The 113030-nt window shown below is 58.2% G+C and carries 110 protein-coding genes and 1 tRNA gene (1 of these 111 running past the window's edge); 63 read left to right on the top strand and 48 right to left on the bottom strand.

Features of this window, described 5'->3' with window-relative positions; translation table 11 throughout:
* From selB to KHQ23_RS06165, 5 genes are all read right to left on the bottom strand, one after another.
* Positions 1-309, bottom strand: the beginning of a protein-coding gene (selB, locus tag KHQ23_RS06185; protein ID WP_004173923.1) for a selenocysteine-specific translation elongation factor. Its footprint begins 1533 nt before the window's first position; 309 of the gene's 1842 nt are visible here — the first part of the coding sequence; it begins with the start codon at positions 307-309; its stop codon lies off the left edge, out of view.
* Entirely contained in the window at positions 306-1694 is a 1389-nt protein-coding gene (gene selA / locus KHQ23_RS06180) for an L-seryl-tRNA(Sec) selenium transferase (protein ID WP_004152042.1), read from the bottom strand. Before selA ends, selB begins: the two co-directional genes overlap by 4 nt.
* A 105-nt stretch (positions 1695-1799) precedes the next feature.
* Entirely contained in the window at positions 1800-2408 is a 609-nt protein-coding gene (locus KHQ23_RS06175) for a glutathione S-transferase (RefSeq protein ID WP_004152043.1), read from the bottom strand.
* Positions 2409-2514: 106 nt separating this feature from the next.
* Entirely contained in the window at positions 2515-3651 is a 1137-nt protein-coding gene (locus tag KHQ23_RS06170; protein WP_002922393.1) for an HlyD family secretion protein, read from the bottom strand.
* A gap of 3 nt (positions 3652-3654) precedes the next feature.
* Positions 3655-4023 (bottom strand): DUF3302 domain-containing protein, encoded by a 369-nt coding sequence (locus KHQ23_RS06165; protein WP_004152044.1) that lies wholly within the window; start codon positions 4021-4023, stop codon positions 3655-3657.
* Between the two features lie 538 nt (positions 4024-4561).
* Between KHQ23_RS06165 and mtlA the strand changes: the two genes are divergently transcribed.
* The 3 genes from mtlA to mtlR all read left to right on the top strand — a co-directional run bounded on the left by mtlA (position 4562) and on the right by mtlR (position 8314).
* Positions 4562-6469, top strand: coding sequence for a PTS mannitol transporter subunit IICBA (mtlA, locus tag KHQ23_RS06160; protein ID WP_002922397.1), 1908 nt, complete (start codon positions 4562-4564; stop codon positions 6467-6469).
* Between the two features lie 100 nt (positions 6470-6569).
* Positions 6570-7718, top strand: coding sequence for a mannitol-1-phosphate 5-dehydrogenase (mtlD, locus tag KHQ23_RS06155; RefSeq protein ID WP_015959133.1), 1149 nt, complete (start codon positions 6570-6572; stop codon positions 7716-7718).
* Positions 7718-8314 carry a mannitol operon repressor MtlR gene (gene mtlR, locus KHQ23_RS06150; RefSeq protein ID WP_002922401.1) on the top strand — a complete coding sequence of 199 codons (597 nt, stop codon included), beginning with the start codon at positions 7718-7720 and terminating at the stop codon, positions 8312-8314. The genes mtlD and mtlR overlap by 1 nt, the downstream gene beginning before the upstream one ends.
* Here mtlR and KHQ23_RS06145 read toward each other — a convergent pair.
* Positions 8303-8527, bottom strand: a complete 225-nt coding sequence (locus tag KHQ23_RS06145) for a hypothetical protein (protein WP_002922402.1) — start codon at positions 8525-8527, stop codon at positions 8303-8305. The genes mtlR and KHQ23_RS06145 overlap by 12 nt on opposite strands.
* Before the next feature lie 272 nt (positions 8528-8799).
* On the opposite strand from KHQ23_RS06145, the gene KHQ23_RS06140 reads away from it, so the two are divergent.
* From KHQ23_RS06140 to trmL, 5 genes are all read left to right on the top strand, one after another.
* Positions 8800-9162, top strand: a complete 363-nt coding sequence (locus tag KHQ23_RS06140; RefSeq protein ID WP_002922410.1) for a YibL family ribosome-associated protein — start codon at positions 8800-8802, stop codon at positions 9160-9162.
* Positions 9163-9447: 285 nt separating this feature from the next.
* Positions 9448-11103, top strand: coding sequence for an L-lactate permease (gene lldP / locus KHQ23_RS06135; protein ID WP_002922413.1), 1656 nt, complete (start codon positions 9448-9450; stop codon positions 11101-11103).
* Positions 11100-11873: a transcriptional regulator LldR gene (gene lldR, locus KHQ23_RS06130; RefSeq protein ID WP_002922415.1), complete on the top strand. Its 774-nt coding sequence runs from the start codon at positions 11100-11102 to the stop codon at positions 11871-11873. Before lldP ends, lldR begins: the two co-directional genes overlap by 4 nt.
* Complete coding sequence (gene lldD / locus KHQ23_RS06125) at positions 11873-13057, top strand: FMN-dependent L-lactate dehydrogenase LldD (RefSeq protein ID WP_002922420.1); 1185 nt, start codon at positions 11873-11875, stop codon at positions 13055-13057. The genes lldR and lldD overlap by 1 nt, the downstream gene beginning before the upstream one ends.
* 92 nt (positions 13058-13149) lie before the next feature.
* Positions 13150-13623, top strand: coding sequence for a tRNA (uridine(34)/cytosine(34)/5-carboxymethylaminomethyluridine(34)-2'-O)-methyltransferase TrmL (gene trmL, locus KHQ23_RS06120; protein ID WP_002922423.1), 474 nt, complete (start codon positions 13150-13152; stop codon positions 13621-13623).
* An 81-nt stretch (positions 13624-13704) separates the two neighbouring features.
* Here the strand turns inward: trmL and cysE are convergent, their stop codons facing one another.
* From cysE to KHQ23_RS06095, 5 genes are all read right to left on the bottom strand, one after another.
* Positions 13705-14526: a serine O-acetyltransferase gene (gene cysE / locus KHQ23_RS06115; protein WP_002922426.1), complete on the bottom strand. Its 822-nt coding sequence runs from the start codon at positions 14524-14526 to the stop codon at positions 13705-13707.
* Between the two features lie 73 nt (positions 14527-14599).
* Entirely contained in the window at positions 14600-15619 is a 1020-nt protein-coding gene (gene gpsA / locus KHQ23_RS06110; RefSeq protein WP_002922427.1) for an NAD(P)H-dependent glycerol-3-phosphate dehydrogenase, read from the bottom strand.
* Positions 15619-16086 (bottom strand): protein-export chaperone SecB, encoded by a 468-nt coding sequence (secB, locus tag KHQ23_RS06105; RefSeq protein ID WP_002922428.1) that lies wholly within the window; start codon positions 16084-16086, stop codon positions 15619-15621. The genes gpsA and secB overlap by 1 nt, the downstream gene beginning before the upstream one ends.
* A gap of 60 nt (positions 16087-16146) precedes the next feature.
* Positions 16147-16398 (bottom strand): glutaredoxin 3, encoded by a 252-nt coding sequence (gene grxC, locus KHQ23_RS06100; RefSeq protein WP_002922429.1) that lies wholly within the window; start codon positions 16396-16398, stop codon positions 16147-16149.
* Positions 16399-16502: 104 nt separating this feature from the next.
* A complete protein-coding gene (locus KHQ23_RS06095) occupies positions 16503-16934 on the bottom strand; it encodes a rhodanese-like domain-containing protein (protein ID WP_047693995.1) in 432 nt (143 codons plus the stop codon).
* Between the two features lie 246 nt (positions 16935-17180).
* Between KHQ23_RS06095 and gpmM the strand changes: the two genes are divergently transcribed.
* Genes gpmM through KHQ23_RS06080 form a run of 3 tightly spaced genes read left to right on the top strand, consistent with a single transcriptional unit; the run spans position 17181 to position 20957 of the window.
* Complete coding sequence (gene gpmM, locus KHQ23_RS06090) at positions 17181-18725, top strand: 2,3-bisphosphoglycerate-independent phosphoglycerate mutase (RefSeq protein WP_047693997.1); 1545 nt, start codon at positions 17181-17183, stop codon at positions 18723-18725.
* Between the two features lie 9 nt (positions 18726-18734).
* Positions 18735-20006 carry a murein hydrolase activator EnvC gene (envC, locus tag KHQ23_RS06085; protein ID WP_002922458.1) on the top strand — a complete coding sequence of 424 codons (1272 nt, stop codon included), beginning with the start codon at positions 18735-18737 and terminating at the stop codon, positions 20004-20006.
* 3 nt (positions 20007-20009) lie between these two features.
* Positions 20010-20957: a divergent polysaccharide deacetylase family protein gene (locus KHQ23_RS06080; RefSeq protein ID WP_002922459.1), complete on the top strand. Its 948-nt coding sequence runs from the start codon at positions 20010-20012 to the stop codon at positions 20955-20957.
* A gap of 5 nt (positions 20958-20962) precedes the next feature.
* Here KHQ23_RS06080 and KHQ23_RS06075 read toward each other — a convergent pair whose 3' ends face one another.
* The 3 genes from KHQ23_RS06075 to kbl form a co-directional block, all read right to left on the bottom strand.
* Positions 20963-21751, bottom strand: a complete 789-nt coding sequence (locus tag KHQ23_RS06075; protein ID WP_004186125.1) for a glycosyltransferase family 2 protein — start codon at positions 21749-21751, stop codon at positions 20963-20965.
* 168 nt (positions 21752-21919) lie between these two features.
* A complete protein-coding gene (gene tdh / locus KHQ23_RS06070; protein WP_002922461.1) occupies positions 21920-22945 on the bottom strand; it encodes an L-threonine 3-dehydrogenase in 1026 nt (341 codons plus the stop codon).
* Positions 22946-22957: 12 nt separating this feature from the next.
* Positions 22958-24151 carry a glycine C-acetyltransferase gene (gene kbl, locus KHQ23_RS06065; RefSeq protein ID WP_002922462.1) on the bottom strand — a complete coding sequence of 398 codons (1194 nt, stop codon included), beginning with the start codon at positions 24149-24151 and terminating at the stop codon, positions 22958-22960.
* A 213-nt stretch (positions 24152-24364) separates the two neighbouring features.
* On the opposite strand from kbl, the gene rfaD reads away from it, so the two are divergent.
* Genes rfaD through KHQ23_RS06040 form a run of 5 tightly spaced genes read left to right on the top strand, consistent with a single transcriptional unit; the run spans position 24365 to position 29395 of the window.
* Positions 24365-25297 (top strand): ADP-glyceromanno-heptose 6-epimerase, encoded by a 933-nt coding sequence (gene rfaD / locus KHQ23_RS06060; RefSeq protein ID WP_002922463.1) that lies wholly within the window; start codon positions 24365-24367, stop codon positions 25295-25297.
* Between the two features lie 9 nt (positions 25298-25306).
* Positions 25307-26365: an ADP-heptose--LPS heptosyltransferase RfaF gene (rfaF, locus tag KHQ23_RS06055; protein WP_002922465.1), complete on the top strand. Its 1059-nt coding sequence runs from the start codon at positions 25307-25309 to the stop codon at positions 26363-26365.
* A 3-nt stretch (positions 26366-26368) separates the two neighbouring features.
* Complete coding sequence (gene rfaC / locus KHQ23_RS06050) at positions 26369-27340, top strand: lipopolysaccharide heptosyltransferase RfaC (RefSeq protein ID WP_023283068.1); 972 nt, start codon at positions 26369-26371, stop codon at positions 27338-27340.
* Complete coding sequence (locus tag KHQ23_RS06045) at positions 27340-28248, top strand: sugar glycosyltransferase (protein ID WP_002922468.1); 909 nt, start codon at positions 27340-27342, stop codon at positions 28246-28248. Before rfaC ends, KHQ23_RS06045 begins: the two co-directional genes overlap by 1 nt.
* Positions 28226-29395 carry an O-antigen ligase family protein gene (locus KHQ23_RS06040; RefSeq protein ID WP_004164973.1) on the top strand — a complete coding sequence of 390 codons (1170 nt, stop codon included), beginning with the start codon at positions 28226-28228 and terminating at the stop codon, positions 29393-29395. The genes KHQ23_RS06045 and KHQ23_RS06040 overlap by 23 nt, the downstream gene beginning before the upstream one ends.
* A gap of 43 nt (positions 29396-29438) precedes the next feature.
* Here KHQ23_RS06040 and KHQ23_RS06035 read toward each other — a convergent pair whose 3' ends face one another.
* The gene (locus tag KHQ23_RS06035; protein ID WP_023301435.1) at positions 29439-30518 is read right to left on the bottom strand and encodes a glycosyltransferase family 9 protein; all 1080 of its coding nucleotides are present in this window, start codon (positions 30516-30518) and stop codon (positions 29439-29441) included.
* Between the two features lie 18 nt (positions 30519-30536).
* A complete protein-coding gene (locus tag KHQ23_RS06030) occupies positions 30537-31499 on the bottom strand; it encodes a polysaccharide deacetylase family protein (protein WP_002922494.1) in 963 nt (320 codons plus the stop codon).
* Positions 31500-31610: 111 nt separating this feature from the next.
* Between KHQ23_RS06030 and rfaQ the strand changes: the two genes are divergently transcribed.
* From rfaQ to coaD, 7 genes are all read left to right on the top strand, one after another.
* Positions 31611-32687 (top strand): putative lipopolysaccharide heptosyltransferase III, encoded by a 1077-nt coding sequence (gene rfaQ, locus KHQ23_RS06025; protein ID WP_002922495.1) that lies wholly within the window; start codon positions 31611-31613, stop codon positions 32685-32687.
* Positions 32684-33811, top strand: coding sequence for a glycosyltransferase family 4 protein (locus tag KHQ23_RS06020; protein WP_009308781.1), 1128 nt, complete (start codon positions 32684-32686; stop codon positions 33809-33811). Before rfaQ ends, KHQ23_RS06020 begins: the two co-directional genes overlap by 4 nt.
* Before the next feature lie 2 nt (positions 33812-33813).
* Positions 33814-34908, top strand: a complete 1095-nt coding sequence (locus KHQ23_RS06015) for a glycosyltransferase (RefSeq protein WP_025367822.1) — start codon at positions 33814-33816, stop codon at positions 34906-34908.
* A 29-nt stretch (positions 34909-34937) separates the two neighbouring features.
* Positions 34938-35927 carry a glycosyltransferase gene (locus KHQ23_RS06010; RefSeq protein WP_004173909.1) on the top strand — a complete coding sequence of 330 codons (990 nt, stop codon included), beginning with the start codon at positions 34938-34940 and terminating at the stop codon, positions 35925-35927.
* A 91-nt stretch (positions 35928-36018) separates the two neighbouring features.
* Positions 36019-37293, top strand: coding sequence for a lipid IV(A) 3-deoxy-D-manno-octulosonic acid transferase (gene waaA / locus KHQ23_RS06005; RefSeq protein ID WP_004145263.1), 1275 nt, complete (start codon positions 36019-36021; stop codon positions 37291-37293).
* Positions 37293-38069 carry a glycosyltransferase family 2 protein gene (locus KHQ23_RS06000; RefSeq protein ID WP_002922500.1) on the top strand — a complete coding sequence of 259 codons (777 nt, stop codon included), beginning with the start codon at positions 37293-37295 and terminating at the stop codon, positions 38067-38069. Before waaA ends, KHQ23_RS06000 begins: the two co-directional genes overlap by 1 nt.
* Positions 38066-38545 (top strand): pantetheine-phosphate adenylyltransferase, encoded by a 480-nt coding sequence (gene coaD, locus KHQ23_RS05995; RefSeq protein ID WP_002922501.1) that lies wholly within the window; start codon positions 38066-38068, stop codon positions 38543-38545. The genes KHQ23_RS06000 and coaD overlap by 4 nt, the downstream gene beginning before the upstream one ends.
* A 182-nt stretch (positions 38546-38727) precedes the next feature.
* On the opposite strand, the gene mutM is transcribed toward coaD, so the two are convergent.
* The 4 genes from mutM to radC all read right to left on the bottom strand — a co-directional run bounded on the left by mutM (position 38728) and on the right by radC (position 40979).
* Complete coding sequence (mutM, locus tag KHQ23_RS05990; protein WP_004173907.1) at positions 38728-39537, bottom strand: bifunctional DNA-formamidopyrimidine glycosylase/DNA-(apurinic or apyrimidinic site) lyase; 810 nt, start codon at positions 39535-39537, stop codon at positions 38728-38730.
* Positions 39538-39672: 135 nt separating this feature from the next.
* Positions 39673-39840 carry a 50S ribosomal protein L33 gene (gene rpmG, locus KHQ23_RS05985; RefSeq protein ID WP_002922510.1) on the bottom strand — a complete coding sequence of 56 codons (168 nt, stop codon included), beginning with the start codon at positions 39838-39840 and terminating at the stop codon, positions 39673-39675.
* A 20-nt stretch (positions 39841-39860) separates the two neighbouring features.
* Positions 39861-40097, bottom strand: coding sequence for a 50S ribosomal protein L28 (rpmB, locus tag KHQ23_RS05980; protein ID WP_000091955.1), 237 nt, complete (start codon positions 40095-40097; stop codon positions 39861-39863).
* 216 nt (positions 40098-40313) lie between these two features.
* Positions 40314-40979: a DNA repair protein RadC gene (radC, locus tag KHQ23_RS05975; protein WP_002922589.1), complete on the bottom strand. Its 666-nt coding sequence runs from the start codon at positions 40977-40979 to the stop codon at positions 40314-40316.
* Between the two features lie 172 nt (positions 40980-41151).
* On the opposite strand from radC, the gene coaBC reads away from it, so the two are divergent.
* From coaBC to KHQ23_RS05955, 4 genes are all read left to right on the top strand, one after another.
* Complete coding sequence (gene coaBC, locus KHQ23_RS05970) at positions 41152-42366, top strand: bifunctional phosphopantothenoylcysteine decarboxylase/phosphopantothenate--cysteine ligase CoaBC (protein WP_004188117.1); 1215 nt, start codon at positions 41152-41154, stop codon at positions 42364-42366.
* Positions 42344-42802 carry a dUTP diphosphatase gene (gene dut, locus KHQ23_RS05965; protein ID WP_004145270.1) on the top strand — a complete coding sequence of 153 codons (459 nt, stop codon included), beginning with the start codon at positions 42344-42346 and terminating at the stop codon, positions 42800-42802. The genes coaBC and dut overlap by 23 nt, the downstream gene beginning before the upstream one ends.
* A gap of 124 nt (positions 42803-42926) precedes the next feature.
* Positions 42927-43523: a nucleoid occlusion factor SlmA gene (gene slmA / locus KHQ23_RS05960; protein ID WP_002922598.1), complete on the top strand. Its 597-nt coding sequence runs from the start codon at positions 42927-42929 to the stop codon at positions 43521-43523.
* A 175-nt stretch (positions 43524-43698) separates the two neighbouring features.
* Positions 43699-44715 (top strand): SMP-30/gluconolactonase/LRE family protein, encoded by a 1017-nt coding sequence (locus tag KHQ23_RS05955; protein ID WP_004173905.1) that lies wholly within the window; start codon positions 43699-43701, stop codon positions 44713-44715.
* Positions 44716-44750: 35 nt separating this feature from the next.
* Here KHQ23_RS05955 and pyrE read toward each other — a convergent pair whose 3' ends face one another.
* From pyrE to KHQ23_RS05930, 5 genes are all read right to left on the bottom strand, one after another.
* Positions 44751-45392, bottom strand: a complete 642-nt coding sequence (pyrE, locus tag KHQ23_RS05950) for an orotate phosphoribosyltransferase (protein ID WP_002922600.1) — start codon at positions 45390-45392, stop codon at positions 44751-44753.
* A 110-nt stretch (positions 45393-45502) separates the two neighbouring features.
* Positions 45503-46219 (bottom strand): ribonuclease PH, encoded by a 717-nt coding sequence (gene rph, locus KHQ23_RS05945; protein WP_002922602.1) that lies wholly within the window; start codon positions 46217-46219, stop codon positions 45503-45505.
* A 96-nt stretch (positions 46220-46315) separates the two neighbouring features.
* Positions 46316-47455, bottom strand: a complete 1140-nt coding sequence (locus KHQ23_RS05940; protein WP_032435206.1) for an ABC transporter permease — start codon at positions 47453-47455, stop codon at positions 46316-46318.
* Positions 47442-48359: an ABC transporter ATP-binding protein gene (locus KHQ23_RS05935; protein ID WP_211776808.1), complete on the bottom strand. Its 918-nt coding sequence runs from the start codon at positions 48357-48359 to the stop codon at positions 47442-47444. Before KHQ23_RS05935 ends, KHQ23_RS05940 begins: the two co-directional genes overlap by 14 nt.
* Positions 48352-49278, bottom strand: a complete 927-nt coding sequence (locus KHQ23_RS05930; RefSeq protein WP_269465108.1) for an HlyD family secretion protein — start codon at positions 49276-49278, stop codon at positions 48352-48354. The genes KHQ23_RS05935 and KHQ23_RS05930 overlap by 8 nt, the downstream gene beginning before the upstream one ends.
* Here KHQ23_RS05930 and KHQ23_RS05925 point away from each other — a divergent pair.
* Positions 49238-49369 (top strand): hypothetical protein, encoded by a 132-nt coding sequence (locus tag KHQ23_RS05925; protein WP_015959141.1) that lies wholly within the window; start codon positions 49238-49240, stop codon positions 49367-49369. The genes KHQ23_RS05930 and KHQ23_RS05925 overlap by 41 nt on opposite strands.
* A 37-nt stretch (positions 49370-49406) precedes the next feature.
* Here the strand turns inward: KHQ23_RS05925 and KHQ23_RS05920 are convergent, their stop codons facing one another.
* On the bottom strand, positions 49407-51107 hold the full coding sequence (locus tag KHQ23_RS05920; protein WP_021463355.1) for a lysophospholipid acyltransferase family protein: 1701 nt from the start codon (positions 51105-51107) through the stop codon (positions 49407-49409).
* A gap of 499 nt (positions 51108-51606) precedes the next feature.
* Here KHQ23_RS05920 and KHQ23_RS05915 point away from each other — a divergent pair, with 499 nt between their 5' ends.
* From KHQ23_RS05915 to KHQ23_RS05905, 3 genes are all read left to right on the top strand, one after another.
* Positions 51607-52470 (top strand): YicC/YloC family endoribonuclease, encoded by an 864-nt coding sequence (locus KHQ23_RS05915; protein WP_002922636.1) that lies wholly within the window; start codon positions 51607-51609, stop codon positions 52468-52470.
* Positions 52471-52652: 182 nt separating this feature from the next.
* Positions 52653-53399, top strand: a complete 747-nt coding sequence (locus tag KHQ23_RS05910; protein WP_017879935.1) for an isocitrate lyase/phosphoenolpyruvate mutase family protein — start codon at positions 52653-52655, stop codon at positions 53397-53399.
* Positions 53400-53401: 2 nt separating this feature from the next.
* A complete protein-coding gene (locus tag KHQ23_RS05905) occupies positions 53402-54460 on the top strand; it encodes a bifunctional transcriptional activator/DNA repair enzyme AdaA (RefSeq protein ID WP_025367818.1) in 1059 nt (352 codons plus the stop codon).
* Between the two features lie 55 nt (positions 54461-54515).
* Here the strand turns inward: KHQ23_RS05905 and KHQ23_RS05900 are convergent, their stop codons facing one another.
* Positions 54516-55766, bottom strand: a complete 1251-nt coding sequence (locus tag KHQ23_RS05900) for a chloride channel protein (protein ID WP_004173898.1) — start codon at positions 55764-55766, stop codon at positions 54516-54518.
* A 275-nt stretch (positions 55767-56041) separates the two neighbouring features.
* Between KHQ23_RS05900 and KHQ23_RS05895 the strand changes: the two genes are divergently transcribed.
* Positions 56042-56659, top strand: a complete 618-nt coding sequence (locus tag KHQ23_RS05895; protein WP_002922654.1) for a trimeric intracellular cation channel family protein — start codon at positions 56042-56044, stop codon at positions 56657-56659.
* A 5-nt stretch (positions 56660-56664) separates the two neighbouring features.
* On the opposite strand, the gene ligB is transcribed toward KHQ23_RS05895, so the two are convergent.
* Complete coding sequence (gene ligB / locus KHQ23_RS05890; RefSeq protein WP_025367816.1) at positions 56665-58341, bottom strand: NAD-dependent DNA ligase LigB; 1677 nt, start codon at positions 58339-58341, stop codon at positions 56665-56667.
* A 258-nt stretch (positions 58342-58599) separates the two neighbouring features.
* On the opposite strand from ligB, the gene gmk reads away from it, so the two are divergent.
* The 7 genes from gmk (at position 58600) to fpr (ending at position 66429) form a co-directional block, all read left to right on the top strand.
* Positions 58600-59223, top strand: coding sequence for a guanylate kinase (gene gmk, locus KHQ23_RS05885; protein WP_002922664.1), 624 nt, complete (start codon positions 58600-58602; stop codon positions 59221-59223).
* Positions 59224-59277: 54 nt separating this feature from the next.
* On the top strand, positions 59278-59553 hold the full coding sequence (gene rpoZ, locus KHQ23_RS05880; RefSeq protein ID WP_000135058.1) for a DNA-directed RNA polymerase subunit omega: 276 nt from the start codon (positions 59278-59280) through the stop codon (positions 59551-59553).
* Between the two features lie 18 nt (positions 59554-59571).
* Positions 59572-61692 carry a bifunctional GTP diphosphokinase/guanosine-3',5'-bis pyrophosphate 3'-pyrophosphohydrolase gene (gene spoT / locus KHQ23_RS05875; RefSeq protein ID WP_004150214.1) on the top strand — a complete coding sequence of 707 codons (2121 nt, stop codon included), beginning with the start codon at positions 59572-59574 and terminating at the stop codon, positions 61690-61692.
* A gap of 4 nt (positions 61693-61696) precedes the next feature.
* The gene (gene trmH, locus KHQ23_RS05870) at positions 61697-62386 is read left to right on the top strand and encodes a tRNA (guanosine(18)-2'-O)-methyltransferase TrmH (RefSeq protein ID WP_004181538.1); all 690 of its coding nucleotides are present in this window, start codon (positions 61697-61699) and stop codon (positions 62384-62386) included.
* A gap of 5 nt (positions 62387-62391) precedes the next feature.
* A complete protein-coding gene (recG, locus tag KHQ23_RS05865; RefSeq protein ID WP_004889209.1) occupies positions 62392-64473 on the top strand; it encodes an ATP-dependent DNA helicase RecG in 2082 nt (693 codons plus the stop codon).
* A 48-nt stretch (positions 64474-64521) separates the two neighbouring features.
* The gene (gene glpX / locus KHQ23_RS05860) at positions 64522-65532 is read left to right on the top strand and encodes a class II fructose-bisphosphatase (protein ID WP_002922903.1); all 1011 of its coding nucleotides are present in this window, start codon (positions 64522-64524) and stop codon (positions 65530-65532) included.
* A 150-nt stretch (positions 65533-65682) separates the two neighbouring features.
* On the top strand, positions 65683-66429 hold the full coding sequence (gene fpr / locus KHQ23_RS05855; protein ID WP_004173895.1) for a ferredoxin--NADP(+) reductase: 747 nt from the start codon (positions 65683-65685) through the stop codon (positions 66427-66429).
* Here fpr and KHQ23_RS05850 read toward each other — a convergent pair whose 3' ends face one another.
* A complete protein-coding gene (locus KHQ23_RS05850) occupies positions 66430-66858 on the bottom strand; it encodes a DUF805 domain-containing protein (RefSeq protein ID WP_004901418.1) in 429 nt (142 codons plus the stop codon).
* A gap of 112 nt (positions 66859-66970) precedes the next feature.
* Between KHQ23_RS05850 and KHQ23_RS05845 the strand changes: the two genes are divergently transcribed.
* Both KHQ23_RS05845 and tpiA read left to right on the top strand, forming a co-directional pair.
* Positions 66971-67573: a YiiQ family protein gene (locus tag KHQ23_RS05845; RefSeq protein ID WP_002922908.1), complete on the top strand. Its 603-nt coding sequence runs from the start codon at positions 66971-66973 to the stop codon at positions 67571-67573.
* Positions 67574-67682: 109 nt separating this feature from the next.
* Entirely contained in the window at positions 67683-68450 is a 768-nt protein-coding gene (gene tpiA, locus KHQ23_RS05840; protein WP_002922909.1) for a triose-phosphate isomerase, read from the top strand.
* A gap of 92 nt (positions 68451-68542) precedes the next feature.
* Here the strand turns inward: tpiA and KHQ23_RS05835 are convergent, their stop codons facing one another.
* From KHQ23_RS05835 to zapB, 4 genes are all read right to left on the bottom strand, one after another.
* The gene (locus KHQ23_RS05835; protein ID WP_004151505.1) at positions 68543-69847 is read right to left on the bottom strand and encodes an SLC13 family permease; all 1305 of its coding nucleotides are present in this window, start codon (positions 69845-69847) and stop codon (positions 68543-68545) included.
* Positions 69848-69912: 65 nt separating this feature from the next.
* Positions 69913-70683 (bottom strand): CDP-diacylglycerol diphosphatase, encoded by a 771-nt coding sequence (locus KHQ23_RS05830; protein ID WP_014906767.1) that lies wholly within the window; start codon positions 70681-70683, stop codon positions 69913-69915.
* Positions 70684-70845: 162 nt separating this feature from the next.
* On the bottom strand, positions 70846-71835 hold the full coding sequence (locus tag KHQ23_RS05825) for a sulfate ABC transporter substrate-binding protein (RefSeq protein ID WP_002922936.1): 990 nt from the start codon (positions 71833-71835) through the stop codon (positions 70846-70848).
* Positions 71836-71986: 151 nt separating this feature from the next.
* The gene (zapB, locus tag KHQ23_RS05820; protein ID WP_004150222.1) at positions 71987-72232 is read right to left on the bottom strand and encodes a septal ring assembly protein ZapB; all 246 of its coding nucleotides are present in this window, start codon (positions 72230-72232) and stop codon (positions 71987-71989) included.
* A gap of 442 nt (positions 72233-72674) precedes the next feature.
* Between zapB and KHQ23_RS05815 the strand changes: the two genes are divergently transcribed.
* Both KHQ23_RS05815 and glpK read left to right on the top strand, forming a co-directional pair.
* A complete protein-coding gene (locus tag KHQ23_RS05815) occupies positions 72675-73526 on the top strand; it encodes an MIP/aquaporin family protein (RefSeq protein ID WP_002922941.1) in 852 nt (283 codons plus the stop codon).
* A gap of 21 nt (positions 73527-73547) precedes the next feature.
* Positions 73548-75059: a glycerol kinase GlpK gene (gene glpK, locus KHQ23_RS05810; protein ID WP_002922944.1), complete on the top strand. Its 1512-nt coding sequence runs from the start codon at positions 73548-73550 to the stop codon at positions 75057-75059.
* A 114-nt stretch (positions 75060-75173) separates the two neighbouring features.
* On the opposite strand, the gene gltS is transcribed toward glpK, so the two are convergent.
* Entirely contained in the window at positions 75174-76376 is a 1203-nt protein-coding gene (gene gltS, locus KHQ23_RS05805; protein ID WP_004173891.1) for a sodium/glutamate symporter, read from the bottom strand.
* Between the two features lie 284 nt (positions 76377-76660).
* Here gltS and KHQ23_RS05800 point away from each other — a divergent pair, with 284 nt between their 5' ends.
* From KHQ23_RS05800 to KHQ23_RS05785, 4 genes are all read left to right on the top strand, one after another.
* A complete protein-coding gene (locus KHQ23_RS05800; RefSeq protein ID WP_002922950.1) occupies positions 76661-78052 on the top strand; it encodes an NCS2 family protein in 1392 nt (463 codons plus the stop codon).
* Between the two features lie 140 nt (positions 78053-78192).
* Positions 78193-79908, top strand: coding sequence for an AsmA family protein (locus KHQ23_RS05795; protein WP_047694003.1), 1716 nt, complete (start codon positions 78193-78195; stop codon positions 79906-79908).
* 245 nt (positions 79909-80153) lie between these two features.
* Complete coding sequence (locus KHQ23_RS05790; RefSeq protein WP_032435213.1) at positions 80154-81713, top strand: PTS transporter subunit EIIC; 1560 nt, start codon at positions 80154-80156, stop codon at positions 81711-81713.
* Positions 81714-81725: 12 nt separating this feature from the next.
* Positions 81726-83105 (top strand): glycoside hydrolase, encoded by a 1380-nt coding sequence (locus KHQ23_RS05785; RefSeq protein ID WP_002922956.1) that lies wholly within the window; start codon positions 81726-81728, stop codon positions 83103-83105.
* Between the two features lie 46 nt (positions 83106-83151).
* On the opposite strand, the gene KHQ23_RS05780 is transcribed toward KHQ23_RS05785, so the two are convergent.
* The 3 genes from KHQ23_RS05780 to KHQ23_RS05770 all read right to left on the bottom strand — a co-directional run bounded on the left by KHQ23_RS05780 (position 83152) and on the right by KHQ23_RS05770 (position 87755).
* Positions 83152-83874, bottom strand: a complete 723-nt coding sequence (locus tag KHQ23_RS05780; RefSeq protein WP_004173889.1) for a MurR/RpiR family transcriptional regulator — start codon at positions 83872-83874, stop codon at positions 83152-83154.
* A gap of 155 nt (positions 83875-84029) precedes the next feature.
* The gene (gene yicI, locus KHQ23_RS05775) at positions 84030-86348 is read right to left on the bottom strand and encodes an alpha-xylosidase (RefSeq protein ID WP_032435215.1); all 2319 of its coding nucleotides are present in this window, start codon (positions 86346-86348) and stop codon (positions 84030-84032) included.
* 12 nt (positions 86349-86360) lie between these two features.
* Complete coding sequence (locus tag KHQ23_RS05770; RefSeq protein WP_002922962.1) at positions 86361-87755, bottom strand: glycoside-pentoside-hexuronide family transporter; 1395 nt, start codon at positions 87753-87755, stop codon at positions 86361-86363.
* A 292-nt stretch (positions 87756-88047) separates the two neighbouring features.
* On the opposite strand from KHQ23_RS05770, the gene KHQ23_RS05765 reads away from it, so the two are divergent.
* From KHQ23_RS05765 to KHQ23_RS05750, 4 genes are all read left to right on the top strand, one after another.
* Positions 88048-88142, top strand: a tRNA-Sec gene (locus KHQ23_RS05765).
* A gap of 167 nt (positions 88143-88309) precedes the next feature.
* Complete coding sequence (locus KHQ23_RS05760) at positions 88310-88777, top strand: DUF3237 domain-containing protein (RefSeq protein ID WP_002922963.1); 468 nt, start codon at positions 88310-88312, stop codon at positions 88775-88777.
* 112 nt (positions 88778-88889) lie between these two features.
* The gene (locus KHQ23_RS05755; protein WP_002922964.1) at positions 88890-89897 is read left to right on the top strand and encodes a zinc-binding alcohol dehydrogenase family protein; all 1008 of its coding nucleotides are present in this window, start codon (positions 88890-88892) and stop codon (positions 89895-89897) included.
* A gap of 1 nt (position 89898) precedes the next feature.
* Entirely contained in the window at positions 89899-90189 is a 291-nt protein-coding gene (locus KHQ23_RS05750; protein WP_047694005.1) for a putative quinol monooxygenase, read from the top strand.
* A gap of 50 nt (positions 90190-90239) precedes the next feature.
* Here KHQ23_RS05750 and KHQ23_RS05745 read toward each other — a convergent pair whose 3' ends face one another.
* On the bottom strand, positions 90240-90938 hold the full coding sequence (locus KHQ23_RS05745) for a winged helix-turn-helix transcriptional regulator (protein ID WP_004151507.1): 699 nt from the start codon (positions 90936-90938) through the stop codon (positions 90240-90242).
* A 372-nt stretch (positions 90939-91310) separates the two neighbouring features.
* Between KHQ23_RS05745 and KHQ23_RS05740 the strand changes: the two genes are divergently transcribed.
* The gene (locus KHQ23_RS05740; RefSeq protein ID WP_032435217.1) at positions 91311-92360 is read left to right on the top strand and encodes an NAD(P)-dependent alcohol dehydrogenase; all 1050 of its coding nucleotides are present in this window, start codon (positions 91311-91313) and stop codon (positions 92358-92360) included.
* On the opposite strand, the gene KHQ23_RS05735 is transcribed toward KHQ23_RS05740, so the two are convergent.
* Positions 92357-93310, bottom strand: coding sequence for a GlxA family transcriptional regulator (locus KHQ23_RS05735; protein ID WP_004145010.1), 954 nt, complete (start codon positions 93308-93310; stop codon positions 92357-92359). The genes KHQ23_RS05740 and KHQ23_RS05735 overlap by 4 nt on opposite strands.
* Positions 93311-93331: 21 nt before the next feature.
* Positions 93332-94111, bottom strand: a complete 780-nt coding sequence (locus KHQ23_RS05730; RefSeq protein ID WP_032435219.1) for an MBL fold metallo-hydrolase — start codon at positions 94109-94111, stop codon at positions 93332-93334.
* 165 nt (positions 94112-94276) lie between these two features.
* Here KHQ23_RS05730 and KHQ23_RS05725 point away from each other — a divergent pair, with 165 nt between their 5' ends.
* Positions 94277-94837 carry an NUDIX domain-containing protein gene (locus KHQ23_RS05725; protein WP_002922970.1) on the top strand — a complete coding sequence of 187 codons (561 nt, stop codon included), beginning with the start codon at positions 94277-94279 and terminating at the stop codon, positions 94835-94837.
* Here KHQ23_RS05725 and KHQ23_RS05720 read toward each other — a convergent pair.
* From KHQ23_RS05720 to KHQ23_RS05710, 3 genes are all read right to left on the bottom strand, one after another.
* A complete protein-coding gene (locus KHQ23_RS05720) occupies positions 94827-95681 on the bottom strand; it encodes a DMT family transporter (protein WP_032435222.1) in 855 nt (284 codons plus the stop codon). The two genes, KHQ23_RS05725 and KHQ23_RS05720, sit on opposite strands and share 11 nt — an antisense overlap.
* A gap of 24 nt (positions 95682-95705) precedes the next feature.
* Positions 95706-96515 carry a lipoprotein NlpA gene (nlpA, locus tag KHQ23_RS05715; RefSeq protein WP_023288082.1) on the bottom strand — a complete coding sequence of 270 codons (810 nt, stop codon included), beginning with the start codon at positions 96513-96515 and terminating at the stop codon, positions 95706-95708.
* Positions 96516-96642: 127 nt separating this feature from the next.
* Positions 96643-97548, bottom strand: coding sequence for an AraC family transcriptional regulator (locus KHQ23_RS05710; protein WP_004150236.1), 906 nt, complete (start codon positions 97546-97548; stop codon positions 96643-96645).
* A gap of 116 nt (positions 97549-97664) precedes the next feature.
* On the opposite strand from KHQ23_RS05710, the gene KHQ23_RS05705 reads away from it, so the two are divergent.
* Positions 97665-98201: a carboxymuconolactone decarboxylase family protein gene (locus KHQ23_RS05705; protein WP_073553727.1), complete on the top strand. Its 537-nt coding sequence runs from the start codon at positions 97665-97667 to the stop codon at positions 98199-98201.
* Positions 98202-98221: 20 nt separating this feature from the next.
* On the opposite strand, the gene KHQ23_RS05700 is transcribed toward KHQ23_RS05705, so the two are convergent.
* Together KHQ23_RS05700 and KHQ23_RS05695 are read right to left on the bottom strand one after the other, a co-directional pair.
* Positions 98222-98692 (bottom strand): nuclear transport factor 2 family protein, encoded by a 471-nt coding sequence (locus tag KHQ23_RS05700; protein WP_016529674.1) that lies wholly within the window; start codon positions 98690-98692, stop codon positions 98222-98224.
* A gap of 2 nt (positions 98693-98694) precedes the next feature.
* Positions 98695-99321: a pyridoxamine 5'-phosphate oxidase family protein gene (locus tag KHQ23_RS05695; RefSeq protein WP_009483944.1), complete on the bottom strand. Its 627-nt coding sequence runs from the start codon at positions 99319-99321 to the stop codon at positions 98695-98697.
* Between the two features lie 38 nt (positions 99322-99359).
* On the opposite strand from KHQ23_RS05695, the gene KHQ23_RS05690 reads away from it, so the two are divergent.
* A complete protein-coding gene (locus KHQ23_RS05690; RefSeq protein ID WP_073553728.1) occupies positions 99360-100331 on the top strand; it encodes a LysR family transcriptional regulator in 972 nt (323 codons plus the stop codon).
* Here KHQ23_RS05690 and KHQ23_RS05685 read toward each other — a convergent pair.
* A complete protein-coding gene (locus KHQ23_RS05685; protein WP_017880064.1) occupies positions 100328-101821 on the bottom strand; it encodes an MDR family MFS transporter in 1494 nt (497 codons plus the stop codon). The genes KHQ23_RS05690 and KHQ23_RS05685 overlap by 4 nt on opposite strands.
* Before the next feature lie 80 nt (positions 101822-101901).
* On the opposite strand from KHQ23_RS05685, the gene KHQ23_RS05680 reads away from it, so the two are divergent.
* Complete coding sequence (locus tag KHQ23_RS05680; protein WP_004901490.1) at positions 101902-102549, top strand: TetR/AcrR family transcriptional regulator; 648 nt, start codon at positions 101902-101904, stop codon at positions 102547-102549.
* Positions 102550-103197: 648 nt separating this feature from the next.
* Here the strand turns inward: KHQ23_RS05680 and KHQ23_RS05675 are convergent.
* Positions 103198-103587, bottom strand: coding sequence for a GNAT family N-acetyltransferase (locus KHQ23_RS05675; protein WP_047694011.1), 390 nt, complete (start codon positions 103585-103587; stop codon positions 103198-103200).
* Here KHQ23_RS05675 and KHQ23_RS05670 point away from each other — a divergent pair.
* A complete protein-coding gene (locus KHQ23_RS05670; RefSeq protein WP_014343452.1) occupies positions 103562-103678 on the top strand; it encodes a hypothetical protein in 117 nt (38 codons plus the stop codon). The genes KHQ23_RS05675 and KHQ23_RS05670 overlap by 26 nt on opposite strands.
* Here KHQ23_RS05670 and KHQ23_RS05665 read toward each other — a convergent pair.
* Positions 103638-103760, bottom strand: a complete 123-nt coding sequence (locus tag KHQ23_RS05665; RefSeq protein ID WP_004150240.1) for a hypothetical protein — start codon at positions 103758-103760, stop codon at positions 103638-103640. The genes KHQ23_RS05670 and KHQ23_RS05665 overlap by 41 nt on opposite strands.
* Before the next feature lie 206 nt (positions 103761-103966).
* Here KHQ23_RS05665 and eefA point away from each other — a divergent pair, with 206 nt between their 5' ends.
* The 6 genes from eefA to murP all read left to right on the top strand — a co-directional run.
* Positions 103967-105091 carry a multidrug efflux RND transporter periplasmic adaptor subunit EefA gene (gene eefA / locus KHQ23_RS05660; RefSeq protein WP_009308816.1) on the top strand — a complete coding sequence of 375 codons (1125 nt, stop codon included), beginning with the start codon at positions 103967-103969 and terminating at the stop codon, positions 105089-105091.
* Positions 105091-108198 (top strand): multidrug efflux RND transporter permease subunit EefB, encoded by a 3108-nt coding sequence (gene eefB / locus KHQ23_RS05655; RefSeq protein ID WP_032435228.1) that lies wholly within the window; start codon positions 105091-105093, stop codon positions 108196-108198. Before eefA ends, eefB begins: the two co-directional genes overlap by 1 nt.
* Positions 108199-108201: 3 nt before the next feature.
* Positions 108202-109566 (top strand): multidrug efflux RND transporter outer membrane subunit EefC, encoded by a 1365-nt coding sequence (gene eefC, locus KHQ23_RS05650; protein ID WP_032435230.1) that lies wholly within the window; start codon positions 108202-108204, stop codon positions 109564-109566.
* A gap of 45 nt (positions 109567-109611) precedes the next feature.
* Positions 109612-110775, top strand: coding sequence for a multidrug effflux MFS transporter (locus KHQ23_RS05645; protein ID WP_032435232.1), 1164 nt, complete (start codon positions 109612-109614; stop codon positions 110773-110775).
* A 162-nt stretch (positions 110776-110937) separates the two neighbouring features.
* Positions 110938-111840, top strand: coding sequence for an N-acetylmuramic acid 6-phosphate etherase (gene murQ, locus KHQ23_RS05640; RefSeq protein ID WP_002923109.1), 903 nt, complete (start codon positions 110938-110940; stop codon positions 111838-111840).
* Positions 111841-111864: 24 nt separating this feature from the next.
* Positions 111865-113030 (top strand): PTS N-acetylmuramic acid transporter subunit IIBC (gene murP / locus KHQ23_RS05635; protein WP_211777048.1); only part of this gene is annotated, 1166 nt, incomplete at its 3' end.

The following is a 113030-nucleotide window of genomic DNA, read 5'->3' as shown; positions in this document are numbered from 1 at the left end:
TCCGGTCAACTGCAGGATCGCCAGGTGTTCGCGGGTTTGCGCCATCACCCCGTCATCGCAGGCCACCACCAGCAGCGCATGGTCAATACCCCCCACCCCCGCCAGCATGTTGGACAAAAACTTTTCGTGCCCGGGAACGTCAATAAATCCCAGCACCCGCCCGTCCGGCTGCGGCCAGTAGGCATAGCCGAGATCGATCGTCATTCCCCGCGCTTTCTCTTCCGGCAAACGATCGGCATTCACGCCGGTTATCGCCTGCAGCAGCGTCGTTTTGCCGTGGTCAACATGTCCAGCGGTGGCAATAATCATCGTAACAACATCTCCATAAAGCGGGTTTCATCTTCCAGACAGCGCAGGTCCAGCCAGAGCCGACCGTCATAAATGCGGCCAATCACCGGACACGGCAGCGCGCGCCAGCGGGCCGCCAGCGCCTCCAGCCGGCTACCGCGGCCGTCATGCGGGGTAAAGGTCAACGCCGCGCTGGGCAGGCGGTCGACGGGTAACGAGCCGCTGCCAATCTGCGACTGGCAGGCTGCCACGCTGACGGCAAAATCAGCATAGTGTGCCGCCAGGTCAGGCTGCAGGCGTTCAGCCAGCCGGCGGATCTCCTCCGCCGGACGGGTGAGCAGGCGCAGCGTCGGCAATTTCTCCCTCAGCGCCTCCGGGTGCTGATAGAGGCGCAGCGTAGCCTCCAGCGCCGCGAGGGTCATTTTATCGGCGCGCAGGGCCCGCTTCAGCGGGTGGCTTTGCAGCTGGGCAATCAGCGCGCGTTTGCCGACGATAATCCCGGCCTGCGGGCCACCGAGCAGCTTGTCGCCGGAGAAACTGACCAGGCTCACCCCGGCGGCGATCATCTCCTGCGGCATCGGCTCCTTTGGCAGGCCATACTGACTGAGATCCACCAGCGACCCGCTGCCCAGGTCGGCTACCACCGGAACATCCAGTTCGCGACCAATGGCCGCCAGCTCCGCTTCGTCGACGGCTTTGGTAAAGCCCTCAATACTGTAGTTGCTGGTGTGGACCTTCATCAGCAGCGCGGTATTGTCATTCACCGCCTGGCGATAATCTTTGGCATGGGTGCGGTTGGTGGTACCCACTTCGTGCAGCTGACAACCCGCCTGACGCATCACATCAGGAATGCGAAATGCGCCGCCGATCTCCACCAGTTCGCCGCGGGAAACCACCACTTCGCGGCCGCTGGCGGTGGCCGCCAGCATCAGCAGAACGGCCGCCGCGTTGTTGTTCACGATACAGGCATCTTCCGCGCCGGTGATCTGGCACAGCAGATCGGCAATGGCGCGATCGCGATGGCCGCGCCCGGCGTCGTCGAGATCATATTCGAGCGTCACCGGCGCGCGCATCGCGCTGGCAACCGCCTCCACGGCCGACTCCGCCTGGATGGCGCGCCCCAGATTGGTATGCAATACCGTACCGGTGAGATTAAACACCGGACGCAGGGCGCTCCGCTGGCCGGCGGTGAGCCGCTGCTCACAGGCGTGCAGCCAGTCATGGCTCCAGTCAGGCAGTGTCTGACACTGGCGGATCTGTTCCCGCGCCTCGTCCAGCATCTGGCGCAGCTGCGTCACCACCTGCGAATGGCCGTGCTGCGCCAGCAGGGAGGAAAAAGCGGGGTCGCGGAGTAAGCGGTCAATGGCCGGAAGCCGGGTATAAAGCGCACGAATTTCGGTAGTCATGAATGGGCCTGGCGGTAAGTTATTTTCCCCCCTCCCGACGGGAGAGGGAGTCAACAATCAGCGGCGATTGTAACGCCTCCTTGCGCAAACTGTTACCTGCCTGGGTCAAGTCCGCGGCGGTTCGGTGCGCGCAAAGCTGGCGCGCTGGAACAGCGCATCCACCAACTTCACCAACTGCGGCCGGGTGGCGCACCAGCCCGGCGCCACCCGGCGAAAGTTCAGGTAGGCAATGGCGCAGGCCGTAGAGATGGTCGCCAGATTGACCTCGTCACCGCGTAGCGTTCCGTCCGCCGCGCAGGCTTCCAGCCTGTCGAGGCCGCGCGCCACTTTCTCCCGCTGGCGGAGCAGCTCTTGCTCTGACTGTTGGGCCGCAGGGCGAGCTTTTTCGCGCACCAGCGCCTGGGCGGCCTCCATCACCCCATCTGCCAGCGCCTCAAGCTGGCGCATCCTGAGAGCGGCTCTGGGGTCGGCGGGGATCATCGGCGGCGCCACGCCCAGCAGCTCCAGATACTGGGCGATGACCGGGGAGTCAAACCAGCACTCACCGTCGTCCGTCACCAGCGCCGGTACCTTGCCCAGCGGGTTATAGCGCGCCACACCGTTGCTTTCGCTGTAGGGGGATTCGTTGACAAACTCAAAAGGGATGCGCTTTTCCAGCAGGATCACCGATATTTTGCGCACAAAGGGACTGGTGTAGCTGCCGATCAGTTTCATAGCCTGCTCCTTATCGCCAACAAATTATCGCCAACAAAGATATGAGTATGGCTCAGGGCGAGGTAAAAGGCAGGTGAGCATCCCGCTCAACCTGCCGCCGATCGCATTAATGGTCGAGATAGAGGTAGTGCATCCAGCTGGTCATCCGCAGCAGCACTTTACGCATCACCGAAACGTGGGCGAAATGGTCGGAGTAGACCGCCACCTGCGCATAGATGCCATCGGGTAGTGCATCGATTTCGGCATTCGGATCGAGCTCAATGGTCGCCAGCACGCCATCGCTGCCCGGCGTCACGGTCAGCGACTGCAACGCCCCCTGCGCCTGATAGGTTCCCCCCGGCACCACCGGTAAAATGCTCACCAGTTTGCCGTGGAATACCTGTCCGGGCAGGGCGTTAAACACCGCTTCCGCGTCGTCGCCTTTCTCCAGCCTTAACAGGGAATTTTGCCGAAACTGGGCGACGATCAGCCGTTTTTGCTCGGGGATAAACACCATCACCGGACGCAGCGGCAGCGAGGCGGCATAGGTCCCCGGACGGATCAGCACCTGGGTGATATACCCATCGCTTGGCGCCCGCACGGTGGTCTGATCGAGATTATATTTCGCCTCCGCCAGCTGGGCGCGCAGGCTGGCCACTTGCGACTGCTCGCCGTTGATCATGCTGTCCAGCTGGCTCTGGATCTGCGCCTGCTCCGCCACCGACGCCTTGACCAGCGCGTCCTGGGCAAGGTAATTCTGCCTGGCGTTATCGATGTCGCTTTCCGAGAACGGGTTCACCCGCGCCTGGCTCCCTTTCAGGTAGCGCTGATAGTCCTTGTATAAGCGATCGCGTTCCGCCGACACGCGGGTGGTGTTGGCCTGGGCTTCAGAGAGCTGCGCTTTGAGGGTGTTAATACTGTGCAGCGCCGTCACCAGGTCGGCCTGCAGACGGTCGACCCGCGCCTGATAGCGCGCCGGGTCAATAGTAAAAAGCACCTCACCCTTTTTGACGCGCTGATTCGCTTTGTCGGTGACGCTGTTAACCACTCCGGTAACCTGCGGCGTAATAGGAATAGATATCACCGCCTTTTGCGCCAGAAAGGTGTAAGGGTGGTTATAGTTCATTAATAAAATAAGCGCGCTAACAATAAATACGCCCCCCAGCGCCGCGGTAGGTACCGTCCATTTATTTACCGGTATTTTGAAGATTTTAAATATCGACCAGGCGATGGCCACGTAGGTCAAAATTATCAACAGATCCATAGATTATTTCTCCGCCGCAGAGGTGGACTGCGGCCGCTGGATGGCCGCCACCTGGTGTTCAAGGTCGCTCAGTCGTTGGCGAAGCTGTTGTATATCGGTCTCTTTTTCAGGTTCGTCAGGGGCCGTATTCGCCTTATGCTGCATGCCCCAGCCGCGCTCAGGCTGGTACAACGTGGCCCAAATCCATAAAAACGGCCAGATGACGTGGAGAGTAAAAAGACTGACCCATCCGGCGACATGAATAGCATCGGAATGAGGGTGGTTGCGTTTTTTGGCGATCAAATAAGGAATATCGTGAATAATGATAATCCCATAAAAAATGACCAGAAAAACGAAGATCAGAACGCCCAGCGCAAAATAATTGAGAAACATAATTCCCTCGGCTTTACGCTAATAATTTATATGAATTTTATTCACGACCCACTGACATTCGGGCCGCTATTTTGAGCATAATTCACGCCTTTCATTTTTGCCATCCGGCGTAAAAAAGTTATTCGGCAGTTAAGGTTGCTTAGTTACAGAGCCATCTCGCCCTGGCCGCAAAACCGGGCCGAGATCACAGCGGCGTAAACCCCTCGCGAAATTCTTTGTGATCAAAATCACAAACAAACAACAAAAACACGAAACAAAAATGTGACAAATATCACACATAAAGGCAGATCAGCGGCTAAAAAGGCGCTGTGTTGTTTTTTTACACAGTAATTTTGTGATCATCATCACTAAAAAACCCTCTTAGCCCCCTATATTCATGTGATCCAAATCACATAAAAGGGCGCTGGCTGGACAGCTAAACGATTCAGTGCCAGATTTCGCACTATCAATCAGGGCCCGGCTACCTCTGCCGCCACATTAACAACAAACCTCGGGCTTTAAGCCTGCGCGCTACGCAAAACAGAAGAAGGGGTGTTTTATGTCATCCGATATCAAGATCAAAGTGCAAAGCTTTGGTCGTTTCCTCAGCAATATGGTGATGCCGAATATCGGCGCGTTTATCGCGTGGGGTATCATCACCGCGCTTTTCATTCCGACAGGGTGGTTGCCAAACGAAACGCTGGCGAAGCTGGTCGGTCCGATGATCACCTACCTGCTGCCGCTGCTGATCGGTTACACCGGCGGTAAATTAGTCGGCGGCGAACGTGGTGGCGTGGTCGGGGCGATCACCACCATGGGCGTTATCGTCGGCGCGGATATGCCGATGTTCCTCGGCTCAATGATTGCCGGCCCGCTGGGCGGCTACTGCATCAAGAAGTTCGATAACTGGGTAGACGGTAAGATCAAATCCGGTTTTGAAATGCTGGTGAATAACTTCTCCGCCGGCATCATCGGGATGATCCTCGCCATTCTGGCCTTCCTCGGCATTGGCCCGGCGGTCGAAGTTCTGTCGAAAATTCTGGCAGCTGGCGTTAACTTTATGGTGGCGCACGACATGCTACCGCTGGCGTCTATCTTCGTCGAACCGGCAAAAATCCTGTTCCTTAACAACGCCATCAACCACGGTATCTTCTCGCCGCTGGGTATTCAGCAGTCCCACGAGCTGGGTAAATCCATCTTCTTCCTGATTGAAGCTAACCCGGGTCCAGGGATGGGCGTTCTGCTGGCGTACATGTTCTTTGGCCGCGGCAGCGCAAAACAGTCTGCAGGCGGGGCTGCTATCATCCACTTCCTGGGTGGTATCCATGAAATCTACTTCCCGTACGTACTGATGAACCCGCGCCTGATCCTGGCCGTTATCCTCGGCGGGATGACCGGTGTCTTCACCCTGACTATCCTCAATGGCGGTCTGGTTTCCCCGGCTTCCCCAGGCTCTATCCTGGCGGTACTGGCGATGACGCCGAAAGGCGCCTACTTCGCTAACATCGCCGCGATTATCGCAGCGATGGCGGTCTCCTTCGTGGTCTCTGCGGTTCTGCTCAAGACCAGCAAAGTTAAAGAAGAAGACGATATCGAAGCCGCAACGCGTCGTATGCATGACATGAAAGCGGAATCCAAAGGCGCCAGCCCGCTGGCGGCCGGTAATGTCACCAACGACCTGAGCCATGTGCGTAAAATCATCGTCGCCTGCGACGCCGGGATGGGTTCCAGCGCTATGGGCGCCGGGGTACTGCGCAAGAAAGTGCAGGATGCCGGGCTGAGCAACATCTCGGTCACCAACAGCGCAATCAATAACCTGCCGCCGGATGTTGACCTGGTCATCACCCACCGCGACCTTACCGAGCGCGCCATGCGCCAGGTGCCGCAGGCGCAGCATATTTCGCTGACCAACTTCCTCGACAGCGGTCTGTACACCAGCCTGACCGAGCGCCTGGTCGCGGCCCAGCGCCACATCGACAACGAAGTCAAAGTCACCGATAGCCTGAAAGACAGCTTTGACGATACTAACAACAACCTGTTCCAGCTGGGCGCGGATAACATCTTCCTCGGTCGCAAAGCAGCCACCAAAGAAGAAGCGATTCGCTTCGCCGGTGAGCAGCTGGTGAAAGGCGGTTACGTTGAGCCGGAATATGTGCAGGCGATGCTGGACCGCGAAAAACTGACCTCGACCTATCTCGGCGAGTCCATTGCGGTACCGCACGGCACCATCGAAGCGAAGGACCGCGTGCTGAAAACCGGCGTCGTCTTCTGCCAGTACCCGGAAGGCGTGCGCTTCGGTGAAGAAGAAGATGAAGTCGCGCGTCTGGTCATCGGCATCGCCGCTCGTAATAACGAGCACATTCAGGTTATCACCAGTCTGACTAACGCCCTGGATGACGAAACCGTGATTGAGCGCCTGGCGAAAACCACCAGCGTCGACGAAGTTCTGGCACTGTTAAATAAATAATCAGCGCTATCCAACCCTCTCCTTTGGGAGAGGGTTGGGGTGAGGGGAAAGGCCTCACCCCAGCCCTCTCAGGTGAAAACATTAATTGAAGGTTAATACTATGAAAGCATTACATTTTGGCGCAGGTAATATCGGACGTGGCTTTATCGGTAAATTGCTGGCCGACGCGGGCATCGAACTGACGTTTGCCGATGTCAATCAGACCGTACTTGATGCCCTGAATGCCCGTCATAGCTATCAGGTTCACGTCGTCGGTGAGAATGAGCAGGTGGACACCGTCTCCGGCGTCAATGCCGTCAGCAGCATCGGCGATGAGGTTGTGGACCTGATCGCTGAAGTGGATCTGGTCACCACCGCCGTCGGTCCCGTCGTGCTCGAGCGCATCGCGCCAGCGATCGCCAAAGGGCTGGCGCAGCGCAAAGCGCAGGGCACCGAACGCCCCCTGAACATCATCGCCTGCGAAAATATGGTGCGCGGCACCACGCAGTTAAAAGGCCACGTGTTTAACGCGCTGGCGGAAGAACATAAAGCCTGGGTGGAAGCGCATATCGGCTTTGTCGACTCTGCCGTTGACCGTATTGTGCCGCCATCGGCTTCCGCCACTCATGACCCGCTGGAAGTCACCGTGGAAACCTTTAGCGAATGGATTGTCGATAAGACTCAGTTCAAGGGCGCGCTGCCGACTATCCCGGGGATGGAATTAACTGATAACCTGATGGCATTTGTCGAACGCAAGCTCTTCACCTTGAACACCGGGCATGCTATAACCGCCTACCTCGGAAAACTGGCGGGCCATCAGACGATTCGCGACGCGATCCTCGACGAGAAAATTCGTGCCGTCGTGCAGGGCGCGATGGAAGAGAGCGGCGCGGTGCTGATCAAACGTTACGCCTTTGACCCGCAGAAGCACGCGGCTTATATCCAGAAAATACTTGGCCGTTTCGAGAACCCGTACCTGAAAGACGATGTTGAGCGCGTTGGCCGTCAGCCGCTGCGCAAACTGAGCGCTGGCGACCGTTTAATTAAGCCGCTGCTGGGTACACTGGAATACGGGCTGCCGCACCGCAACCTGGTGAAAGGGATTGCGGCGGCGATGCATTTCCGTAGCGAAGACGATCCGCAGGCGCAGGAGCTGGCGGCACTGATCGCCGACAAGGGGCCGCAGGCCGCGCTGGCGCAGATTTCCGGCCTGGATGCCGCAAGTGATGTCGTCGCGGAGGCCGTTAACGACTACAACGCGGAAAAATGATGCACAACCTGGCGCGGCCGACGTCGCGCCCATTACGACTCCTGTCAGATATGCAGGCAATGATGGAAGAAACACAAGCATTTGAAAACCGTGTGCTTGAGCGTCTGAATGCTGGCAAAACCGTACGAAGCTTCCTGATCGCCACCGTCGAGCTGTTAACGGAAGCGGTCAATATTCTGGTGCTTCAGGTGTTCCGTAAAGACGACTACGCGGTGAAATACGCCGTCGAGCCCTTGCTGGAGGGCAGCGGGCCGCTCGGCGATCTCTCTGTACGCCTGAAGCTGATTTATGGCCTTGGGGTGATAAGTCGTGCCGAATATGAAGACGCTGAGCTGCTGATGGCCCTGCGCGAAGAGCTTAACCACGACGGCAATGAGTACAGCTTTACCGACGACGAAATTATCGGTCCGTTCGGCGAGCTGCACTGCGTCGCCGCCCTGCCGCCAACGCCGCAATTTGATGACAGCGATGCCGAACTGCTGGCAATGCAGAAACTGCGTTACCAGCAGATGGTGCGCTCAACGATGGTGCTGTCCCTGACTGAGCTGATTTCACGAATCAGCTTAAAAAAAGCCTTTCAGAAATCAACGCTCTGATTCCGGTTCCGTCTGGTCGCAGGTCGGCCGGTAAAGCTGACGATAATATTCCAGACGCTGCAGGAACAACGCTTCCTTATCCTGAGGAATGTCTCGCGGTACATGCTGCAGACGCGGAGACTTTTTCAAATACTCCATAAACGCCTGACTGGAAGCCATAAAATCAACCGCTTTGTCGATTAAACGTGGTACGCCGTCGCCGATCTTTGCCATCACGTCCTCCTTTTGGGAATAATCTGATTAAGCATTAGCCAATTCACCAGCGTGGGTTAAGGAAAACGTGCTTATCTGCCGACAGGCTTCACAGAAATGAAATTAGAACGGGTATTAGGAGGAATATTAATAAAATTCAAATTATTAGCGATAAATGATATTGCATTCCGCGGGCGACAAACGGCGAATTTTTGATAAATAGCTATCAACAATAGCGGTCACGGCACATACTATAGGCGAATGAAGCCCCTTTATTAACAGATCAAATCACCATGAAAGAAGTCGAAAAGAATGAAATCAAGCGTCTGAGCGATCGTCTCGACGCCATCCGCCACCAGCAGGCCGAGCTGTCGCTGGTGGAAGCCGCCGATAAATATGCTGAACTGGAAAAAGAAAAAGCCACTCTGGAAACGGAGATTGAACGTCTGCGTTCCGTCCAGAGCCAGAAGCTGAGCAAAGAGGCGCAGAAACTGATGAGCCTGCCGTTCCGCCGCGCGATTACCAAAAAAGAGCAGGCCGATATGGGCAAGCTGAAGAAAAGCGTTCGCGGCCTGGTGGTTGTCCATCCGATGACCGCCCTGGGCCGGGAAATGGGTCTGAAAGAGATGACCGGTTTCGCCCGCAGCGAATTTTGATCCCCAGTCCTCTCCGTACGGAGAGGGCTATTCTGTCTTCACTCCCCCACATTTTTACCTTCAGCCGGGTCGATTGGTCCAACCAATAATTTCATCCACCCCCTGGCAGTTCACAAATCCGTCAAAACCCATCACAAACACGTTGCTTAAGAGTAACATCTGATTAACCATTCATTGTCATCAACCCTGATACCCTTAATTGGCCGGGCCAATTTTACTTTTGGTGGGATCGGCAATGAGCGCAGACTCAGCCCTCCTCTCCTGGCGGCCCGATGGAGACCCTGCATGAATCTCTGGCAACAAAACTACGATCCCGCCGGTAATATCTGGCTATCCAGTCTTATCGCATCGCTACCGATTCTGTTTTTCTTTTTTGCGCTGATTAAGCTCAAACTGAAAGGCTACATCGCTGCCACCTGGACCGTCGCAATCGCGCTGGTCGTTGCCTTACTGTTCTATAAAATGCCGGTGGACCGCGCCTTAGCCTCGGTGGTCTACGGCTTCTTCTACGGCCTGTGGCCTATCGCGTGGATTATTATCGCCGCGGTCTTCGTCTATAAAATCTCGGTGAAGACCGGACAGTTCGACATCATCCGCTCATCGATTCTGTCGATTACGCCGGACCAGCGCCTGCAGATGCTGATCGTCGGCTTCTCGTTCGGCGCCTTTCTCGAAGGGGCGGCGGGTTTCGGCGCACCGGTGGCGATTACCGCCGCGCTGCTGGTTGGTCTCGGGTTTAACCCGCTGTATGCGGCTGGCCTGTGCCTGATCGTCAACACCGCGCCGGTGGCCTTCGGCGCGATGGGCATCCCGATTCTGGTCGCCGGCCAGGTGACCGGTATCGATAGCTTCGCCATCGGCCAGATGGTGGGCCGCCAGCTGCCGTTCCTGACCATTATCGTGCTGTTCTGGATCATGGCGATTATGGACGGCTGGCGCGGCATTAAAGAGACCTGGCCGGCGGTGATAGTCGCAGGCGGTTCGTTCGCTATTGCCCAGTACCTCAGCTCTAACTTCCTTGGCCCGGAGCTGCCGGATATCATCTCGTCGCTGGTCTCCCTGGTCTGTCTGACCCTGTTCCTCAAACGCTGGCAGCCGGTACGCATCTTCCGCTTCGGCGATCTCGGCGCCTCGCAGGTGGATATGACGCTGGCCCGCACACGCTACACGGCGGGACAAGTGATCCGCGCCTGGTCGCCGTTCCTGTTCCTGACCGCCACCGTGACCCTGTGGAGCGTGCCGCCATTCAAAGCGCTGTTCGCTCCTGGCGGCGCGATGTATGACTTCGTTATCAATATTTCGGTACCATTCCTCGACAAAATGGTTGCCCGTATGCCGCCGGTGGTTAGCGCCGCGACGCCCTACGCCGCGGTGTATAAATTCGACTGGCTGTCGGCAACCGGCACCGCCATTCTGTTCGCCGCCCTGCTGTCCATCGTCTGGCTGCGCATGAAGCCGAAAGATGCGCTGACCACCTTCGCCGGGACGCTGAAGGATCTGGCGCTGCCGATCTACTCTATCGGCATGGTGCTGGCGTTCGCCTTTATCTCTAACTATTCCGGGCTGTCGTCGACCCTGGCCCTGGCGCTGGCCCATACCGGCCACGCGTTTACCTTCTTCTCGCCGTTCCTTGGCTGGCTGGGGGTATTCCTGACCGGTTCGGACACCTCGTCTAACGCCCTGTTCGCCGCGCTGCAGGCAACGGCGGCGCAGCAGATTGGCGTCTCCGATATTCTGCTGGTCGCGGCCAATACCACCGGCGGCGTTACCGGCAAGATGATTTCCCCGCAGTCGATCGCCATCGCCTGCGCCGCGGTAGGCCTGGTGGGCAAAGAGTCGGATCTGTTCCGCTTTACCGTCAAACATAGCCTGATCTTCACCTGCATGGTGGGGCTGATCACCACGCTGCAGGCCTACGTTTTAACCTGGATGATCCCGTGATAGTGATGCCTAAACGCCTGGCCGACGACGTGGCGCGTCGCGTCCGGGCGCTGATTGAAGAACAACAGCTGGAGGCGGGCATGCGACTGCCCGCCGAGCGCCAGCTCGCCGCCCAGCTCGGCGTCTCACGCAATTCCCTGCGCGAAGCGCTGGCGATGCTGGTCAATGAAGGGGTGCTGTTGAGCCGTCGCGGCGGCGGCACCTTCGTCCGCTTTCAGCATGAGCCGTGGTCAGAGCAAAACATCGTCCAGCCGCTGAAGACGCTGCTGGCCGATGACCCGGACTACAGCTTCGATATCCTCGAAGCTCGCCACGCCATCGAAGCCAGCACCGCGTGGCACGCGGCGATGCGCGCCACCGACGCCGATAAAGAAAAAATTCGTCTGTGCTTTGAAGCGACCCAGAGTGAAGACCCGGATATCGCCTCGCAGGCGGATGTCCGCTTTCACCTGGCGATCGCCGAAGCCTCGCATAACGTGGTGCTCCTGCAAACCATGCGCGGCTTTTTCGACCTGCTGCACTCCTCCGTTAAGCAGAGCCGCCAGCGCATGTATCAGGTGCCGCCGGTGTTTGCCCGCCTGACCGAACAGCACCAGGCCGTCATGGAGGCGATTGTCGCCGGCGACGCCGAGGCGGCGCGCCAGGCGATGATGGGCCACTTAGGCTTTGTCCACGCCACCATCAAACGTTTTGATGAAGACCAGGCCCGCCAGGCGCGAATTACCCGCCTGCCCGGTGACCACAATGAAAATTCCAGGGAGAACTCGTGATGATTATTTCCGCCGCCAGCGACTATCGCGCCGCCGCACAGCGTATCCTGCCGCCGTTTCTGTTCCACTATATTGACGGCGGCGCCTACGCCGAACATACCCTGCGCCGCAACGTCGAGGACCTTTCCGATGTAGCCTTGCGCCAGCGTATTTTGCGCAATATGTCGGACCTGAGTCTGGAAACGACGTTATTCAACGAGAAGCTGGCGATGCCGACGGCGTTGGCGCCGGTCGGGCTGTGCGGGATGTACGCCCGCCGCGGCGAAGTGCAGGCCGCCGGCGCGGCGGACGACAAAGGCATTCCGTTCACCCTCTCTACCGTTTCCGTCTGCCCGATCGAAGAGGTCGCCCCGACCATCAAGCGCCCGATGTGGTTCCAGCTGTATGTCCTGCGCGACCGCGGCTTTATGCGCAATGCGCTGGAGCGCGCCAAAGCCGCCGGCTGCTCGACGCTGGTCTTTACCGTCGATATGCCGACTCCCGGCGCCCGCTACCGCGACGCCCATTCCGGCATGAGCGGCCCGAACGCCGCCCTGCGCCGCTACTGGCAGGCCGTCACCCATCCGCAGTGGGCGTGGGACGTCGGCCTTAACGGTCGCCCGCACGATCTGGGCAATATCTCCGCCTATCTCGGCAAACCGACCGGGCTTGAGGATTACATTGGCTGGCTGGCGAATAACTTCGATCCGTCGATTTCATGGAAAGACCTGGAGTGGATCCGCGATTTCTGGGACGGTCCGATGGTGATCAAAGGGATCCTCGATCCGGAGGACGCCCGCGACGCGGTGCGCTTCGGCGCTGACGGCATTGTCGTCTCCAACCACGGCGGCCGCCAGCTCGATGGCGTGCTCTCCTCGGCCCGCGCCCTGCCGGCAATTGCCGACGCGGTGAAAGGCGACATCACTATTCTCGCAGACAGCGGCATCCGCAACGGGCTCGACGTGGTGCGGATGATCGCCCTGGGCGCCGACAGCGTACTGCTGGGCCGCGCTTACCTGTACGCCCTGGCGACCCACGGTAAGCAGGGCGTGGCGAATCTGCTGAACCTCATCGAGAAAGAGATGAAAGTGGCGATGACCCTCACCGGGGCGAAAAGTATCCGTGAAATCAGCCGTGATTCGCTGGTGCAGAACGCCGAAGCGCTGCAGACCTTCGATGCGCTGAAGCAGAATAACGCCGCGTAATTCTCCACGTTTTCCCTTACGCCGCCCCTCTCCCTCAGGGTGAGGGTTCGCCAAATATCTGCTATTCTGCCCCCCGCAATTAAGGGGGCAGTATGCTGAACATCGTGTTATTCGAACCAGAGATCCCGCCGAACACCGGGAATATTATCCGCCTGTGCGCCAACACGGGCTTCAGTCTGCATATCATTGAGCCGATGGGCTTCACCTGGGACGATAAACGCCTGAGACGCGCCGGACTGGACTATCACGAGTTCACTGCCGTGCAGCGCCATGCGGATTACGCGGCGTTTGTCGCCAGCGCGCAGCCGCAGCGTCTGTTCGCCCTGACCACCAAAGGCACGCCTGCGCACAGCGCAGTGAGCTATCAGGACGGCGATTTCTTGATGTTTGGCCCGGAAACCCGCGGTCTGCCGGCCAGCATCCTCGATGCCCTGCCGCCGGAGCAGAAAATCCGTATTCCGATGATGCCGGACAGCCGCAGTATGAACCTGTCAAACGCGGTGTCGGTGGTGGTGTATGAAGCCTGGCGCCAGCTGGGGTATCCTGGCGCGGTCTTGCGCAGCTAACCTGAGCGGTTCCCGGATTACGGCGCGTTGCGCCTTATCCGGGCTACATTTCTGTGCTTAGCAGCGGCAAATGGCAATACATCAAATCCCATCGCCGTACTCGAAGGTGTGGTGGATGCCATTGAAATGCTGATCCATATCCATCGCCGGCTTGTCGCTCTCCGGCTTGCCGACGATACGCGCCGGTACGCCCGCCGCGGTGGTGTGCGGCGGAACCGGCTGCAATACCACCGAACCGGCGCCAATCTTCGCGCCACGCCCGACTTCAATATTGCCGAGGATCTTCGCCCCGGCGCCAATCATTACGCCTTCGCGAATTTTCGGATGACGGTCGCCGCTGGTTTTACCGGTCCCGCCGAGGGTGACCGACTGCAGAATAGAGACGTCATCTTCAATCACCGCCGTTTCGCCGACCACAATGCCGGTGGCATGGTCGAGCATGATCCCGCGGCCGATTTTCGCCGCCGGGTGGATATCCACCTGGAAAGAGACGGAGACCTGATTTTGCAGGAAAATCGCCAGCGCGCGTCGCCCCTGAGTCCACAGCCAGTGGCCGATACGATAGGCTTGCAAGGCATGGAAACCCTTCAGATAGAGCAACGGCGTGGAGTATTTATCCACCGCCGGGTCGCGCGTGCGCACCGCCTGAATATCGCAGGCGGCGGAGGCGATCATTTCCGGATCGGCGGCGTAGGCCTCTTCCACCACTTCGCGAATGGCGATCGCCGGCATAATCGGGGAAGCCAGCTTGTTGGCCAGCATATAGCTCAGCGCGCTGCCGAGATTTTCATGCTTGAGTAGCGTTGCGTGGTAAAAACTGGCGAGCATCGGCTCACAGTCAGCCAAAGCCCGGGCTTCGGCTTTAATATTATTCCAGACGATATCCAGTTCTTCACACGGCATTGCATACTCCAGGCGATATAGTAATGACCTGCCAGTTCTGCGCTGGCAGGGTCATTCAGGTGACAAAGGAAAGCTAATTGCTGCTGCGCTCGTCCTTGCGGGCGCGACCCAATAAGGTCAATGCTGCCTCGCGCGCAATTTTTCCGCAATACAATACCTGATAAATTTCCTCGGTTATTGGCATTTCGACACCTAAACGCTGTGCCAGAACGCGAACTTCCTTGGTATTGCGGTAGCCTTCAACCACCTGGCCAATCTTGTCCTGGGCGCTCTGCACGTCCATACCCTGGCCGAGCATCATGCCGAAGCGACGGTTACGGGACTGGTTGTCGGTGCAGGTGAGCACCAGGTCACCGAGGCCGGCCATGCCCATAAAGGTTTCCGGATCGGCGCCCAGCGCCGCGCCGAGGCGGGACATTTCCACCAGCCCACGGGTAATCAGCGCCGTACGCGCATTGGCGCCGAAGCCGATGCCATCCGACATACCTGCCCCGATGGCAATGACGTTTTTCACCGCGCCGCCGAGCTGCACGCCGATAAAGTCCGGGTTGATGTAGACGCGGAAGCTTTTGCCGCAGTGCAGTAGGCGCTGAAGGTCTTCCGCAAACTGCGGATCCGTGGCCGCCAGCGAAATCGCCGTCGGCAGGCCGGCGGCCAGCTCTTTGGCGAAGGTTGGCCCCGAGATCACCGCAAGCGGAATATCATCGCCCAGCGCTTCACGCGCCACGTCCTGCAGCAGACGGCCGGTTTCGGCCTCCAGGCCTTTGGTGGCCCACACCAGCCGCGCGTCGGAACGCATCAGCGGTTTAATCTGGCGTAACACCTGACCGAATACATGGCTCGGCACCACGACAAGGATGTCGCGGCTGGCGGCCAGCGCGGTGGCCAGGTCGCTCTCAAGATGCAGCGTATCCGGGAAAGGCACATCGGGAAGGAACGCGGCGTTACAGCGATCGTGTTGCAGCGTCGCGATATGTTTCGGGTCATGGCCCCAGAGCACAACGTGGTGGCCATTTCTTGCCAGGGTGATGGCAAGAGCGGTGCCGTAAGAGCCGGCACCGATCACAGTCATTGCAGCATTAAGTGCGTTCATCAGGCATCCTGATGTTGTTCAGCACCTTCGCCAGCCTGCTGCTGCAGATAGTTCATGAACAGCGCGTCGAAGTTCACTGGCGCAAGGTTAAGTTGCGGGAAGGTGCCGCGGGAAACCAGGCTGGTGATGCACTCGCGCGCGTACGGGAACAGAATGTTCGGGCAGTATGCGCCGAGGCAGTGCGCCATCTGGGTGCCTTCGATGCCGTCGATGGAGAAAATACCGCCCTGCTGTACTTCACAGAGGAACGCGGTTTCTTCGCCCAGCGCAGCGGTCACGGTCACACGCAGCACCACTTCATAAACGCCTTCAGCCAGCTGGGTGGAGGCGGTATCCAGATCAAGTTTAACTTCCGGCTGCCAGTCTTTCTGGAAAACTTGCGGCGCGTTCGGCGCTTCAAAAGAGATATCTTTGGTATAGATACGCTGGATCTGGAAGGTCATTTCGGTGCTGTTTTGTTCTGACATAGTAAAACCCTTTCGTGTTGTCCTTAAATACGCGCTTCCGCCAGGGAAAGCGCGCAAAAATTAGCGCAAGAGGGGATCAAGTCCACCACGTGAATCAAGCGCATACAAGTCGTCACAGCCGCCAATGTGCTGCGCATCAATAAAAATCTGCGGAACCGTCGTCCGTCCGCTGCGCTGGATCATCTCCTCACGCTTCGCGGCATCGCCATCGATCGGCAACTCATGGAACGTTACGCCTTTGCTGTTCAGCAGCGCTTTCGCGCGGATGCAGAACGGGCAGGTCGCTTTGGTGTAGATCTCAATATTGGCCATGACTTCACTCCTGTTGTTACCCTGAGGGTTTTACGCCGCAGCCTGTGTTCCCTTCACGTCAGGCGTGAAGGAGAAAACGCGGCGGCATCACCACGCGAGGTAAGTTATTTGCCGCGTACCAGAGGGAGGTTTTCGCCGCTCCAGCCAGCAATGCCCTCTTTCAGTACAAAGACTTTTTCAAACCCGGCTTTGTTCAGCGCGCTGGCGGGCTCTTGCGCCTGCATGCCGGAACCGTCTACCACAATAATGGGTTGCGATTTCTGTTTTTCCAACTCGCCGACGTTATTGGCTTTGATATCGCTGGGCAGCAGGTTAATAGCGCCGGCAATATGGCCTTTACGGAAATCGTCACGCTGACGCAGGTCGACCACCACCGCATCTTCTTTATTGATAAGACGCGTCGCTTCACCACGGGTGATGACTTTAACTTTCGACATCAGCCCCTTGAAGGTGGTGAACACTACCGCACCCAGCAGCGCGATCCATGCGATGCTTAGGACCGGGTGACGGCCGATGAATTGCATAATTTCTTGCATGGGGGGTTACAACTCCCGACTAAGTGAGAAAAAAACCAGGAAAGGAGTATACCTGTGCCTTGCGGCAATTACAGCCAGTGAGCGCGATGTAATGTATTTTCTGCGGGCGGTCACGAAAAAAAAGCCGCCTTCATCATCGCCTCTGACGCCGCCCCTTCCCTTTCTTTGATCTTTCACGGGGATTTAAACGATTCAGCTGTAGTAAAATTACGCAAAATTTCTGTCTTTGAGCATGAGGTTGTCGCAATGTCGGTTTCTAAAAAACCTATGGTACTGGTGATTCTGGATGGCTACGGCTATCGCGAAGACCAACAGGATAACGCCATTTACAGCGCTAAAACGCCGGTAATGGACGCCCTGTGGGCCAAACGTCCGCATACCCTGATCGATGCATCTGGCCTGGAAGTCGGCCTGCCGGACCGTCAGATGGGGAACTCCGAAGTAGGCCACGTCAACCTGGGCGCCGGTCGTATCGTCTACCAGGACCTGACCCGTCTCGATGTTGAAATTAAAGAACGCACCTTCTTCGCCAACCCGGTACTCACCGCCGCGGTCGACAAAGCGGTTGCCGCCGGTAAAGCGGTCCACATCATGGGCCTGATGTCTCCGGGCGGCGTCCACAGCCACGAAGATCACATCATGGCCATGGTGGAGCTGGCAGCAGAGCGCGGCGCTGAGAAAATCTATCTGCACGCCTTCCTTGATGGCCGTGATACGCCGCCGCGCAGCGCGGAAAAAACGCTGGCGACATTCGAAGCCAAATTTGCCGCGCTGGGCAAAGGCCGCATCGCGTCTATTATTGGCCGCTATTATGCCATGGACCGCGATAACCGCTGGGATCGCGTGGAACAAGCTTATGATCTGATGACCCTGGCGAAAGGCGAATTCCAGGCCGATACCGCCGTCGAGGGTCTGCAGGCCGCCTACGCCCGTGACGAAAACGACGAATTCGTCAAAGCCACCGTTATTCGCGCCGCCGGCCAGGCCGATGCCGCGATGGAAGACGGCGACGCGCTGATCTTCATGAACTTCCGTGCCGACCGCGCGCGTGAAATCACCCGCGCCTTCGTCAACGCCGACTTCGACGGCTTCGCGCGTAAGAAAGTGGTTAACCTCGACTTCGTGATGCTCACCGAATACGCCGCCGACATCAAAGTCGCCTGCGCCTATCCGCCCGCCTCACTGGCTAACACCTTCGGCGAGTGGATGGCGAAGCACGATAAAACCCAGCTGCGCATCTCCGAAACCGAGAAATACGCTCACGTCACCTTCTTCTTCAACGGCGGCGTAGAAGAGCCGTTTAAAGGCGAAGAGAGTATTCTGATTAACTCACCAAAAGTGGCGACCTACGATCTGCAGCCGGAAATGAGCTCCGCCGAGCTGACCGAGAAACTGGTCGCCGCCATCAAAGGCGGAAAATACGACACCATCATCTGTAACTACCCGAACGGCGATATGGTTGGCCATACCGGGGTGATGGAAGCTGCCGTAAAAGCGGTTGAAGCGCTGGATCGCTGCATCGACCAGGTGGCTCAGGCGGTGGAATCCGTTGGCGGCCAGCTGCTGATCACCGCCGACCACGGCAACGCCGAGCAGATGCGCGACCCGGCCACCGGCCAGGCGCACACCGCCCATACCAATCTGCCGGTTCCGCTGATCTACGTCGGTAATAAAGCGGTCAAAGCGGTCAACGGCGGCAAACTTTCCGACATCGCCCCGACCATGCTGTCGCTGATGGGAATGGAAATCCCGCAAGAGATGACTGGCAAGCCGCTGTTCATCGTGGAATAATCCTTCCCCATGAGGGGAAAGGCGATGTATTCAACTACATGGATCGCAGCGGCAGTTCGATCCGTCCTTTACGCCAGCGCGCTCAGCGCTGGCGTATTGCTGTGCGCGTCATCTGCGCATGCCGACGATCGCGATCAGCTAAAGTCCATCCAGGCCGACATCGCCGCCAGGCAGCGGGCGATTAAGCAACAGCAGCAGCAGCGCGCAAGCCTGCTCGCCCAGCTCAAAGCGCAGGAAGAGGCGATCGCCGCCGCGGCCCGCAAACTGCGCGAAACCCAGGATAGCCTGAACCAGCTCAATAAGCAGATTGACGAGATGAACGCCGCTCTCGCGAAGCTGGAGCGCCAGCGCGCGTCTCAGGAGCGGAACCTCGCCGCGCAGCTCGATGCCGCTTTCCGCCAGGGGCCGCATACCGGCATCCAGATGGTGCTCAGCGGTGAAGAGGGCCAGCGCAATCAGCGGATGCAGGTCTATTTCAGCTATTTCAACCAGGCCCGCCAGGAGACTATCGCGGAACTGAAGAAAACGCGCGAAGAGATGGCGGTGCAAAAGTCGATGCTCGAAGAGAAGCAGAGCCAGCAGCAGACGCTGGTCTACGAGCAAAAAGCTCAGCAGGCGAAGCTGGAGCAGGCGCGTAACGAACGGAAAAAGACCCTTTCCGGACTGGAATCCTCCATTCAGCAAGGTCAGCAACAGTTAAGTGAATTGCGGGCTAACGAATCGCGCCTACGCGGTCGTATCGCCCAGGCGGAGGCTGCCGCCAAAGCCCGAGCCGATCGGGAAGCACGCGACGCGCAGGCGGTGCGCGACCGCCAGCAGGAAGCATCGCGCAAAGGCACCACCTATAAACCAACGGAAAGCGAGCGTTCGCTGATGTCACGCACCGGCGGGCTGGGCTCGCCGCGCGGTCAGGCGTTCTGGCCGGTTCGCGGTCCGCTCCTTCATCGATATGGCGAACAGCTGCAAGGTGAACTACGTTGGAAAGGGATGGTTATCGCCGCGTCTGAAGGCACCGAAGTCAGAGCCATTGCCGATGGTCGGGTCATTCTGGCCGACTGGCTGCAGGGCTATGGTCTGGTGGTGGTGGTCGAACATGGCAAAGGCGACATGAGCCTGTATGGCTATAACCAAAGCGCGCTGGTCAGCGTTGGTACCCAGGTGCGTGCCGGCCAGCCTATCGCGCTCGTAGGCAGCAGCGGCGGTCAGGGCCGTCCGTCGCTCTATTTCGAAATTCGCCGCCAGGGTCAGGCGGTCAATCCACAGCCGTGGTTGGGAAGATAAGTTTTGCTTCAATTTCGCGCAATTGCTCTTGCCGTAGCCGGTTCGCTGGCTCTGGCGGCGCCAGCGTTCGCTGGCAAACTCTCCATCGTTATTGACGATTTTGGCTACCGCCCGCAGACCGAGAATCAGGTGCTGGCGCTGCCGGCAACTATCTCCGTCGCCGTGCTGCCGAACGCGCCGCACGCCCGGGAAATGGCCACTAAAGCGCATAATCAGGGCCATGAAGTGCTCATCCACCTGCCAATGGCACCGCTCAGCAAACAGCCGCTGGAAAAAGACACCCTGCGTCCCGAAATGAGCAGCGAGGAGATCGAGCGCATTATTCGCGAGGCTTACGGCAAAGTCCCTTACGCCGTCGGGCTGAATAACCATATGGGCAGCGCGATGACCTCCAACCTGTTTGGCATGCAGAAGGTGATGCAGGCCCTGGAGCGCTACAATCTCTATTTTCTCGACAGCGTCACCATCGGCAACACCCAGGCCATGCGCGCCGCGCAGGGTACCGGCGTGAAGGTGATTAAGCGCAAAGTGTTTCTCGACGATACGCAGAATGAAGCCGATATCCGCAACCAGTTCAATCGCGCCATCGCCCTGGCGCGGCGCAACGGTTCGGCGATAGCCATTGGCCATCCGCATCCGACGACGGTGCGGGTGCTGCAGCAGATGGTCTATAACCTGCCGCCGGATATCACGCTGGTGCGCCCGAGCAGCCTGCTCAACGAGCCGCAGGTCGACAACTCGACGCCAAACTACGCCCAGCCGCCCGCGCAACAAACGCAGCAGAAGCCGCGTAATCCGTTCCATGGCGTGAAGTCTTGCAAACCGAAGCGCCCGCTGGAGCCTGTGAACGCCAGTCGCTTCTTCACTATCCTCAGCGATAGCATCAGCCAGAGCGCGCTGATCCAGTACTATCGCCTCAAATGGCAGGGCTGGGACAACCCCGGCAACTAGACTACTCAGGGGTCCGTTCGCTTTTGCGCGACGGGCGCCTGGTTATCTTCGTGGGCGTACCACGCCTTAAAATATTTCAGAAAGCTGTAAAACGTCGCGTACAGGCCGGTCACCACGCCGACCTTGCCATAGCGCCACGCCCCGCTAAACAGATACCACTTAAAGAAAGCGCCAATGGCGCTGACGATCCCCCGCGTCAGCGAAGGTTTGATCTGCTGGTACTTCACCAGCCGGGTGGTATAGCTGTTCAGCTTATTAAACACTTCATGCAGCGAATAAAAGGTATCGTGGCGAACGAAGCCCGGCAGCCTGACGGAGCTCGCGTGTCCGACCACCTGGTCATCCACCGGCCGATCGTTAAACCGCGCCTGCTGGCGGTTAAAGAGCCGCACCGGATAATCCGGTGAGGAAATGGGGTAGATAGTCCGTACCTGTTTGCCTAGCACAAACCAGTAGCGCGGCAGACGCCAGGCGCAGGTCGGCTCAGGCTCCTCCCCCGCTTTTAGCGCCTGAATGGCCGCCACCACGTCATTATCAAGAATTTCGTCGCTGTCCATGCACAGCACCCAGTCATGGCTGGCCAGTCCGATGGCATAGTTCATCTGCGCGCCGTGGGCTTTATAGGCATGGTGATGGACGGTGAGACCAAACTGCTGGCAAATAGCGACGGTTTCGTCGGTACTGCCGGAGTCGACGACGATACATTCATCGGCCACCTTCAGCAGAGGCGGCAGCACCTCCATCAGCAGGCGCGCAGAGTTACAGGTCAGTAAGCATACGGAGAGTTTAAGCATGATAGTTACAAAGTTAAACTGCGACTAAACACACTGTATAAGCGAATAACCGTAAAATCGATGTAGAAATTGTGCGCTTAATATTAAGCAGGCTAAAAATGTTATCCAAATCTAAATTAAGGCGCCCGCAGGCGCCTTTTTTGCTGATTTTTACGCCAGCATGGGGGATTAGTCCCAGCTCAAAACCACTTTACCGGACTGGCCGGAGCGCATCGCGTCAAAACCTTTCTGGAAGTCATCAATGCCGAAGCGGTGGGTGATGATCGGTGAGAGATCCAGACCAGACTGGATCAGCGCCGCCATCTTGTACCAGGTTTCGAACATTTCGCGACCATAGATACCTTTGATAAACAGCCCTTTGAAGATGACCTTGGTCCAGTCGATGGACATATCCGACGGCGGGATACCCAGCATCGCGATACGGCCGCCGTGGTTCATGGTATCCAGCATGCTGCGAAACGCCGGCGGCGCGCCGGACATCTCCAGACCCACATCGAAACCTTCGGTCATCCCCAGCTCGGCCATCACGTCATTAAGGTTCTCTTTGGCCACGTTCACCGCGCGGGTAACGCCCATTTTGCGCGCCAGCTCAAGACGGTACTCGTTGACGTCGGTGATCACCACGTTACGCGCGCCGACGTGTTTCGCTACCGCCGCCGCCATCACGCCAATCGGACCGGCGCCGGAAACCAGCACGTCTTCCCCGACCAGATCGAAGGAGAGCGCGGTGTGCACCGCGTTGCCGAACGGGTCGAAGATAGACGCCAGGTCATCAGAGATATTGTCGGGGATTTTAAAGGCGTTAAAGGCCGGGATCACCAGATACTCAGCAAAGCAGCCCGGGCGGTTGACGCCCACGCCTATGGTGTTGCGGCACAGATGGGTGCGGCCCGCGCGGCAGTTACGGCAGTGGCCGCAGGTGATATGCCCCTCGCCGGAGACGCGGTCGCCAATCTTAAAGCCGCGCACTTCCTGACCAATCCCCACCACTTCGCCGACATATTCGTGACCGACCACCATCGGCACCGGAATGGTCTTCTGCGACCACTCATCCCAGTTGTAGATGTGCACGTCGGTCCCGCAAATGGCGGTCTTGCGGATTTTAATCAGCAGATCGTTATGGCCGACTTCCGGTTCCGGTACGTCGGTCATCCAGATGCCTTCTTCCGCTTTCAGTTTGGATAACGCTTTCATCTCATACCCTTATTAGGCGATGACGCCCAGTTGTTTGCCGATGCGGGTAAAGGCTTCCACCGCACGCTCAATTTGTTCAGGGGTATGCGCCGCCGACATCTGGGTGCGAATACGCGCCTGGCCTTTCGGTACCACCGGATAGAAGAAGCCGGTGACATAGATCCCTTCTTTCTGCAGCTCGCGGGCAAAGTTCTGCGCCACCACCGCTTCGCCCAGCATCACCGGAATGATGGCGTGGTCGGCGCCGGCCAGCGTGAAGCCTGCCGCGGTCATTTTTTCGCGGAACAGACGCGCGTTAGCCCACAGGCGATCGCGCAGGTCTGCCCCCTCTTCAACCATCTCCAGCACTTTGATGGAGGCGGCCACGATGGCCGGCGCCAGAGAGTTGGAGAACAGATACGGACGGGAGCGCTGGCGCAGCCACTCAACCACCTCTTTGCGCGCGGCGGTGTAGCCGCCGGAGGCGCCGCCCAGCGCTTTACCCAACGTGCCGGTGATGATATCGACGCGCCCCATCACATCGCAGTATTCGTGGGAGCCGCGGCCGTTTTCGCCGACGAAGCCGACGGCGTGGGAGTCATCGACCATCACCAGCGCATCGTATTTATCCGCCAGGTCGCAAACGCCTTGCAGGTTGGCGATCACGCCATCCATCGAGAACACGCCGTCGGTGGCGATCAGCACGTGACGCGCGCCGGCCTCGCGAGCTTCTTTCAGACGCGCCTCCAGCTCTTGCATATCGTTGTTGGCATAGCGGAAGCGCTTCGCTTTACACAGACGCACGCCGTCGATGATCGAGGCATGGTTCAGGGCGTCGGAGATAATGGCGTCTTCCGGGCCGAGCAGCGTTTCAAACAGGCCGCCGTTGGCGTCGAAGCAGGAAGAGTAGAGGATCGCGTCTTCCATACCGAGGAAATCGGCCAGTTTCTTCTCCAGCTGCTTATGCGTATCCTGGGTGCCGCAGATGAAGCGTACCGAGGCCATCCCGAAACCGTGGCTGTCCATGCCGGATTTCGCCGCGGCAATCAGTTCCGGGTGGTTCGCCAGACCCAGATAGTTATTGGCGCAGAAGTTAATCACGTGGCTGTCGCCGACGGTAATGTCCGCCTGCTGCGCCGAGGTGATGATGCGCTCTTCTTTGAACAACCCTTCGGCCCGAGCGGTCTCCAGATTGCTAGTTAACTGTTTGTAGAAATCACCACGCATTGCAACTCTCCAGATTCGGCAAAATTTGGCACATATTACCCAAAGCTATACGCTGATACGAGATGATGCAGGCCTGAATGAATTATTTGCAGCATAAATCACGTCAGCCCAGCACCTTATTCTGCGAATGGCTGTAGGCTTGCTCATGTGGTGATATGATAAGAGCATTCATGTCCGGATTGTCTCCGGGCTCCCAACTTCAAAGGTACAGTTATGATCATCGTTACCGGCGGCGCAGGCTTTATCGGCAGCAACATCGTTAAAGCGCTGAATGACAAAGGCATCACCGACATTCTGGTTGTCGACAATCTGAAAGACGGCACCAAGTTTGTAAACCTGGTTGACCTGAACATCGCTGACTACATGGATAAAGAAGACTTTCTGATCCAGATTATGGCGGGTGAAGAGTTCGGTGAAATCGAAGCAATCTTCCACGAAGGCGCGTGCTCTTCCACTACCGAGTGGGATGGTAAGTACATGATGGACAACAACTATCAGTACTCCAAAGAGCTGCTGCACTACTGCCTGGAGCGCGAAATCCCGTTCCTGTACGCCTCCTCCGCGGCCACCTATGGCGGACGCACCAGCGACTTCATCGAGTCCCGCGAGTACGAACAGCCGCTGAACGTTTACGGCTACTCCAAATTCCTGTTCGACGAATACGTCCGCCAGATCCTGCCGGAAGCCAATTCGCAGATCGTCGGCTTCCGCTACTTCAACGTCTACGGGCCGCGCGAAGGCCACAAAGGCAGCATGGCGAGCGTCGCTTTCCACCTCAATACCCAGCTGAATAATGGCGAAAGCCCGAAACTGTTCGAAGGCAGCGACGGCTTCAAGCGCGACTTCGTCTACGTGGGGGACGTGGCTGACGTCAACCTGTGGTTCTGGGAAAACGGCGTTTCCGGCATCTTCAACCTCGGCACCGGCCGTGCGGAATCCTTCCAGGCCGTCGCCGATGCGACCCTGGCGTACCACAAAAAAGGCAGCATCGAGTACATCCCGTTCCCGGACAAACTGAAAGGCCGCTACCAGGCGTTCACACAGGCGGATCTGACTAACCTGCGCAAAGCGGGCTATGACAAACCGTTCAAAACCGTTGCCGAAGGCGTAACGGAATATATGGCCTGGCTAAACCGCGACGCGTAAGAAACAAGCATGAAAATATTGGTGGTAGGCCCGTCTTGGGTGGGCGACATGATGATGTCGCAAAGTCTTTATCGTACGCTCAGGGCGCGCTATCCCCAGGCGATTATCGACGTGATGGCGCCAGCCTGGTGCCGTCCGTTGCTTTCGCGCATGCCGGAAGTGAACGAAGCGATCCCGATGCCGCTGGGTCACGGCGCGCTGGCTATCGGCGAACGCCGCAAGCTCGGCCACAGCCTGCGCGAGCGTCGCTACGATCGCGCTTACGTGCTGCCGAACTCGTTTAAATCGGCATTAGTCCCTTTCTTTGCCAATATCCCGCTGCGCACCGGCTGGCGCGGCGAGATGCGCTACGGCCTGCTCAACGACGCCCGAGTGCTGGACAAAGACGCCTGGCCGCTGATGGTGGAACGCTACGTGGCGCTGGCCTACGACAACGGCGTGATGCGCTGCGCCAAAGATCTGCCGCAGCCGCTGCTGTGGCCGCAGCTGCAGGTCAACGAAGGGGAAAAGTCGCAGGCCTGCAGCGCCTTTAACCTGTCCAACGATCGGCCGATCGTCGGCTTCTGCCCCGGCGCGGAGTTCGGCCCGGCCAAACGCTGGCCGCACTATCATTATGCTGCGCTGGCGAAAAAGCTTATCGACGATGGCTATCAGATTGCGTTATTCGGCTCGGCGAAAGATAACGAGGCCGGCAAAGAGATCATCGCCGCCCTCAGCAGCGAGCAGCAGGCCTGGTGCCGTAATCTGGCGGGTGAAACCCAGCTGGAGCAGGCGGTCATTCTGATCGCCGCCTGTAAAGCTGTAGTGACTAACGATTCGGGGCTGATGCACGTCGCCGCGGCGCTGGACCGCCCGCTGGTGGCGCTGTATGGCCCGAGCAGTCCGGACTTTACCCCGCCGCTGTCGCATAAAGCGCGGGTTATCCGTCTGATTACCGGCTACCACAAGGTGCGCAAAGGCGATGCCGCCGAAGGCTATCATCAGAGCCTGATCGACATCACTCCAGAACGCGTCCTGCAAGAGCTGAACGAACTGTTAGCGGAAAAAACCGAGCACGAGGAAGCGTAACGGATGCGGGTATTGATCGTTAAAACCTCCTCCATGGGCGACGTGCTGCACACGCTGCCCGCGCTAACCGACGCCGCGCAGGCTATCCCCGGCATCCGCTTCGACTGGGTGGTTGAAGAGGGTTTCGCACAGATCCCCTCCTGGCATAAAAGCGTCGAGCGGGTGATCCCGGTGGCGATCCGCCGCTGGCGCAAAGCCTGGTTTTCCGCGCCGATCAAAGCCGAGCGTCAAGCCTTTCGCGAGACCGTTCAGGCGGTAAAGTATGACGCCATCATCGATGCCCAGGGGCTGGTAAAAAGCGCCGCGCTGGTTACTCGCCTGGCGCACGGCGTCAAGCACGGTATGGACTGGCAAACGGCCCGCGAGCCGCTGGCGAGCCTGTTTTACAACCGCCGCCACCATATCGCGAAACAGCAGCACGCGGTGGAGCGTACCCGTGAGCTGTTCGCCAAAAGCCTTGGCTACGCGAAACCCCAGACCCAGGGGGATTACGCCATTGCGCGCCATTTCCTGCAGCACGAGGCTAGCGCTGCCGCGCCCTATCTGGTGTTTCTGCACGCCACCACCCGCGACGATAAGCACTGGCCGGAAACCCGCTGGCAGGAGCTTCTCGACCTGCTGGCCGACAGCGGCGTCCACATTAAGCTGCCGTGGGGCGCCCCGCACGAAGAGGCGCGGGCGAAGCGGCTGGCGGAAGGCCGGGAGTATGTTGAAGTGCTGCCGCGCATGAGCCTTGAGCAGGTAGCGCAGGTTCTGGCCGGCGCCCGGGCCGTCGTCTCGGTCGATACCGGGCTGAGCCATCTGACCGCCGCGCTGGATAAACCGAACTTTACGCTCTACGGCCCGACCGACCCGGGGCTGATTGGCGGATACGGTAAAAACCAGCATATCGTGCGGCCGGAAAACAGCGCCAGCACCGGCGATATTGCGGCCAGCCGGATTCATCTTCTCCTGCAAAATCAGGGGCTGCTCTGATGGGATCCCTGTTTAAGCAGATCTACCGCTATACGCGCCCTCGCGCGTATCGCCACAATGAAAATCTGTGGCCTTTTACCCGTATTACGCGCGCGCCAAGCGGCGAAATCAGCGCGTTACGCTATAAAGGGAAAACGGTGCCGCTGGTCAGCCTGAGCGCGCTGAAAAACAGTATGCAGGGCGAAGTCCTGCTGACCGCCACCGGCCCCTCAACCCGCAATATCGATTTTTCCCTGTTGTCGAAAACGATCCCGGTGATGGGCGTCAATGGCGCCTGGCATCTTGCCGACCGGCTGCACTTTTCGCTCTATACCATCGTCGACATGGAATTTTTCGATAAGAAGCCGGACATTATCCGCGCCATTGTCAGCCAGCCGGATATTTTGCTGTTCACCACCATGCACGGGATCGCCAAAATCGTCGATCGCTATGGGGACGCGCTGCGCTGCCGTTTGGCGTTGATTGAGGACGGTTGCTATAAGATTTACCAGCCGAAAGTCGCCAGCGAAGCGATAAAGCGCACTTACCAGCAGAATGCGGCGATGTGCTTTCATCCTCAGCGCCCGGATATCTGTTTTAGCACCGATATTCGCCAGGGCATCTTTGATGCCGGCACGGTGGTCTACTGGGCGCTGCAAATTCTCGCCTGGCTGGGCTTCAATACTATCCTGGTGAGCGGCCTGGATATGACCAACTTTAACCAGCCGCGATTCTACGAAACACAACAAGAAAAATTGCCTTCTTACCTGGCAACAAAAGTGGATACCCTCGTCATGCCCTCCTTTGCGCATGCCGCGCAGGTACTGCAGCAACGCCAGATTCGGGTGATTAATTTTTCCCCAGAAAGCGCTGTGCCGGATACTATCTTCGAAAAGGTTGCGTTTAATGAGTACTTTAAAAGTGAGTAACTTCGCCAGACAGGGTTACTCGATTGTCTTTCCTTTGTTTTTATTTTTCAGCGCGATTTTTTGCATGTCCACCCGGACCAATAATCTGCTGCATTTATCGATCCTGCTGCTATTGCTGTCGCTGGTACGCCAGGAAAACCGCCAGGCGCTGGCCGGGGTGTTACGCGAGCAGTGGCAGACCTGGACGCTGCTGGCGGCTTTCTTTATCTATTACGCCCTCAGTAATGTGTGGGGCCATACGCCGCAGCATATTGACTCGCCGATCACCCACGGCGTGTATCTGACCGGGTATCTGTTGCTGATGACGATGCTGCTCAGGGACGGACGAACCCGCCGACTGGCGATGCTGGCGGTGGTCGGCGGGATCACCGTGCTCTCCCTGTGGACACTGATTATCGACCATACGCTGGTTCTCACCGAACGAGCGGTCTCTCCCGAGAACCCCGGACCAACGAACGTTATCGACCTTGCCGGTTACTGCGGCATCGGCATTTTAATCTGCGGCATGCTACTGAAAGAAAAAGCCAGCCACTGGCTCTATCTGCCGGTGGTCATCATGCTGGTGATGCTGCTGCTCACCCAAAGCCGCGGGCCGATCATCGCCCTGGTGCTGGCGGTCGGCTGTACGCTGCACCTGCACGTCTTCACCCGCCGCAACCTGCTGATCGCCGCGGCGCTGGCCGTGCTGGTAGCGCTGCTTTTGGTCATGACGCCGGTGGGCGACATGCTGCTCGCCCGTTTCGAGGAGCTGGGCACCCAAAGCGGGCTGCGCCTGAGCATCTGGCACCATACGCTGTCGGAGATGGCCAGCCAGCCGTGGCTGGGGCGCGGTTTCAGCTATGAACTGGATTTCATCAACTACAGCGGCGAGCACATCACCACCACCCACAGCGTGTATATGGGCGCCCTGCTGAAAGGCGGCATCGTGGGGTTACTGCTGCTGTTGGCGATCATTGCCTGCGGGCTATGGCAGGCGTGGCGCAAGCGCCATACCGACAGCCGCTACAGTCTGGCGATCCTGTTTTACGCGCTGGTGTTTATGGCCTCGCAGGGGATGTTTATCATCAGCAATCCCCGGGAAACCTGGGTGCTGTTCTGGCTGCCGCTGGGCATTGCGCTCAGCAAAGGGTTGGCGGAAAAACGCTAACAAAAAGGGCCGTCAGCGGCCCTTTTTATATTAACTTTTTAAATTAACTGCGGGCGGCGACCAGCCGGTCGGCCTGCTCTTTAATCACGGGCCACACCGACTCAATCGCCACATCGGCGACATTCGCTTCTTCACAGACTATCTGCTTCGCCTTGTCATAGCCCGGCGCCCAGATGTGATAGCCGGGCAGCCCGGTATTCTTGAGTTTGCGTTTGTTATAGACCGCCACCATCGGCTTATCGAAAGCCCGGGCAATATGCACGATCGAGGTGTCCGGCGTAATGACTAAATCACAGCTGCGGATCACTTCTACGGCGGAGTTGATGGTGCTGTCGGCGATGTACAGCGCCATATCCAGCCCCAGCTGGCGGATTTTTTCACTGCGCCCCACCATCACGATACAGACCCGGTAAGGCAGAGCATGTAGCCGCTCGACCAGGGTCGCCACCTGGTGATGACAGAAGTCTTTATCCTCGGAGGCGGTAAAAGGGTTAATGGCGATACGCAGTTCGACCTCTCCGGCCTGAGAAAGCAAGCGGGCCACTTTCTCCCGCTCATGGCGGCAGCCGGGGAGATGATAGTGATACGGGCGGTCGTCAACGATGCCAAACAGCTTCACCACCTGCTTATAGCGCAGGGAAATATGGCTGTTGCCGTCAAAAAAAGCGATTGAGTGATCGTAAAGTTTATAGGGCTCTTTATTAAAACCAATCACGCTGGTCGCCCGTAAATCGGCGAGTAATTTAAAGCGTTCATAGCTGGTCACGTCATCAAAATCGATAACCGCATCAAAACCCGCCGCCCGCAACGTATTTAAGGACATGCGGGGCCGATATAAATATACTTGCTGAATGAATTCTGAGCCTGCTAATATTTCGCTGCATATTGGTCCGGTTAACACCGAAACCTGATATCCCCGTTCGGCCAGTATTCTGGCGCAGCCGGTCGTGACCACCATATCACCGACTTTATCATCCAGACGCAATAGCAGCACGCGGCGCACAGCCGCTGGGTCGAAGGCTTTACGCGCCGGCTTATTTCTGTATCGATAGTTAATTAAATTAAATTTAATGCCGCGGAAAAAAGCATTCTTTTTCCGCGTTAATTGTTTAAGGATACGCATACGGTACCTTGAGCTGTGTTAGCGCTGTGTAATTTTCCGCTGGTAATATTCTGCCAGCGTCATGCCCTTCACCTGCGGCGCCAGCCAGCTAAAAAAGGCTTCGAGGTCAGCGTATAAACGCTCAATATCCCGTTCATTCTGGAACGTGGGGCTGCCGCCGGGCATATACTCTGAAGAGTGGAGCATATATTCCACGTAGTCATTGCCCTGCGTCAACGTTTGTTCGACGACTTTTTTCATCGTCTCCACATTGCCGCCCATCGGTCGCAGCCAGTGTACGGAGGGGGAGCGCACTTTGCCGCGCAGGCGGTCGTAACCCTGCTTCACGCTGTTCATCCACGCTGAGTGCTTGTACTGGATGCTCATCGGCACTTCCAGCAGCGGCGAGTGGCCCTCGCGGCTGATGTCATTTTCATCGAGGAAATAGGCATGCTGCGGAAAGCGGCGATAATCGGTCCCGCCATCGCCCTGCGGCGCCCCCTTGGCGGTCTTCCAGTTCACCCGCGGGGTCACCGAGCAATCCACCTGATACCCGTACTCCACCAGCAGACGCGCATAGCGCTCGTCAAAAGCCCAGCGCCCGGCGCGATGGCTAACCATTTTGGTCTGGAAGGTATCCTCCAGCAGACGCGTCATATAGTCGACCTTCTCACGCATCATAGCGTCGCTGTATTCAATAAGATAAGGCTTATGGCGCCAGTCATCTGCAGTCAGCGGCTCGGTCGGCGGGCTGTTCCACGCATGCAGATGCATGCCGACTTCCGCGGTGCCGCGGGCAATCACGTCTCTGGCGAATTCGATATAAAAGGGGTCGATGGCCATTTCATAGTTGGTCAAATAGACCGGTTTAAAGCCATACTTTTCGCAAAGCTGCTGAAAACGCGGAAGATAACGCGCATTCTCGGTGGTGATGCTGTCATGTTTTTGCCAGAGGTTATCGCCCTCTGTATCAATCGTGATGAGAAATGCGGGATTGTGCACGAAAACGTCCTCAGGCCATACGTATCGGGTCATGGTAGAGCAATACAACGCTTCTCTCAATCTGTCTGATCCCCTAGAATCGGAACCCTTATCCTGGATGAAGAACAGAGTATGACGCCTGAAACCCTCTCCCGCGGCCCGTTGAACCCGGCGCGGATCCTGGTCATTAAGCTGCGCCATCATGGCGACATGCTGCTGATCACGCCGCTTATTCACGCGCTGAAACAGCAGTACCCCGCCGCCAGCGTGGATGTCCTGTTGTATGAAGAGACCCGGGATATGCTCGCAGCCAACCCCGATATCCACCATATTTATGGTCTCGATCGCCGCTGGAAAAAGCAGGGAAAAAGGTATCAGCTGAAGATGCAATGGCAGCTCATTCAGACGCTGCGCCAGCAGCGGTACGATATGGTGCTTAACCTGGCCGACCAGTGGCCGAGCGCGGTTATCAGCAAACTGACCGGCGCCGCGACGCGGATTGGTTTTGATTTTCCGAAGCGCCGCCACCCGGTCTGGCGCTATTGCCACACCGCGCTGGCCTCCACCCAACAGCACAACCAGCTGCATACGGTACAGCAGAATCTCTCTATTCTCGCTCCGCTCGGTCTCCAGTTGAACGAAGCGCCGGCGCGGATGGGCTACAGCGAAGCAGACTGGGCCGCCAGCCGCGCCCTGCTGCCGGAGGACTTCCGGGAACACTACATCGTCATCCAGCCGACGTCGCGCTGGTTCTTTAAATGCTGGCGCGAAGATCGGATGAGCGCCCTGATCAACGCGCTGTCCGCCGAAGGATACGCGGTGGTGCTCACCTCCGGCCCCGATGCTAGAGAGAAGAAGATGGTGGATACCATCATCGCCGGCTGCCCGCAGGCGCGACTACACTCTTTAGCCGGCCAGTTAACGCTGCGCCAGCTGGCGGCGGTGATCGATCATGCCCGGTTGTTTATCGGCGTCGACTCGGTGCCGATGCATATGGCTGCAGCCCTTGGCACTCCGCTGGTCGCCCTGTTCGGCCCCTCGAAGCTGACCTTCTGGCGTCCGTGGCAGGCGAAAGGCGAGGTGATCTGGGCCGGCGACTTCGGTCCGCTGCCCGATCCGGACGCTATCAACACCAACACCGACGAACGTTATCTTGATTTAATTCCTACCGACGCCGTGATCGCGGCGGCGAAAAAGGTACTGGCATGAGTAAATTCAGGCTGGCTCTGGTGCGGCAGAAGTACCGCCCGGACGGCGGCGCAGAACGGTTTGTCTCCCGCGCGCTGGAAGCCCTCGACAGCAGTCATCTGCAACTGAACGTCATCACCCGCGAATGGCAGGGGCCGGTGAAACCGGACTGGCAGATCCATATCTGTAACCCACGTAAATGGGGGCGCATCAGCCGCGAGCGCGGCTTTGCCAACGCCGCGCGCGCGCTCTGGCAGCGCGAGTCCTTCGACCTGGTGCAGAGCCATGAACGTATTCCCGGCTGCGATCTCTACCGCGCTGGCGATGGCGTTCATCGCCGCTGGCTGCAGCAGCGCTCGCGCATTTTACCGGCCTGGAAAAGCCGCCTGCTGTTCGCCGACCGTTACCACCGCTACGTCATGCAGGCGGAACGCGAGATGTATGAAGACTCACACCTGCGCGGGGTGATCTGCAACGCCGAGATGATCAAGCGCGAGATTATCGAAGACTTTGGCCTGCCGGCGGAGAAGATCCACGTTATTTACAACGCCATTGACAACCAGCGCTTCCTGCCGCCGGACGAAGAGACCTTTGCCGCCTTACGCGCCAAATGGCAGCTGCCGCTGCAGGCGACCTGCTTGATCTACGTCGGCTCCGGCTTTGAACGTAAAGGGCTGGCGGCGGCGATCCGCGCCATCGCCCCCACCGATCGCTACCTGCTGGTGGTCGGCAAAGATAAGGATCAGCCTCGCTATCAGGCGCTGGCGAAGAGCCTGAACTGTGAAGCGCGGGTGCGCTTCTTCGGCATGCAGTCGGAGACATTGCCCTTCTATCAAATGGCCGATGGTCTGCTGCTGCCGACCCTCTACGATCCGTTCCCCAACGTCATCCTCGAGGCAATGGCCTGCGGTCTGCCGGTGATCACCACTACCGGCTGCGGCGGGGCGGAGTTTATCGTCGACGGCCACAATGGTTACGTCTGCGACGCTCTGGATATCCCGGCGCTACAGCAGGCGGTAATGGCCCTGCCCGCGCGCGCGCTGGGCTCCGCGGAAGGCGGTCACGCCCGCGAGCGCATTATGGCCTGCACCAGCGAGCGACTCTCAACCCAGCTGCTTTCTCTTTATCAGGATCTGGTGAAATAACGATGCGCATCTTATTTGTGATTGACGGCTTACCCGGCGGCGGCGCGGAAAAAGTGGTCCTGACCCTGGCGGCACAGTTCCTGCGCGACGGCGATCGGGTGTCGCTCATTTCGCTGCGCGATGTCTGCGAGTACCCATTGCCCGAGGGGCTCGACTACCAGGTAGTTGCCGATCGCTGCCGTAAACCGTGGCGCAAGCTGACCGAGCTGTCCCGCCGCGCCCGCCAGCTGGACGCCGCAGTCGTGCGGGCCGAACAGCAGGGGCAATTTGACCTTGTGCTCTCCAACCTGCACAAAACCGACCGTATCGTCGCCCGCAGCCGGGCGCTGCGCGAGCGTAACGTCTGGTTCTGTCTGCACGGCGTCTTTTCGGCCTCCTATCTCGGGCACCGCACCGGCTTTGACCGCTGGATGAAGCAGCAGAAAATTAAGCGAATTTATCAGGGTCGCAACGTGGTGACGGTTTCCGACGCGGTGGGGCGAGATCTGGTGGAAGAGTTTGCCCTGCGCCCGGCACAGCTGAAAACCATCTACAATCCCTTCGATATCGCCGCCCTGCGCGCCGGAGCGGAAGCCGACAGCGAGCGCCCGGACGGCGACTACCTGATTCACGTCGGCCGCTTCCATCCCGGCAAACGTCACGACCGCCTGCTTGAAGCCTATGCGCAGAGCGGCATCGACGCACCGCTGGTGCTGCTAGGCCAGGGAAAACCGGAGCAAGAGCAGCGCCTGCGCCAGCTGGCAAAAACGCTGCACATTGACGATCGGGTGTGGTTCAAAGGCTTTCAGAAAAACCCCTTACCGTGGATCAAAGGCGCACGGATGCTGGTTTTGAGCTCCGATAGCGAAGGATTCGGCAATGTGGTGGTGGAGGCGCTGCTGTTACATACTCCTGTCGCCAGCACCCGCTGCCCCGGCGGCGTCACCGAGATCCTCACCGGCGAACTTGCCCGCGGTCTGGCGGATCTGACCAGTCCGGCGCTGGCTCAGACGATGCAAAGCATTTACCATAACCCGCCGGCCATCGACGATGCCGCGCTGGAAAAATTCAGCGTCGTATCCATTTGTCAGCAGTACCGTCAGCTGCAGCGCACCTGACGCCGTTAGTTAACCAGGATCGAAGATTTATGAGTCAAACGCCTTTATTGAGCATCGTGGCTGCCGTCTACAACGGTGAGAAATTTCTAGCGCAATTCTTTGAGTGCATTGAACAGCAGCAGCTGGACAGCTATGAACTGATCCTGGTGAACGATGGTTCGACAGACAACAGCCTGGCGGTGATCGCCGAATGGCAGGAGCGGCTGCAGAACGTCCAGGTGCTGGAGCAGGAAAACCAGGGCGTCTCGGTCGCGCGCAATACCGGCCTCGCCGCCGCCAGCGGCAAATATCTCGCGTTTCCGGATATCGACGACAAACTCTATCCGGGCATGTATCGCACGCTGCTGGAGATGGCCGAGAAAGAACATCTCGATATCGCTACCTGCAACGGCACCTATGTGTACGAAAAGCGCCGCGAGAGCCACCCGATCTTCCCACTGGATCGCCTGCCCTCGACGGATGTGCTGCCGGGCCATGTCTGGCTTAAGCAGGCCCTGGACTCGCGGAAGTTTCTGCACGTCACCTGGCTTAATATTTATCGTCACGACTTTATCCGCCAGCATCACTTCCATTTCGAGCCTGGCCTGCGCCATCAGGATATCCCATGGACCACAGAAGCCCTGCTGGCCGCGGAGCGCGTGCAGTACACCAGTCAGCAGTTCTATGATTACTACATTCACTCTGAGTCGGTGTCGCATAAGCCGGACAACGACGACACGCTGATGCGTTCGGCGCGCCACTATATGAAGATTCTGGAGATGCTGGAGGCGATTAACCAGCGCTACCCGGATAAAGTACGCCATATCGCCGCCTGTCGCTGGCAGATCGCCAAAGAAGGCCTGGGGATCATCCATACCTTCGATAGCATGAAAGATGAGTCCAAAAAGCATGTTATTATTAACGAATTCTTCGACCGCGGTATCTGGCGGTTAATCTGGAAAAACGCCTGTACTTTCCGTTTACGCTGGCGCCTGGGACGCCGTTATCTGCGTATTAAGCGTTATCGCCACGCGGGATAGACCAAAAACCCGCTGTTTCCGCCAAAGAGATAGCTTTACGCGGGCTAAATGCTTAGAATTTGCCCGCCAAAACAGAGAACGGATAAATAGTTTGGAATTGCTTTATACCACCCTACTTTACCTTATTCAGCCGCTGGTGTGGCTGCGGCTGCTGCTGCGCAGTCGTAAGGCTCCTGCCTATCGCAAACGCTGGGCGGAACGCTATGGCTTCTGTCAGAACAAGGTAGAGCCGGATGGCATTCTGCTGCACTCCGTTTCCGTCGGCGAGACCTTAGCCGCCATTCCGCTGGTCCGCGCCCTGCGCCACCGCTACCCTTCTCTGCCGATCACCGTCACCACCATGACGCCGACCGGCTCCGAGCGCGCCATGTCGGCGTTTGGCAAAGATGTTCATCACGTCTATCTGCCCTACGATCTGCCCGGCGCCATGAACCGCTTCCTGAACACCGTTCAGCCGAAGCTGGTGATCGTTATGGAGACCGAGCTGTGGCCGAATATGGTGGCCGCGCTGCATAAGCGTAAGATCCCGCTGGTGATCGCCAACGCGCGCCTGTCCGAACGTTCCGCCAAAGGCTATGCCAAACTGGGCGGCTTTATGCGCCGCCTGTTGAGCCGCATTACGCTTATCGCCGCGCAGAATGAAGAAGATGGTAACCGCTTCCTCTCTCTGGGGCTGAAGCGCAACCAGCTGGCGGTCACCGGCAGCCTTAAATTCGATATCTCCGTCACGCCAGAGCTGGCGGCCCGGGCGGTGACGCTGCGTCGGCAATGGGCACCGCACCGCAAGGTCTGGATTGCCACCAGCACCCACGACGGTGAAGAACAAATCATCCTCCAGGCGCATAAAAAACTGCTGGAGACTTTCCCGAACCTGCTGCTGATCCTTGTTCCCCGCCATCCGGAGCGCTTCCCTGACGCCCGTGAGATGGTACAAAAGGCTGGGATGAGCTTTACTCTGCGCAGCACCGGCGAGATCCCCTCCTCCAGTACCCAGGTAGTCATTGGCGATACCATGGGCGAGCTGATGCTGCTCTACGGCATTGCCGACCTCGCCTTCGTCGGCGGCAGCCTGGTGGAGCGCGGCGGCCATAACCCGCTAGAGCCGGCGGCGCACGCCATTCCGGTGCTGATGGGTCCGCATACCTTCAACTTCAAAGATATCTGCGCCAAGCTGCAGCAGGACGATGGCCTGATCACCGTTACCGATGCCGATTCGCTGGTCAGGGAGGTGTCCACGCTCCTGACCGATGAAGATTACCGTCTGTGGTATGGCCGTCACGCGGTGGAAGTGCTGCATCAGAACCAGGGCGCGCTGTCGCGTCTGCTACAGTTACTGCAACCTTACCTGCCGCAGCGGAGTCATTAATGTCGAACCGGCTTTCCGTGGTGATGATCGCTAAAAACGCCGCCGACCTGCTGCCGGATTGTCTGGGCTCCGTTAGCTGGGCGGATGAAATTATCGTCCTCGACTCCGGCAGCACCGACAACACCGTTGAGCTGGCCCGCGGCCTCGGCGCCCAGGTCTATACCCATACCGACTGGCGAGGCTATGGCATTCAGCGCCAGCGCGCGCAGGATTACGCCACCGGCGACTGGGTGTTGATGATCGATACCGATGAGCGCGTCACGCCAGAACTCAGGCAGGCTATTCTTAAGGTACTGGACGCCCCCCAGCGCGGCGCCATCTACAGCATCGCCCGCCGTAACTATTTTCTCGGACGCTTTATGCGCCACAGCGGTTGGTATCCCGATCGCGTCCTGCGCCTGTACGAACGCGCCCGTTACCGCTATAACGATAATCTGGTCCATGAATCGCTGGATAGCCTGGGCGCCGAGGTTATTCCGCTGACCGGCGATCTCCTGCACCTGACCTGCCGCGACTTCGCTGGCTTCCAGCAAAAACAGCTGGCGTATGCCGCCGCGTGGGCGCTTGAGCGTCACCAGAAGGGCAAGAAGACCTCGATGGCAGGGATTTTCAGCCATACGCTGGGCGCGTTCCTCAAGACGTTGCTATTGCGCGGTGGGGTGCTGGACGGTAAACAGGGATGGTTACTGGCGATGGTCAACGCGCAGTATACGTTTACGAAATATACCGAGCTGTGGGCGCTGAGCCACGGCTACTCGGAGAAAGAGTCATCATGAGCACAAAAGCGATCTATCCGGGTACCTTCGACCCCATCACCAACGGTCATATCGATATTGTCACCCGCGCGGCAAGTATGTTCGATAAAGTGGTGCTGGCTATCGCCGCCAGCCCGAGTAAAAAGCCGATGTTCAGCCTTGATGAGCGCATTGCGCTGGCAGAGCAGGCGACGGCCCACCTGGTGAACGTGGAGGTTATCGGCTTCAGTGATTTAATGGCCAATTTCGCGCGCGCGCAGCAGGCCAATATCCTGATCCGCGGCCTGCGGGCGGTGGCGGATTTCGAGTATGAGATGCAGCTGGCTCATATGAACCGCCACCTGATGCCCACCCTTGAGAGCGTGTTTCTGATGCCGTGCAAAGAGTGGTCGTTTATCTCTTCCTCACTGGTGAAGGAAGTGGCGCGCCACCAGGGCGACGTTTCTCACTTTCTGCCAGCTAATGTGCATCAGGCGCTGTTGAATAAGCTGAAGTAACGCATCTGCCGGGTCATGAGCCACGTCGGCTGGCGCTGCGCCGCCGGCCTATCCATACCGGCTCTGTCCCGGTCTTTGTGCCAGATGGCGCTACGCTGACCTGGCCTACAAACGCCCCCGGCCCACCAGATGCGCACCCGCAGGCCCGCTGACCTGGCCGACAATCCTTCCTGTTCCTGAGACTATTTCTGACACTGGCGGCAATAAAAGGTCGCCCGCTGGGCATGTTTGGTCCCGACGACCGGCGTGCCGCAGATCCGGCAGGGTTCGCCCTTGCGGCCATAGACCTGTAGCTCCTGGGCGAAGTAGCCCGGCTTGCCATCGCTTTGCAGGAAATCCTTTAACGTGGTGCCGCCCTGCTCTATCGAACGCAGCAGGACCAGCTTAATCACCTTCACCAGCTGCTCACACTCTTCCCGCGACAGCGAGGACGCCAGCCGGTCAGGATGGATCCCGGCGGAGAACAGCGATTCACTGGCGTAGATATTCCCCACGCCCACCACCAGCTTGTTATCCATCAGCCAGGGTTTGATCGCGGTTTTCTTCTTCGCGCATTTTTGCTGGAGATAGTCGGCGTTGAACGCGTCGCTGAGCGGCTCCGGGCCAAGATGGGCCAGTACCGGATGGCCTTCCAGCGTTCTGGTCCACAACCAGGCGCCAAAGCGGCGTGGATCGGTGTAGCGCAACACCTTGCCGTTACTCATGACCAGGTCAACGTGATCGTGTTTTTCAGCAGGCAGCTCTTCGCTCAGGATGCGCAGGCTCCCCGACATCCCAAGATGGACGATGATCCAGCCGTCCGGCAGCTCCAGAAGCAGGTATTTGGCGCGGCGACGCACGCTGAGAACCGGAACGTCGCTCAGGCGATAAATCTCTTCGGAAACCGGCCAGCGCAGCCGTCCGTTGCGCACGACGGCGTGCAGAATGGTTGCGCCAACCAGGTGCGGCTCGATGCCGCGACGGCTGGTTTCAACCTCTGGTAATTCAGGCATGATTTTCCTCCGTTTACCCGACGTATTGTGCTTCACGGACAGGTGACTGAAAAGGGAGTATGTGAAAGCAATATGGGGGAGTTTTAAAAACAAAAAACCCCGCCGAAGCGGGGTTTTTATACAAGGAGGCTAAAATTATTTGATTTTAGCTTCTTTGTAGATAACGTGCTGACGTACAACCGGATCGTACTTTTTCAGTTCCATTTTTTCCGGTTTGGTACGTTTGTTCTTCGTGGTGGTGTAGAAGTGACCAGTACCAGCGGAAGAAACCAGCTTGATTTTCTCACGAATACCTTTAGCCATGATTTATTTCCTCTAAGTACTTAGTACTTTTCGCCACGGGCACGCAGTTCAGCCAGAACTGTATCGATGCCTTTCTTATCGATTACACGCATACCTTTAGCAGATACGCGCAGGGTGACAAAACGCTTCTCGCTCTCAACCCAGAAACGGTGAGAGTGCAGGTTCGGCAGGAAACGGCGTTTAGTCGCGTTCAGTGCGTGGGAACGGTTGTTACCGGTCACCGGACGCTTGCCAGTAACTTGGCAGACTCGGGACATGTCTATTCTCCAAAAATCAAATTAGCTCGAGCTTCGTATGGGGTATTGGCGCCTCGTCAGGCTTTACAGCCTGGTCATCGCAGTTCAATGTGAACTCTCGACTGCCAGGCCCAAATGCCAAACCCGAGATTCTCAAAGGTGGCGTAGTATACGCTGACTCGGCGATGTGCTCAAGTCCCGAACAGACAAAGATCCCGAAGGATCGCCAGTTCGGGGCTAAATCCAGCCACGTTCGGCAAAAGATACATACGCACCGCGGCCGATAACCAGATGATCAAGCACGCGTATCTCCATGAATCTACAACATTTTATCACCCTTTCGGTAATCAGTCTGTCGGCCTGACTTGGCTCCGGGCTACCGGAGGGATGATTATGCGCAAGGATCACGGCGGCGGCGTTCACTTTGATGGCTTCGCGTACAATTTCTCGCGGATGCACCTCAACGTGGCTAAGAGTACCAGAAAAAAGACGACTATGTTTCAACACCCGGTTCTGATTATCTAAAAAGATCACCATAAAGATCTCGCGCTCCTCTTCCGTCAGCTGGCTTTGTAAAAACTCGCGCGTCATCGAGGGCGTGACCAGCGCGGCCTCCTCGACCAGCTGCGAGCTAAAATAGCGTCGCGCCAGCTCGGCAATGCCCTTCAGTTGGGCATATTTCGCCAGCCCCAGTCCGTCTACAGCAATCAGTTGCGCTTTATCAGCGGAAAGCAGAGCGTAGAGTGAGCCAAAACGCTGCAGTAACGCCTGGGCATAGCTGAGCACATCCTGACGACGCGTGCCGACGCGCAGAAACAGCGCCAGCAGCTCAACATCCGTTAGCGTTTCGATGCCGTATTGCAGCATCTTCTCCCGTGGCATCAGATTTTCCATTCCGTCCATGCGCCCTCCTGGGTGAATCAGCCTATCCTGGCACAGCCTGACGGCGCTGCCGACCCGCCGATTTTCACCCTGCGTAGCCGCTCGCAAAGTGAATGCCCGGCAGAGGCACGACGGCGGCAGGATTGTGATAAGATGCGCGGATTCTGGTCTACGGCAACAGGAAGACATCATGATGACTCTGGCGGGTAAAAAAATCGTCCTGGGCGTCAGCGGCGGCATCGCGGCGTATAAAACCCCGGAACTGGTGCGCCGGCTGCGTGAACGCGGCGCGGAAGTGCGTGTCGCGATGACGGAGGCGGCAAAAGCGTTCATCACCCCACTCAGCCTGCAGGCGGTATCCGGCTATCCGGTTTCCGACAGCCTGCTCGATCCGGCGGCGGAAGCGGCAATGGGCCATATTGAGCTCGGTAAATGGGCCGACCTGGTGATCCTCGCCCCAGCAACCGCCGATTTAATCGCTCGCGTGGCGGCCGGCATGGCCAACGATCTGGTGTCGACGATCTGTCTTGCCACCCCATCCCCGGTTGCCGTGGTGCCCGCCATGAACCAGCAGATGTATCGCGCGCAGGCCACCCAGCATAATCTGCAGACGCTCGCTACCCGCGGGCTGCTGCTATGGGGACCAGACAGCGGTAGCCAGGCCTGCGGCGACGTCGGCCCGGGGAGAATGCTCGATCCGTTAACTATCGTAGACATGGCCGCGCAGCATTTCGCCTCCCCTGTCAAAGATTTGCAACATCTCAACCTCATGATTACCGCGGGCCCGACCCGTGAGCCATTGGATCCGGTGCGTTATATCACCAACCACAGCTCTGGCAAGATGGGCTTCGCGATTGCCGCCGCCGCAGCGCAGCGGGGCGCGAACGTGACCTTGATCAGCGGGCCGGTATCGCTACCGACCCCGCCGTTTGTGCAGCGCATTGATGTCACTACCGCGCTGGAGATGGAAGCGGCCGTCCAGGCTGGCGCCCAGCAGCAGCACATTTTTATTGGCTGCGCCGCAGTAGCGGATTACCGCGCCGCCGTCATCGCCGAAGATAAAATAAAAAAACAAGGTGATGAATTAACAATAAAAATGGTTAAAAACCCGGATATCGTGGCCGGGGTCGCGGCGCTAAAATCACATCGCCCCTACGTCGTTGGGTTTGCCGCCGAAACGAATAATGTGGAAGAATATGCGCGGCAAAAACGTGCCCGCAAGAACCTCGACCTGATTTGCGCCAACGATGTTTCCCAGCCTAATCAGGGCTTTAACAGCGACAGCAACGCACTACACCTTTTCTGGCAGGATGGGGAAAAGCGCTTACCACTTGAGCGCAAGGAACTCCTGGGCCAATTATTACTCGACGAGATCGTGACCCGTTATGATGAAAAAAATCGACGTTAAGATTCTGGACCCGCGTGTCGGCCAGCAATTTCCGCTGCCGACCTATGCCACCTCCGGCTCCGCCGGACTTGACCTGCGAGCCTGTCTCGACGACGCCGTAGAGCTGGCGCCGGGCGCAACCACGCTGTTGCCGACCGGCCTTGCGATTCATATCGCCGATCCCTCTCTGGCGGCGGTGATCCTGCCGCGCTCCGGCCTGGGTCATAAGCATGGCGTAGTCCTGGGCAACCTGGTGGGCCTTATCGACTCCGATTACCAGGGGCAGCTGATGGTGTCCGTCTGGAACCGCGGTCAGCAGAGCTTTATTATCGAGCCGGGCGAACGTATCGCACAGATGGTCTTTGTGCCGGTCGTTCAGGCGGAATTTAACCTGGTGGAATCCTTCGATGCCACCGACCGCGGCGAAGGCGGCTTCGGTCACTCAGGGCGTAAATAAGCCCAGCAACACGGAATCTGCATCCCAACGCGCATAACGCAATAACATTACCGCAAGCCCTGGTTTGCGGTCGCGTTGTGGATGTCTGCCTGACAAGTGCTTATTTTCAGGGGTATTTTAAAACATGGCAGAAAAGCAAACTGCGAAACGGAATCGTCGCGAAGAAATACTTCAATCTCTGGCGCTGATGCTGGAATCCAGCGATGGTAGTCAGCGTATTACCACCGCGAAACTGGCGGCTTCCGTCGGCGTCTCTGAAGCCGCGCTGTATCGCCATTTTCCCAGCAAAACCCGCATGTTTGACAGCCTGATCGAGTTCATTGAAGACAGTCTGATTACGCGCATCAATTTGATTTTGAAAGATGAAAAGGACACCACCGCGCGCCTGCGCCTGATCGTTCTGTTGATTCTTGGCTTTGGCGAGCGTAATCCTGGGCTGACGCGTATCCTCACCGGGCACGCGCTGATGTTCGAACAGGACCGGCTTCAGGGTCGCATCAACCAGCTTTTTGAGCGCATCGAAGCGCAGCTACGCCAGGTGATGCGCGAGAAAAAAATGCGCGAAGGCGAAGGCTACACCCTCGACGAAACCCTGCTGGCCAGCCAGCTGCTGGCTTTCTGCGAGGGCATGCTGTCGCGCTTTGTGCGCAGCGAGTTCAAATATCGTCCGACGGATGATTTCGACGCCCGCTGGCCGCTGGTCGCCGCACAGCTGCAGTAAATCCTCACATGCAGCCGCCAGGCTGCATGATTCTCCTCGCAATCTGCGTAAGTTTGTCGCAAATCCCAGGGCCATTGGTTGAATTGCCCAATGCGCGTTTCCGCTTTCCTTTCCTACTATCCAGCTTGCTGAACATTTCACCCTCCCCCAACACCACCCGACAAGGAGAGATTTGATGGCGACGTCACGGCGGGATTTACTGAAGATAGGCGGGTTGGCAACCGCATCGCTACTGGTCAGTCAAAAAAGCTTCGCAGCATGGGCCCCCTCTGAACGCTATCCGGACCCACGCATCGTGGCCGTCGATGATAGCTTTCGTCGCTATATGCTTGCCAGCGCAAAGGTCGAACGCATCGCCAGCGGCTTCCGCTGGGCGGAAGGCCCGGTCTGGTTCGGCGACATGCGAATGCTGCTGTGGAGCGACATTCCGAATAACGCCATCATGCGCTGGGATGAAGTCAGCGGAGAAACCAGCATCTTTCGCTACCCGGCCAATTATAGCAATGGTCACGCCCGCGACAGACAGGGGCGCTTAATCAGTTGCGAGCACGACACCCGCCGCATTACGCGTACCGAATACGATGGGTCTGTTACCGTACTGGCCGATAGCTACCAGGGTCATCGCCTCAATTCTCCAAACGATATCGTTGTGAAGTCAGACGGCACCATCTGGTTTACCGATCCGCCATTTGGCATCAGTGGTTTTTACGAAGGCCACAAAGCAACATCAGAATTGCCGCAAAACGTCTATTGTCTGGAGCCGGAAAGCCGCAAACTGAGCGTGGTACTGGGCGACGTAAAAGGGCCAAATGGTTTGTGTTTCTCGCCGGACGAAAAGACCTTATACGTGGTGGAAAGCCGGGCGACACCGAACCGCTTAATTCTGGCGTGGGATGTGGAAGGCAATACGCTGAAAAATAAACGGGTATATCTCGACTGTGGGAACGGTACCGCCGATGGGATCGCCTGCGACGCAGACGGCAATCTGTGGTGCGGATGGGGAAGCGGAAACGAAGAACTCGACGGCGTGCGGATCTTCAACCCACAGGGTAAGCATATCGGCACCATTAAACTGCCAGAGCGCTGCGCGAACTTGTGCTTTGGCGGCGAACAGCGCAATCGTCTGTTTATGGCGTCCAGCACGTCAATCTATTCGCTGTACGTCAATGCGCAGGGCGCTAAGCTGATATAGCGGAAATCCGGCAGCCGAGGCTGCCGGGCGCATCATCAGACGCCGTAGGCTTCACGATAGGCGCGAACTGACGCCAGGTGTTCCGCCATCTCGGGTTTCTCTTCCAGATATGTAATCAGCTCTTTCAGAGTGATGATTGAGATAACCTGGCAGCCGTAATCCCGCTCCACTTCCTGAATGGCGGAGATCTCGCCGCGGCCGCGTTCCTGACGATCCAGGGAGATCAGAACGCCCGCCAGCTGCGCGCCCTGGGCCTGGATAATCTCCATGGATTCGCGAATCGCCGTACCGGCGGTGATCACGTCATCCACCAGCATTACCCGGCCCTGCAGCGGGCTACCGACCAGATTGCCGCCTTCGCCATGGGTTTTTGCCTCTTTGCGGTTAAAGCAGTAAGGCAGATCGCGGTCATGATGCTCGGCTAACGCCACCGCGGTGGTGGTGGCGATTGGGATTCCTTTGTAGGCCGGGCCAAACAGCAGGTCAAACTCAATTCCGGAATCCACCAGCGCCTCGGCATAAAAACGGCCCAGCAGAGCCAGATCGCGCCCGGTGTTAAACAGGCCGGCGTTGAAGAAATAGGGGCTCTTGCGCCCGGATTTCAGCGTGAATTCGCCAAACTTAAGAACCTGCTTGCTAAGCGCAAACTCAATAAACTGGCGCTGATACGGCTTCATGGATTCGCTCCTTTGGTACTTTTCATCATTGTCAGACTGCGCGCTCCCCTTCGCAGGTGTGATGAAGGATAAAGCGCAAAAAAAAGGCGACTTCTCAGTCGCCTTAATCATTAATTTTCTAACGCCGCCTTCTGCGTCGTGATAATGGACTCGATCCCCCCTCGGGCTAACGCCAGGAGAGTGAGGAGTTCTTCATGGGTAAACGGCTCACCTTCCGCAGTGCCCTGCACCTCAATAATACGGCCATCTTCGGTCATCACCACGTTCATGTCGGTCTCCGCGGCGGAGTCTTCGATGTACTCCAGATCGCAGATGGCTTCGCCATTTACGATACCGACGGAGACCGCGGCCACCATCCCTTTCATCGGATTGGTTTTCAGCTTGCCGGCGGCGACCAGCTTATTCAGCGCATCGGCCAGCGCCACGCAGGCACCGGTAATGGAGGCAGTGCGGGTGCCGCCGTCGGCCTGCAGTACATCGCAGTCGAGAGTAATCGTGAATTCGCCCAGCGCTTTCAGGTCAACCGCAGCGCGCAGCGCGCGGGCAATCAGGCGCTGAATTTCCATCGTCCGGCCGCCCTGCTTGCCTTTTGCCGCTTCACGCGCGTTACGCGTGTGCGTAGAACGCGGCAGCATGCCGTATTCAGCGGTGATCCAGCCCTGGCCCTGGCCTTTCAGGAAACGCGGAACGCCTTCGTCAATAGAGGCAGTGCACAGCACTTTGGTATCACCGAATTCGACCAGCACGGAGCCTTCAGCGTGTTTTGTGTAATTACGGGTCAGGGTGACGGGACGCACCTGATTAGCGCTACGGCCTGCTGGACGCATGATAGAAATCTCCGGCTTGAAACGAATGTGAGGGCGCATTATACGAATTTCATGGCAAAAAGCCTATGCCCACTCCAGCCGGACGCGCCGATAATGTCAGTCCAGCGTTTTACGATAAGATTTCAACCCCACACCAATGACAATCACCGCCAGGCCTATCAGCGGCAAGAGGTCAGGCAACAATGCCATTGCTGAATAGCCTTTCAGCATAATGCCCTTAACCAGGCGGATGAAGTAGGTCAACGGTAAACAGGAGCCAATGGCTTTCGCCCAGTCTGGCATACTAATAAAGGGGCTGACAAATCCGGACAGCATAAGTGAAGGGATGAAATAAAATGACGACATTTGCAGCGCCTGCAGCTGGTTTTGTGCTAAGCCAGAAATACCGATACCAATTGACAGACAAAGAAAGACATAAATTAACAGCACAAAAAATAGTAGGAAGACGCTACCGTGAAGGGGGATATCGAACAACAAAACGGCGGCAATCAGGATTAACGTCGCCTGAAACAGACCAATGATAACAAAAGGCGTTATTTTCCCAATAATGACCTCAAGCCCGGACAACGGAGAGACCAGTAAATTTTCTAACGCCCCGTTTTCTCGCTCGCGGGTAATTGACAGGGCGGTCATCAGGATTAACGTTGTACTGAGTATCGACCCCATAATACCAGGAATAGTATTAAACTGGGTTATCCCCTCAGGGTTAAACATGCGATGAATGATAAGCTCGAAATCATCCTCTTTTTGCACCACACGCATGTCGCCCGGCAAATCGTGCTGAAACATCGACTTCGCCACCTGCACAAGGGCGCTGAGCGCATTCCCCGTGGTGATCGGATCGATGGCATCCCCCTGAATCAATAGTTGTGGCTTTTCTCCACGCAGTAACTTGCGCGTAAACCCTTCAGGGATCGTCACGATAAAAGTGACATCCCCCCGCACAAAGGCTTTCTGCGCCGCCTCTTCTGAATCGACAGGAATCATCGAAAAATACCCGGTATTTTGCGCTTCCGTCACAAAGATTTGACTCATGCGTTCGGTATCATAATTTAGTAAGGCGGTCGGAAGATTATGCGGATCCATATTGATGGCATAGCCAAGAATGATCAGCTGAAAAAGAGGTGTCAGGAGCACCATACTGATGCTGACTTTATCACGGTGTAGCTCGTGAATTTCCTTAATAACCACGCCAATCCACCGCGTAACGGAGAAGCTAAAATTAATTTTTTTCACAATTATTTTTCATCAAGTAGGTAAATGCATCTTCCAGATTGGTATCCACCTTACAGAACTCATAACCCTGTTGCGTAAAGGCAAAAAGCGCGGATTTTAACTTCGCGTCATCTCTGGATGTAATATAAAGCTGATTGCCAAAAATGACCGTTTGCTCAATATCCGGCAAGCGCTGTAGCTGGCTTTCAAGCAGCGTCAGACCGGCGCCGCTGGTTCGCATGGTGATCAAATTCTGGGAGGCGATAATCGACGCAATAGTGCCATTCGCCAGCAGCCGACCATAAGAGAGATAGGCAACCTTATGGCAGCGCTCAGCCTCATCCATATAATGCGTGCTCACCAGTATCGAGATCCCCCGGTCAGAAAGCTGGTGCAGCATTTGCCAGAACTCTCGCCGCGCCTTGGGATCCACGCCAGCAGTCGGCTCATCCAGAAATAGCAAAACAGGTTCATGCAACATACAGGCGGCGAGGGCCATTCTTTGCTTCCAGCCCCCAGAAAGCTCCTTAGCCAGCTGGTGCTGTCGGGCAGTGAGGCCTAACTCAGAAAGCGCACGTTCAACCCGATCTCTACGCTGATCGAGGCTATATAACCGCGCAATAAAAAGTAAGTTTTCCCGAATAGTTAAATTTCCCCACATTGAGAAATACTGGGTCATGTAGCCTATCTTTTTTTTTATTTTTTCCCGCTGCGTAAAGATATCCATACCCAGACAAGTACCTTCACCGGCATCCGGCGTAATCAAACCACACATCATTCGAATCGATGTCGTTTTTCTGCTACCGTTCGGACCGAGAAAACCATAGATCTCGCCTTTTGCCACCTGTAAAGAGAAATCCTTTACGACGTGATGCTCGCCAAAATGTTTATTGAGATTTTTTACATCAATACAAAGATTATTCATCGCCAATAATCTCCACATCAAACGGTTGGCCGATTTTCATCCGCCCTGCCTGCTGCAGCGCAGGGATAGCCTCCGCCATAAAAATGAGCTTCTCACGACGTTTCGTACTATAAATAACTGGAGGCGTAAACTCGGCCTCAGGGCTGATATAGTTAATAATGCCAGCAATGGGCTCAGCGCAACCATCGCATATAAGTTTTACCTTAGATCCGATTTTAAATTTACCGAGCTTCGCTTCGGGTATAAAGAAGCGTACTTTTATATTCTCAGGAGGTAACAGACTGATTATTGGTTTACCAGCAGAAGGGCGCTCCCCGGCACGATAAATAATATCGAAGACCTTAGCATTGACCGGAGAAACAATCGTCGTTTGCTGGACATCCCACAGCGCCTTATCCCGTTCGAGTTTTGCCGCGGCCACCATTGAGCGCTGCTTGCTAATCTCATCCTGCCGGGCAGGGAGTTGCCGTGCTTTGAGTTGATTAATTAACTCTTCAACCTGTGCGCCTTTTTGAGTTAATTCATCCCGGATATCCTCCCATTCCGCAAGCGATATGGCATGATTGGCGTAAAGATTACGATATCGCCCAAGCTGTCGCTTTACCTGAGATTCTGCCGATTGTGCTTTTTTAATCTGCGAACGTATAATATCCAGCTCTTCAGGCCGTTCGCCAGATTCCAGATTTCGTAATAGAGCGCTCTCTGCTGATAGCTTTTCCTCAGCGCGCAGGAAAATATTTTGCGCATCGAAGGACTCAATCTTCACTAACTCCTGTCCTGCGGCGACGTTATCTCCTTTATTGATCAAGATCCGTTCTATTTTTTCATTACCAGAATATGAAAGGTATACAAATTCTCCATGTGAATAACCGGATAACATGTTATCTGGTTTGTTATCACACCCGGTGAGTATCAGCACCGATATCAATATAATAAATACATTTATTGGCTTTCGCATTAAAACGCATCCATACGCATATCATTTCCCTTATCACTACGGTCTGGATTGAGGCACGCTCGCTCCAGGACCGGACAATCATCGTCAGTTTAATCTCTTAAATAATGCTTAACGTAGCTTTCATTCAATTTATCTATAGAGCTCAGATTTAACCCAGCTATCGAATTAAAAGAATCATCTTTTGTGAATGCAAGAATCGACGATCCGCCCGGGGAGAACCATTTAGCACTCTGTTTAAAAGGCCAGGGAAGTTCATAACCTTCTTCTCTCAGCAGGTGATTAAGCATGCTCCAGTCTGCTCTAAAATCTTCGCCACAAAATGGAGTATCATCCTGTACATTTTCGGCAGTGAACAATGCTATCGGCGTACAAAAATCAGCTGTCGAGGAAAAGTATATATTATAGAAACTGATGATGAGTTTCTGTACTTTTTCAGGAAAAGCTCCAGGAATGGTCAGCACACCCAGCAAGTATTTATAGTCCGGATATCTTTTTATAAAGTCAAATATCCCTTGCCATAAATAATCAAGCACCTTACTTTTTTGATAAGGTTTCTGAATAAAGCCGCGGCCAATTTCCACACACTTCTCTAAACAGGAATAGGCATTATCATGGTATTTAAACAAGCTGTTGCTATAGAGGCCTGTTACACCATGTTGGGCCAGTTGCTCGCCAACGGGCATAACACGATATGCTCCCAGGATTTCCACATCAGAAGGATCCCATAAAATGATATGATAATAGCTTTCATCAAAAACATCGTTATCTCTGTCGTTACCAGTTCCGGCACCAATATCGCGATAACAGCGTTCGCGTAAGCGCCCTAACTCATCAATAATGGGTGAGGTTCGGTTAGTATTACAGCGATATATCACTAGTTTTCTACCGTCTTCAAACTGCCTTAATATTTCGCACTCCTCTATTGCGCTAATTAGCTCCTCTTTACCTGGTTCTAATTCTTGCGGCGCAATCGTATCTAACATAGCCGGGCCATTCTTCGCTATACTCTGGAGGTGCGTCAGACATACATTTGCCGCGGCAGAAAGATCTTTATTGTATTCTTTAAACGAGGATAAGGCTATTTGCTGTCCTATATTGATTTTCATGGTCTTGCCATGATGGCGGAGAGCTTCACGAATAACCATCATATTCGACAGTTGCCGCCAGAATGTTGCAGTAAGATAATAAATCTTACTGTTTGCTCCCGTAATATGAATTGGTACCAATGCTGCATTATTTCTCATAGCAAGCTGTAAAAAACCGGGGTTCCACTTATGCTCCTGTAACCCGGAAAGAGACCAGTTAGCTAGCTTACCCGCAGGACATATAATCAATACGCCTCCTTTTCGCAGGTGATCGTTCATCTCGCGGAATTTTTTATGGCTCATCTTACCGGCCATATTCTCAATTCCAATGGTAAGTTCCGATACCTGGGGGAATATAATTGGCAAAACGTGATTGGCTATTATTTTTATATCGCTCCTGACTCGGGAGACCATATGTATTAAACTAAGTCCATCGATAACCGTCGGATGATTTGAAATAACAACCGTAGCCCCATGCCCAGGTATGTTGTTAAGTTGGTGGTGTTCGCTTTCATATTTCAACTCAAGGAGTTCAACAACTGCATTAACCCACTCGACCCCATTTTTATTAACGAGTTGCTCGTTATATATTAAGCGAGAAAATACCTTATTGCCAAATGCCGTCCTGAACAGCCATTTTTTCCAAAAAGGTATGGTTGTATTTGGAAAAAATTCCCTTACGACTCTGTCAAAGATAGCGTCCATATTAAAATCCTTTTTATAGAACTCATCTTAAACGACTATACTAGCGTTCTTTCAGTCGGACAATACCGCATAAAACTTAAAAAGGCCAAAACAAAACAATTAGATATAATTAATACAACAGTATTCTCACCATAAATACAATCACCAAAGTTTTAATAAATTTATAGTAATCAATGCAAAAAAAACATACATAATGCTTAAAGGTAATACCCTATCTCATTGCTGGTGGTTATACTTCCTAAAACTCACAGAATAGCTTGTCTGGCGGTATATGCATTTGTACAAAGGCATCCGAATTCCATGCCCGTATCTAATATCAGAAAATATTAACTACGGATTCCCATAATATATAACCCCACCTACAGCCCCTGGTGAAAATAACTTTGCGGCGATATCCCTTAAAACAATCGTCCTTGAAGTATTTCATCACTATTCCTGTTAAGTCACCGCCCGCACGGCTATAATCCTTGCATTCATTATTACGAAAACAGGAACGCCTATGATCCGCAGTATGACCGCCTATGCCCGCCGTGAAATCAAGGGTGACTGGGGTAGCGCCGCATGGGAGCTGCGCTCGGTAAACCAGCGCTATCTGGAAACGTACTTCCGCCTGCCGGAGCAGTTCCGTAGTCTGGAGCCCGTGGTACGCGAGCGCATTCGCGCCCGCCTGACTCGCGGTAAAGTCGAATGCACCTTGCGTTTTGAACAAGATCCCAGCGCTCAGGGTGAACTCATCCTCAACGAAAAGCTGGCTAAACAGCTGGTAAACGCTGCCAACTGGGTGAAAATGCAGAGCGATGAAGGGGAAATCAACCCGGTTGATATCCTGCGCTGGCCGGGCGTGATGGCCGCCAAAGAGCAGGATCTCGACGCCATCGCCGCCGACATTCTGGCCGCTCTTGACGGCGCGCTGGACGACTTCATCGTCGCCCGCGAAACGGAAGGCCAGGCCCTGAAAGCGCTTATCGAGCAGCGGCTTGAAGGCGTGAGCGGCGAAGTGGCGAAAGTTCGCGCTCATATGCCGGAAATTCTCCAGTGGCAGCGCGAGCGTCTGGTCGCCAAGCTGGAAGATGCGGAAGTGCAGCTGGAAAATAACCGCCTTGAGCAAGAGCTGGTGCTGATGGCGCAGCGTATCGACGTTGCCGAAGAACTGGACCGTCTCGAAGCGCACGTTAAAGAGACCTATAACATTCTGAAGAAGAAAGAAGCTGTGGGTCGCCGTCTCGACTTTATGATGCAGGAGTTCAACCGTGAATCGAACACCCTGGCGTCAAAATCGATTAACGCCGAGGTGACCAATTCCGCGATTGAGCTGAAGGTACTCATCGAGCAAATGCGCGAGCAAATCCAGAATATCGAGTAACGCTTTCTCGTTTGTTAATGTATTTCGGTATCCAGGGCCATGATAAATCATGGCCTTTTTATTTATCTCTCTCACGGGCGAATGATAAGAATCTACTTATAAAAAATAGTCGTCCAGTTTTCGGTTGTGGCAAATAAGCACAACGCGGCACAGTCAGGAAAACACTACCGCGAGAGAAAAGAATGGACTTTAATGCGCTTCACCAGCAACACCAACCTTTGTTGCTTGCCAATGTCTGGGATGCCAGCAGCGCTCAGGCTGCTCAGCAGGCTGGTTATCAGGCGCTGGGATCCTCCAGCGCTGCTATCGCCGCAATGTTAGGGTATGAAGATGGCGAAGAGATGAGTTTTGACGAGCTGTTTTATGTCGTCTCACGCATCAAAACCGTTAGCGAACTGCCGTTAAGCGTCGATTTAGAGGCGGGCTACGGCGCGACAACCAGCCACATCATTGATAATATCCGGCGTCTGGCGCATCTCGGCGTGAGTGGAATAAATCTCGAGGATAGTCATGTGGTGGATAGTACGCGTCGTCTTGACGATGCGGAGCGCTTTGCCGTCAAACTGCAGGAAATCACCCGCGCCTGTCCAGGTCTGTTTGTTAATGTCCGCACCGATACCTTTCTTCTCAACGTACAAGATGCGCTGGTTCAAACGCTCTATCGCGGTCAACTCTACGCCAAACACGGCGCATGCGGTTTTTTTGTGCCTTGCGTCACCCGCGCGGAGGATATTACCGCCATCGTTCACCACGTGCCTTTACCCTTAAACGTAATGTGTATGCCTGAGCTGGCTGACTTCAGCACCTTATCGACACTGGGCGTAAAACGAATTTCGATGGGCAATTTTATTTATGCTGCGACGCAGGCCAGACTGAAAGACTTATTATGTCAGGTGCAAACCCAACACTCTTTCTCAGGTGTTTTTTGACCATGAAAATTACCGACAGCATGCAGTGCGATATCTGGTATCAGGCGCTGCTTGAACGCGCGGTGGAATTCACCGGCGTTTTTTTCGTCGGCGTGAAAACCACCGGCGTATTTTGTATCTCGGTCTGTCGGGCGCGAAAACCCCGGCGGGAAAACGTCGAATTTTATAATGACTTTAAATCCGCGCTGGATGCCGGCTTCCGGCCATGCAAAGTCTGTCGCCCGACGGAGAATGCCCGGACGGCCCCCGCCTTTGTTGAACAAGCGCTCCGCCTGCTGCGAGAAGCTCCAAAGGTCCGCCTCAGCGATAGCGAGCTACGTCAGCACGATATTAGCCCGGAACGCGTTCGCCGCTGGTTCCTGCAAAACCACGGGATCACCTTTCAGGCTTTTCAACGGATGCAGCGTTTGAATATGGCGCTTCAGGAATTAAAAGCAGGCCGCTCAACTACCGATGTCGCTTTCGATAGCGGTTACGAGTCCTTAAGCGGCTTCGGCTATACCTGCAAAAAATTGACCGGTTTCGCACCCAGCGCACAACGCCAGGTTGTTTTAATTCATCGTTTTACCACCCCGTTAGGGCCAATGTTTGTTTGTGCAACGCAACGGGGAATTTGTCTGCTGGAGTTTGTCGACAGACGAGCGCTGGAGTCAGAATTCAGCGACCTGCAGCGGCGGCTCAACGCCAGCATCATCGCAGGTGAAAATGCCCACACCAGGCAGGCGCAACAGGAAATAACGGAGTATTTCGCCGGACAGCGTCAATCGTTCGAGGTGGCGCTTGATACCCCAGGCAGCGAGTTCCAGCGAGCGGTCTGGCGCCGTTTACAGCACGTTAGCTTCGGTGAGACGACGCATTATCAATCGATTGCGATGGAGATAGGTAAACCAACGGCCACGCGCGCGGTGGCTGCTGCAAACGGCGCTAACCGCGTCGCGATTATCATCCCGTGCCATCGAATTATCGGCAAAGATGGTTCGATGACCGGTTACGGCGGCGGCATTGCACGAAAAATATGGCTTATTAACCATGAGGCAACCATCAGGGAAAAACGCGGCTGATTTTACTTTCAGGATCAACGGGCCCCTCCCTGACTTTCACCGCGGCTCGGTAAGCCTATTTTTTATCCAGCGCCCGGCAGGTTAAAAACGCCCCTGCCGCGCACAGCAGCGCCGGAGCCAGATAGCTGTGATCCATGTGGGTAAACTCCATCACCAGCGCCACCGCGGTCAGCGGCATCTGCATGGAGGCGGCGAGAAACGCGGCCGCCCCCACCACAGCGAAGCTGCTTTTATCACCGCCAGGGAAGCCGAGCTGCCAGAGCGCGCAGAGCAGCAGGCTGACCAATCCGCCCACCGCCAGCCCTGGGGTTAACAATCCACCCTCCGCGCCGCCGCGCAGCACCGCCAGAATCACCACCATCTTCAATACTAACAGGACAGCGACCATGGAGAGAGGCAGCCCGTCGCTGAGCGCCAGCTGCATTGGACCCTTGCCATTGCCCGGAAGCTCGGGGAAATAAAGACTCAGGATGGCAAGAAGAGAAAACCCCAGCAGACAGAACACCGGCATCTGCCAGTTACTTCGCGCGCGTGAACGCGCCGCGCTGGTCGCTTTGCGAAAGAGCCAGGCGCCGGTGCCAAGAATCGGGCCCGCCAGAATCGCCCACCAGAGAAAGGTGTGCGGAAGTGCGCTGGAAACAAAATGGTATTGCGATTCATCCCCTAACCCCAGGGTGGCCGTCCAGGCGGCAATCGCCGAGGTCATTATCGCCGCCAGCGTTTTTTCCCAGCTAAACGACAGTAGCATGACCTCAAGGCTGAACAACGCCCCGGCCAGCGGGACGTTATAGACCGCCGCCAGACCCGCGCCCGCCCCACAGGCAATCAGCGTGCGGGTTTCATCTTCCAGCAGGCGCAGCTTACGCGCCACCATCCCCGCCCCCAGCGCGCCCATTTCCCGGGGCGCCACTTCGCGGCCAAGCGGGGAGCCCAGCGCTACGGTGACGATCTGCAGCAGCGCGTGGATCGTCGTGGTGCCCGCGGGCATGGGTGCGCAGGGGTTGGCCACCGCCGCCGCAATGGAAACCCGCCTCTGCCCATAGCGACCAAGCAGCCACCAGCCAAATCCGGCGACGGCGCCGCCGGCCACGATTGCCACGATGCGGCGTGGCCAGGACGACTCCGTGACGCCCTGTAAAAATGACACCGAACCGACGATCTGCCCATAACTGTAACCAAAAGCCAGGTGCTGAATCGCGTGTAAAATTAGTGCCAAAACCATGCCGGACAGACCGGCCAGAATCCCGGTTAATACCACGGCTATCAGGCGGATCAGATGATTTTTATTCCCGGCGGCGACGCTCATTTTCTCAGGCCTTGAAAAGGAAAAATAAAAGAATAAAGGACGAGACTTAAACATTGCGTAATCATAGTGTTTTCGATAGTGATACCCATCGCTTCACTTAGCATTACTTTTTCTAATCAATAAAAATCCCTAAAAAATCAATAAACCTTTAAATCAAGCCATCACAGATACTATTTCCATTAATTTTTCCTGGCGTAAATGATTCGCTTTAGAAAATCTCAATCGTGATCCTGCGCACAAATCGTTAACCTGCCCGCCATTACCTGGGGGGATCTATGCTGCTTCATGTTCTGTATTTAATCGGTATCACCGCGGAAGCCATGACCGGCGCACTGGCTGCCGGGCGCCGGCGGATGGATACGTTTGGCGTCATCATTATCGCCACTGCGACCGCGCTGGGCGGGGGTTCCGTTCGCGATATCCTGCTGGGGCACTATCCTCTTGGTTGGGTGAAGCATCCCGAATATGTCATCATTGTCGCCGTCGCCGCCGTCCTCACGACCATTGCCGCTCCGGTGATGCCGCACCTTCGTCGGCTGTTTCTGGTGCTGGACGCGCTGGGGCTGATCGTGTTTTCCATCATCGGCGCGCAGATCGCCCTGGACATGGGCGAAGGCCCGGTTATCGCCTCTATTGCCGCCGTGATCACCGGTGTCTTCGGCGGCGTACTGCGCGATATGTTCTGCAAACGCATTCCGCTGGTCTTCCAGAAAGAGCTGTATGCCGGGATCTCCTTTGCCGCAGCCGTACTCTATATTGCTCTGCAACATTACGTCAGCAGCCACGATGTGGTGGTGCTGGCTACACTGCTGTTCGGCTTTACCGCCCGCATGCTGGCGCTACGCTGGAAACTGGGGCTACCGGTCTTCCACTACACCCATGACGCCCACTAACCGCCTTAAAATCCGGGGATGCGCTGCCCGCTAAGCCATTGCGCCAGCGCCACCACGTCCGGATGGTGCAGGAAAGCCACCAGCTGGCGGGCTCTGATCTCCCCCACGCCCGGCAGCGTGCGCCATTGCGCTTCACTTTTTGCCGCCAGCAAATGCCAGTTCTCGCTTTCGAGCTGCGCCAGCGCCCCCTGCGGCACCGGGATCCCCATCGCCAGCACCCAGCGGATAAAAGGTCGTTTGCGAACAAGATCAAACTGATGCCAGAGGTGCTGCCCGCGGGCGGCGGAAATCCCTGGCACCGCCTGCAGCTGCTCAACGGTAAGCGCCAGCCAGGAAAAGATATGCGTCATCGGGTTTTGCTGCTGAATGACGCGCCATAAATTTTCCCCCACGCCATCGACATTCAGGGCGGACTTTGATGACAACCAGATCAGCCTGGAAAGAAACTGTTCGCTGCACTCAGGGGTGGCGAAATAGCAGGTTAGCGCATTAAATTTCGCCGGCGGCGGCGTCGGTTTATGGCGCTCGGCCGTCCGCCAGACGACGGCGTCGACCCGAGGAATACCCTGCCCTGCCAGACTGATCTGCAGCTGATCGCCAACCCCAATATCCAGCATCTGCCAGCGGGACACAGAGCCAACGTTAACCCGCTGCACGCGTTTATCATCCAGCCGCTGGGGCTCAAGCTCGGCCACCACGTTGAGTCTGCCGCTGCGGCCGGTACTGAAACGGATCGCCCGTACCTGCATCACCCGCGATGCCGGAGGATATTTCCAGGCTGCCAGCCACTCGCCCTTTCCGGGCGACCAGACTCGCCCCGGCGGCTCGCGTCCTTCGCGCACAATCACACCGTCGCTGACGAAGGGCAGCGGCGAGCGATACCAGCGCTGGCGCCACTGCGCCACCTGCTCGATGCGCGACACCGGATGGGTATATTGTCCGCTGTACTTAAACCCCGCCTGCGCCAGCAGCTGCTGACGACGGCGCATATCCGACGGGCCGTCTGGCCAGGCCCAGATAAAAACGTCCAGTTGACTGAGCGCCGCCGCCGCGTCGGCTCGCATCATCAACCCGGCGACTTTCGCCCGCGCATTCATCCCCCCGGCCTGCTGCTGGACATGGCCGTCCCGGCGCAGAAACAGTTCCCCCAGCAGTACGCTGTCGGCCAGTTCACCGGTCATCACTTTCGCCAGCGCCGGGATCTGCCGCGCTCGGGCGGTCCATGCCTCACCGCGTAAACCATCGCCGCGGCTAATGGCCTGAACCAGACGCCCCTGGCGATAAACGAGAGTCACCGCCACGCCGTCCACTTTAGGCTGTATCCACAGGTCGGATTTATTTTTCATCCAGCGGGCAACGCTGTCCTCATCCGCCAGCTTGCGCACGCCGGTATGGGCCACCGGATGACGCGCATCGCCGGTGGGCGGAGGCAGATCGTCACCCTCAGGCGTCGCGCCCGGAAAGCATTGTCGCCACTGCGCCAGGCGCAGGGTGAGCTGGTCGTAAACGTCATCGCTCACTCCGCTGGCGCCCTGCCGCCAGTAAGCCTCTTTCCAGGCGACAATTTGCTGATGAAGGCGTGATGTCTCCTGCCTTCCTCTGGCCGGCGGCCAGTCCGGACACGTCGCCAGCGCGCTGGCAGAGAACATCCCTAACGCCAGCCACCACCCTCCTTTACGCATTGCAGTCCCCTCCTCCATCACCTGGCGGAGAGTCTGCTGCAGAATGCCGCGAGCCGCGACGGAAGCTTTTTCGCCTTGCGAAGCGCCTTCCAGGATTTACGCCTCATTGCAGCAACGGCTGGCGAATTCAGGAAAACGGCAGGCAAAATGAAAGAAACAGCGGCAAAAAGTGTGACAATGACTGCGTCACGCCGCGGCGACGTGTATAATAGGCTCGTATGTAGGACCTCTTTCGATAACCACATACAAAAGACACTCATGGCTCAAGGCACGCTTTATATTGTTTCCGCCCCTAGCGGCGCGGGTAAATCCAGCCTGATTCAGGCTTTATTAAAAACCCAACCGTTGTATGACACCCAGGTATCGGTCTCCCATACCACGCGGGCGCCGCGTCCGGGTGAAGTGCACGGCGAACACTATTTCTTCGTGAATCACGACGAATTCCGCTCGATGATTGGCGAAAACGCGTTTCTGGAACATGCAGAGGTCTTTGGCAACTATTACGGCACGTCGCGTAAAGCGATCGAGCAGGTGCTGGCGACCGGCGTCGATGTCTTCCTCGATATCGACTGGCAAGGCGCGCAGCAGATCCGTAAAAGCATGCCCGGCGCGCGCAGTATTTTTATTCTGCCGCCGTCAAAAGATGAACTGGACCGTCGCCTGCGCGGCCGCGGCCAGGACAGCGAAGAGGTGATCGCGAAACGGATGGCCCAGGCCGTTGCGGAAATGAGCCATTACGCGGAATATGATTACCTGATTGTGAACGATGATTTTGACACCGCCCTGAGCGACCTGAAAAATATCATCCGCGCTGAACGTCTGCGCATGAGCCGCCAAAAGCAGCGACATGGCGCTTTAATCACCAAACTATTGGCAGACTGAACCCACATTCAGTATCATGCCCAGTCATTTCTTCACCTGTGGAGCATTTTAAGTATGGCACGCGTAACTGTTCAGGACGCTGTAGAGAAAATTGGTAACCGTTTTGACCTGGTACTGGTCGCCGCGCGTCGCGCTCGTCAGATGCAGGTTGGCGGAAAGGATCCGCTGGTACCGGAAGAAAACGATAAAACCACCGTTATCGCACTGCGCGAAATCGAAGAAGGTCTGATCAACAACCAGATCCTCGACGTACGTGAGCGCCAGGAACAGCAAGAGCAGGAAGCCGCTGAATTACAAGCCGTTACCGCGATTGCTGAAGGTCGTCGTTAATCACACAGCGGGTCGCCCTTGTATCTGTTTGAAAGCCTGAATCAGCTGATTCAAAACTACCTGCCGGAAGACCAGATTAAGCGTCTGCGGCAGGCGTATCTCGTTGCACGTGACGCTCACGAGGGTCAGACACGTTCAAGCGGTGAACCCTATATCACGCACCCGGTCGCGGTAGCCTGCATTCTGGCCGAGATGAAGCTCGACTATGAAACGCTGATGGCCGCGCTGCTGCATGATGTGATTGAAGATACCCCCGCCACCTACCAGGACATGGAACAGCTTTTTGGTAAAAGCGTCGCCGAGCTGGTAGAGGGGGTGTCGAAACTTGACAAGCTCAAGTTCCGCGATAAGAAAGAGGCGCAGGCCGAAAACTTTCGCAAAATGATCATGGCGATGGTGCAGGACATCCGCGTCATCCTCATCAAGCTTGCCGACCGCACCCACAACATGCGTACTCTGGGCTCGCTGCGCCCGGATAAACGCCGACGCATCGCCCGCGAAACGCTGGAAATTTACAGCCCGCTGGCGCACCGTTTAGGTATCCATCACATCAAAACCGAGCTCGAAGAGCTGGGCTTTGAAGCGCTGTACCCTAATCGCTACCGCGTCATTAAAGAGGTGGTCAAAGCGGCGCGCGGCAACCGTAAGGAGATGATTCAAAAGATCCTCTCCGAAATCGAAGGGCGTTTGCAGGAAGCGGGGATCCCCTGCCGCGTCAGCGGTCGCGAGAAGCATCTATACTCCATCTACTGTAAAATGGTGCTCAAAGAGCAACGTTTTCACTCGATCATGGATATCTACGCCTTCCGCGTTATCGTCCATGATGCCGATATCTGCTATCGCGTGCTCGGCCAGATGCACAGCCTCTACAAACCGCGTCCGGGTCGTTTTAAAGACTACATCGCCATTCCGAAAGCTAACGGCTATCAGTCTTTGCACACCTCGATGATCGGCCCCCACGGCGTCCCGGTCGAGGTACAAATTCGTACCGAAGACATGGACCAGATGGCGGAGATGGGGGTAGCGGCGCACTGGGCTTATAAAGAGCACGGCGGCGAAAGCAGCACCACCGCGCAGATCCGCGCTCAGCGCTGGATGCAAAGCCTGCTGGAGCTGCAGCAGAGCGCCGGTAGCTCGTTTGAATTTATCGAGAGCGTAAAATCCGATCTGTTCCCCGATGAGATTTACGTTTTCACCCCGGAAGGGCGCATTGTCGAACTGCCTGCCGGCGCCACGCCGGTGGACTTCGCCTACGCGGTGCATACCGATATCGGTCATGCCTGCGTCGGCGCGCGCGTCGACCGTCAGCCCTATCCGCTGTCGCAGCCGCTCTCCAGCGGTCAGACTGTCGAAATTATCACCGCGCCGGGCGCTCGCCCGAACGCCGCCTGGCTGAACTTTGTCGTCAGTTCGAAAGCGCGCGCCAAGATCCGTCAGCTGCTGAAAAACCTTAAGCGCGACGATTCGGTCAGCCTTGGCCGTCGTCTGCTCAATCACGCGCTGGGCGGAAGCCGCAAACTCGCCGAGATCCCACCGGAGAATATCCAGCGCGAACTCGATCGCATGAAGCTGGCCTCGCTTGACGATCTGCTGGCGGAAATCGGTCTGGGCAACGCCATGAGCGTCGTGGTGGCAAAAAACCTGCAGCAGGGCGAAGCCGCTGCGGCGCCGGTGCCGGCCAACGCGTCGAACCACGGTCATCTGCCAATCAAAGGCGCCGATGGCGTGTTGATCACCTTCGCCAAGTGCTGTCGTCCAATTCCAGGTGACCCGATTATCGCCCACGTCAGCCCGGGTAAAGGGCTGGTTATCCACCATGAATCCTGTCGTAACATTCGCGGCTACCAGAAAGAGCCGGAGAAATTTATGGCGGTTGAGTGGGATAAAGAGACCGCTCAGGAGTTCATCACCGAAATCAAGGTGGACATGTTTAACCATCAGGGCGCGCTGGCTAACCTGACGGCGGCGATCAACACCGCGTCTTCCAATATCCAGAGCCTGAATACGGAAGAGAAAGATGGCCGCGTATACAGCGCCTTTATCCGCCTGACCGCGCGCGACCGCGTGCATCTGGCGAATATCATGCGCAAAATCCGCGTCATGCCGGACGTGATTAAAGTCACCCGTAACCGAAACTAGCTTTATGAACTCAAAGCGCTACGAGCGTATCTGCGAGATGCTCGCCAGGCGTCAGCCTGACCTGACGGTCTGCATGGAGCAGGTCCATAAGCCTCATAACGTCTCTGCGGTCATCCGGACCGCAGATGCCGTTGGCGTACACGAAGTGCATGCCGTCTGGCCGAGCAGCCGGATGCGTACCATGGCCTCCGCCGCCGCGGGCAGCAACAGCTGGGTGCAGGTTAAAACCCACCGCACTATCGCAGATGCCGTCGGCCACCTGAAAGGCCAGGGCATGCAAATTCTTGCCACTCACCTTTCCGACAAAGCCATCGATTTTCGTGAAATCGACTATACGCGTCCAACCTGCATCCTGATGGGTCAGGAAAAAACCGGCATCACCCAGGAAGCGCTGGCGCTGGCCGATCAGGACATCATTATCCCGATGATCGGCATGGTGCAGTCGCTGAACGTCTCCGTCGCCTCGGCGCTGATCCTTTACGAGGCGCAGCGCCAGCGGCAGAATGCCGGGATGTACCAACGCGCCAACAGCATGCTGCCGCCACAAGAGCAGCAGCGCCTGCTGTTCGAAGGCGGCTATCCGGTGCTGGCCCGCGTCGCCAGACAAAAAGGTCTGCCTTACCCCCACGTTAACGAGCAGGGCGAAGTGGAAGCCGATGCCGCGTGGTGGGCCACCATGCAGGCTGCGAGGTAAACCCAATGTCAGGCCGCCTGTTAGATGCCGTTCCGCTCAGTTCACTCACCGGTGTGGGCGCTGCGCAGAGCAGCAAACTGGCGAAGATTGGCCTGCATACGGTACAGGATCTGCTGCTGCACCTGCCTTTACGCTACGAAGATCGCACCCATCTTTACCCGATAGCCGAGCTGCTTCCCGGAGTTTATGCCACCGTGGAAGGTGAAGTGCTCAACAGCAATATCACCTTCGGCGGCCGGCGGATGATGACCTGCCAGATCAGCGACGGCACCGGCATCCTCACCATGCGCTTTTTCAACTTCAACGCGGCGATGAAAAACAGCCTCGCGACCGGTCGTCGGGTGCTGGCCTACGGTGAAGCCAAACGCGGGAAGTACGGCGCCGAGATGATCCACCCGGAATATCGCGTCCAGGGCGATATGAGTACTCCGGAGCTGCAGGAAACGTTAACCCCAGTCTATCCGACCACCGAAGGCATCAAGCAGGCGACCCTGCGCAAGCTCACCGATCAGGCGCTTGAGCTCCTGGAAACCTGCGCGATTAGCGAACTCCTGCCGCCGGAGCTGGCGCAGGGGATGATGAGCCTGCCGGAGGCGCTGCGTACGCTGCACCGCCCGCCTCCCTCCTTGCAACTTAGCGAGCTGGAAAGCGGCAAGCACCCGGCGCAGCAGCGTCTGATTCTGGAAGAGCTGCTGGCGCATAACCTCAGCATGCTGGCGCTGCGGGCAGGCGCCCAGCGCTATCACGCCCTGCCGCTCGGCGCCAACGATACCCTGAAAAACCAACTGCTGGCCTCCCTGCCCTTTAAGCCCACCGGCGCGCAGGCGCGGGTTACCGCCGAGATTGAACACGATATGGCGCTGGACGTGCCGATGATGCGCCTGGTGCAGGGCGACGTTGGCTCCGGTAAAACGCTGGTCGCTGCCCTGGCTGCCTTGCGCGCTATCGTCCACGGCAAACAGGTGGCGCTGATGGCGCCCACCGAACTGCTTGCCGAGCAGCATGCCAATAACTTCCGCAGCTGGTTCGAACCGCTGGGCATAGAAGTCGGCTGGCTGGCGGGCAAACAGAAAGGCAAAGCCCGTCAGGCGCAGCAGGAGGCTATCGCCAGCGGCGAAGTGCAGATGATTGTCGGCACTCACGCCATCTTCCAGGAGCAGGTGCAGTTTAACGGCCTGGCGCTGGTGATTATTGACGAACAGCACCGCTTCGGCGTGCATCAGCGGCTGGCGCTGTGGGAGAAAGGTCAGCAGCAGGGGTTCCACCCGCATCAGCTGATCATGACCGCCACGCCGATCCCCCGCACCCTGGCGATGACCGCCTACGCCGATCTGGACACCTCGATTATCGACGAGCTGCCGCCAGGCCGAACTCCGGTGACCACCGTCGCCATCCCCGACACCCGGCGCAGCGATATTATCGACCGCGTGCGCAACGCCTGTACCCATGAAGGTCGCCAGGCCTATTGGGTCTGTACGCTGATTGAAGAGTCCGATCTGCTGGAAGCCCAGGCGGCGGAAGCCACCTGGGAAGAGCTCAAACTGGCGCTGCCGGAGCTCAATATCGGCCTCGTCCACGGGCGGATGAAACCGGCGGAGAAGCAGGCGGTGATGCAGGCCTTCAAGCAGGGCGAGATGCATCTGCTGGTAGCCACCACGGTGATTGAAGTCGGCGTCGACGTGCCTAACTCAAGCCTGATGATTATCGAAAACCCTGAACGTCTGGGTCTGGCGCAGCTGCACCAGCTCAGAGGGCGCGTTGGTCGCGGCGCGGTCGCTTCCCACTGCGTGCTACTCTATAAATCGCCGCTCTCCAAAACGGCGCAGAAACGTCTGCAGGTCCTGCGCGACAGCAACGATGGTTTCGTCATTGCCCAGAAAGACCTCGAAATTCGCGGTCCCGGCGAGCTGCTCGGCACCCGCCAGACCGGCAACGCCGAATTTAAAGTGGCGGACTTACTGCGCGATCAGGCGATGATCCCCGATGTCCAGCGCATTGCTCGCCACATTCATGAACGCTATCCGCTGCAGGCCCAGGCGCTTATCGAGCGCTGGATGCCGGAAACCGAACGCTATTCCAACGCGTAGCGCGCTTTTGCCGCGCTGCGGGCAATTTTTCTACACAACGAGTGGATTATGAAACGAGAACTGGCCATCGAATTTTCGCGTGTCACCGAAGCCGCCGCGCTGGCGGGCTATAAATGGCTGGGCCGCGGCGATAAGAATACCGCCGACGGCGCAGCGGTTAACGCCATGCGCATTATGCTTAACCTCGTCAATATCGACGGCACCATCGTCATCGGCGAGGGCGAAATCGATGAAGCGCCGATGCTTTATATCGGCGAAAAAGTGGGTACCGGCAAGGGCGATGCGGTAGATATCGCCGTCGATCCCATCGAAGGCACCCGCATGACGGCGATGGGCCAGGCCAACGCCCTGGCGGTGATGGCGGTCGGCGATAAGGGCTGCTTCCTCAACGCGCCGGATATGTATATGGAAAAGCTGATCGTCGGCCCGGGCGCTAAAGGCGCTATCGACCTTAATCTGCCGCTGGAAGAGAACCTGCACAATATCGCCCGCGCCCTGAACAAGCCGCTGGGCGAGCTGACCGTCACCGTGCTGGCGAAACCGCGCCACGACGCGGTCATTGCCCAGCTGCAGCAGCTGGGCGTGCGCGTGTTCGCTATTCCCGATGGCGACGTCGCGGCCTCTATTCTCACCTGCATGCCGGATAGCGAAGTCGACGTACTGTACGGCATCGGCGGCGCGCCGGAAGGGGTGGTTTCCGCCGCGGTGATCCGCGCCCTCGACGGGGATATGCAGGGGCGCCTGCTGGCTCGCCACCACGTGAAGGGCGATAACGAAGAGAACCGCCGCATCGGTGAAAATGAGCTGGCGCGCTGCAAAACCATGGGCATTGAAGCGGGCAAAGTGCTGCGTCTGGATGAAATGGCGCGCAGCGATAACGTCGTCTTCTCCGCCACCGGGATCACCAAAGGCGATCTGCTGGACGGCATCACCCGCAAGGGCAACATGGCCACCACCGAGACGCTGCTGATCCGCGGCAAGTCGCGCACTATCCGTCGTATCCAGTCGATTCATTACCTCGACCGTAAAGATCCGGACATTCAGCAGCACATCCTGTAATACCGCTTTTTCTCTCCCAGGCAACCGTCCGCAGGCGGTTGCCCTGTTCTTCGTTTATATTTGATCAATAGAGCTTTCTTGCGCCTTCGGGGTGGAAATCTGGCTCGTCTGGACCGAAGATAAGGCATCGCTTGGCAACAGGAGAAGACGATGGCGGACTGGGTTAGCGGCAAAGTGACAAAAGTGGAGTACTGGACGGACGCCTTGTTCAGTTTATACGTGCGGGCGCCTGTTCATCCGTTTACCGCCGGGCAATTTACCAAGCTCGGGCTGGAAATCGACGGCGAACGCGTGCAGCGCGCCTACTCCTACGTCAACGCCCCCGGCAATCCCGACCTCGAGTTCTATTTGGTCACCGTCCCGGAAGGCAAGCTGAGCCCGCGTCTGGCGGCGCTGAAGCCGGGCGATGAAGTCCTGGTGGTGAGTGAAGCGGCAGGTTTCTTCGTCCTCGAGGAAGTACCGGATTGCGATACCCTGTGGATGCTGGCGACCGGCACTGCGCTGGGGCCGTACCTGTCAATTTTGCAGGAAGGCAAGGACCTTGAGCGCTTTAATAACCTGGTGCTGGTCCACGCCGTCCGCTACGCCGCGGACCTGAGCTATCTGCCGCTAATGCGCGAACTGGAGCAGCGCTACGCCGGTAAATTACGCATCCAGACGGTGGTCAGCCGCGAAACCGTGGAAGGCTCGCTGACCGGCCGGGTGCCGTTTCTGATTGAAACCGGCGCGCTGGAAGAGGCCGTCGGCCTGCCGATGACCACCGACACCAGCCATGTGATGCTGTGCGGCAACCCGCAAATGGTGCGCGATACCCAACAGCTGTTAAAAGAGACCCGGCAGATGACCAAACATCTGCGTCGCCGGCCAGGCCACATGACGGCTGAGCACTACTGGTAATCAGGCGTCCGCTTTCCAGCGCACGTCCTGGGTCTCCTTGCCGAACTTATTCTCGCCCTGGGTGCCGACAAACGCCCCCAGGTCGATCAGCATCATGACGATAATCAGCGTCGGCACAAAGCGCCCGACGCCCCACTGCCAGACCTGCGGCAACATCGACCAGTTCCCCGCCAGCAGCATCCACGCCAGAACCATCAGCAGCGCCCACAGCCCGGATTTGCCGCGATCGTGCAGCCGCTTGACCACCACCGCCGCCGTCGGCCACAGCAGGCAGACGATAATAAACGCCGCCGTCTGCAGGTTGAGCAGATTGCTGCCTGCCAGGGTAAACAGGGCGCTCATGGTCACCAGCCAGATGGCAATCCAGATCCAGAAATCGCGGCGGCCAATGCGCCCTTTAATTGAGAATAACCACTGCTGTAGGGTCATGCGTTTTTCCTTATCATCATCGTCTGCGTAGTTTACCCTGGCGTCGTGACTTTTTGACAAGCGCCGCGCTTCCCGATTTAATCGTCAGCAGGCAAAAAAAGGAACGACGGGCATGAAGAAGTGGACAATTTTGTGGTTAAGTGGGCTGATGGGCCTTGCCGTCGGCCCGCACGCGTTGTCCGCAGAGAGCGAATCGACGACCGCGGCAGCGCCCTACCTGCTCGCCGGCGCGCCGAGCTTTGACCAGTCGATCAGTCAGTTCCGCGAGAAATTCAACGCCGATAACCCAAAGCTGCCTCTGAACGAATTCCGTTCCATCGCCACCAGTCGCGATCGGGCTAACCTGACCCGCGCCGCCAGCAAAATTAACGAAAATCTCTATGCCTCCACCGCGCTGGAGCGCGGCACGCTGAAGATCAAATCCATGCAGATCACCTGGCTGCCGATCCAGGGGCCGGAGCAAAAGGCGGCCAGGACCAAAGCGCTGGAGTATATGAGCGCCATGATCCGCGCCTTCGTGCCGACTTTTAGCCAGGCGCAAAGCCAGCAAAAACTGCAGAAACTGCTGGCCGCCGGCAAGGGCAAGCGCTACTTCGCCGATACCGAAGGCGCCGTGCGCTATGTGGTGGCAGATCATGGGGAAAAGGGCCTGACCTTCGCCATTGAACCGATTAAGCTGGCGCTATCTGAAACGCTGGAAGGTAACAATAAATGACAAAAAGCAAAGCCTTTCCAGTGACGAGTCTCTATACTGTTTCACAGACCATGCTGCCCTCTGGGGCGGCTATATTCCTTAATTCGCTTAAGTAGCGTGGAGAATTAAAATGCGACATCCTTTAGTGATGGGTAACTGGAAACTGAACGGCAGCCGCCACATGGTAAACGAACTGGTTGCGAACCTGCGTACCGAGCTGGCTGGCGTAAGCGGCTGTGCAGTTGCCATCGCCCCGCCGGAAATGTATCTGGACCTGGCTAAGCGCGCGGCAGAAGGCAGCCACATTCACCTGGGCGCGCAGAACGTTGACGTGAACCTGTCCGGCGCATTCACCGGTGAAACCTCCGCCGAAATGCTGAAAGATATCGGCGCGCAGTACATCATCATCGGCCACTCCGAGCGTCGTACCTACCACAAAGAATCCGACGAGCTGATCGCGAAGAAATTCGCCGTGCTGAAAGAGCAGGGTCTGACCCCGGTTCTGTGCATCGGTGAAACCGAAGCCGAAAACGAAGCGGGCAAAACGGAAGAAGTTTGCGCGCGTCAGATCGACGCCGTGCTGAAAACCCAGGGCGCTGCCGCTTTCGAAGGCGTGGTTATCGCTTACGAACCAGTATGGGCTATCGGTACCGGCAAATCAGCGACCCCGGCTCAGGCGCAGGCGGTGCACAAATTCATCCGTGACCACATTGCTAAAGCTGACGCCAAAATCGCTGAGCAAGTGATCATCCAGTACGGCGGTTCCGTTAACGCTGGCAACGCCGCAGAGCTGTTCACCCAGCCGGACATCGACGGCGCGCTGGTTGGCGGCGCCTCCCTGAAAGCTGACGCTTTCGCGGTGATCGTTAAAGCAGCAGAAGCAGCGAAAAAAGCGTAATTCGCTTTTCCCGGTGGCGACACGCGACCGGGTTGACTGACAAAACGTGGGAGCCCGGCCTAGCACAGCGCAAGCCGGGCTTTCTTTTGCCGTTACAGTTTCCCCAACAGCTGATACCAGGCGTAGTCCAGCGGCAGTAAAATCAGATAACTCACCGCCGCCAGCGCCAGACACAGTTGCATCCCCGCCCTCGCCGGGACCTTGCCTAACCCCATCGCCACCACGATCGGCGACGCCTGATAGGGCAGCAGCGGCGTGGAATAGCCCAGCACCTGAATCATAATCACGCTTAGCAGCGGGAAGCCGGTGGCGTCGGCAAAGCTCTGGGCAAAGGTGGTGTAGAGCGCCGGCACGCCGTTGGCGGTCATAATAAAGTTCAGCGCGCTGGTTATCCCGGTCAGGGCGAGAAAGCTGGTGAAAGGATTGTCTTTATCCAGGGGCATCACCTGCAGCAGCGCATTGCCCACTGCGCCGCCAATCCCGGTTTGGGTGACGGCGATCGCTAGCCCCAGAATCCCGGCGACGTAAATGCAGGTGCGCATATTCACCCCGCTGGCAAACTCCTCGCCGTTAATAAAGCCCACCCGCGGCAGCAGCGTGATCACAGCCGCCGCCAGGCCGGTCCACGCCGGGCCGACGCCGTGCCAGCTCTCGGTCACCCATAGCGAGAGGACCACCGCCAGCAGCCACGCCAGACGTTTCTCGTCGCGGCTCATCGGCGGCAGCGGCGCCAGGTCGCGCGGTGGATGCGGCTTGCCGGGAAACAGCCAGCAAATCAGCGCCACCAGCACCGCCCCTTTCAGCCAGCCAAGCACCGGCGTATGCAGCAGTAAATAGGGAACATAATTCAGATGGATACCGTACGAGCCTTCCGCCGCGCCACTCATCACCAGATTCGGCACGTTGGCGGGCAAAATCGTCGCCGACAGCTGAAAGGTGCCGAACCCCACCGCCAGCGCCAGGCCGAACCAGCCGCGGCTGCCGTCGGCAATGCCCGCGCGGCGGGCCATCGCCGCCACGATCGGCATCAGCAGCGCGATGCGCCCCATGTTGGAGGGCATCACGAACGCCAGGGCGTAGCTCAGGAGTACCACGCTGGCGACCATCCGCGGCCAGGAGTCGGTGAGCCTGGCCGACAGCGCCTGCGCCGCTCGGTCCGCCAGTCCGGTTTTACGGATGGCGATGCCGAGCACAAAGCCGCTGAACACCAGCCAGAATGCCGAAGAGGCAAAGCCGCCGAAGATCACCTCCGGCGGAGCGATTTTCGCCATCATCGCCGCTGCGAAGAACAGCAGCGCGGTGATAAATTCCGGCAGCAGCGACGTCGCCCAGAGCACGATGGTGACGCCGACAATCAATGAAGGAAGGAACAGCGGGTGGGTAAGCCAGAGCGACATGCCTGTCTCCTGTCGTTTTTTTTCAGCAAGAATACGACGACAGGTAAGACAGGTAAACGCCAGAACTAGTGGTTTGCGTTAAGGATGGCGCAGCGATGATCCTGAATTTCTTCCGCTGAAGCCCGGTTCAGGGTCAGCAGGTTACGCTCCGTCGCCAGCAGCACCAGCGAGCCGTCGCTCTGTTGCGCCATTGCCAGCGCGAAGCGTCCCATATGTTCACGCGCCTCCGGCACCTCTTCCGCCAGCATCAGGAACGGGCTACGCTGGGCCAGCTCCGCCTCCGTCACCCGGCGCGCCAGGTATTCGTGGCCCTGAAGCCCGCCCGGTAGCGGCAGCCAGCGGCTGCTGATCGCTGCGGCATCCTTATCTAACTGCGCGCGCACATCGGGGCGCAGGCAGGAGATATGAATATGGAAATGGTTTTGCGTACGTCCACTGCGCGAGTTGATCGCCAGCGATACCGCGTTATCAGGAACCGGCGCGCCGTGGCGCTGGCTCATGATTTCACGCCCCTGCCAGGCCTGCCAGAAAAAGTTCGGCGTCAACGGATCCAGCAGCAGCGGGCTTTCGGTGCCGTTGATGCGGTAGGTCGGCATCAGCAAATATTGCAGCGGGCCGTTACGGTCTTTAAACAGCACATAGCCGCCCTTGAGGTTCACTTCCGCGCACGGCGACGGGTTTTGCTGCTGTTGCTGATGGGGTACGCACTGCTGCAGGACAATCTTGCGTAATGCGTCCGGGTTGCCAGAGTGCAGCCAGTAGTAGCCGCCCGCCAGCGCCGCGAGGATCGCCACCAGCAGCGCCAGCAAAAAGTATCTTACTCTTCTCATTTTCATTCCCTGTTAAGCCTGAAGCGGAAGAGTAGCGTAATTTGATGACTAAATGAAAACAGATGGTGGACGGGGCGTTATCCCGGGTAGCGGCTGACGCCTTACCCGGGCTACGCACCGCGCAAAACTGTAGCCCTGCTAAGCGTAGCGCAAGCAGGGACAAGAGAATTAACGCTGGCTAATCTGGTCGAAGGTGCCGCCGTTGGAGAAGTGCTCTTTCTGCGCTTTCGTCCAGCCGCCGAACTCCTGATCGATGGTAAACAGCTTCAGTTTCGGGAATTCGTTAGCATATTTCTTCGCCACATTCGGATCGCGCGGGCGGTAGAAGTTCTTCGCCGCAATCTCCTGGCCTTCCGGCGAGTAGAGATACTTCAGGTACGCTTCCGCCACCTGACGCGTGCCTTTCTTATCCACCACTTTGTCGACCACCGAGACGGTCGGCTCAGCCAGAATCGACTCACTTGGGGTCACGATTTCAAACTTGTCTTTGCCCAGTTCGTTGGTCGCCAGCAGCGCTTCGTTTTCCCAGGCGATCAGTACGTCGCCGATGCCGCGTTCTACGAAGGTATTGGTCGAACCGCGCGCGCCGGAGTCCAGCACTTCCACGTTTTTATACAGCGCCTTGACGAATTCCTGGGCTTTCGCCTGGTCGCCGTGATTCTGATGCAGAGCATAGCCCCAGGCTGCCAGGTAGTTCCAGCGGGCGCCGCCGGAGCTTTTCGGGTTCGGGGTAATGACCGACACACCCGGTTTGATCAGATCGTTCCAGTCATGGATCTGTTTCGGATTGCCCTTGCGGACGAGGAACACGATGGTGGAGGTATACGGCGCGGAGTTATCCGGCAGGCGTTTCAGCCAGTTTTTATCGATGCGGCCGCGTTCGGCAATAGCGTCGACATCGTAGGCCAGCGCCAGCGTGACCACATCCGCTTCAATACCGTTAATAACCGAGGTCGCCTGTTTGCCAGAGCCACCATGCGACTGGCGGATCACCACGTTGTCGCCGGTCTCCTGCTTCCAGTGTGCGCTAAACGCTTTGTTGTACTGTTCGTACAGCTCGCGCGTTGGATCATAAGATACGTTTAATAGCTGAATGTCTTTTGCCAGAACGCTGGCGGATGCCAGCAACAGAGTTAACCCTACGCCCCACTTATTCATCGCACCGCTCTCTTTATGTGTGTTGTGATGGGTTAAGCGTGCCAGAAAGCGATTCAATGATTAAAGAATAAAAAAAGATTGGCTATAACTTGCGGATATAAAGACGCGAGTAAGGATGACCCCCTCCCGGGCGGGAGAGGGCGCGAAGCGATTAGACTTCTTCCATGCGACCCAGCAGCGCCTGCAGACGTTCCTGCCAGCCCTGCTGCTGCTCTTTCAGCTGGCTGTTTTCGCGCTCCAGCTCTTCACGACCATGCTGCGCGCTCTGAACTTCCTGCACCAGGGTGTTGTTCTTTTCTTTCAGCTCTTCGATTTCCATCTGCAACAGAGTGATGGTATCAATCGCCTGCTGAACCTTAGATTCTAATTTCTCAAACACTTCTAATGACATCGTCATACCTCTCCTGAACTTGCAAGGCGTTGATAGAAACTCGTGTTTCGTATACGCGGTCCCGCCTTAACGAAAATTAGCGCACATAGCGGTGTTATCGTCGATTGTATGAATCCCCGCCGCCCCTGTCCAGCGGCAAGCCGCGTAGATTGCGGTTTGCAACACTTTTCAGTCTTTACCTGGTGCTTTCAGCGCAGTTCGCTCGTAGTTCATGGGTCAATGTTAATTTTATGGTTAACAAAATGCGTGGTGAAACGCTCCGGCAGCGCTCTCGATGCGCGCAAATGGCGCGAAAACGCTCATTTTCTTGACGAGGCACACACATTTGAAGTTCGATATTTCTCGTTTTTGCTCGTTAACGATAAATTAACACTATGCCTACATGGCAATATGGTCGTCTGTGACCACCCTACATACAATAATCATCACCACGCTTCAGGATTCGATTATGAGCCAAACATCAACCTTAAAAGGCCAGTGCATCGCAGAGTTCCTCGGTACCGGGTTGTTGATCTTTTTCGGCGTTGGGTGCGTGGCTGCGCTCAAGGTCGCGGGAGCCAGCTTCGGACAATGGGAAATCAGCATCATCTGGGGTCTGGGCGTCGCCATGGCGATCTACCTGACCGCCGGGGTCTCCGGTGCGCACCTTAACCCAGCGGTGACTATCGCGCTGTGGCTGTTCGCCTGCTTCGAAGGCCGCAAAGTGGTTCCTTTTATTATTTCACAATTCGCTGGCGCCTTTTGCGCTGCGGCATTAGTTTACGGGCTTTACTACAATCTTTTCCTCGATTATGAAACCACCCACCATATGATTCGCGGCAGCGTGGAAAGCCTCGATCTGGCCGGCATTTTCTCCACTTACCCGAACCCGCACATCAATTTTGTGCAGGCCTTCGCGGTAGAGATGGTGATTACCGCTATCCTGATGGGCGTCATCCTGGCGCTGACCGACGATGGCAACGGCATACCGCGCGGCCCGCTGGCCCCTCTGCTGATTGGCCTGCTGATTGCGGTGATTGGCGCCTCCATGGGACCGCTGACCGGCTTCGCCATGAACCCGGCGCGTGACATCGGCCCGAAAGCCTTCGCCTGGCTGGCGGGGTGGGGTGACGTCGCCTTCACCGGCGGCAAAGATATTCCTTATTTCCTGGTGCCGCTGTGCGCACCGGTGGTCGGCGCGGCGCTGGGCGCATTCAGCTATCGTAAGCTGATTGGCCGTCACCTGCCTTGCGACACCTGCGTGGAGGAAGAGCAACAGAGCCCCTCCTCTTCCACCGCTCAACATAAAGCTTCGCTGTAATCTGACTACGGGACACCGACTATGACCGACAAAAAATATATCGTTGCGCTTGACCAGGGCACTACCAGCTCCCGGGCCGTTGTGATGGATCATGATGCCAATATCGTCAGCGTCTCCCAGCGAGAATTTGAACAAATTTATCCTAAGCCAGGCTGGGTCGAACACGACCCGATGGAAATCTGGGCTTCCCAAAGCTCGACGCTGGTCGAAGCGCTGGCCAAAGCGGATATCAACTCCGATCAGATCGCGGCCATCGGCATCACCAATCAGCGTGAGACCGTGGTGGTGTGGGAGCGAGAGACCGGTAAACCCATCTACAACGCTATCGTCTGGCAGTGCCGCCGTACCGCGGAGATCTGCGAGCAGCTCAAGCGTGACGGGATGGAAGAGTATATCCGCAAGGCCACAGGCCTGGTGGTGGACCCGTACTTCTCCGGCACCAAGGTGAAATGGATCCTCGACCATGTCGAAGGTTCCCGTGAGCGTGCGAAGCGCGGCGAGCTGCTGTTCGGCACCGTTGATACCTGGCTTATCTGGAAGATGACCCAGGGCCGCGTGCACGTCACCGACTACACCAACGCCTCGCGTACCATGCTGTTCAACATCCACGACCTCGACTGGGACGACAAGATGCTCGACGCGCTGGACATTCCGCGCGCCATGCTGCCGGAAGTGCGCAAGTCTTCCGAAGTGTACGGCCAGACCAACATCGGTGGTAAAGGCGGGACCCGTATTCCTATCGCCGGGATCGCCGGTGACCAGCAGGCGGCCCTGTTCGGCCAGCTGTGCGTCAAGGAAGGGATGGCGAAAAACACCTACGGCACCGGCTGCTTTATGCTGATGAATACCGGCGAAAAAGCGGTCACCTCCACCCACGGTCTGCTGACCACCATCGCCTGCGGCCCGCGCGGTGAGGTGAACTACGCTCTGGAAGGGGCGGTGTTTATGGCCGGCGCGTCTATTCAGTGGCTGCGCGACGAGATGAAGCTCATCAGCGATGCCTTCGACTCCGAGTACTTCGCCACCAAAGTGAAGGATACCAACGGCGTGTACGTGGTACCCGCGTTCACCGGTCTTGGCGCACCGTACTGGGACCCGTATGCCCGCGGCGCGATTTTCGGCCTCACCCGCGGCGTGAACTCCAACCACATTATCCGTGCGACGCTGGAGTCCATCGCCTTTCAGACCCGCGACGTGCTGGAAGCGATGCAGGCTGACTCCGGCATTCGTCTGCACGCCCTGCGCGTAGACGGCGGCGCGGTGGCTAACAACTTCCTGATGCAGTTCCAGTCCGATATCCTCGGCACCCGTGTCGAGCGTCCGGAAGTACGCGAAGTGACGGCGCTGGGCGCGGCCTATCTGGCCGGTCTGGCGGTCGGTTTCTGGCAGAATCTGGATGAACTGCAGGAGAAAGCGGTGATTGAGCGCGAATTCCGCCCGGGTATTGAAACTACTGAGCGTAACTATCGTTACAGCGGCTGGAAGAAAGCGGTGAAACGCGCGTTAGCGTGGGAAGAGCACGACGAAGCGTAAGATTGTGAAGTTATTCCCGGCTTGCGGCGTAAACGCCTTAGCCGGGCTACAAAACCCCAAACAGCACGATCTTGTAGCCCGGACAGGTGCGCAGCACCGCCTCCGGGTTTTTTATCAACCAAAAATCGGCAGCAGCAGGTACAGCTTAATCACCAGCGCGTTGACGATATCGATAAAGAACGCCCCCACCATCGGCACTACCAGGAAGGCCATATGCGATGGCCCGAAACGGTCGGTAATCGCCTGCATATTGGCGATCGCCGTCGGCGTTGCCCCCAGGCCAAACCCGCAATGCCCGGCTGCCAGCACCGCGGCATCGTAGTTTTTGCCCATCATCCGATAGGTGACGAACACCGCATACAGCGCCATCGCCAGCGCCTGCACCGCCAGGATAATAATCATCGGCAGCGCCAGCGAGGCCAACTCCCACAGCTTGAGGCTCATCAGCGCCATGGCGAGGAACAGCGACAGGCTGACGTTGCCCAACACCGATACCGCGCGATCGAACACCCGATACAACCCCGCCAGCGCCAGGCTGTTGCTGAGGATCACGCCGATAAACAGCACGCAGACGAAGGTCGGCAGCTCGAAGACGCTCCCCGCCAGCAGTTGCGCAACCACCTTGCCCAGCGTCAGACAGATGGCGATCAGGGCGATACTTTCGATCAGCACCAGCGAGGTGATCACCCGCCCCACGTCCGGCTTTTCAAAGGCGGTTGGCGCCACCTGATCGTCCGGTGTCCCGTCCGGTGAGGAAGAGTGCTTCACCAGATAACGCGCCACCGGGCCGCCGATCAGGCCGCCCAGCACCAGGCCGAAAGTCGCGCAGGCCATCGCCACCTCGGTGGCGTTGGCAAAACCGTAGCGCTCAACGAACAGCTTACTCCACGCCGCCCCGGTGCCGTGGCCGCCGGATAAGGTAATCGACCCGGCCAGCAGACCCATTAGCGGATCCAGCCCCAGCAGCGTCGCCATGCCGATACCGAGGGCGTTCTGCAGCAGCAGCAGGCCAACCACCACGATCAGGAAAGTGCCCAGCACCTTGCCGCCGGCCCGCAGGCTGGCGAGGTTGGCGTTAAGACCGATGGTGGCGAAGAACGCCAGCATCAGCGGATCTTTCAGACTCATATCGAAATCAATTTCGATATCCATGCTTTTTTTCAGCGCCAGCAGCGCCAGCGCCACCAGCAGACCGCCGGCAACGGGTTCAGGAATAGTGTATTTCTTAAGGAAGGGAACGGTTTGTACGAGTTTTCTGCCGAGTAACAGCACGAGCGTTGCGGCAACGAGCGTCGATAAGGTATCGAGATGAAACATAAAAAGCTCCTTATGGGCGCATGATCCATTCACACGCGACGATATTCCTGGTGTCTTTAGCTTCTCATCATGAGGAGTCAGAGGGGGATTTTACGCAGAACGGCGGAAAAATTGACAGAAAAAGATATTTTGTATCCTGAATGATGCGATTTAGCATACAAAATGTTAATTATCTCGTTGCGCATATTCACGGTATAAATTTTTATGAGCAAACGCTGGCAAACGTTTGCTTTTGGTCTACAGTCCGATAAAATTCCCGCTTTGCCACCTTGGGATTGCTTGTGATGTCCGTTAACACCGCAGAGTCAGAAAATGCGCAACCGGTTGCGCATAAACCAGCCAGCGAATTAATCTACCGCCTCGAAGATCGCCCGCCGCTACCGCAAACCCTGTTCGCCGCCTTCCAGCACCTGCTGGCGATGTTTGTCGCGGTGATCACCCCGGCGCTGTTAATCTGCCAGGCTCTCGGTCTCCCGGCGCAAGATACCCAACATATCATCAGCATGTCGCTGTTCGCCTCCGGCGTCGCCTCTATTATTCAGATCAAAGCCTGGGGCCCGGTCGGCTCCGGACTGCTCTCCATCCAGGGCACCAGCTTCAACTTTGTCGCCCCGCTGATCATGGGCGGTACCGCCTTGAAAACCGGCGGCGCCGACGTCCCCACCATGATGGCCGCCCTCTTCGGCACCCTGATGCTGGCCAGCTGCACCGAAATGGTCCTCTCCCGGATCCTGCACCTGGCGCGCCGTATCATTACCCCGCTGGTTTCCGGCGTGGTGGTGATGATTATCGGCCTGTCGCTGATTCAGGTCGGACTGACCTCCATCGGCGGCGGCTACGCGGCGATGGCTGACCACACCTTTGGTGCGCCGAAAAATCTGCTGCTGGCGGGTATCGTGCTGGCGCTGATTATTATCCTCAACCGCCAGCGCAACCCGTACCTGCGCATCGCCTCGCTAGTGATTGCCATGGCTGCCGGTTATCTGGCGGCGTGGTTCCTCGATATGCTGCCAGCCAACACCGCCCCGACCAACAGCAGCCTCATCACCGTCCCGACGCCGCTCTATTATGGCCTCGGCATCGACTGGAGTCTGCTGCTGCCCCTGATGCTGGTGTTTATGATCACCTCCCTGGAAACCATCGGCGATATCACCGCCACCTCCGACGTCTCCGAACAGCCGGTCTCGGGTCCGCTGTATATGAAGCGCCTGAAAGGCGGCGTGCTGGCTAACGGCCTGAACTCCTTCGTTTCCGCGGTCTTCAACACCTTCCCGAACTCCTGCTTCGGCCAGAACAACGGCGTGATCCAGCTGACCGGGGTCGCCAGCCGCTACGTCGGCTTTGTGGTCGCCCTGATGCTGATCGTCCTCGGCCTGTTCCCGGCGGTGAGCGGCTTTGTCCAGCATATCCCTGAGCCAGTGCTCGGCGGCGCCACGCTGGTGATGTTCGGCACCATCGCCGCGTCCGGCGTGCGCATCGTCTCCCGTGAACCGCTGAACCGTCGGGCGATCCTGATTATCGCTCTGTCGCTGGCGGTAGGCCTCGGCGTGTCGCAGCAGCCGCTGATCCTGCAGTTCGCCCCGGACTGGCTGAAAAACCTGCTTTCCTCCGGGATTGCCGCCGGCGGTATCACGGCGATTGTTCTGAATTTAATTTTCCCGCCAGAAAAGGCGTGATCTCATGCGTTCCCGGTCGCGCATCGGCCGGGACGTCCTCCAACCACCTGCCCCATCACGGAAATAAACCACGCCTGCCTTGAGAAGTGCGCCTAAATCGGGCATAACACGGTGATGTGCATCTCACAGAATGGAAGACCATGAAATTTCTTGGAAAGCTGATTCTCTGGCTGCTAGTCGCTCTGCTGCTCGTCATTATTGGCGCGTGGTTCCTGCTGCAAACCCACTGGGGCGCCCGCCAGGCCAGCGCCTGGCTCAGCAATGGCACCGGCTGGCAGGTCTCCTTCGATGAGATGGAGCACGATTTCTCCTCCCCCCTTCATGTGCAGTTGCGAAACGTCACCTTTGGTCGGGAAGGCAAGCCTGCCACTTTGGTGGCAAAAACGGTCGACATTGGCTTCAGCACCCGCCAGTTTAGCGATCCGCTGCATGCGGATGAGATAGTCCTTAACGACGGCACTCTGAATCTGTCACCCCACTCTGCAGACCTGCCGTTCGCTGCCGACCGGCTGATGTTGCGCAATATGGCTTTCAACAGCCCGGAAACCGGCTGGGCGCTCAGCGCGCAGCGCGTCATCGGCGGCGTCAGCCCATGGACGCCGGAGGCGGGCAATGTGCTGGGGAAAACGGCGCAGATCCAGATGAGCGCGGGCTCGATGACGCTCAATGGCGTCGAAGCCAGCAACGTTCTGATTCAGGGTAAGATTGATCAGGGCGAGGTCACCCTCTCCACCCTCGGCGCCGATGTCGCCCGCGGCACCTTAACCGGCAATGCCAAACGCAGCGCCGATGGCAGCTGGCGGGTGGATAACCTCCAGCTCAACGAGATTCGACTGCAGAGTCCCGCCTCGCTGGCCGAGTTTTTCGCGCCGTTAACCACGGTCCCCTCTCTGCAGATTGGCCGCCTGGACATCACCGACGCCCGCCTGCAGGGACCGGACTGGGCGGTAACCGACCTCGACCTGAGCCTGCGCAACCTGACCCTTAGCCACGGCGGCTGGCAGAGCGAGGACGGCACGCTGTCGATGAACGCCAGCGAATTTATCTACGGCTCGCTGCATCTTTTCGACCCGATCCTCAATGCTGAATTCTCTCCCCAGGGCATTGCGCTGCGCCAGTTCTCCTCGCGCTGGGAGGGCGGCATGGTGCGCACCTCCGGCAACTGGCTACACGCCGGGAACGCCCTGGTGCTCGACGATACCGCTTTCGCCGGACTGGAGTACACGCTGCCGGCGAACTGGAAACAGCTGTGGATGACGCCGCTGCCAGCCTGGCTGCAAAGCCTGACGCTGAAAAAATTCAGCGCCAGCCGCAATCTGATCATCGATGTGGACCCTGCTTTCCCGTGGCAAATTACCGCCCTCGATGGCTATGGCGGCGAGCTACAGCTGGTGAAAAACGGCAGCTGGGGAGTATGGAACGGCAGCGCGACGCTGAACGCCGCGGCGGCGACTTTCAACCGGATCGACGTGCGCCGCCCATCACTCAAACTGAACGCCACAGCCTCGACGGTCAATATCACTGAGCTTAGCGCCTTCACCGAGCGCGGCATTTTGCAGGCCACCGCCGCGGTATCCCAGCTGCCGCAGCGCCAGGTCAATCTGAGCTTCAGCGGCCGCGGCGTGCCGCTGAATATTCTGCAGGCCTGGGGCTGGCCGTCGCTACCTATAAGCGGGGATGGCAATCTCCAGCTGACCGCCAGCGGCAGCGTGCAGGCCGATGCCCCGCTCAAACCGACGGTCAACGGGCAGCTCAGCGCCGTGAATATGGAGAAACAGCAGGTGGCGCAAATCATGCGCAACGGCGAGGTCAGCCTCGCCCCCGCCGCGCCAGCGCCCGCTCCCGTCACCCCATAGCGATGCCCATTCCCTCTCCTCTATGGGGAGAGGGATTGCTTCCCGGCAAAACTCCACTCTGACTACTCTCTCCCTTTCAGGGAGAGAGTTGGGGTGCGAGTCCTGAAACCTGTGCGCAATACGCGGCTATCTGTACCTATTTAGCGCAACAGGTTCCTTTCAAATATCAGAGTTGCTATAACCAAATCACTGGAAGTCGATAAAAAACCGCTCTCTGTACCTACAAAAATATAAAAGGATCAATCATGCCTGAAATACGTCAGCGTATTCTGGAGAATATGCAAAAATTCTCCCGGGCCATGATCGGCGCCGTATTGTTCTTGCCGGTCATTGGCTTAATTCTGGCCCTCAGTTCAGTATTAACTAATCCGACATTAATTGCTGAAACCAGTTTCTTACATCAGCTTGGGCAAATGCTCGGCGACACCTTTTGGCCTTTATTTGGCAACCTCGGCTTATTATTTTGCGTCGGCATCAGCTATGGCCAGGCAAAGGATAAAAAAACCGAAGTCGCACTGGTTTCAGTGATGTGCTTTATTATGTTTCTTGGCGCCAACCACTCCTGGCTGGAACACACCCATGGACTCGCCGAAAAAATTAACGGTGAATATTATGGCACCGGGCAAACCCAGCTGCTGGGCTTTGTGGTGGTGGATATGGGCGTTTTCCTGGGCATTATTCTCGGCTGCACGATTGCGTGGGTGCACAATAAAGTCTCTGCCATTGAGCTGCCTGGCGCGCTGTCGATGTACGGCGGCGCCAAGCTGACGCTGGTGGCGATGACGCCGGTGGTTATCTTCTACGCCATCGCCTTTACCTGGATTTGGCCCTTTATGACCCACGGCATCTCCGCCCTCACCGGTTTTATGAAAAATGCCGGGGTCGCCGGGGTCTTCGTCTATGGTTTCTTTGAAAAATTCCTTATCCCCACCGGCCTGCACCATTTCGTCTGGTCCCCCTTCCAGCTCACCCAGATTGGCGGCACGCTGAACGTGGATGGTCAGGTGGTCTCCGGCACCCAGGCCATATTCCTCGCCTATATGCGCCATCCCGACCTGACGCCGGTCATGAACGACGCATTACGTTTTTCGCAGCAAGGGATGACCACCATCTTCGGCCTGGCGGGCGCCTCGCTGGCGTTCTACCACACCGCGAAACCGGAGAAGAAAGCGATGGCGAAGGCGATTCTGCTGCCGGCGATTATCACCTCGATGCTGACCGGCATCACCGAGCCGATTGAGTTCACCTTCTTATTTGTCTCACCGCTGCTGTGGGTGATCCACGCGACGTTAACCGCCGCCTCGCAGGCCATTTGCGACATCTTCACCGTACGTCCCTGGGGAGCATCGGGCCTGATCGAGTTTCTGATCTATAACCTGCCGCTGCCGGTCTCCTTAACGCGCTGGCCGGGCTATGTCCTTATCGGTATCGGCCAGTTCGCCGTCTACTACGTGATTTTCCGCACCCTGGTGGTGAAGCTGAACCTGAAAACGCCGGGCCGGGAAGATGACGAGAACGTGAAGCTCTACAGCAAAGCAGAGTACCGCCAGAAAGTCGCGCAACCGCAGTCGGTCACCGATGACATTATCCGCGGCCTCGGGGGCAAGGAGAATATTCTCTCCGTCGATAATTGTTTTACTCGCCTGCGCGTGGCCGTGCGCGATATGGCGCGGGTTGATGACGCGCAATTAAAAAATACCGGCGCCAACGGCGTCGTACGCAATCGAAATGAAGTTCAGGTTATTTATGGCGTCAAAGTGGGACAGGTACGTTCCCGGGTTGATAACTGGTTAGCAGAAAATTAATGAGGAGTATTTATGAAATTAACCGTATTAGGCGGGGGCGGCGTTCGCTCTGCATTTTTAGCGAAATCTCTGGCCTATAACGCTCACCGCATTGGTTTAACAGAAGTCGTTTTTCTCGATAACTCTGCTGATAATCTGGCGATATTTGGCGAAATTGCCCGCTATGTATTTAATACCATTCGCCCGGATATTCAGTTTAGTACCACCACCGACCCGGTCGCAGCCCTGCAGGACGCCAACTATATCATTACCACCCTGCGGGTTGGCGGCGATGAAAGCCGCATTCGCGACGAACGTATTGCGCTTGAGCATAACACTCTCGGCCAGGAGACCACCGGCGCCGGCGGTTTCGCGATGGCCATGCGCTCGATCCCGGCGATCCTTCGCTATTGCCGGCTGATCGAAGAACATGCCGCCGAAGACGCCATTCTGTTTAACTTTACCAACCCGTCAGGTCTGGTGACGGAAGCGATTATTAAGTCCGGCTTTAAGCGCCGGGTCTATGGGATCTGCGATGCCCCCTCCGAGCTAATTCGTGAACTGCCGGCGATCCTTGGCTGTGAGGAGCGCGACCTCAGCGTGGAATGCTATGGGCTGAACCATTTCTCCTGGTTTACCCACTTCACCGTCCGTGGGGAAGAGGTGACCGAACGGCTGATCGCCAGCCCGGAACTGTACCAGAAGACGGCGATGCAGTACTTCTCCCCGGAGCTGGTACGGCTTTGTGATAATCAGCTCCTCAATGAATATCTCTATTATTACTACTATCGCGACGAGGCGCTGAAGGCGATTCAAGGGGCCGGCGAGACGCGCGGAGAGCAGATCGCCCGCATCAATCAGGAGATGCGCGAGGCGCTGCGCACCGTGGATGCCAGAACGCAACCGGAGGCCGCCTTCACCATCTGGATGCAGCATTACCTACGCCGGGAAAACAGCTATATGCAGAACGAATCCCGGCAGGAGAAATTCCACACCCGCGAACCGCTGACGCTGCGCCAGTTTATCGAAGAGCCGGACACCGGCGGCTATGCCGGAGTGGCGCTGGATATCCTGGAAGCGGTGAACAGCACCACCACCAAGCGGATCGTGGTGTCGATCCAGAATCACGACACGCTCGACTTTTTGCGCCCGGACGACGTGATCGAGATCAGCTGCGACCTGAGCCGGGATGGCCTCAAGCCGGTGACGCCGGTGAAGGTACCGACGGCGCAGAAGAATATGATTGCCTGCGTGAAAGAGTATGAGCGGCTGGCGGTGGCGGCGATCCTGCAGCAGGATAAATCGCTGGCGGTGCGGGCGCTGATGGCGCACCCGCTGATCGGTTCCTATTCGCTGGCGAAAACCCTGGTCGAAGCCTATCTCGACGATGAGCAGTTCGCCGCCTGGCGGTAATCCGCTGCCGATGGGATTCCCCCGCTCGCACCGCGCTTAGCGGGGGCTAACTATTGCTACGTAGACTGGTAAACCACATCTTCAATAGTCGCTCAAAGCCTAAGATGCAGTAGCCGAAAAACGGGTTGCTCCAGTAAATATCATCATCGAACTTCTGCGGGTCGTGAATAATAAACGCCGTATCCGCGGCCTGCGCCAGCGGGCTTTGGTAGTCGCCGGTAAAGCAGACCAGATTAATCTCCTTCCCCTCCAGGGCCTTAACCCAGTTGAGCGCCGAGCTGCTGCGCCCGGATTTAGAAATGATCCAGATGGAGTCGAAGCAGGCGGCGTTTTTCTGTTCGAGGATTTCGTAATCGGGCCACAGCGCCAGGCTGGCATTCACGCCGGTGACGAGAAACTTGTTGTAAATATACTGGGCGATCAGCTGTGAAAAGCCGCTGCCGTGGATCAGGATGCGCTGCTGTTTAAGGCTTGCCAGCAGCGGCGTCAGCGCTTCTTCCGGCTGAACGCTCATGTAGTCGATATCGTTGGTGACATCGAGCTTCGGCATGGTGATATTGAACTTGATGAAATAGACCAGCTCCAGCCAGCCGCTGAACTTCAGTTTCTTTGCCAGCCGGACCAGGGAAGAGGGGTTGCTGTAGCACTGTTCGGCCACAGCGCGAACTCCCTGGCGGATACACTGCTCCGGGTCGTTCTGAATAAAGCGCAGCACGGTCATTTCCGTTTTGCTTAGCTTCACGTCACGAAAGATATTTTCTACGTCCATGGCGGGCTCCTCTCAGCGGCAGAATACGCTAACACCGTTCGACAACCGCGTCTGCGGCCTGAGTCACCACTATGAAATGAACGTTACTTTTTGTACAAAAATGGAATAAAAAAACCCTCTCCGCCTGGCGAAGAGGGCTGCTGCTGTTAACCTATTTACAACGTAATCGTCAGCGTATTGCCCTCGGCGCTCACCACCACCCCCCATTCGCTACCGGTCTGCGTACCGCCCTGCACGCCCGCGACCTGCGGGATATTGCGCAGACATAACGTCCAGCCGCGGGCCTCGCCTTCGCCGCTCACGGCGATGGCGTTGCCCTGGCGCCTGGCCTTCAGGGTGAAGATCGTCGAGCCGTCTGCCGCCGGAACGTCACAGCGTGCCTCGCGTCCATCCTCAAGGTGGAACAGCTGGAAGGCGGTGCCCTCATGCCAGGCGTAATCCGCCTTCTGGTCATTGTTGCCCAGCGCCAGCAGGCTGTTGTCGCGAACGTAGACCGGCAGGCTCAGCGCATCGTGATGCTGCTTATGCCAGCGGCTACCCGGCAATTCATCGTTATGCCACAGATGCGTCCAGCGCCCTTCCGGCAGATAAAACTGCACTTCGCCGGCCTCGGAGAACACCGGCGCCACCAGGACCGAATCGCCCAGCATATACTGGCGGTCGAGATAGTCGCAGGCCGGATCGTCCGGGTACTCGAGCATCATCGCGCGCAGCATCGGCGTGCCGAACTCGTTGGCCAGCGCTGCCTGACGATAGAGATACGGCATCATGCGGCATTTCAGCTGCGTGAAGTGGCGTACCACGTCGCAGGACTCGTCATCGTAGGCCCATGGCACCCGATAGGATTTGCTGCCGTGCAGCCGGCTGTGGCTGGAGAGCAGGCCGAAGGCGCACCAGCGCTTGTAGACGTGGGCCGGCGCGGTGTTTTCGAAACCGCCGATATCGTGACTCCAGAAACCAAAGCCGGACATGCCGATCGACAGCCCGCCGCGCAGGCTTTCCGCCATCGATTCGTAGTTGGCGTAGCAGTCGCCGCCCCAGTGCACCGGGAACTGCTGCGCGCCCACCGAGGCGGAGCGGGCGAACAGCACCGCCTCCTGCTCGCCGACGGTCTCTTTCAGCACCTTCCACACCAGCTCGTTATAGATGAAGGCGTAGTGGTTGTGCATTTTCTGCGGATCGGAACCATCAAACCACTGGACGTCGGTCGGGATACGCTCGCCAAAGTCGGTCTTGAAGCAATCGACCCCCATCGCCACCAGGCCTTTTAGTTTGTCAGCGTACCACTGGCGGGCTTCCGGATTGGTGAAGTCATAAATCGCCAGCCCCGGCTGCCACTTATCCCACTGCCACAGCGAACCGTCCGGACGCTTCAGCAGATAACCCTTCTCTTTCAGCTCTTTGAACACCGGCGAGCGCTGACCGATGTACGGGTTGATCCACACGCAGACCTTCAGCCCTTTCTCCTTCAGGCGCTTGATCATCCCTTCCGGGTCCGGGAAAGTTAGCGGATCCCATTCAAAATCGCACCACTGGAAGGCCTTCATCCAGAAGCAGTCGAAGTGGAAGACGTGCAGCGGCAGATGGCGCTCAGCCATACCGTCGATGAAGCTATTCACCGTCGCTTCGTCATAGTTGGTGGTGAACGAGGTCGTCAGCCACAGACCAAACGACCATGCCGGCGGCAGCGCCGGGCGGCCGGTGAACTGCGTATAGCGGTTAAGCACCGCTTTCGGCGTCGGGCCGTCGATGACGAAGTACTCGAGGTATTCGCCTTCAACGCTGAACTGGACTTTAGAGACTTTCTCCGAGCCCACCTCGAAGGAGACGCGCTGCGGATGGTTGACCAGCACGCCGTAGCCGCGGTTGGTCAGATAGAACGGGATATTTTTGTAGGATTGCTCGGTGCTGGTGCCGCCGTCCTCGTTCCAGGTTTCTACCGTCTGGCCGTTGCGCACCAGGGCGGTAAAGCGCTCGCCGAGGCCGTAGACGGTTTCGCCGACGCCGAGGTCGAGGCGCTCAAACATGTAGTTGCGCTGGGTCTTACTATCCTGCACGTAGCCGTTGTTTTTTAGCTGGCTACCGGTGATACGCAGGCCGTCGCGCAGAAAATCCAGCCCCCAGAATTCGCCTTTAGTCACCCGCACGCTGAGGCTGCCGCTTTTCAGCTCGGCGAACCCGGCCGTATTTTCTATTTCGACATGGACGTCTTTCTGCACGTTCAGCGGATAGTGCGGGCCGTTATCCAGCGCGCCCTGGAAGTGCTCCATACGCACGCCGATTATCCCTTCCTGCGGCGAGAAAAAGCGCAGGGTGAACAATGGCGTATCCAGCTGCCAGGCGCGTTCGCGGACATCGCGCGGCGCGGCATAGACCACCATTTCATTCCCCTGCTGCTCCACCTCGTAAACCTGTACGGGTTGGATCAGGTTGAGCCCTGGTTGAATGAGCCAGTTTCCATCACTGATTTTCATTAAAACGTCCTCTTAGTTTTGCCATTCTTTGTCGATCGGGGCGGCGGTGAAATCTTGTTCGTTGCGACGCGCGCCCTCGGCCAGCTCGGCCATCATTTTTTTCAGGAACGGCGTTTTCAGCGTGTAGTAGCGTTTGGCGATCACCGCGCTCAGCAGGTAGCACACCGCCGGAACGAGGGTGAACAAGGCGATAATGATGGTGAGGGTGGCGCTGTTCTGGGTTTTAGCGGCGGCATCATAGCCGCCGCCGGCCAGCATCCAGCCGATCAGCGCGCCGCCCAGCGCCAGCCCTAACTTGAGCACAAACAGGGTACCGGCGAAGCTGATGCCGGTCAGGCGTTTGCCGTTACACCATTCGCCGTAGTCGACGGTGTCGGACATCATTACCCACTGGATTGGCGTCACCAGCTGGTGCAGTACGCCAATGACGAAGATAAAGACAAACATGGTGATTTCGGCGTCCATCGGTACGAAGAACATCGCCACGCTGAGCACCGCCAGGAGGGCGTTGGTCCACCAGAAGACGCTGACTTTGCATTTCCAGTCGGTCAGCGGTTTCGCCAGCGCCGAGCCAATCAGGTTGCCGACGCAGTAGGTCGTGAGGAAGGCGGTGAACAGCGCCGCCGAGCCCATGATCCAGGTGGTGTAATACATCATCGCGCCGCCGCGAACGCAGACCGCGAGGATATTGAGGATGGTGAGCACGCCGACCACCCGCCACTGGTCATTGCGCCAGATATCGCGCAGGTCTTCACGCATCGAGGTACTGCTCGGCGGCGCTTCGACACGCTCTTTGGTGGTAAAGAAGCAGAAGGCCAGCATCAGGAAGGCAATCACCGACAGCACCGCGATGCCCCCCTGGAAGCCGAGCGCTTTGTCTTCGCCGCCGATAAAGTTGACCAGCGGCATCATCAGCACGGTGGAGAGCATGCCCCCCGCCGTCGCCAGCACGAAGCGCCAGGACTGCAGCGAGATGCGCTGGGTCGGGTTGTCGGTGATCACGCCGCCGAGCGCGCAGTAGGGGATATTCACCACGGTGTAGAGCAGGGTCAGCAGCGTGTAGGTCACGGCGGCGTAGATCAGCTTGCCGTTGTGGCTTAAATCCGGCGAGCTGTAGGCCAGCACGCAGACGAGGCCGAACGGGATGGCGCCGAAGAGGATCCATGGGCGGAACTTACCCCAGCGGCTGCGGGTACGGTCGGCAAGCAGACCCATACACGGGTCGGAAATCGCGTCCAGCGCGCGCGCCAGCAGGAACATGGTGCCGACAAAGCCGGCGGGGATACCAAAAATATCAGTGTAGAAAAACATCATATACAACATGACGTTATCAAAAATAATGTGGCTGGCGGCATCACCCATGCCGTAACCAATTTTCTCTTTGACGGACAAAATGTGATCTTTCATATGCGCACTATTCCCTTAGCGGCACCGAGGGTTGGTACCGGTTACGGTTTTTGTAAACCTTTGCCGCACTAAGATGAATTGCGATATCTCGTTATCAGATTACGTTTCTTGTTTTCTGTGATCGTGGTAGGGAATCAGGGAGTGAAAAAGTGTAACTCACGGATTTTGTGAGGATTTGTCCAGGACTGTTCTGTAAAGTCCAGTTTTAACAGTAAAAAAGTGCGTTTAGGTATGTGGTAAACGGCTGAAAGTAGCTATAATGCGCCCCGCCTCCATGTAGCAATCGAGGCGCGGAAGATCGTCATCTCCGGTGAGGTGGCTGGACTTCAAATCCAGTTGGGGCCGCCAGCGGTCCCGGGCAGGTTCAACTCCTGTGATCTTCCGCCAGTTTGCCCCTGCTCCCCCACAGCCACTCCCTACCAACCTGAGCCCCCCCCAACTCATCATCCCAGCCAATCATTTTCATCCAAACCCTGCGTTATTTTGTCTCTCGCAAACCCGTTACACTGGTGCGGTGGCCGCGTGCCGTTACCAACCGAAACAGGAGAGCCATAATGACCCCCGAACTCAGACACTGTTTTTCCATTACCATCCAGGTTGATAAACCGATAATCGTCTCCCGCAGCCCGCAGACCGGTAAGCGCCAGCTGATCCCGATTGTCGGCGGCAGCGTCTCGGGTCAACTTCGCGGCCACGTGCTGCCCGGCGGCGTCGACAGCCAGATAATCGAACCCGACGGCACCTGCAGGCTGTCCGCCCGCTATGCCCTGCAGGTGGCGGAAGGCACGGTCTATGTGGAAAACAATGGCATCCGCCGCGTGCCGGCCCAGTATCATGACCAGCTTTTCGCCGACGATATGCGCTTTTTTAGCGATATTCCGCCAGAAGCCATCTATTTTCGCACCGTGCCCACCTTTGAGGTGGATGCTCCCGCGCTCAGCTGGCTAACCACCTCGCTGTTTATTTGCGCCGGTGGCCGGACCCAGGATGGGGTGATGCTCGACTTCTATCAGGTGGGCTGATTTTCACTTTCTGCATATAACTGTTATTGCCGTTAGCCCGTTTTTCCCCTCCCAGCAGCGGTCTACGATGGCTCCATCTTTTCATTCACCCGAATCACAGACCGGAGCAGTTATGAAAGCTATCGCCATTACTCAAGCCGCCGCTGACGGCAACAACATCCCTTCTTTAACCGAGATCGACCTGCCGATCCCCACCGCCCACGGGCGTGATCTGCTGGTCGCTGTGAAGGCTATCTCGGTCAATCCGGTAGACACCAAAGTGCGCGCCGGCTTTCAGGGTGACACGCCGCGGGTGCTGGGCTGGGACGCCGTTGGCGTGGTGCAGTCCGTCGGTGAGGAAGTGACGCTGTTCGCGCCCGGGGACGAGGTCTGGTACGCCGGCGCGCTGGGCCGGGCCGGCAGCAACAGTGAATATCAGCTGGTGGATGAGCGCCTGGTGGCGCACAAACCGCGCACCCTCGATAATGCCTCCGCCGCCGCGCTGCCGCTGACGGCGATCACCGCCTGGGAGCTGCTGTTTCACCGTCTCGGCGTTGAGGAAGGCGGCAATGCGGGCGACACGCTGCTAATCGTCGGCGCGGCGGGCGGCGTGGGGTCTATCCTGACCCAGCTGGCCAGTAAACTGACCGCCATGACGGTGATCGGCACCGCCTCGCGTCCCGAGAGCCAGCAGTGGGTCCGCGAGGCGGGCGCGCACCATGTGATCGATCACAGCAAGCCGCTCGCCGACGAGCTGGCGCGCATTGGTATCACGTCGGTAACCCATGTCGCCAGCCTGACCAATACCGAGCAGCACTTCAACGCGCTGATCGACGCCCTCGCCCCGCAGGGCAAGCTGGCGCTGATTGATGACCCGGAGACCCTGGACGTGGTGCCGCTGAAAGCGAAAAGCCTGTCCCTGCACTGGGAATTTATGTTCACCCGTTCAATGTTTGAGACGGATGATATGATCGCCCAGCATCAGCTGCTCACCCGCGTGGCGGCGCTGATCGACAACCACACTATCAAAACCACCCTTGGCGAACACTACGGCGCCATCACCGCCGCCAATCTGCAGAAAGCGCATCGCCAGCTGGAAACCGGACGCGCCGTCGGCAAGATCGTGCTGGAGGGGTTTTAAGATGATATCGCTTATCGCCGTGCTCAAGGCGAAACCGGGCCAAACGGACGCCCTGCGCCAGGCCCTGCAGGCGCTGCTCCTGCCGACGAGACAGGAGCCGGGCAACCTCGACTATGCCCTGTTTCAGCTGCGCGACGCGCCGGACACCTTCTATATGTGCGAGGCGTGGCAGGGACAGGACGCCCTCGATGCCCATGTCGCGATGCCCTATTTTCAGGCGTTTATGACGCAGATGGAGTCTCTGCTGGCTGAGCCGCTGCGGCTGGACTTTCTGACGCCGGTTGAGCCTTAGCCCACCGGCTGACGAGGGGTGGGAAAATCACGCCCCTCCGCCGCGCGGGTTTAAAAGTGGGCGGGAAGCGTGCGGGTTATCTTTTCCAGCACCCCGCGATGGACCGTAATGTAACCACCTTTGCGCAGCTCTGCCAGAATCGACATAACACGGCTGCGCGACAGGTTGGTGCGGCGCTGTATAAAGCTTAACGCATTAATTTGGCGACGATACTCCTCCGGGTAGTCCGCCAGCTCTGTTAGTAGGGTTCGCACCATCGGATAAGAATCCACCCCCACCATCTCCTGCGAACGCATGCTCAACACCATCAGCCGCTGCGCCAGAACATGGGCCATCTCCTGCCACAGGTTTTGCGCATTGAGGATCTCGACCGCGGCCTGGTGTCCTATCCAGCGTCCGCGCAAATCTGTCTCAGCAAACAGAGAGCAGTGGTGTTTTTCCGGAATACCGTTAAAGACGCCGTAACCATCGATTAATCCCAATAGCGAAGGGGCAAATATCGTTGATATCACCATGTTGTTTTCCGCATGGCATAGCGAGGCAATCCCCTCTTCGAGCAGAATTAATCCGGATTCAGCCTGGGTCGGCGGAAAACGATAATAGGTCGATCGCGGCAGCGCAAAGGGTGAGCTGGCGGGCAGGAACGCAGATAACAGGGATTCCACCGCGAATAACGGCTTTGTCTGTCTTCCGTAGTAAAAAGACGGTAACGCCTGGTCAGTAGAGAGGCTGGCTGCAGGGATCGACATGGTTTTTATGCCATCAGGTCAGGTTGAAAAAGTGATTCGTTGAGAATAATAGTATCAACAGGTGAAATAACGAATAAAAGACAAGACGTTACGGGGATAAAAAGAGTGTAAGCATCATTATCTGCAATAACTATTTATCTCTATTCTACAGGAATAAATAATACTATATGCCGTAAATACCTATAAGGCTTAGCGGCGATAAAGATAAGGCCATCTTATTATTTACTGCGCTGGTTAAGGCCGCGCCTGAGGGTTTCTCTACCGCTTTCCCCCTCGCATCTCGGCCAGTCCAGGCTACGCTTATCGATGCCACTGACCACCCGCATTCCCCTCCCGTTCTATTGAGTCCATTCATCAAGAAGAGGTTTCGCTATGCTGATCAACGCTATTGGTACCTACTCCGCCAGCCAGCCGCTGGAATCAATGGCCATCACCCGCCGCGACCCGGGGCCGCAGGATGTACAGATCGCCATCGCTTACTGCGGCGTCTGCCACTCCGATCTCCACCAGGCGCGATCGGAATGGGCGGGAACGCTGTATCCCTGCGTGCCGGGGCATGAAATTGTGGGTCGGGTGACCGCGGTCGGCAACGCCGTCTCGCGCTACGCCGTTGGCGATCTGGTGGGCGTCGGCTGTATGGTCGATAGCTGTCAACAGTGCGAAGAGTGCGCTGAGGGACTGGAGAACTACTGCGACCATATGGTGCTGACCTATAACGGCCCGACCCAGGACGCGCCGGGACACACGCTTGGCGGTTATTCACAGCAGATCGTGGTCAATGAACGCTACGTGCTGCGGATAACCCATCCCGAAGCGCAGCTGGCCGCCGTCGCGCCGCTGCTGTGCGCCGGGATCACGACATACTCGCCGCTGCGCCACTGGCACGTCGGGCCGGGTAAAAAAGTCGGCGTGGTCGGCATCGGCGGCCTCGGGCATATGGGGATCAAGTTGGCCCACGCCATGGGGGCCCACGTGGTGGCCTTTACCACCTCCGAATCCAAGCGTAATGCGGCCAGAGCGCTGGGCGCCGATGACGTAGTGGTGTCGCGCAATGAAGACGAAATGGCGGCCCACGTCAAAAGCTTCGATTTCATCCTCAACACCGTGGCGGCGCCGCACAATCTCGATGCCTTCACCACGCTGCTGAAACGTGATGGCACCATGACGCTGGTTGGCGCCCCGGCCACGCCGCATCCGTCGTCGGAAGTGTTCAATCTGATCTTCCGCCGCCGGTCGATTGCCGGCTCGATGATCGGCGGTATTCCGGAAACTCAGGAGATGCTCGACTTCTGCGCCGAACACGGCATCGTCGCCGATATCGAACTGATCCGCGGCGATGAGATCAACGAAGCCTGGGAAAGAATGGTCAAGGGTGACGTGAAATACCGCTTCGTGATCGACAGTGCGACCCTCGCCGGCTAAGCGCCGCGACGAAAGGTACGCCGCCATTCCGTCGGGCTGACGCCAAAGCGCGCTTTAAACTGCTGGCGCCAGGTGACCGCTGAAAGATAGCCCACCGCCTCCGCCACCTGCTCGACCGGCAGATCGCCCGCCTCAAGCAGAGTCTGGCTGCGGCGCAGACGTTCGGCGGTCAGCCAGTCGGTAATGCTCATCCCGGTTGCCCGGGCGAAGTGGCGGGTCAGGGTACGGCGGCTCATCGCCACCACCCGGGCCAGCGAATCGAGACTGTGCGGCTCGGCAATATGCTGCTGCAGATAATCCAGCAGGCAGTTGATTCGCGCATCGCGGGTGTTTTTCGGCACCGGCTGGGCGATAAACTGCGCCTGGCCGCCCTCGCGGTGCGGCGAAACAATCATCCGCCGGGCGATCTGGTTGGCCGCGAGGCTGCCGAAACGCTGGCGGATGATGTAGAGGCAACAGTCCAGCGCCGCCGCGGTGCCCGCCGAAGTAATGATCCGCTGGTCGTCGACGTACAGGGCGTTGATATCCAGCTGCACCTGCGGAAACCGGCGCTGGAAATCCTGCTCGAACTCCCAGTGAGTCGCCGCTCGCCTGCCGTCCAGCAGCCCGGCGTAGCCGAGGACGAACGCGCCGAGGCACAGGCCGACAATCTCCGCGCCGTTATCCCGGGCCCGCACCAGGCTATCAAGCAGCGCCTGCGGCGGACGTCGATCGACCTCGCCCCAGTAAGGCACCACCACGATATCCGCCTGTTCCAGCGCGGCATAATCGCCGGTGGCGTACAGCGCAAAACCATCGCGGGCGCGCAGCAGCCCCGGCCGCTCGGCGCAAATGTGCAGATTAAAGCGTTTGATTTCCGAAACCGAATCGCCAAACAGCATGCAGGGGACGGCGTAGTGAAACGGGCTAAAGCCCTCTACAGCGACAATCGCCACGTCGGTGAGTTTCATCGTCCCTTCCCCTTACGCATGTTAATAAACGACGGTTTCTCCATCCTGCGGGATAGAAACCACATCGGCAATCTGATTATCCAGCGCATACTGGCGCATCTCTTCCCGACTCACCAGGCAGTGGTTGACCGCCTCGAGGTGGATAGCCATGATTTTTGCTTCCGGCAGGGTGAAGTGCACGTTCAGGAGATCTTCCTTGCCCATGATAATCGGGCCAAAGCCGATGACGTGGGCGTAGCCGGCGTTGAGGACCACCACGTCCGGGCGCAGCTTCAGCAGGTCGGCTGCAATGTCATCGCGCCAGATAGTATCCCCCACCAGCCACAGCGTCTTCTCCTGCGGATGGCGAAACACCACGCCGCAGGCCTCGCCCAGGCGTTCAGCCATCGCCGGCACCGCGTAGGTGCGGTCGCTGCCATGCTGCCCGGAGGTGGTTTTCAGCAGACGCACGCCGGCAAATTCGCTGTCTGACGACAGCAGGCGCAGATCCTGAAATCCCTGGCTGCGCAGCAGCGCGGCGTCGGCCTCATGCTGGACGAACACCGGCAGGGTTTTCGGGATCGCGGCGATCGCTGCCGCGTCCCAGTGATCGTCATGGGTGTGGGTGACGATCACCGCATCAACATCGACAATTTTATCGCGGGAAAACGGCAGCTCAACCAGCGGATTGCGCAGTTCGCTGCGCGCGGTGCCCGGAAAACCCGGCCAGGCGCCTTTGTCCGCCAGCATCGGATCGATGAGAAATCTTTTCCCGGCGTAGTCAATAATCTGGGTCGCATTACGGATGTGGGTGATGTTCATGTTGGCGTTCCTCTGGGGTCATCTGACGAACATCGTACTGAGTCCCCGCCTGGCTCAACAGGGGCGTTTGGGCAATGATCGATGAAATCGGGCCAACCTGCGGCGGTTGCCATCCGCCTCCGGCTATGTTGTTCTTAAGGCTCAATTTTTGACAGGAGTGGCAGGATGAAAAAGAAACTGACCGCCGCCGATATGCACGACCCGCAGGTCATCGCCGAGACGCCGTGGTTCAGCATGCGTAAGGTGGGTATTGATGTTGCCCCCGGCGAACGCCGCGACTTTTATTCCATTCATTACCCGCGCCCGGCGGTGGGGATTGTGGCCATCCAGGATGAGAAGGTGCTGCTGATTCGCCACTACCGCTACCTGATCGATAAGGTGGTGTGGGCGATACCCTCTGGCGGCGTCGATGAAGAGGAAGACCCGGCGGTCGCCGCGCTGCGCGAGCTGCGGGAAGAGACCGGCTGGCAGGCGCAACGCGTTGAGGAGATCATTCGCTTTAACCCCTCCTACGGCAGCAGCGATCAGCTGTTTATCACCTGGCTGGCCACCGGTTTACGCTGGGTGGGGATGGATGCAGATCAGGATGAGGTGATGGAGACCGGCTGGTTTACCTTCGACGAGATAAACCAGCTGATCGCCCGCGGCGAGATGCCGGACGGGCTGTCGCTGGTGCCGCTGCTGCAGCTGATGGCGCAGCGGCGAAGCGGCTCGCTTACGGCTTAAGCATCCGCCAGCGGAACCACAGCTGGGCCACGAGGATCAGCACGCCGCCGATAATCTTCTGCAGCGGCAGCTGTTCGCCGTACCACAGCGCGGCGGCAATGACCGTCAGCAGCGGTTCGAGCACCATGATGATCGCCGCGCTGGCCACCGCCGCGTACTTCTGCCCCTTCATCTGCAGACCGAAGCGCAGGCTGGTGGCGATGACAATACTGGCCACCAGCCAGCCGAGAGTCGGCAGGGTCATCGGCTGGTCCCAGCGTTCAACGGCAGCGGAGATGGTCAACCCGACGATACCGGTGATCGCCAGCTGCACGGTGGTCAGGGGGATCAGCGGTACTTCACGCGTGCAGCGGCTGGTGTAACAGAACCAGATCGACTGCACCAGCGCCGTCAGCAAAAACCAGCCCTGGCTGGGGTGGAAGGCTATCGGCATATGCAGACTGAGCAGCCCCAGGCCAACCACCGCGATCGGCAGGCACTCCCACCAGGCGCGCGGCGGGCGCACCTTCATCATCACCCACGCGGTCAGCGGGACGAACATCATCGACAGGCTCATGATAAACGCCCCTTCGCCGAGCGACGCCGTCGTGGAGACCGAATAGATCCACAGGCAGAGGTTGAGCGCAAACCAGAGTCCGCTGATGATGAGTTTTGGCCAGTGCTGCTTTTGCGGGCGAAAACCGCGGCAGAACGGCAGCAGAAGCAGCGCGGCGAAGAAAAAACGCAGCCCAAGAAACGCGAACACCGGCATGCCGGCGATCGCCTCGCGGGAAAATATCCAGCCGCAGGCGGCAATCACCGTCGCGGCAATCAGCAGCAGGTCAGCCTGCCGTTGGCGTACCATACGCGCCTCTCCCTGTGTGTTGGCTTACCAGCCAGGCACCGCGCCGCCGTTGAAGATAGTCTCTGCCGCCTTCGCCACCTCCGGCGACTGGTACGACTGCATAAACTCCTTCACGTTTTCCGCGTCTTTATTGTCTTCCCGGGTCACGATGATGTTCACGTAGGGCGAGTTTTTATCTTCGATAAAGATGCCGTCACGAACCGGCGACAGCCCGGTTTGCTGCAGGTAGGTGGTGCTGATGATAGCCACGTCGACTTTGGGATCGTCGAGTACGCGCGGCAGTTGCGCCCCTTCCAGCTCCATGATCTTCAGGTTACGCGGGTTGTCGGTGATATCCACCGCCGTCGGCAGCAGGCCGGTCCCGGCTTTGAGGGTAATCAGCTTCTCTTTTTGCAGCAGCAGTAGCGCCCGCCCGAGGTTGGTCGGATCGTTGGGGATAGCGATCGTCGCGCCGTCTTTCAGTTCGGCGACTGACTTGATCTTGCGCGAATAGCCGGCCATCGGGAAGACGAAGGTATTCCCGACCGCCACCAGATGATAATTATGCGCTTTGTTGTCCTGCTCAAGGAAAGGCCGATGCTGGAAGACGTTGGCGTCCAGATCCCCGGCGTTGGTCGACTCGTTGGGCAGCAGTGAGCCGCTGAACCCCACCAGCTCGACCTCTAGACCGTACTTCTCTTTGGCCACCTTCTTCGCCACTTCCGCCACATCCTGCTCGGCGCCGTTAATCACACCGACCTTAATGTGCTTCGCTTCATTACCCTTTTGGTCGCAGCCGACCAGCGCCAGACCCGCCAGCATCACTGCGGCGGCGGCCCGTAAACGTAATCTCATCCTCTTCACCCTGTCTGTCCTGACTGTCATTGTTTTTTTCGTGCAAAACTATAGCGACTTTCGGGTCGGGTAATAAACAGCAAACCACGCAACTGGAAATAAAATCATCTTCGCGAAACGCGAGGCGCTAGCCCCGTCGCCACTCGCCCGGCGTCACGCCATAGCGCATTTTGAAGCGCTTCGAGAAGGACGCCAGCGACTGAAAGCCGCAGCGTTCGGCAATGACCTCGAGGTTGGTCTGACGCTCCAGGCGCAGAAGCCGGGCGGCCAGCGCCATTCGCAACTGCGACAGCCACGCCTGCGGCGTCAGGTGATAGACGCGGGCAAAATGACGGGCAAAGGTGGCCCGTGATAAAAACGCGCGGGCGGCCATACTCTCCAGCGTCCACGGCTGCTCCGGGGTCGCCATCACCGCCAGCACCGCCGGCATCAGGCGTTCATCGCTCATCAGGCGCAGCAGCCCGCCGGGCGGCTGTTGCTCGCCAAGCAGCATGCGCAGCAGGAGCACCAGCAGCGTATCGCCGAGGCTGCGCACGATAGCGCTGCCGCCGGGACGCTGCGCCAGGCTCTCGCGCACCAGTATATTAAGCAGCGCGTCCAGCTCCGGGCAGTCTTCACGCGCATCGGTATGGAGATGGATCAGCGTCGATGCTTCACTGAACAGCCAGCTGACGTGCGGACCAAAATAGAATTCGCCGCACAGCATCTCCAGCGCCCCCTCCGCCGGGCCGGCGCGCATTTCCGTCACCGTGCCGTTAAACCGGTGCGCCACCGGCAGCACCTGGCCCCACTCCACCAGGCTCTCCATCAGATGCGGCGAACCGTGCGGCAGGAGGACGACATCTCCCGCGCGCAGGTGATGAGTCTGGCCGCCGACGTTGAGCCGCCCCTCGCCGCGCAGCACCACGTGCCAGGGCACCACGCCGCTGCGCATTTGCTGGTGCCCGGCCTGCCAGCGGCCGCCGAAGCGACAGTGCAGGTTCACTTCGCAGCGCGGCGCCAGCAGCGCCAGCAGATGACTGAGACTGTCCATGCTTCTCCTGAGACGATAAGACAAAAAGGTGAGACGAAGACCGCCAGTCTAGCATGCGGCAAGCGCCTAAGATGACCCCATTGCCAACACACCCTCGATAACAACAGGAGTTAACCATGAGCCGTTTAGCAGATATCCGTGAACAAGACGCCACCGGCAAAGCCGCCGATATTTTCGCCGGGATCAAAAAAGCGATGGGCAAAGTGCCGAACGCCTACCTGACCATCGGCGGCCACTCGCCGGCGGCGCTGCAGCAGGCGCTGGCGCACAATGCGATGCTCCATAAAGGCAGCCTCAGCGCCCAACAGCTGGAAGCGATTAACCTGTCGGTCAGCGAAGCCACCGGCTGTGACTACTGTCTGGCCGCGCATACCCTGATGGCGAAAAAAGCCGGCTTCAGCAGCGAGCAGATCCACGCCCTGCGCCGCGGGGAGTATGCGGAAGAGGCGCAGCTTGATGCGCTGGTGAAATTCGCGCAGACCCTGGTGACCACCACCGGTACGCTGCCGGAAGCCGACGTCGCCGTGCTGCGCAACGCCGGTTTTAGCGACCAGCAGGTGATTGAGATTATCAGCGCCATCAGCGCCATCCTGTTCACCAACATGGTGAACCGGGTTAACGACACGGTAGTCGACTTCCCGAAAGCCGATTAATCCGTCGCGCAGCGCCGGTTTTACAGCCCCAGCTCGCTGAGCCCCGGATGATCGTCCGGGCGGCGCCCCTGGGGCCAGTGGAACAGGCGCTCGCTTTCGCTAATTGGCAGATCGTTGATGCAGGCGTAGCGCGTCTGCATCAGTCCATGCTTATCAAACTCCCAGTTCTCATTGCCATACGAGCGAAACCAGTTGCCGCTGTCGTCGCACCACTCATAGGCGAAGCGCACGGCAATGCGATTCTCCTGCCATGCCCACAGCTCCTTAATCAGCCGGTATTGCTGCTCCTTGCGCCATTTTCGCTGCAGGAACTCAACAATTTGCCCCCGACCGTGGACAAATTCGCTGCGGTTACGCCATTCGCTATCCACGGTGTAGGCCAGGGCGACTTTTTCCGCATCGCGGCTGTTCCAGCCATCTTCCGCGGCGCGGACCTTCTGGATAGCGCTGTCGCGGGTAAACGGCGGTAACGGGGGACGTTGTTCGGTCATGCTTACTCTCCTATACGGGCTAATTGCTGCTGCAGGCGCTGATTCTCCTGCTCCAGGTCATGAATACGTTGCTGCAGGTTCTGGCTGTACTCCGCCACCTGCTGCGCGCTGTAGCGCGGCGTAATGTGCTGCGGGCAGTTCCAGTCAAACGCCTGCAAATGAAAAAGAAACAGACGTTCAATGCGGGCGCGATAGTTGGCCGGCGCCACCTGCGCCAGCAGCTGCGGGTGGTCCTCTGCCGCCAGGACCTCGACGGTGGCGTAGATTTTCAGCCTGGCACGGCGCGGATAATCCATCAAAAACAGGCAGGCCCGGTCGCTGCCGCGCAGATTGCCGGTAGTAATGTACTGGCGGTTACCGCCGAAATCGGCCATCGCCAGGGTGGTGTCATCCAGCAGATGCAGAAACCCCGGCGGGCCGCCGCGATGCTGAATGTAGGGCCAGCCGCTCTGCGACACCGTCGCCAGATAAAAGCTGTCGCGGGTGGCGATCATCCCCGCTTCGCTGTCGCCGAAGCGGTCGGCCTGGCGGCGACTGCGCGGCGTTTGCCACAGCGAGTCGCTGCCCATTTCATGCTGCACATCCATCACGTCCGGGGTGATAGCGATATCGAGAAAGGTTGCTGCCATAGCGCCTCCTGTTGTCTGGCGCCATCATGGACTGTACTGTGAAGAATGATAATACGGGTAAAGTGGCAATCATCTTTCCGCAAAACGGGAGAATAATGGATCGATTAAGCGCGATGGCGCTGTTGGTGAAAGTGACCGAGCTGGGGAGCATGTCGGCGGCGGCGCGGGCGCTGAATATGCCGTTGACCACCGTCAGCCGCCATATTGGCGAACTGGAGAGCGCGCTGGGCGTACGCCTGCTGGCGCGAACCACCCGCAAACTGACGCTCACCGACGCCGGGGGCGATTATGTCGCCGCCGCGCGGCGGATCCTTGAGGAGGTGGAAAACGCCGAACGCCAGGCGACGGGCGAATATCAGGAACCGAAGGGCGAGCTGGTGATCTCCGCGCCGACGATGTTTGGACGCCAGCACGTTCTTCCGGTAATCAGTGAATTTATCGCCCGCTACCCGCTAATTCGCGTCCGTTTGCTGCTCAGCGATCGCAATGCCGACCTGGTGAGCGACCATGTCGATCTGGCGGTGCGGATTGGCGACCTGGCGGACAGCAGCATGGTGGCCACCCGCCTCGGCACCATGCGGATTGTGGCCTGCGCCCATCCGGCGCTGCTGGCGAAATACGGCGAGCCGCAGCGGCCGCGCGATCTGGCGGCGCTGCCGATCATCCGCATTGAATCGCCGATGCCTTATCGCGGCTGGCGCTTTCGCGCCGCTGAGCGCGAGGACCAGCTGATTAACCTGCCGCCGGTGCTATCCGTCACCACGCCAGAGAGCGCCGCCGATGCCGCGCGGCTGGGGGTGGGGGTGGCCCGCTTACTGCATTATCAGGCGCTGGATGGCCTGCGCCACGGGGAGCTCCGTCTGCTGCTGGAAAACGTCGAGCCGAATCCGGCGCCGGTCCATTTGCTGTATACCGCTCGGGATCTGGCGCCGCTTAAGCTGCGCAAATTTATCGATTTTGCCGCACCGGCGCTGCGTCAGGCACTGCTGCGCATCGCCGGGGCCGCTTAATGCGTCGCGGTTTTCAGCGGCGCCTCCTTTAACAGCCATGAGAGGACAAACGCCACCGCCATAATGCCGGCCGCCATCAGAAACGCCGCGTGGATCGCCGCGCCGAAGGCGTCGAGGTAGTCGAGGCGGATATCCGCGGGCAGGTGCTGGACCGCCACCGGATTCATTCCCGGCGGCAGCACCGCGCCTTCCGGCAGCAGTTGTTGCAGGTTGCTCTGCAGCACGTGCGTGAACACCGCGCCAAACAGCGCCACGCCGATGGAGCCGCCAATCGAGCGGAACAGGGTCACGCCGGAGGTGGCGACGCCGTACATCTGCGCCGGCATCGCATTCTGCACCGCCAGGACCAGCACCTGCATCACCAGCCCCAGACCCGCTCCCAGCACGCCGGTAAACAGGTACAGCTGCCACAGCGGCGAGTGAATGGTAATGCGGGTCAGCAGTACCATGCCGGTCACGCCGAGCAGGGTGCCGAGGATCGGAAACAGGCGATATTTACCGGTACGGCTGATAATCCGCCCGCTGATAATCGAGGTCAGCAGCAGGCCGCCCATCAGAGGGATCAGCTGTAGCCCGGCTTCGGTGGGCGTCGCCTCCTTCACCACCTGCAGATAGAGCGGCAGGAAGGTGACTGACCCGAACAGCGACATGCCGATGACGAAGCCGATCAGGCTGCACAGCAGGAAGCTGCGGTTGCGGAACAGCGCCAGCGGAATAATCGGCTCGGCGGCCATCCGTTCTTCGTAAATAAAGCCGATGATCCCCACGATGCCGAAGGCCAGAATGCACCACAGCTGCGGGTCATTCCACGCATGGACGCTGCCCCCTTCCGAGGTAAACAGGATGATGCACAGCAGCGCCATGCTGAGATAAATCGCCCCCAGCCAGTCAATCTGATGCTGGCTGCGTTTATTGCTGCTGTGGAATACCGCGCCGATCACCAGCAGCGCGAACAGGCCGAGCGGCAGGTTGATATAGAAGATCCAGCGCCAGGAGGCGTGCTGCACCAGAAAACCGCCGATCAGCGGGCCGATCACCGTCGCCAGGCCGAAAACGCCGCCGAACAGCCCCTGATAGCGGCCGCGGTTGGCGGGCGGGATGACGTCGGCGACCGCCGCCATGCTGATCACCATCAGGCCGCCGCCGCCGAGCCCCTGCAGGCCGCGCATCAGCACCAGTTGGGTCATATTCTGCGCCAGCCCGCAGAGCGCGGAGCCGACGAGAAACAGCCCAATCGCCACCTGCAGCACGATTTTGCGGCCGAACAGATCGCCAAATTTACCGTACAGCGGCACCGCGATGGTGGAGCTGAGGATATAGGCGGTGACCACCCAGGAAAGCTTGTCCAGCCCGCCCAGTTCGCCGACAATCGTCGGCAGCGCGGTGGAGACAATGGTCTGATCCAGCGCTGAAAGCAGCATCACCAGCAGCAATGCGCTGAACAGCAGGCGTATCGACTGCACCGGTGGGTTTGCGACTTGAGTAGTCATTACAACGCTCGCTTGAAATTAATTAAATGCATAATTAATATTTAGTGAAAGAATGAGTCGGGTCAAGAGATCGCCATATCATGACAGCACAAAAGGATCAGGATGCTCCCCGCCGCCCGGGTCGGCCGCGCGGTAAAAAACCGGGTACCGCCAACCGCGAACAGTTGATGGACATCGCCCTGACGCTGTTTGCCCGCGACGGGGCGGGCCGCGTATCGTTGAACGCCATCGCCAAAGAGGCCGGGGTGACGCCGGCGATGCTGCATTACTACTTCAGCTCGCGGGATGCGCTGGTGACTCAGCTGATTGAGGAGCGCTTTATGCCGCTGCGCAATCACATCAGCCGCATCTTTGTCGATCATCCACAGGACCCGGTGCTGGCGCTGACGATGATGGTCGAAACGCTGGGGCATATGGCGGAGAAAAACGCCTGGTTCGCGCCGCTGTGGATGCAGGAGATCATCGGCGAGATGCCGATTCTGCGCCAGCATATGGATGCCCGCTTCGGCGAGGAGCGTTTTCAGGTGATGCTGGAGACGGTGCATCGCTGGCAGCAGGAGGGGAAAATTAACCCGGCGCTGGCGCCGGAACTGCTGTTTACCACGGTGATTAGCCTGGTGCTGGTGCCATTTTCACGCATTCACAGCGATCCGCGTTTACAGGCGGTCAACCGTCAGACCATCGTCAGCCACGCGCTGGCGTTAATGGGCCACGGCGTTGGAGGTTAAGGCGTGGTTTTGACGCTTTTGTAGCCCGGATAAGGCGCCACGCGCCGCCATCCGGGAGTTTCCCTGCTCGCGCTACGCTTAGCAGGGCTACAACTTCTATGTTAATTCCCGGTAGATTGCGCTCCCGGTTGATCTTCTGCGCTATGTCTCTTATGCCGCAGGGAGCGCACAGGGGGCGGCCAGTCGCCGCCGCCCCCTGTACCCCCGGGCTCCGGCCAGCAAAATCGCCGCTACGCGGTCCCTTCGACTTATCCCTGCAGGCTTCGGGTCGGGCCGAGGCAGCGTCCGTGCAAAACACGGCCCTCAGCCCGCATCCATGCGGGCTGCCCCGGCCTTCCGGGAACGTCTCAGCGATTTTGAGGCCGCCAGCACCGGCAGTTTCAGTCGCGCAAGTGGGTATATCAACAACTGGTCGCACGACCCCCAGGACGGGTAAGGCAACAGCCGCCACCCGGCAAGAATACAGGTGCCGTGCCTGATATCCTGCCCGGCGGCGCTGCGCTTGCCGGTCCTGGGTGGGGCGAAACTACGGGAGGACTGTGTAGGCCGGATAAGGCATTTATGCCGCCATCCGGCACAACCACAGGTACGGTACCTGACCGCCCGGGGATACCAGGATCGTTACAGCGCCTTCGACAAATAGTGGCGCTACATGCCTGCGTGCGGGAAGTCGGGCAGCGACATCTGCAGCTGATAGCCTAATTTCTGATAAAACGGCAGCGCCTGGAAGCTAAAGGTATCCACCAGCAGATGGCTGCAGCCTTGCGCCTGCGCCTGCTGTTCCGCCTCCTGCATCAGCTCGCTCCCCAGCCCGCGCCCGCGCGTCGTCTCGCTAACCCACAGATACTCAATGCACAGCCAGTTGCCCTTGCGTTTGGCAATCAGCCCGCCCTGCATTACCCCTTGCGCATCGCGCGAGTAAATCCCCAGATCGCCAAACTGCGCCGCATCGAGATACTGCTGATTATACTGCCGCAGACCGGCAAACAATTCTTGTTGATCGTCGGGATTAATGCTTTTTGTAATGATTAGTGTCATTAACTATCTCCAGTATCGCGCTGCCGAATGGTTATTTTCCCTCTCCACTTTCACAAAATATTCTTATTTTCTCCATGATTATTTGCCTTAATTTTTTGCGTTCTAAAAGTAAGCAAAAAAACCTTTCCATTATCGCGACGGATCGTATAATGGGGAAAAATGAGAATGATCATTCTCACCACAAAACCAGAGGAGATGCGCTTTTCACCTCCTGAAGACCGAAGAGGTTGGCTTCAGCGGAGACACAATAACAATCACGTTCAGGAACATCTGTGTTCCTTTTTTGTCATTTTCGCTCACCCGAAAATGCCTCAGCGCCCAACCTATTCCCTCGTTTTTAAATAAACGGGGCGGACGTCTTATATCTTGAGAAAATATAATGAAATACATCATAGCTCCCATCGCGACAGCATTATTTCTCCTTAGCGGATGCGATAATGCGCAGACATCTGCTCCGCAGCAACCCACGCCGGAAGTGGGCGTGGTCACCCTGCAAAGCCAGCCGGTGCCGGTAGTCAGCCAGCTGACCGGCCGCACCACCGCCTCGCTCAGCGCCGAAGTTCGCCCGCAGGTGGGCGGCATCATCCAGAAACGCCTGTTTACCGAAGGCGATATGGTGAAGGCCGGGCAGGCCCTTTACCAGATCGATCCCTCCAGCTATCGCGCGACCTGGAACGAAGCGGCGGCGGCGCTGAAACAGTCCCAGGCGCTGGTGGTCTCCGATTGCCAGAAGGCCCAGCGCTACGCGTCGCTGGTCAGGGATAACGGCGTTTCCCGCCAGGATGCTGACGACGCCGCCTCCACCTGCGCCCAGGACAAGGCCAGCGTGGAATCGAAGAAAGCGGCGCTGGAGAGCGCGCGCATTAACCTGAACTGGACCACCGTCACCGCGCCGATTGCCGGGCGCATCGGCATCTCGTCGGTTACGCCGGGGGCGCTGGTCTCCGCCGATCAGGATACCGCGCTGGCGACGATCCGCGGGCTCGACACCATGTATGTTGATCTGACGCGATCCAGCGTCGATCTCCTGCGTTTACGCAAGCAAAGCCTGGCCAGCAACAGCGACACCCTCAGCGTGACGTTAACCCTGGAAGATGGCAGTACCTATCCCGAAAAAGGGCGTCTGGCGCTCACCGAAGTCGCCGTCGATGAATCTACCGGCTCGGTAACCCTGCGCGCTATCTTCCCCAACCCGCAGCACGTCCTGCTGCCGGGGATGTTCGTCCGCGCGCGCATCGATGAAGGCATCATGAACGACGCGATCCTCGCCCCGCAGCAGGGGATCACCCGCGATGCCAAAGGCGACGCCACGGCGCTGGTGGTCGATGCCGCCAACAAAGTTGAGCAGCGTACCGTGGAAACCGGCGACACCTATGGCGATAAATGGCTGGTGCTGAGCGGCCTGAAAGCGGGCGACAAGCTGATTGTCGAAGGCACCGGTAAAGTGGCCCCCGGACAGACAGTGAAGGCCGTCGCCGTCAACAATAACGGAGGCAACGCCTGATGTTCTCCCGTTTCTTCGTGCGTCGCCCGGTCTTTGCCTGGGTGATCGCCATTCTGATTATGCTCGCCGGGGTGCTGGCGATCCGCACGCTGCCGGTAGGCCAGTACCCGGACGTCGCCCCGCCGGCGGTGAAAATCTCCGCCACCTATACCGGGGCGTCCGCCGAAACCCTGGAGAACAGCGTCACCCAGGTCATCGAGCAGCAGCTCACCGGCCTCGACCATCTGCTCTACTTCAGCTCCACCAGCAGCGCCGACGGCTCGGTCAGCATCACCGTCACCTTTGAGCAGGGGACCGACCCGGACACCGCCCAGGTGCAGGTACAAAACAAAGTCCAGCAGGCGGAATCGCGGCTGCCGAGCGAAGTCCAGCAGTCCGGCGTAACGGTGGAAAAATCGCAGAGCAGCTTTCTGCTGATCCTTGCGGTGTATGACAAAACCAACCGCGCCACCAGCTCCGATATCTCCGACTGGCTGGTCAGCAATATGCAGGACCCGCTGGCGCGCGTGGAGGGCGTCGGCAGCCTGCAGGTATTCGGCGCCGAATACGCGATGCGCGTCTGGATGGACCCGACCAAACTCGCCTCCTACTCGCTGATGCCTTCCGACGTCCAGTCGGCGATTGAGGCGCAGAACGTGCAGGTTTCCGCCGGTAAAATCGGCGCGCTACCGTCGTCCAATGCCCAGCAATTAACCGCCACCGTGCGCGCGCAGTCCCGGCTGCAAACCCCTGACCAGTTCAAAGCGATCATCGTGAAAAGCCAGGCCGACGGCTCGGTGGTGCGCCTGAGCGATGTCGCGCGGGTGGAAATGGGTAGCGAGGATTACACCGCCACCGCCAATCTGAACGGCCACCCGGCCGCCGGGATCGCGGTGATGATGGCCCCCGGCGCCAACGCGCTGGACACCGCGACGCTGGTGAAAAGCAAAATCGCCGAATTCCAGCGTCAGATGCCGCAAGGTTACGATATTGCCTATCCGAAGGACAGCACCGAGTTCATCAAAATCTCGGTCGAGGACGTGATTCAGACCCTGTTCGAAGCGATTATCCTCGTAGTCTGCGTGATGTATCTGTTCCTGCAGAACTTCCGCGCGACGCTCATTCCGGCGGTGGCGGTGCCGGTGGTGCTGCTTGGCACCTTCGGGGTGCTGGCCCTGTTCGGCTACTCGATTAACACCCTGACGCTGTTCGCCATGGTGCTGGCGATCGGCCTGCTGGTGGATGACGCCATCGTGGTGGTGGAGAACGTGGAGCGCATTATGCGCGACGAAGGGCTCCCCGCTCGCGAAGCCACCGAAAAATCGATGGGCGAAATCTCCGGCGCGCTGGTGGCGATTGCCCTGGTGCTGTCGGCGGTGTTCCTGCCGATGGCCTTCTTCGGCGGTTCGACCGGGGTCATCTATCGCCAGTTCTCGGTAACCATTATCTCGGCGATGATGCTGTCGGTGGTGGTAGCGCTGACCCTCACCCCGGCGCTGTGCGGCGCGCTGCTCAGCCACTCCAAACCGCACACCAAAGGGTTCTTCGGCGCCTTTAACCGCCTGTGGGGGCGCACGGAGGCAGGCTACCAGCACCGCGTACTCGGCGGCCTGCGCCGGGGCGCAGTGATGATGGGCGCTTACGCGCTGATTTGCGGGGCGATGGCGCTGGCGATGTGGAAGCTGCCGGGCAGCTTCCTGCCGGTGGAGGACCAGGGGGAGATCATGGTCCAGTACACCCTGCCCGCCGGGGCGACGGCGGTGCGTACCGCCGAGGTGCGCCGCCAGGTCACCGACTGGTTCCTCACCAAAGAGAAAGCCAATACCGACGTCATTTTCACCGTCGACGGCTTCAGCTTTAGCGGCAGCGGGCAGAACGCCGGGATGGCCTTCGTGTCGCTGAAAAACTGGTCGCAGCGCAAAGGGGACGACAACACCGCCCAGGCCATCGCCCTGCGCGCCACCAAAGAGCTGGGGACGATCCGCGACGCCACCCTCTTCGCCATGACCCCGCCGTCGGTAGACGGTCTCGGGCAGAGCAACGGCTTCACCTTCGAACTGATGGCCAGCGGCGGTACCGACCGTGACAGCCTGATGAAGCTGCGCAGCCAGCTGCTGGCGGCGGCCAACCAGAGCAGCGAACTGCAGTCGGTGCGCGCTAACGACCTGCCGCAGATGCCGCAGCTGCAGGTGGATATCGACAGCAACAAAGCCGTCTCGCTGAGGCTGTCGCTGAGCGACGTGACCGATACGCTCTCCAGCGCCTGGGGCGGTACCTACGTGAATGACTTTATCGATCGCGGCCGGGTGAAGAAGGTCTATATCCAAGGCGAAAGCGACGCGCGCGCGGTGCCGTCGGACCTTGGCAAATGGTTCGTTCGCGGCAGCGATAACAGCATGACGCCGTTCTCCGCCTTCGCCACCACCCACTGGCAATACGGCCCGGAAAGCCTGGTGCGCTACAACGGCTCCGCCGCCTTTGAGATCCAGGGCGAAAACGCCGCCGGCTTCAGCTCCGGCGCGGCGATGGACAAGATGGAAAAGCTGGCCGACAGCCTGCCGGCGGGCTCCACCTGGGCGTGGAGCGGCATTTCGCTGCAGGAAAAGCTGGCCAGCGGCCAGGCGATGAGCCTGTACGCCATCTCGATTCTGGTGGTGTTCCTGTGCCTGGCGGCGCTGTATGAGAGCTGGTCGGTGCCGTTCTCGGTGATCATGGTCATCCCGCTCGGCCTGCTTGGCGCGGCGCTGGCGGCGACGCTGCGCGGCTTAAGCAACGACGTCTACTTCCAGGTGGCGCTGCTGACCACCATCGGCCTGTCGTCGAAAAACGCCATCCTGATCGTGGAGTTCGCTGAATCCGCCGTGGATGAGGGGTATTCGCTCTCCCGGGCGGCGATCCGCGCCGCGCAGACTCGCCTGCGCCCGATTGTCATGACCTCGCTGGCGTTTATCGCCGGGGTGCTGCCGCTGGCCATCGCCACCGGCGCCGGAGCCAACAGCCGCGTGGCGATCGGCACCGGGATTATCGGCGGCACCCTGACGGCCACCCTGCTGGCGGTGTTCTTCGTACCGCTGTTCTTCGTGCTGGTGAAACGTCTCTTCACCCGCCAACGTCCTTCTCAGGAGTAAGGTATGTTTCGTTTGAGTTTTATGTTTATCGCGCTCCTGACCGCGGGCTGCGTCTCGCTTGACCCGCATTATGATCGCCCGGCCGCGCCGGTGCCGGCCACCCTGCCCGGGGCGCACGGCGAATCGACGGCGGTGGTCGGCGACTGGCAGAAAGTGGTCAATGACGCGCGGCTGAAAAAAGTGGTCAGCATCGCGCTGAACAGCAACCGCGATGTGCAAAAGGCGCTGGCCGATATCGAGGCCGCGCGCGCCCAGTATGGCGAAACGCGGGCATCGCTGTTTCCCACCGTTGATGCCGAACTGAGCCACACCCGCAGCAAAACGGTGGCCAGTGGCCTGAGCTCCGCTTCACAGGCCGACGGCGCGGTCTCCAGCTTCGAACTGGACTTGTTCGGCAAGAACCAGAGCCTGTCGCGCGCGGCGCGCGAAACCTGGCTTGCCAGCGAATTCACCGCGCAGAATACCCGGCTGACGATGATTGCCGATTTGACCACCGCCTGGGTGACGCTGGCGACGGATAACAGCAATCTGGCGCTGGCGCAGCAGACCATGGACAGCGCGGCAAACTCGCGCAACATCGTCGCCCGCCAGATGGCGGTTGGCACCGCCTCCGCGGGTGATTTAAGCTCGGCGGAAAGCGTCTATCAGCAGGCGCGCGCCAGCGTCGCCAGCTATCGCACGCTGGTGGCGCAGGATAAAAACGTCATTAACCTGCTGGCGGGGGAAACCGTGCCGGAGAGCCTGCTGCCCGGCACTCTCGAGAGTCTCGGGGATAACAGCATCGCGCTGGTGCCGGCGGGCGTGTCGTCGTCGGTGCTGCTGCGTCGGCCGGACATTCAGGAAGCGGAGCACAATCTGAAGAGCGCCAATGCCGATATCGGCGCGGCGCGGGCGAACTTCTTCCCGTCGATTTCCCTGACCGCCAGCGCCGGGGTCGGCAGCGACTCGCTGTCGTCGCTGTTCAGCCACGGGATGCAGGTGTGGTCGTTCGCCCCCTCCATCAGCCTGCCGCTGTTCACCGGCGGCAGCAACCTGGCGCAGCTGCGCTATGCGGAAGCGGAGAAAAAGGGGCTGATCGCCACCTACGAGAAATCGATTCAGAGCGCGTTTAAGGACGTTGCCGATGCGCTGGCGCGCCGGGAAACGCTGAGCGAAGAGCTTGATGCTCAGCGGCAGTATGTCGCCGCCGAGCAGACATCGCTGGATATCGCGATGAAGAGCTATCAGGCCGGGGTCGGCGATTATCTGTCGGTGCTCACCGCTCAGCGCACGCTGTGGTCGGCGAAAACGACGCTGCTGTCCCTGCAGCAGACCGACCTCAATAACCGGATCACCCTCTGGCAGTCGCTGGGCGGCGGCGCCAGTTAAACTTACCCGCCGGGCGACCGAGCCCGGCCTCTACAAGGAATCGTTATGGCACGTGTTTCCCTCTCCTGGGCGCTGATCCTCGGCCTGCTGTCGGGTATCGGCCCGCTGTGCACGGATTTTTATCTACCGGCGCTGCCGGAGATCACTCAGCAGCTGCAGGCCACCAGCACCCAGACCCAGCTGTCGTTGACCGCCGCGCTGATTGGTCTCGGCCTGGGTCAGCTGTTTTTCGGCCCGCTGAGCGACCGCATTGGCCGCCTGAAACCGCTGGCGCTGTCGCTGCTGCTGTTTATCTTCTCTTCGGCGATGTGCGCCCTGACCCGCGATATCAACATGCTGATTGTCTGGCGCTTTTTACAAGGCTTTGCCGGCGCCGGCGGCTCGGTGCTGTCGCGATCCATCGCCCGCGATAAATACCAGGGCACCCTGCTGACCCAGTTTTTCGCCCTGCTGATGACCGTGAACGGCATTGCGCCGGTGCTGTCCCCGGTGCTGGGCGGCTACGTTATCACCGCCTTCGACTGGCGAATTCTCTTCTGGACGATGGCCGCCATTGGCGGCGTGCTGCTGGTGATGAGCCTGGCGATCCTGCGGGAAACGCGGCCGGCCACAGCGGCGCATGCCGCCCGCCAGCAACGCGGCCAGCCGGTGCTGAAAAATCGCCGCTTTCTGCGCTTCTGCCTGATCCAGGCCTTTATGATGGCCGGGCTGTTCTCCTACATCGGCTCTTCTTCCTTCGTGATGCAGAGCGAATACGGCATGAGCGCCATGCAGTTCAGTCTGCTGTTCGGTCTGAACGGTATCGGGCTGATCATCGCCGCGATGATCTTTTCCCGTCTGGCGCGCCGCTTTAGCGCCGAAAGCCTGCTGCGCGGCGGCCTGACGCTGGCCGTGAGCTGTGCGGCGATCATGCTGCTGTTTGCCTGGCTGCATCTGCCGGTGCTGGCGCTGGTCGGCCTGTTCTTTACCGTGTCGCTGATGAGCGGCATCAGCACCGTCGCCGGCGCGGAGGCGATGAGCGCCGTCGACGCCGCGCAGTCCGGGACCGCGTCCGCGCTGATGGGCACCCTGATGTTTGTCTTCGGCGGCATCGCCGCGCCGCTGGCGGGTCTCGGCGGCGAAACAATGCTGAAAATGAGCCTCGCGATGGCCATCTGCTACCTGCTGGCGCTGCTGCTGGGCCTCAGCAAACCGCGCGACGCACGCTAATCTCCTGCTGCGGTAATAAAATATTCCAGATTTATTACCGCACTATTTCCCGCCATATCTACCATTCTCGTATTATTCTCCACGTACTAATCGTGATACTCTTCACAGGCAAGGAATAAATAATTCCTTATACTGCGCGCCACTGAGAATAACGAGGTTTCTATGAGTATCGACCTGAGCAAACTGCTGACCGAGCGACGTAACGCCAACAGCGCCAACATTGACACCCTCTCCACCCTCGAGATGCTGACGGTGATAAACCAGGAAGACCAGCAGGTAGCCCAGGCGATAACGCCCTATCTGCCGCAGATTGCCGAGGTGGTGGATAAGGTCGCGGCGGCGCTGCAGGCCGGTGGCCGCTTGATTTACATTGGCGCGGGTACCTCAGGGCGTCTGGGGATCCTCGATGCCAGTGAATGCCCGCCAACCTTCGGCACCCGCCCTGAGCAGGTGGTGGGGATCATCGCCGGCGGACATAAAGCGATTCTCAGCGCCGTGGAAAATGTGGAAGACAACAAAGCGCAGGGGGCGATGGATCTGCAGAACCTGAACTTCAGCAACCGCGATGTGCTGGTGGGGCTGGCGGCCAGCGGACGCACGCCGTACGTCATTGGCGCCATGGAATACGCCCATAGTCAGAATGCCTTTGTCGCCATCGTCAGCTGTAACCCGCATGGCGAAATGGCCCAGCTGGCGGACGTGGCGATCACACCGGTGGTCGGCCCGGAAGTGGTCACTGGCTCTACCCGCCTGAAAGCCGGCACCGCGCAGAAGCTGGTGCTGAACATGATCTCCACCGGGGCGATGATCCGCGTCGGCAAGGTGTACAGCAACCTGATGGTCGACGTCGAAGCGACCAACGCCAAGCTGATTGAGCGCCAGGTCTCTATCGTGATGGAGGCTACCGACTGCGATCGCGCCACCGCCCAGAAGGCGCTGGAGGCCTGCGGCCGCCACTGTAAAACGGCGATCGTGATGGTGCTGGCGGACTTAAGCGCCGCAGAGGCGCAGTCGCTGCTGGCGAAAAACAACGGCTATATCCGCAAGGCGCTCAGCAACACCTGAGCGCCGACAGACAGGTAACGGGCAATGGCAAAAATAACGAAAGAGATGATAGCGCGGATCCTCGCCCACGTGGGCGGCGCCGCAAACGTCGCGCAGGCGGGCAACTGCATGACGCGCCTGCGCTTGACCCTGCGCGATGAAAGTCTGGCCGACAGCGCCGCCATCCGCCAGATTGACGGCGTGATGGGGGTGATCGTCAGCGACGAGCAGTTCCAGGTGGTGCTCGGCCCCGGCAAGGCGCAAACCGCCGCCGAAATGATGAACGGCCTGCTGGAGGCGGCGCCCGCCGCCGCGCCGACGCTGGCCGACGTCGCGGCGGAGAAAAAGCAGGCGCTGAAGGGCAGGCAGACCAGCGCGGTGCAGAAGTTTCTCGCCAAATTCGCCACTATTTTTACGCCGCTGATCCCCGGCTTTATCGCCGTCGGGCTGCTGCTGGGCTTCGCCACCCTGGCGGAACAGGTTTTCGTACTGGAGAACGCCCATCCGAACGCCAGCCTGGTGGCGCTGATTGGCTATATGAAGGTCTTCAGCAAAGGGATGTTCACCTTTCTGAGTATCCTGATTGGCTATAACGCGCAGAAGGCGTTCGGCGGCTCCGGCGTGAACGGCGCGATTATCGCCTCGCTGTTCGTGCTGGGCTACAACCCGGAGGCAACCAGCGGCTTCTACGCCGGCATTTCCACCTTCTTCGGCCATGGCATCGATCCGCGCGGCAATATCATCGGCGTACTGATCGCCGCTATCCTTGGCGCGTGGGTTGAACGCCAGGTGCGGCGGGTGATGCCGGCCAACCTCGATATGATCCTCACTTCGGCGGTGACGCTGCTGATTATGGGCGCGGTGACCTTTACGGTGATTATGCCGATTGGCGGCTGGTTGTTTACCGGCATGTCGTGGCTGTTCCTGCATCTTAACGGCAACCCGTTTGGCTCGGCGGTGCTGGCCGGCCTGTTCCTGCTGGCGGTGATGTTCGGCGTCCATCAGGGGTTTGTCCCGGTCTATTTTGCGCTGGTGGACGCCCAGGGCTTTAACTCGCTGTTCCCGATCCTGGCGATGGCCGGGGCCGGGCAGGTGGGGGCGGCGCTGGCGCTGTTCTGGCGGGCGAAGCGCGATTCGCTGCTGCGAACCCAGATTAAAGGGGCGATTATTCCGGGCTTCCTCGGGATTGGCGAGCCGCTGATCTACGGCGT

Source organism: Klebsiella sp. 64 (assembly GCF_018223915.1).
GTDB classification, from domain to species: domain Bacteria; phylum Pseudomonadota; class Gammaproteobacteria; order Enterobacterales; family Enterobacteriaceae; genus Klebsiella; species Klebsiella pneumoniae.
The sequence above is the reverse complement of the archived record's forward strand: the minus strand, read 5'-3'. Positions and strand labels throughout refer to the sequence as shown.

Excerpts from the sequence above, each read along its gene's own strand:
- selA (WP_004152042.1), bottom strand. The coding sequence starts at position 1,694 with ATGACTACCGAAATTCGTGCGCTTTATACCCGGCTTCCGGCCATTGAC.
- KHQ23_RS06175 (WP_004152043.1), bottom strand. The coding sequence starts at position 2,408 with ATGAAACTGATCGGCAGCTACACCAGTCCCTTTGTGCGCAAAATATCG.
- KHQ23_RS06170 (WP_002922393.1), bottom strand. The coding sequence starts at position 3,651 with ATGGATCTGTTGATAATTTTGACCTACGTGGCCATCGCCTGGTCGATA.
- KHQ23_RS06165 (WP_004152044.1), bottom strand. The coding sequence starts at position 4,023 with ATGTTTCTCAATTATTTTGCGCTGGGCGTTCTGATCTTCGTTTTTCTG.
- mtlA (WP_002922397.1), top strand. The coding sequence starts at position 4,562 with ATGTCATCCGATATCAAGATCAAAGTGCAAAGCTTTGGTCGTTTCCTC.
- mtlD (WP_015959133.1), top strand. The coding sequence starts at position 6,570 with ATGAAAGCATTACATTTTGGCGCAGGTAATATCGGACGTGGCTTTATC.
- mtlR (WP_002922401.1), top strand. The coding sequence starts at position 7,718 with ATGCACAACCTGGCGCGGCCGACGTCGCGCCCATTACGACTCCTGTCA.
- KHQ23_RS06145 (WP_002922402.1), bottom strand. The coding sequence starts at position 8,527 with ATGGCAAAGATCGGCGACGGCGTACCACGTTTAATCGACAAAGCGGTT.
- KHQ23_RS06140 (WP_002922410.1), top strand. The coding sequence starts at position 8,800 with ATGAAAGAAGTCGAAAAGAATGAAATCAAGCGTCTGAGCGATCGTCTC.
- lldP (WP_002922413.1), top strand. The coding sequence starts at position 9,448 with ATGAATCTCTGGCAACAAAACTACGATCCCGCCGGTAATATCTGGCTA.
- lldD (WP_002922420.1), top strand. The coding sequence starts at position 11,873 with ATGATTATTTCCGCCGCCAGCGACTATCGCGCCGCCGCACAGCGTATC.
- trmL (WP_002922423.1), top strand. The coding sequence starts at position 13,150 with ATGCTGAACATCGTGTTATTCGAACCAGAGATCCCGCCGAACACCGGG.
- cysE (WP_002922426.1), bottom strand. The coding sequence starts at position 14,526 with ATGCCGTGTGAAGAACTGGATATCGTCTGGAATAATATTAAAGCCGAA.
- gpsA (WP_002922427.1), bottom strand. The coding sequence starts at position 15,619 with ATGAACGCACTTAATGCTGCAATGACTGTGATCGGTGCCGGCTCTTAC.
- secB (WP_002922428.1), bottom strand. The coding sequence starts at position 16,086 with ATGTCAGAACAAAACAGCACCGAAATGACCTTCCAGATCCAGCGTATC.
- grxC (WP_002922429.1), bottom strand. The coding sequence starts at position 16,398 with ATGGCCAATATTGAGATCTACACCAAAGCGACCTGCCCGTTCTGCATC.
- KHQ23_RS06095 (WP_047693995.1), bottom strand. The coding sequence starts at position 16,934 with ATGCAAGAAATTATGCAATTCATCGGCCGTCACCCGGTCCTAAGCATC.
- gpmM (WP_047693997.1), top strand. The coding sequence starts at position 17,181 with ATGTCGGTTTCTAAAAAACCTATGGTACTGGTGATTCTGGATGGCTAC.
- envC (WP_002922458.1), top strand. The coding sequence starts at position 18,735 with ATGAGGGGAAAGGCGATGTATTCAACTACATGGATCGCAGCGGCAGTT.
- KHQ23_RS06075 (WP_004186125.1), bottom strand. The coding sequence starts at position 21,751 with ATGCTTAAACTCTCCGTATGCTTACTGACCTGTAACTCTGCGCGCCTG.
- tdh (WP_002922461.1), bottom strand. The coding sequence starts at position 22,945 with ATGAAAGCGTTATCCAAACTGAAAGCGGAAGAAGGCATCTGGATGACC.
- kbl (WP_002922462.1), bottom strand. The coding sequence starts at position 24,151 with ATGCGTGGTGATTTCTACAAACAGTTAACTAGCAATCTGGAGACCGCT.
- rfaD (WP_002922463.1), top strand. The coding sequence starts at position 24,365 with ATGATCATCGTTACCGGCGGCGCAGGCTTTATCGGCAGCAACATCGTT.
- rfaF (WP_002922465.1), top strand. The coding sequence starts at position 25,307 with ATGAAAATATTGGTGGTAGGCCCGTCTTGGGTGGGCGACATGATGATG.
- rfaC (WP_023283068.1), top strand. The coding sequence starts at position 26,369 with ATGCGGGTATTGATCGTTAAAACCTCCTCCATGGGCGACGTGCTGCAC.
- KHQ23_RS06045 (WP_002922468.1), top strand. The coding sequence starts at position 27,340 with ATGGGATCCCTGTTTAAGCAGATCTACCGCTATACGCGCCCTCGCGCG.
- KHQ23_RS06040 (WP_004164973.1), top strand. The coding sequence starts at position 28,226 with ATGAGTACTTTAAAAGTGAGTAACTTCGCCAGACAGGGTTACTCGATT.
- KHQ23_RS06035 (WP_023301435.1), bottom strand. The coding sequence starts at position 30,518 with ATGCGTATCCTTAAACAATTAACGCGGAAAAAGAATGCTTTTTTCCGC.
- rfaQ (WP_002922495.1), top strand. The coding sequence starts at position 31,611 with ATGACGCCTGAAACCCTCTCCCGCGGCCCGTTGAACCCGGCGCGGATC.
- KHQ23_RS06020 (WP_009308781.1), top strand. The coding sequence starts at position 32,684 with ATGAGTAAATTCAGGCTGGCTCTGGTGCGGCAGAAGTACCGCCCGGAC.
- KHQ23_RS06015 (WP_025367822.1), top strand. The coding sequence starts at position 33,814 with ATGCGCATCTTATTTGTGATTGACGGCTTACCCGGCGGCGGCGCGGAA.
- KHQ23_RS06010 (WP_004173909.1), top strand. The coding sequence starts at position 34,938 with ATGAGTCAAACGCCTTTATTGAGCATCGTGGCTGCCGTCTACAACGGT.
- KHQ23_RS06000 (WP_002922500.1), top strand. The coding sequence starts at position 37,293 with ATGTCGAACCGGCTTTCCGTGGTGATGATCGCTAAAAACGCCGCCGAC.
- coaD (WP_002922501.1), top strand. The coding sequence starts at position 38,066 with ATGAGCACAAAAGCGATCTATCCGGGTACCTTCGACCCCATCACCAAC.
- mutM (WP_004173907.1), bottom strand. The coding sequence starts at position 39,537 with ATGCCTGAATTACCAGAGGTTGAAACCAGCCGTCGCGGCATCGAGCCG.
- rpmG (WP_002922510.1), bottom strand. The coding sequence starts at position 39,840 with ATGGCTAAAGGTATTCGTGAGAAAATCAAGCTGGTTTCTTCCGCTGGT.
- rpmB (WP_000091955.1), bottom strand. The coding sequence starts at position 40,097 with ATGTCCCGAGTCTGCCAAGTTACTGGCAAGCGTCCGGTGACCGGTAAC.
- radC (WP_002922589.1), bottom strand. The coding sequence starts at position 40,979 with ATGGACGGAATGGAAAATCTGATGCCACGGGAGAAGATGCTGCAATAC.
- coaBC (WP_004188117.1), top strand. The coding sequence starts at position 41,152 with ATGACTCTGGCGGGTAAAAAAATCGTCCTGGGCGTCAGCGGCGGCATC.
- dut (WP_004145270.1), top strand. The coding sequence starts at position 42,344 with ATGATGAAAAAAATCGACGTTAAGATTCTGGACCCGCGTGTCGGCCAG.
- slmA (WP_002922598.1), top strand. The coding sequence starts at position 42,927 with ATGGCAGAAAAGCAAACTGCGAAACGGAATCGTCGCGAAGAAATACTT.
- KHQ23_RS05955 (WP_004173905.1), top strand. The coding sequence starts at position 43,699 with ATGGCGACGTCACGGCGGGATTTACTGAAGATAGGCGGGTTGGCAACC.
- pyrE (WP_002922600.1), bottom strand. The coding sequence starts at position 45,392 with ATGAAGCCGTATCAGCGCCAGTTTATTGAGTTTGCGCTTAGCAAGCAG.
- rph (WP_002922602.1), bottom strand. The coding sequence starts at position 46,219 with ATGCGTCCAGCAGGCCGTAGCGCTAATCAGGTGCGTCCCGTCACCCTG.
- KHQ23_RS05935 (WP_211776808.1), bottom strand. The coding sequence starts at position 48,359 with ATGAATAATCTTTGTATTGATGTAAAAAATCTCAATAAACATTTTGGC.
- KHQ23_RS05925 (WP_015959141.1), top strand. The coding sequence starts at position 49,238 with ATGTTATCTGGTTTGTTATCACACCCGGTGAGTATCAGCACCGATATC.
- KHQ23_RS05920 (WP_021463355.1), bottom strand. The coding sequence starts at position 51,107 with ATGGACGCTATCTTTGACAGAGTCGTAAGGGAATTTTTTCCAAATACA.
- KHQ23_RS05915 (WP_002922636.1), top strand. The coding sequence starts at position 51,607 with ATGATCCGCAGTATGACCGCCTATGCCCGCCGTGAAATCAAGGGTGAC.
- KHQ23_RS05910 (WP_017879935.1), top strand. The coding sequence starts at position 52,653 with ATGGACTTTAATGCGCTTCACCAGCAACACCAACCTTTGTTGCTTGCC.
- KHQ23_RS05905 (WP_025367818.1), top strand. The coding sequence starts at position 53,402 with ATGAAAATTACCGACAGCATGCAGTGCGATATCTGGTATCAGGCGCTG.
- KHQ23_RS05900 (WP_004173898.1), bottom strand. The coding sequence starts at position 55,766 with ATGAGCGTCGCCGCCGGGAATAAAAATCATCTGATCCGCCTGATAGCC.
- KHQ23_RS05895 (WP_002922654.1), top strand. The coding sequence starts at position 56,042 with ATGCTGCTTCATGTTCTGTATTTAATCGGTATCACCGCGGAAGCCATG.
- ligB (WP_025367816.1), bottom strand. The coding sequence starts at position 58,341 with ATGCGTAAAGGAGGGTGGTGGCTGGCGTTAGGGATGTTCTCTGCCAGC.
- gmk (WP_002922664.1), top strand. The coding sequence starts at position 58,600 with ATGGCTCAAGGCACGCTTTATATTGTTTCCGCCCCTAGCGGCGCGGGT.
- rpoZ (WP_000135058.1), top strand. The coding sequence starts at position 59,278 with ATGGCACGCGTAACTGTTCAGGACGCTGTAGAGAAAATTGGTAACCGT.
- trmH (WP_004181538.1), top strand. The coding sequence starts at position 61,697 with ATGAACTCAAAGCGCTACGAGCGTATCTGCGAGATGCTCGCCAGGCGT.
- recG (WP_004889209.1), top strand. The coding sequence starts at position 62,392 with ATGTCAGGCCGCCTGTTAGATGCCGTTCCGCTCAGTTCACTCACCGGT.
- glpX (WP_002922903.1), top strand. The coding sequence starts at position 64,522 with ATGAAACGAGAACTGGCCATCGAATTTTCGCGTGTCACCGAAGCCGCC.
- fpr (WP_004173895.1), top strand. The coding sequence starts at position 65,683 with ATGGCGGACTGGGTTAGCGGCAAAGTGACAAAAGTGGAGTACTGGACG.
- KHQ23_RS05850 (WP_004901418.1), bottom strand. The coding sequence starts at position 66,858 with ATGACCCTACAGCAGTGGTTATTCTCAATTAAAGGGCGCATTGGCCGC.
- KHQ23_RS05845 (WP_002922908.1), top strand. The coding sequence starts at position 66,971 with ATGAAGAAGTGGACAATTTTGTGGTTAAGTGGGCTGATGGGCCTTGCC.
- tpiA (WP_002922909.1), top strand. The coding sequence starts at position 67,683 with ATGCGACATCCTTTAGTGATGGGTAACTGGAAACTGAACGGCAGCCGC.
- KHQ23_RS05835 (WP_004151505.1), bottom strand. The coding sequence starts at position 69,847 with ATGTCGCTCTGGCTTACCCACCCGCTGTTCCTTCCTTCATTGATTGTC.
- KHQ23_RS05830 (WP_014906767.1), bottom strand. The coding sequence starts at position 70,683 with ATGAAAATGAGAAGAGTAAGATACTTTTTGCTGGCGCTGCTGGTGGCG.
- KHQ23_RS05825 (WP_002922936.1), bottom strand. The coding sequence starts at position 71,835 with ATGAATAAGTGGGGCGTAGGGTTAACTCTGTTGCTGGCATCCGCCAGC.
- zapB (WP_004150222.1), bottom strand. The coding sequence starts at position 72,232 with ATGACGATGTCATTAGAAGTGTTTGAGAAATTAGAATCTAAGGTTCAG.
- KHQ23_RS05815 (WP_002922941.1), top strand. The coding sequence starts at position 72,675 with ATGAGCCAAACATCAACCTTAAAAGGCCAGTGCATCGCAGAGTTCCTC.
- glpK (WP_002922944.1), top strand. The coding sequence starts at position 73,548 with ATGACCGACAAAAAATATATCGTTGCGCTTGACCAGGGCACTACCAGC.
- gltS (WP_004173891.1), bottom strand. The coding sequence starts at position 76,376 with ATGTTTCATCTCGATACCTTATCGACGCTCGTTGCCGCAACGCTCGTG.
- KHQ23_RS05800 (WP_002922950.1), top strand. The coding sequence starts at position 76,661 with ATGTCCGTTAACACCGCAGAGTCAGAAAATGCGCAACCGGTTGCGCAT.
- KHQ23_RS05795 (WP_047694003.1), top strand. The coding sequence starts at position 78,193 with ATGAAATTTCTTGGAAAGCTGATTCTCTGGCTGCTAGTCGCTCTGCTG.
- KHQ23_RS05790 (WP_032435213.1), top strand. The coding sequence starts at position 80,154 with ATGCCTGAAATACGTCAGCGTATTCTGGAGAATATGCAAAAATTCTCC.
- KHQ23_RS05785 (WP_002922956.1), top strand. The coding sequence starts at position 81,726 with ATGAAATTAACCGTATTAGGCGGGGGCGGCGTTCGCTCTGCATTTTTA.
- KHQ23_RS05780 (WP_004173889.1), bottom strand. The coding sequence starts at position 83,874 with ATGGACGTAGAAAATATCTTTCGTGACGTGAAGCTAAGCAAAACGGAA.
- yicI (WP_032435215.1), bottom strand. The coding sequence starts at position 86,348 with ATGAAAATCAGTGATGGAAACTGGCTCATTCAACCAGGGCTCAACCTG.
- KHQ23_RS05770 (WP_002922962.1), bottom strand. The coding sequence starts at position 87,755 with ATGAAAGATCACATTTTGTCCGTCAAAGAGAAAATTGGTTACGGCATG.
- KHQ23_RS05760 (WP_002922963.1), top strand. The coding sequence starts at position 88,310 with ATGACCCCCGAACTCAGACACTGTTTTTCCATTACCATCCAGGTTGAT.
- KHQ23_RS05755 (WP_002922964.1), top strand. The coding sequence starts at position 88,890 with ATGAAAGCTATCGCCATTACTCAAGCCGCCGCTGACGGCAACAACATC.
- KHQ23_RS05750 (WP_047694005.1), top strand. The coding sequence starts at position 89,899 with ATGATATCGCTTATCGCCGTGCTCAAGGCGAAACCGGGCCAAACGGAC.
- KHQ23_RS05745 (WP_004151507.1), bottom strand. The coding sequence starts at position 90,938 with ATGTCGATCCCTGCAGCCAGCCTCTCTACTGACCAGGCGTTACCGTCT.
- KHQ23_RS05740 (WP_032435217.1), top strand. The coding sequence starts at position 91,311 with ATGCTGATCAACGCTATTGGTACCTACTCCGCCAGCCAGCCGCTGGAA.
- KHQ23_RS05735 (WP_004145010.1), bottom strand. The coding sequence starts at position 93,310 with ATGAAACTCACCGACGTGGCGATTGTCGCTGTAGAGGGCTTTAGCCCG.
- KHQ23_RS05730 (WP_032435219.1), bottom strand. The coding sequence starts at position 94,111 with ATGAACATCACCCACATCCGTAATGCGACCCAGATTATTGACTACGCC.
- KHQ23_RS05725 (WP_002922970.1), top strand. The coding sequence starts at position 94,277 with ATGAAAAAGAAACTGACCGCCGCCGATATGCACGACCCGCAGGTCATC.
- KHQ23_RS05720 (WP_032435222.1), bottom strand. The coding sequence starts at position 95,681 with ATGGTACGCCAACGGCAGGCTGACCTGCTGCTGATTGCCGCGACGGTG.
- nlpA (WP_023288082.1), bottom strand. The coding sequence starts at position 96,515 with ATGAGATTACGTTTACGGGCCGCCGCCGCAGTGATGCTGGCGGGTCTG.
- KHQ23_RS05710 (WP_004150236.1), bottom strand. The coding sequence starts at position 97,548 with ATGGACAGTCTCAGTCATCTGCTGGCGCTGCTGGCGCCGCGCTGCGAA.
- KHQ23_RS05705 (WP_073553727.1), top strand. The coding sequence starts at position 97,665 with ATGAGCCGTTTAGCAGATATCCGTGAACAAGACGCCACCGGCAAAGCC.
- KHQ23_RS05700 (WP_016529674.1), bottom strand. The coding sequence starts at position 98,692 with ATGACCGAACAACGTCCCCCGTTACCGCCGTTTACCCGCGACAGCGCT.
- KHQ23_RS05695 (WP_009483944.1), bottom strand. The coding sequence starts at position 99,321 with ATGGCAGCAACCTTTCTCGATATCGCTATCACCCCGGACGTGATGGAT.
- KHQ23_RS05685 (WP_017880064.1), bottom strand. The coding sequence starts at position 101,821 with ATGACTACTCAAGTCGCAAACCCACCGGTGCAGTCGATACGCCTGCTG.
- KHQ23_RS05680 (WP_004901490.1), top strand. The coding sequence starts at position 101,902 with ATGACAGCACAAAAGGATCAGGATGCTCCCCGCCGCCCGGGTCGGCCG.
- KHQ23_RS05670 (WP_014343452.1), top strand. The coding sequence starts at position 103,562 with ATGCTTTTTGTAATGATTAGTGTCATTAACTATCTCCAGTATCGCGCT.
- KHQ23_RS05675 (WP_047694011.1), bottom strand. The coding sequence starts at position 103,587 with ATGACACTAATCATTACAAAAAGCATTAATCCCGACGATCAACAAGAA.
- KHQ23_RS05665 (WP_004150240.1), bottom strand. The coding sequence starts at position 103,760 with ATGATCATTCTCATTTTTCCCCATTATACGATCCGTCGCGATAATGGA.
- eefA (WP_009308816.1), top strand. The coding sequence starts at position 103,967 with ATGAAATACATCATAGCTCCCATCGCGACAGCATTATTTCTCCTTAGC.
- eefB (WP_032435228.1), top strand. The coding sequence starts at position 105,091 with ATGTTCTCCCGTTTCTTCGTGCGTCGCCCGGTCTTTGCCTGGGTGATC.
- eefC (WP_032435230.1), top strand. The coding sequence starts at position 108,202 with ATGTTTCGTTTGAGTTTTATGTTTATCGCGCTCCTGACCGCGGGCTGC.
- KHQ23_RS05645 (WP_032435232.1), top strand. The coding sequence starts at position 109,612 with ATGGCACGTGTTTCCCTCTCCTGGGCGCTGATCCTCGGCCTGCTGTCG.
- murQ (WP_002923109.1), top strand. The coding sequence starts at position 110,938 with ATGAGTATCGACCTGAGCAAACTGCTGACCGAGCGACGTAACGCCAAC.